Source organism: Superficieibacter sp. 1612_C1 (genome assembly GCF_015234305.1).
GTDB lineage: Bacteria > Pseudomonadota > Gammaproteobacteria > Enterobacterales > Enterobacteriaceae > Superficieibacter.
The window spans coordinates 401,441-506,801 of sequence record NZ_JADGMI010000005.1 but is presented as its reverse complement, the minus strand read 5'-3'; the positions used below and the strand labels follow the sequence as shown (position 1 = coordinate 506,801).

Sequence of the window (105,361 nt, the reverse complement as noted above, 5' to 3'; positions counted from 1 at the left end):
TAAACAGAATTTGCCTGGCGGCAACAGCGCGGTGGTCCCACCTGACCCCATGCCGAACTCAGAAGTGAAACGCCGTAGCGCCGATGGTAGTGTGGGGTCTCCCCATGCGAGAGTAGGGAACTGCCAGGCATCAAATTAAGCGTGCTGATATGGCTCAGTTGGTAGAGCGCACCCTTGGTAAGGGTGAGGTCCCCAGTTCGACTCTGGGTATCAGCACCAGTTTTAAGGTTAAAGTTCGGCGCTAAGAAAAGAATTTGTCTGGCGGCAGTAGCGCGGTGGTCCCACCTGACCCCATGCCGAACTCAGAAGTGAAACGCCGTAGCGCCGATGGTAGTGTGGGGTCTCCCCATGCGAGAGTAGGGAACTGCCAGACATCAATCAAATAAAAAGGCCATCCGAAAGGATGGCCTTTTTGCGTTTAGCCTGGTGAAAAAGCCCGGCGATACAAGCCTGTGCTTAGCCGAAACAGGCCCGATAAGCAGAAACCCATCGGGCCAACAGAACCTTAGTGAATCACCTGAGACAAAAAGGCGCGTGTACGTTCAGATTTCGGCCGGGCAAAGAACTCATCCGGCGGTGCCTGTTCCACGATCTCCCCGCGATCCATAAATATCACGCGATCCGCGACGGTACGGGCAAAACCCATCTCATGCGTGACGCATAGCATCGTCATGCCGGACTGCGCTAGTCCGATCATAGTATCCAGTACCTCTTTCACCATTTCGGGATCGAGCGCGGACGTCGGCTCATCAAACAGCATAATTTTAGGCTTCATACACAGCGATCGCGCAATGGCGACACGCTGCTGCTGCCCGCCGGAAATCTGGCCAGGAAATTTATGCGCGTGCTCGGCAATTCGTACGCGCTCCAGATAATGCATTGCCAGTGCTTCCGCTTCTTTTTTCGGCATCTTACGCACCCAAATCGGGGCCAGAGTGCAGTTTTGCAGGACGGTTAAATGAGGAAAAAGATTGAAGTGCTGAAATACCATCCCCACTTCCTGACGCACCTTTTCGATATTGCGGATATCGTCGTTAAGTTCGATACCATCGACCACAATCCTGCCCTGCTGATGTTCTTCCAGGTGGTTAATACAGCGAATCGTTGTCGATTTACCTGAGCCGGAGGGGCCACAGAGGACGATACGTTCCCCTTGTTTCACCTTCAAATTGATATCTTTTAAAACATGAAACTGACCGTACCACTTATTGACGTTATCCAGCGTAATCATCGCGTCGGCAGGTTGCATTGTAATTTGGCTCATAAAATCCTCAGTGCGGTGTACGCCCGGTGTTAAAACGCTTCTCCAGATGCTGGCTATAGCGCGACATGCTGAAACAAAAGATCCAGTAGATCAGTGCGGCAAACACATACCCTTCTGTCGACATTCCAAGCCAGGCGGGATCGACTGTGGCCTGCTGCACGCTGCTAAAGAGATCGAACAGACCGATGATGATCACCAGGCTGGTATCTTTAAACAGCGCAATAATGGTATTCACAAGGCCGGGGATCACTAACTTCAACGCCTGAGGTAGAATCACCAGCGCCTGCGTTTTCCAGTAGCCGAGCGCCAGCGATTCTGCCGCTTCATACTGTCCTTTCGGCAACGCCTGTAAGCCGCCGCGTACCACTTCCGCCACATAGGCAGACTGGAATAAGATCACCCCGACCAGCGCGCGGATTAACTTATCAATGCTGGTCCCTTCCGCCATAAACAGCGGCAGCATGACCGATGACATAAACAGAACGGTAATTAGTGGTACACCGCGCCAGAATTCGATAAAAATGACGGACAGAATGCGCACCACGGGCATGGTGGAACGTCTGCCCAGCGCGAGCAGAATACCCAGTGGCAGGGCTCCGGCAATACCGACCGAGGCAATAATTAACGTTAACGTCAAACCACCCCAAAGTCGGGTTTCCACCCGTTCCAGCCCGGCAAAACCGCCATACAGCAGAAACCAGACGATGAGTGGATAAATCACTGCCCAGAGCGCGATATAACGTCCGCGCTGCGGCATTCCTTTCCAGAACATAATGGCAATGGAGATCAGGCCAATAATCAGCGCCAGATTAATACGCCAGCGCTGATCGTGTGGATAGAGTCCATACATAAACTGGCCGAAGCGCTGATGGATAAACACCCAGCATGCGCCTGCTTTCGTACAATCCGCCCGGGTTGTGCCGACCCAGTTGGCCTGCAAAAACGCCCAGTTCAGTAACGGCGGGATGAGCTCCCACATCAGCCACAGACAGACTATCGTCAGCAGGCTATTTGACCAGCTCGAAAATAGATTTTTTCGCACCCAGGTAATTGCCCGACCCGTTCTGGCATTGGTCGGGCGTGGAGGGTGAGACAGCAATGCTTTTGTCATTCCCGATCCTTAACGCTCAATCAGCGCAATGCGGCGGTTATAGATATTCATCAGCAGGGAGATGATGAGGCTGATAATCAGATAGACCGACATCGTGATAGCAATAGTTTCTATGGCCTGACCGGTCTGATTCAGCACCGTACCGGCGAAAAGGGAAACCATATCTGGATAACCTATCGCGGCCGCAAGCGATGAATTTTTGACAATATTAAGATACTGACTGGTGAGCGGAGGAATGATCACCCGCAGCGCCTGTGGAATAATCACCTGACGTAATGTGACCGGATTCGGCAGACCTAAAGAGCGCGCTGCCTCATGTTGACCGTGGGGAACGGCCTGGATCCCGGCACGAATAATTTCAGCAATAAATGTTGAGGTATATACCGACAACGCCAGCGTTAGCGCCGCCAGCTCGGGAATTAGCGCCATCCCGCCGCGGAAATTAAAGCCGCGTAATTCAGGGACGTCCCAGTGCAGTGCTGCACCAAATATCCAGTGCGCAGCCAGTGGCAGGACGATAAACAGTGTCAGGATGATCGGCCAGGAACGGCGCAACTGCCCGGTTTTAAGCTGATGCGCTTTGTTATAGCGATACAGGCCAACCGAGAGCGCGACAGCGAGCATGAGCGCAATAAGAAACGCGGCCAGACCTTCTGCCATTTGCGGAGCCGGAATATATAACCCGCGGTTGCTCAGAAAAACCAGTTCGAAGGCGTTAACCGCCTGCCGTGGACCGGGCAGATTGCGTAGTACGGCAAAATACCAGAAGAAAATTTGCAGCAGCGGTGGAATATTACGAAAGGTCTCGATATACACCGTGGAGATTTTACGCAGCAACCAGTTATCCGACAAACGAGCAAGGCCGAGAAAAAAGCCTAAAAAAGACGCGAAAACAATACACAGCGCAGACACCAGCAACGTGTTATATAGCCCGACGAGAAAAACCCGACCGTAGGTATCTCCCTGTTCGTAATCAATGAGATGCTGCACTATACCGAATCCGGCGCTGCGATCGAGAAACGCAAAACCAGACGTAATACCACGATTATTCAGGTTAGTTATCGTGTTATGGATTAAATACACCGCGATGCTGACCACAGCAACGATCGCGATAATCTGAAACAGCCAGGCACGAACCGCAGGGTTGGAAAAGGACCACGATCCTTTTACGGCTGGGCGGCGATGGGACATAAGCAAACCTCTGTTACCATGACTCTGGGCTGAGTGCCGCTGGCGCGGCACCCGTTACATCGCACTGTCTTAACGTACCGGCGGAGCGTACTGGATCCCGCCGTTATTCCAGAGATTGTTCTGACCGCGTTTAATTTTCAGCGGGCTTTCAGAACCCACGTTACGTTCGAAAACTTCGGCATAGTTACCGACTTTTTTGATAATGTTGTAAGCCCACTCATTATCCAGCTTCAGATCCTTACCGTAGTCTCCCTCTTTACCTAACAGGTGCGCCATATCTGGTGTGGCAGGATTTGCTGCTTTCTCATCCACGTTTTTCGAGGTGATGCCCATCTCTTCAGCATTCAGCATGGCAAACAGCGTCCAGCGCACGACGGCAAACCACTCATCGTCACCGCGACGCACCACCGGACCCAGCGGCTCTTTCGAGATCACTTCCGGCAGGACAAGCCATTCGGCAGGATTACTGAGCTTGATACGCAGGGCATAGAGTTGCGACTGGTCAGAAGCCAGCGTATCGCAACGGCCGGATTCCAGCGCTTTAGCCGATTCATCGGAACGATCGAAGGTGACAGGAGTGTATTTCATATTGTTGGATTTAAAATAATCCGCCACGTTCAGTTCAGTATCCGTCCCTGCCTGAATACATACCGTCGCACCATCGAGTTCTTTGGCGCTTTTCAGGCCGGCTTTATTGTGCGTCAGAAAACCGATACCGTCATAATACGTTACGCCAGTGAAAGCCATTCCCATGCCGGCATCGCGTGATGACGTCCAGGTGGTATTACGGGACAGCATATCCACTTCACCGGATTGCAGGGCGGTGAAACGTTCCTTCGCCGTTAGCGGGGTATATTTCACTTTGCTATCGTCACCAAACAGGGCAGCAGCAACGCCCCGGCAGATGTCCACATCAATACCGGTAAACTTACCGTCAGCATCCGCATAAGAAAAACCAGGCAGTCCGTCACTGATCCCGCACTGCACGAAACCTTTCTTTTTCACAGCATCAAACGTGGCACCCGCATGGGCCTGGCTGGTAACCGCGAAAAGCACGCTGGCAGCGGCCAGGCTGGCTAACATCATCTTTTTCATAAAGCATCCTGTGTGGCGAAAATTTATCGTTATATAGAGGCGTCCGGGACAGCGGCTGAACCCGGTCTGTGGCTGTGGCCATACTTTATAAAGCAAAGGTAGTGCCAGTTTTGCGTGCGCTGGAAAGCGAACACATCAGGCTGAGTGTAGAAGCAGGAAATGTGTTTTAGCGCCCCGGTCTGGTGCGAAAATGAAACGTATGCCACAAATCAGAGCAAAAATGTTTCATAAATGAGAGGCTGGTATCAGGTAATAAAGCGCGTGAATATAACGTTGCTACAGAAGCGTCGGTGGAGACGTGAAGAGCAGATTCTGGCGGTGAGAGGTAAAAGCAACAGCGCGGAAACGATCCGCGCTGTAGGGAGTTATTTTGTTAACGCGACAATCCCCAGCGTCAGGCCTGCAAGTGCAGCGGCCCCGCCAGCGACCGCGCCTGCGGTCTCCCAGTTATCCTGAGTTGTCCCTTTCATACAGGTATTCGTGTGCACCAGGCGGCCCTGATCGTCATAAACCGGTACGCACGGAGAATCATGAGCACAGCCCGCGAGAAAAGTAGTCAGCAGTGCAACGGCAATAAAGTTCTTCATGGTGTTACCTCTAAAAAAGCCTCGTTCAGCGCCGAAGGGTCGCGGCATCGGGCATTAAGGATATTTTACCATTCAACGTAATTAATGTTATGGGTGAAATACTCTCAAATTATTTGGTCTGTAAATATTATGGAGGGAGAGACAGCAAAACAGGGGGACTATGGAGAAATGATGAAGGCAAAACAAGAAAGGATAATCAACAAAGGCACCAGCGGTGCCTTTGTTGTGGTACTTACTTCGTGCGGCGGGCTGACCAGCCCCGGATAACCACAAAGAAGACGGGCACAAAGAAAATCGCCAGTAACGTTGCGGAGATCATACCACCCATTACCCCGATACCGACAGCATTTTGCGCGCCGCTACCGGCACCGCTGCTTTTGGCCAGCGGCAATACGCCGAGAATAAATGCCAGCGAGGTCATCAGGATAGGGCGCAGACGCATACGTGAAGATTCAATGGTGGCCTCTATAAGCCCCTTGCCCTCTTTCTCCATCAGCTCTTTGGCAAATTCAACGATCAGAATGGCGTTTTTCGCGGAAAGGCCGATGGTTGTTAGCAGCCCCACCTTAAAGTAAACGTCATTACTCTTATCAAAGAGGGTCGCCGCCAGCAGCACGCCGACAATCCCCAGCGGCACCACCAGCATTACCGAGAACGGAATGGACCAGCTTTCATAAAGCGCTGCCAGACACAGGAACACCACCACCATCGACAGTGCGATCAGCGCCGGGGCCTGGTCTCCGGATAGCCGTTCCTGATAGGACAAGCCCGTCCAGTCGTAGCCGATCCCGGCAGGCAGTTTCGAGGCTAAGCTTTCCATCAATGCCATCGCGTCGCCCGAACTTTTCCCTGCGGCAGGCTCACCGATAATTTCCATTGAAGGCAGGCCATTATAACGTTCCAGACGCGGCGAACCGTAGGCCCAGTGAGAGGTACTGAACGCGGAGAAGGGGACCATCTCATTGTTGGCACCACGGACATACAGATTGTTGATATCCGTTGGCAGCATACGGAATTTTGCATCGGCCTGAACGTACACTTTCTTTACACGGCCACGATCGATAAAGTCGTTCACGTAGGTTCCGCCGAGTGCCGAGGAAACCGTCTCGTTAATATCGGAGAGCGAGACGCCAAGCGCCTGAGCTTTCTCCTGATCAACATCCAGTTTGAACTGCGGCGTATCTTCCAGCCCGTTAGGACGCATATTTACCAGCGTGTCAGGATGCTGCATCGCCATACCCAAAAGCTGGTTGCGCGCCTGGGTGAGCGCAGCGTGACCAAGACCGGCCTGATCGATAAGCTCAAAGTCGAAGCCCGTACCGGTCCCCAGCTCTGAAATCGCCGGCATGTTGAATGGGATCACCCTGGCATCACGTATCTGATTAAGCGCAATCCTCGCACGTGTAATCACGGCCTGCGCGCTATTTTCCTTACCGCTACGCTGCTCCCATGGCTTCAGGCTGACAAACGCCAGACCGGCGTTCTGCCCCTGGCCACTAAAGCTAAAGCCGTTAACCGTAAAGACGCTCTGGACGTTTGCTTTCTCATTGTTCAGGTAGTAATTCGTCACCTGATCCATGACCTGCTGCGTGCGTTCCTGCGTCGCCCCGGCGGGGAGCTGAATCATCGTCATGAAGACGCCCTGATCTTCGTCCGGCAGGAAGGAGGTCGGCAGACGAACAAACAGTACCGACATGCCAACGACGATCAGCAGATAAATCACCAGGTAGCGACCGGTTTTACGCACAATGCCGCTTACACTATCGGTGTAATGGTTGACGCTGCCATCAAATAACCGGTTAAACCAGCCAAAGAAGCCGCCTTTATTGCCGTGCTTCTCAGGAGAAACGGGCTTAAGCAGCGTGGCACATAGCGCGGGCGTCAGGATCATCGCCACCAGCACCGAGAGCGCCATTGCCGAGACGATAGTGATGGAGAACTGGCGATAGATAGCGCCCGTCGAGCCGCCGGAAAACGCCATCGGCACAAAGACGGCGGACAGCACCATCGCAATACCCACCAGCGCGCCCTGAATTTGCGACATGGATTTCTCCGTCGCCTCTTTAGGCGGCAGATGCTCCTCATGCATCACGCGCTCAACGTTCTCAACCACGACGATGGCGTCATCCACCAATAGCCCTATCGCCAGCACCATACCGAACATCGTCAGGGTATTGATGGAGAAGCCGAAGGCGTCAAGGATGGCGAAGGTGCCCAGCAGCACAACCGGCACCGCAATGGTCGGGATCAGCGTGGCGCGGATGTTTTGCAGGAACAGATACATCACCAGGAACACCAGCACAATCGCTTCAAACAGCGTTTTGACCACTTCGCGAATAGAGATTTGCACGAAAGGCGTGGTGTCATAGGGATAAACCGTCTTCACGCCGTTCGGGAAGAAGGGTGCCAGTTCGGCCAGTTTACTTTTTACCGCGGCGGCGGTATCCAGCGCGTTTGCGCCCGTCGCCAGTTTAATCCCCAGACCTGTAGCTGGACGACCATTGATGCGGGTCACCATGTTGTAGTTTTCACCGCCAAGCTCAATGCGCGCCACATCTTTCAGGCGAACAACCGAACCATCGGCATTCACCCGCAGCGTCACGTTCCCGAACTCTTCAGGATCTTTCAGGCGTGTCTGGGCAATAATCGACGCGTTCAACTGCTGCCCTTTGACCGCAGGCGTGCCGCCGAGCTGGCCCGCAGCGATCTGGTCGTTCTGCACTTTAAGCTGATTAATGATATCAACCGGCGTCAGCTGATATTTATTCAGCAGATTGGCGTCCAGCCAGATACGCATCGCGTACTGTGCGCCAAACAACTGGACGTCACCCACGCCATTAAGGCGGCTGAGCGGGTCTTTGACGTTCGATGCCACATAGTCGGCAATATCTTCCTGCGTGATGCTGGGATCGTCAGAGACGAAGCCCGCCACCATCAGAAAGCTGCTGGTGGATTTCTTAACGGAAATCCCCTGCTGCTGAACTTCCTGTGGCAGTAACGGCATTGCCAGCTGGAGTTTATTCTGCACCTGCACCTGCGCGATATCCGGATCGGTACCTGACTCGAAGGTGAGGGTAAGCGTTACGCCGCCAGCAGAGTCGCTGGTTGAGGACATGTACATCAGGTTATCGATGCCGTTCATATTCTGTTCGATAACCTGCGTTACGGTATCCTGCACCGTCTGCGCGTCTGCGCCGGGATAGGTGGCCGAGACGGAAACCGCCGGTGGCGCGATCGTCGGATACTGCGCGACGGGCATTTGTAAAATCGCCATCACGCCTGCCATCATTAAAATGATGGCCAGTACCCACGCAAAAATAGGTCGTCTGATAAAAAAGTTAGCCATATGCGGTCGCCTTATTGTGCTGGTTTAACCGCAGGTTCATCATCGGCCACAGCCTTGACGGTAGCGCCCGGCGCGGCTTTCTGTAACCCGCTGACAATGACTTTGTCACCCACTTTCAAACCGCTACTGATCAACCACTTATCGCCAATCGCCTGCGGAGCCGTAACGTTACGCAGCTCAACTTTATTTTCACTATTGACCACCAGTACCGTGGCATCACCGCGTGGAGTACGGGTTACGCCCTGCTGTGGAACCAGGATGGCATCAGGCTGCACGCCTTCATCAATACGCGCGCGGACAAACATCCCCGGCAGGAGCTGATGTTGAGGGTTCGGGAAAATCGCCCGCAGCGTAATGGAGCCGGTATTTTCATCGACCGTCACATCAGAGAACTGAAGGGTGCCTTTCTCGGGGTAAGGCTGACCATTCTCCATCACCAGCTCAACGCTGCTGGCCTCATTGCCTTTCTGTAGGCTGGCCTGCTTGAGGCGCATAAAATCATTGCTCGACTGCGTCACATCGACGTAGATAGGATCTAACTGCTGTACGGTGGCCAGCGCATTGGCCTGACCGTTCGTCACCAGCGCGCCTTCCGTTACGAAAGATTTACCGATGCGACCGCTAATCGGTGAGGTGACTTTGGTGTATGCCAGGTTAATACGCGCGGTTTCAACCGCCGCTTTTGCTGCCAGAATACCAGCGTCGGCCTGACGAGCATCCGCCACCGCCTGATCGTATTCCTGCTGGCTGATGTATTTGGTTCCCAGCAGCGACGCGTAGCGTTTTACCGTCAGATGGGCGATGTTAGCGGCGGCTTCACTTTTCGCGAGATCGCTTTTTGCGCTGTCATAAGCGGCCTGATACGTCGCCGGATCGATCTGATAGAGCGATTGCCCAGCCTCAATGTCGCTGCCTTCCGTAAAATTACGCGACAGGATGATGCCGTTCACCTGCGGGCGGACTTCGGCGATACGAAACGCGGTGGTGCGGCCTGGCAGTTCAGTTGTGACTGTCAAAGGGGCGCTTTTCACAACATGAACTGTGACCTGCGCAGCCGGTAACTGCGGCTGTTGTTTCCCTTGATCATCACACCCTGCAAGCAGCGCGGCAGAGATGATTAAACCGGAAAGGAGTGTAGTCCTGGCGTGGATCGTCATTGCTGTTCCTTAAAAACCGAAAACCAGATTCGCCGAAAATCGGTGAAAGAAAAGGATTAATAAAAAAGCAGATGGTATCCTACAAATAATCATCGCTGGATGTAAGAAATACTTATTTATTGAGCATGCTCACGGCACATAAAAGCAAAAAACGTGCGCGATGGTGACACTAATTTAATACCGGGAGTGATATGTTGTATTCATGTGGTGAATATAATTACAAAATGTATTCCCTCCAATTATTTTTATTGCCCTTTTTTTTGTGTAAAAATATTCCTCTGTGTCATTAATAATGCTTATTAATACGTAAATATTAATATCGTTGAGTAGTCATTGTATTCGTTGTGTTGAGGGCGACATCCTATGGCGAGGAAAACAAAAGCAGAAGCACTCAAGACCCGACAGATGCTGATCGAGTCTGCTATTGAACAGTTCGCACTGAATGGGGTGGCAAACACCACGCTGACGGACATTGCAGATGCCGCAGGCGTCACGCGCGGTGCAGTCTACTGGCACTTCACCAGCAAAATTGACATCTTTAATGCTATCTGGGAGCAGCAGGCACCGTTGCGGGATATCATTTGTCACCAGACCAAAGAAGATGTTCATGCTAATCCGCTAATCCATTTACGTAACCAGTTTGTTACCGCATTACAATATATTGCAGCGGATACGCGTTTGCGCGCACTCATGCAAATTTTGTATCACAGATGCGAATTTATTGATGACATGATGCCTGAAGAACAAATTCGCCAAAAATTCGGATTTAGTTACGAAAATGTGCGCCAGGTGTTAAAGGAGTCAATAGCGATGGGCGTGCTTCCGGCAGATATTAATATCAACATTGTGTTAATTATGTTGCATGGTTTTTTTAGCGGTGTAATAAAAAACTGGCTAATGGCACCGGAGAAGTTTGACCTTTATCTCCATGCGCCAGAGCTGGTGGATAATATTATGCTGGCCGTGAAGGCCACATCCACCCGCCCGGTGATTAAGGAAGCCATCGCCTGCTAAAAGGAGACAGGGCACGGCTATTTCCGGCCCTGGGTAAATCCCATGACCGCGTCTGCGGTTACCGGTTTGCCGAGTAAATAGCCCTGTAACGTATTGCAGCCCAACGCTGTCAGAAACTGCTGCTGCATCTCCGTTTCCACGCCTTCCGCGACAACTTTCAGATCCAGCGTCTTCGCCAGCGCGACAATCGCGGAGACGATGGTGACATCTTCTCCTTCACCGCTAAGCTCATTAACAAACGCCTTATCAATCTTCAGCTCGCAGGCAGGCAGACGTTTAAGGTAGAGCAGACTGGAGTAGCCGGTACCAAAATCATCAATTGACGCTTTGACGCCCAGCTGGGTAAGGGCGGTAAGTATGCGCACACTTTCATCCGGATTGCTCATGGCCGTCGTTTCTGTCACTTCCAGGATCAGCATTTCCGGGGAAACCTTATGGCGCTCAAGGCTATCCATTACCGTCTTCACCAGCGAGGGTTGCTCAAACTGTAGCGTCGAAAGATTCACTGCGACCGACCAGTCCGTGTTGCCCTGTAAATGCCACTCGCGCAATTGCCGGCAGGCTTCGTCGATAACCCAGTTTCCAACAGGCACAATGAGACCCGTTTTTTCTGCCAGAGGCAGGAAAATGTCCGGCGTTAAAAGCCCCTGCTTAGGATGCTGCCAGCGGAGCAGGGCTTCAAAACCGATAACCGGACCCGCCGGAGCCTGAAATTTGGGCTGATAATAGAGCCGCAGCTCTTCTCGCTCCATCGCCTGCCATAAGTCATTCATCAGTTGCAGTTGCGTCTGCGCCAGGTGATTCATTGACGGCTGAAAAAAATGATAGCCATTACGGCCCATATGTTTGGTGTGATACATCGCCGCATCCGCGTTAAACATCAGTTCGCGTTCATCCTGACCATCGTAAGGATAGAGCGTGATGCCTACGCTAAGCGTCACCATAATTTCATACGGCTCCAGATTGAATGGCCGATCAATCACGCTTACCAGCGCGCTCGCCAGCGAAGCCGCTTCTTCAGGCGTTTTACTTTCCGCAAGCAGGACAAACTCATCGCCGCCAATCCGCGCCAGCGTATATTGCCCTTTCAGGATAGCGTGCAGGCGTGCGGTGACGTCGATGAGCAGCTTGTCGCCGATGTCATGTCCGTAGCCATCGTTTACATTCTTAAAGCCATCCAGATCCATAAACATCAGCGCAAACGTCGATGCTTCACGATCTGCTTTACGGATCGCCTGTTCAAGACGGTCCTGCAACAAAATGCGGTTGGGTAAACGCGTTAATGTATCGTGGAGCGCCATTTCAGCCAGTTCACGATTGGCCTGCGCCAGCGAGGATGCCAGCAAAGAGGTGCGAGCCTGCAAGCGGGCGTCGAGCATTGAAACGATCAGCGTAATGGCCAGAATAGCCAGCGCCATCACGCTGACCAGCACGGCGAGCCAGTTGCCGTTCATGCCCTGATGCAGGGCATGCGTATGGGGAGAAAAATGCGCGGCCATCATGCCGGTATAGTGCATGCCAGCAATCGCAACTCCCATCAGCAACGCGGCACCGGCGCGCAAAACGGCAACCTGTGCGGCCTCGCGGCGAAGCCTGAACGTAAGCCATAGCGCAATCAGCGAGGCCAGCATAGCAATCAGTATCGAAACCCCCACCCAGAAAAGATCCCAGACGACAGGCTCTGAGACCTGAAGGGCGGCCATACCGGTGTAATGCATAGTGACGATGCCCGTACCCATAATCAGGGCACCGGGCAGCAGACGGCGGAGTCGTAGCCGCTCGGTGCTGACCAGCCAGAGGGCGAAAAGGGACGAACTGATGGCAATACCTAACGAGAGCGTCGTCAGAACAGGATCGTAACGCTGGCTCATGGTCAGTTCCATCGCCAGCATGCCAATAAAGTGCATCGCCCAGACGCCGGTTCCCATTGCGAAGCCACCGCCAACCAGCCAGATGTAAGCGATTTTACCGGCAGAATCGGCCACTCTTCCTGCCATGTTCAGGGCAGTGTAAGACGCCAGAATGGCAACGATAAAAGAGACAACAACGAGGATTTGGTCGTAGTGGTTAACCGGCATCATGTCTTAAACTCATTCGCAGTGGAACGTTCAGGCAATACCTGTTTGAGGGGGCAAAGACATTATCACTGTCCTGGGATAGCGCAAAGGAATTTTACTCCGCGCTTTTTATGCGGAAAACGCCGCGTGATCAGGGACGCCAGGCGCTAGATATCACTACAATTCACCAGTTTCAACGGATTAACGGAGTCCATGTTCCGGCATTTGGCGTTTTCCGTCATCAACCACTCGATCCACTGCACGATCAAGGCGTCGAAAACAAAAATAAAAACGGCAAACACAATCAGCCATCCATATTTACGAACCATTGCGTCATCCTGCGATCGGGAGCGAAGTGCAGGCAATATACACGAAAAAAGGGTAAGGGAAAGGAGAAGCGCAGGACTTTACTTATGCCGGGTGAGGAGCGGATTTTTGCGGGCAAAAGGCAATAAAAAAGGCGCTTCCCCATGCCGAAGAGCGCCTTTTAAAACAAACATTTAACTGATTAGTATCAGTTCATGCCGTATTTTTTCAATTTTTTACGCAGCGTACCACGGTTGATACCCATCATCAGGGCAGCGCGGGTCTGGTTGCCACGGGTGTATTGCATCACCATGTCCAACAGGGGCTGTTCTACTTCAGCCAGTACCAGCTCGTAGAGGTCATTAACATCCTGACCGTTCAGTTGAGCAAAATAGTTCTTCAGTGCCTGTTTAACCGAGTCACGCAGGGGCTTTTGAGTCACCTGGTCCTGAGAGTTAACGGTAGAAACGGTCAGTACGTCAGAATTTACGCGTTGTTCGAACATAGTTCTGTTAGCTCTTTATTTCTATTACGCAAGATTTTCGAAGTATGCCTCCAACGCCTCCAGCTGTTCGCTGGCATCATCTATGGCGTTGAATGTGCGCCGAAACTGGTCATCTGGCGCGTGCTCCTGAAGATACCAGGAGACGTGTTTACGCGCAATTCGGTACCCTTTTGCCTGGCCGTAAAAGTCATGCAGTTCCCGAACATGCGTGCAAAGTAAGCGCTTAATCTCTGCCAGAGGCAGAGGGGGCAGCAACTTCCCAGTGTCCAGATAGTACTGGATTTCCCGAAAGATCCAGGGTCTTCCCTGAGCTGCGCGGCCTATCATCAGGGCATCAGCCCCTGTATAGTCGAGAACAGCTCTGGCTTTGAGCGGGTCAGTAATGTCACCATTCGCGATGATCGGAATGGAAACTTTCTGCTTAACCGTCCGAATACTGTCGTACTCAGCGTCTCCGTTAAACAAGCAGGCGCGTGTGCGTCCGTGAATAGTCAGAGCCTGAATGCCACAGTCTTCAGCCAGTTGGGCAATTTCTACGCAGTTACGGTGTTCTGGAGCCCATCCGGTACGAATCTTTAGCGTCACAGGAACGTCCACCGCCTTCACAACACTGAGCAGGATAGACTTCACCAGCTCCGGATATTGTAGCAGGGCTGAACCTGCAAGCTTACGATTCACCTTCTTCGCCGGGCAGCCCATATTGATATCAATAATCTGAGCGCCACTTTCCACGTTAATTCGTGCGGCTCCGGCCATCTCTTCAGGATCGCTCCCGGCAATTTGCACGGTGCGAATTCCTGGCTCATCGACATGCACCATCCGTAAACGGGACTTGTCGCTCTCCCAAACCTGCGGGTTGGAGGACATCATCTCGGAAACGGTTAACCCTGCTCCCATCTCATAGCACAGCGTCCTGAAAGGTCTGTCAGTAATGCCAGCCATCGGTGCTGCGATCAGGCGATTTCTGAGCTGGTGATGTCCGATACGCATGAGTTAAGAAATGACCACTCTGTGACTGCAAGGCGGCGTATATTACGCATTTTTCGCAAGAGATGAAAGGCCAAACTTTGACCAATCCTCTGTCCTGGATCAAGGAAACCCGCTCACTAAGCGACAGCATTTAAAATATAGACTAATAATCAATAAGTTATCAGCATTTGATTAATTAGTGCTCTTTTCTATTTTCCTTAATTTCAGTAACATTTATTCGTCATATAAGGGGAAAATAGCGCATAACATGCTGAATTAATAGTCAGATACGGCGCTTTTCTGCGAGCTGGCTCTCATTTTTAGGTAACGATGCTGAAGGGTTGCACTACCGCCGGGCGGAGGCGAGCGCCTCCGCCCGCTGTTTTATTCGATAACTACCCGGCCATGTAATGGTTGAGTGGGGCGATTATTATGGTGGTGCATAGTATCGGTAAATTGCTTCAACTGCTGTTCGGACAGCGTGACAGGCGTCTTCAGGACCAGCCAGCTCACCCCTTCAGAACAGGGCGGCGTCGTGAGCGAGCCGCTGAAGCGATAGTGTGTTTTATCCTTTGGCAGGAGCCCATTGATATCGATTCCCTTCTCTAAAGGCTGCGGCTGGTCGGCCTGGGCAGGCATCGCCTTCCAGAGCTTCGCCAGCTCGCTATTGGCTTTGCCCGTGGTGAACATCACCGCCACAACGGCAACTTCACCTTCGGCATTTTTATGCACCAGGTGCATTTCCATCGGGTAGTGCTTGCCGTGTATCGTGTTTTCGGCGGGTGCATGAAAGTGGAGTTGCTGAAGCGTATAAACTACCCCGTCAATTTTTATGCTGTCTTTCGCCCCGTCAGCGAAATTAGCCTGCACGGTATGCCCGTTATTGATAATGCTGACCGGGCCGTCGATGTAGCTATTTTTTAGCGGGTTAATATGCGCTTTATAAGTGGTGTTGATATCAATCGGAGACTGGTTCATCCCCTGCTGGCAAAGCTGGTTTTCAGCGCTAACTTCACTCCAGTGCTCAGGTGAGCCTTCGCCTTCATAGCCCCAGTGGGAAGCCATGGCAAGGCCGGGCAGGAGGTTTACCAGTAAAATAGCGGCAGGATATAGTGAACGTTTCATGGTTTATCATTTCCCTGATAAAGATTGAATTGATTTATAAAATCAAACGATTAGCAAGGCATTATAACCTTTAAAACGCAGGGGATAATGATAAAAAATGTGATATCAATGAGGAGTGATGACGGCACAACGTGACCAGGACGGTCACGCTGTGCGTGCAGAGATTACTGTTTACGCCCGGTGATCCGGCACCACTCTTCTTTCTCAACGACGGGATCGAGCGTGAAGAGACTGGCATAGGCTTCGCAGACGCTTTCGGCCTGAGTGGCGAGAATACCCGACAGTCCCAGCAATCCTCCCTGGACCGGCAGCACGCTGATGAGCGGCGCAAGCTCACGTAGCGGGCCTGCGAGGATGTTGGCGACCACCACGTCCGCCTGCATGGTTTCCGGCTGATCCTGCGGCAGATAGAGCTCAAGGTGCTCAGAAACACCGTTACGCTCGGCGTTAGCGCGGCTGGCCTGGATAGCCTGCGGATCGATATCAATACCGATGGCCTTTGCCGCGCCCAGTTTTAGCGCCGCAATGGCCAGAATGCCGGAGCCACAACCAAAATCGATCACTGTTTTACCGCTGAGATCCAGCCCGTCCAGCCACTGTAAACACAGTGAAGTCGTGGGATGCGTGCCGGTACCAAACGCCAGACCTGGATCGAGCATCACGTTGACGGCGTTTTCGTCGGGCACCTCGCGCCAGCTCGGGCAGATCCACAGGCGCTCGCCGAAGCGCATCGGGTGAAAGTTATCCATCCATTCACGCTCCCAGTCTTTATCTTCCAGCTGCTCGATTTTATGGATAAAACCGGCACCCAGCAGCGGATGCAGTTCCAGCGCGGCAACCACCTCTTTCATATCGGTTTCCGCATCAAACAGACCGATAACATCGGTATCGCCCCACAGACGTGTTTCACCCGGCAGCGGTTCAAATACTGGCGTGTCATGCGTGTCCTGGAAGGTAATGGACACCGCACCGGCTTCCATCAGCGCATCGCTCAGTTCTTCGGCATTCGCGCCGGTTGTATTTAGTTTCAGTTGGATCCACGGCATGGCAAAACTCTTTATTTATCAGAAGAAATGACGGCTGCTTGCGGTACAGGATGACCGAAACGGTTACCTACCACAAACGCCAGCAAACTTAACAGTAATGCAGGGACGATCGGATGAAAGCCCAGATACTGAATATTAAAGGAGGCGAGTGCAGCATAAAGCACCCCGCCAACTATCATCGCGCTTAGCGCGCCTGCGGCATTGGCGCGCTCCCAGTACAGCCCCAGCACCAGCGGCCACAGGAAAACCGCTTCCAGCCCGCCGAAGGCCAGCAGGTTCAGCCAGATGATCATCTCAGGCGGACGCCATGCGGCAAGTAGTAGCAACGCGCCCAGAATCAGCGTAATTACCGCCGACATACGTTTAAGCCGACGTTCGTTTTGCAACTGTTCCGGACGCACATTCAGATACAGATCTTTAATGATAGTCGCAGAACTTTGCAGCAACTGGGCGTTAATGGTCGACATAATTGCTGCCATGGGTGCGGCGAGGAAAATCCCGGCGGCAAACGGTGGCAGGACGTTGACCATTAACGTCGGAATCACCAGATCCGGCACCGTCAGGTTGGGGATCACCGCGCGTCCCAGCGCGCCGGCCAGGTGCATGCCGAACATCAAAATCGCCACGACGATAGTGCCAATAATGATCCCGCGATGAACGGCTTTACTGTCTTTATAGGAGATACAGCGCACGGCGGTGTGCGGCAGGCCGATTACGCCAAAACATACCAGCACCCAGAAAGAGGTCATAAAGGTCGGCGAGAGAATATCCTCCGCGCCCTGAGGGGAAACCAGCTTCGGATCGATAGTTTTCAGCGTTTCAACCGCATGGCCCAGGCCGCCAGCCGCATGTACCACGCCTACCAGCAATACAATGGTGCCGATCAGCATGACCATACCCTGTAAGGTATCGTTGAGCACGCTGGCGCGAAATCCGCCGAAAGCGGTATAGAGCGCGATGCTAACCCCGAAGATCAGCAGGCCGGTTTCATAGGGTATGCCCGCCGCCGTCTCCAGCAAACGCGCGCCGCCGATAAACTGTACCGTCATCGCGCCGACAAACGCGACCAGCAGACTCAGGCTTGCCAGCCAGACCAGCAGACGGCTACGGTAACGGGCAAACAGCATATCGTTCAGCGTTACGGCATTATAACGGCGGGCAAGGATAGCGAATTTTTTGCCGAGAATACCGAGCGAGAGCCAGATAGCAGGGAGCTGAATCATCGCCAGCAGTACCCAGCCCAGCCCGTATTTATACGCCGCGCCGGGGCCGCCGATAAATGAGCTGGCGCTGATATACGTCGCCGTCAGCGTCATCGCCAGCACCACGCCGCCCATTGAGCGGCTGCCGAGGAAATACTCGTTTAAAAAATTGCCCGTTGCCCGTTTACGCATGGCATAAACCGACACGCCAAACACGATCAATAGATACGCGATAAGCGGCAGGATCACTTCAGGCTGCATCGTCATCCTCCAGCGAAATATCGCGATAGATAAATTTTACCATCGCCCAGCACAGCACAATAAAGACCAGTGGGATCAGCAGACAGGCCATCTCAAACCAGTGCGGCAGACCGGTTATCCCCTGTGCCGAACTGGGTAAGTAAGCGCCCACCAACCATGCGGCAAGGTAAAGAAGCGTTAACCACAGCGCCCAGCGCGCCTCTTTATGAGCCTGAGCAAAACGTTTATTCATAGCTTTCCAGAGTCAGAAATGTCGTTATTCTGCGGTGATTGTACGGATAGAGAGGGTATTACCCAAAGATTTTCCGCTCTATCCGGCGAGGATACAGCGGAAAGAGGAGGTTAACTATTCAAATGGAGGGCGAGCAGATGCCGCACACCGTGATACTCGCCTGCCAGCAGGTCGGGATTATCAGCAGCACAGTAGCGAGTCACGCGCACAGTAGAGCAGCCAACGACATTCCTGACAAAAGCGATGAAGAGCGTGCTACGGGGGCTCAGGTTTATTTAACCGGGCGAAACAATCGGTTACTGCTCATCCCATCAAATAAAAACGCCAGGCTGTAATAAACCGCCTGGCGTTAATCATATGGCTGTCAGGCGCGGCGAACCGCGCCAACGCTCATCCATTACTTTTCCTGCAAGCCGAGTTTTTTCTCCAGATAGTGAATGTTGGTTCCACCATTCTGGAAGTGCTCGTCGTTCATGATGCGCGTTTGCAGATCAACGTTGGTTTTAATACCGTCGATGATCAGCTCCTGCAACGCATTTTTCATGCGGGAAATAGCGATGTCACGGGTTTCTCCGTAACAAATCAGCTTACCGATCATTGAGTCATAATACGGCGGTACGGTATAACCGGCGTAAATATGAGACTCCCAGCGCACACCAAAACCGCCTGGCGCGTGGAAGCGGGTAATTTTACCCGGGCTCGGCAGGAAGGTGTTCGGGTCTTCGGCGTTGATACGGCATTCAACCGCATGGCCTCTTACCTGAACTTCGTCCTGCTTGATCGACAGCGGCTGACCCGCAGCAATACGTAACTGTTCTTTGATCAGGTCAACGCCGGTGATCATTTCGGTAACCGGGTGCTCAACCTGAATACGGGTGTTCATCTCAATGAAGTAGAACTCACCGTTTTCAAACAGGAACTCAAACGTACCCGCGCCGCGATAGCCGATATCCACGCATGCTTTCGAGCAACGCTCGCCGATGTAGCGACGCAGTTCCGGCGTGATGCCCGGCGCTGGCGCTTCTTCAACGACTTTCTGGTGACGGCGCTGCATAGAGCAGTCGCGTTCTGCCAGATAGATAGCGTTACCCTGACCGTCAGCCAGCACCTGAATTTCGATGTGGCGTGGGTTCTCCAGGTATTTTTCCATGTACACCATGTCGTTGCTGAATGCCGCTTTGGCTTCAGCTTTGGTCATGGAGATGGACTGCGCCAGTTCAGCGTCGCTGCGCACAACGCGCATACCGCGACCGCCGCCGCCACCAGACGCTTTGATAATCACCGGGTAGCCAATGCGTTTGGCATGGGCGCGGTTAAGATCCATATCGTCGCCCAGCGGGCCGTCAGAACCCGGAACGGTCGGTACGCCAGCTTTCTTCATGGCGGTGATCGCGGACACTTTGTCGCCCATCAGGCGAATCGTCTCGGCTTTCGGACCGATGAAGATAAAGCCGGAGCGTTCAACCTGCTCGGCAAAGTTGGCGTTCTCAGAGAGGAAGCCGTAACCCGGATGGATTGCCACCGCGCCGGTGATTTCAGCGGCGCTGATGATAGCCGGGATGTTCAGATAGCTTTTCACAGACGGAGCAGGGCCGATACAAACGGTCTCATCCGCCAGCAATACGTGTTTTAAATCGCGATCCGCAGTGGAGTGTACCGCGACAGTCTTGATGCCCAGCTCTTTGCAGGCACGAAGAATACGCAGTGCGATCTCGCCACGGTTAGCGATGACAATTTTATCCAGCATGTTCGCCTCGTTACTCGATGACGACCAGCGGCTCGTCAAATTCTACCGGTTGCCCTGTTTCGAGCAGAATAGCTTTCACCACGCCCGCTTTGTCGGCTTCGATCTGGTTCATCATTTTCATTGCTTCAACGATGCACAGGGTGTCGCCCACATTCACTTTTTGGCCCACTTCGATGAACGCTTTGGCGTCCGGGCTTGGGGTGCGGTAGAACGTACCGACCATTGGGGAACGTACGATGTGACCACTGATTTCTGCCGCTGCTGGCGCTTCCATGGAAGGAGCCGCCGCTGGAGCTACAGCGTTAGACAAAGCTGGCTGCTGCATAACGGGCGCAGCATACGCCTGTTGCATCACTGGAAAACCAGCGTTCGGCGCAGCACGACTGATGCGTACTGACTCTTCGCCTTCAGAAATTTCCAGTTCGGAGATGCCTGATTCTTCAACCAGCTCGATCAGTTTTTTAATCTTACGAATATCCATGAGTGGGTTCCGTACTCTTTGTTTAGTGTGATTGTGACAGGCTTGTTATCGCCGTCTGTAAAGCATAAAAATAACCGGTTTCTTACGGTCAATGAGGAGTAAAACCCCTCGTTGCCGCCCGGTTACCGGGCAGATCCGCTATCAACCATTCACATGGAAAATAGCTGAGTAGCCAGCTATTGTGTCGCCATCGTCGGCTATTGTCCGGCAAAAAACAAAATATACCTTCAATGCGCAATTGTCACCTTTTCGGGGTGATAAATCCCCGGTCAGGAAAATTGAAGTCGCACATTATAACGAGTTCGTAGCATTTCGCAGCTAAATACTGGTCTTATCAGAGAAGATAATCAACCGTGTTCGCTCTGAGAGGCGTGACAGAGGGAAGATCTGCGGGAAACTGCACATTTTCAACACTAACGCAGCCATTGACGGAACTTTTTGTAACGCCACGCTAAAAGCAGCAGTGCCAGCCCCGCATAAATCAGCGGCTGCGGTGACAAAATCTTCACTGACCACAGATAATGTACCGGGGCGAGGATCGCCACAAGATAGATGCAGTTGTGCACCTTTTGCCAGCGGCGGCCTAATTTTCTCTGCATAATCTGAGGAGAGGTAATCGCCAGCGCCAGCAGGATAAGCCAGCTTATCCCGCCCAGCGTAAGATAAGGGCGGGTCACCAGCTCTTGTCCCAGCAGCGACAGATTATTGATACCCAGTTCCAGTAGCGTATAGCTGGTTAAATGCAGCGTAGCCCAGGCAAAGCACCATAAGCCTAAAAGGCGACGCGTGCGTATCAATAATGGCTGTTTAGCGTATCGTGTCAGCGGCGTGACGAGCAAGGTCGCCAGCAGTAATTTCAGAGCCATCCTACCGGTAAAATGCTGAATATCCTTGGCCGGGTCGGCGCTAAAATAACCCTGCGACGCTGCCCAGAACAGCCATACCAGCGGCAAAAAGGCGGCCAGATGCAGCACCACTTTCAGCCAGACGATCTGTTTTGCCGTTAATCGCACCTAAAAACTCTCCCGCAGGTCTAAACCTTTATAGAGCGATGCCACCTGATCGGCATAGCCGTTAAACAGCAGCGTCGGCTGGCGCTTGACGTCAAGTACGCCGCCGGAACCGATAAAGCGTTCCGTCGCCTGCGACCAGCGGGGATGATCGACGTGAGGATTCACGTTGGCGTAAAAACCATACTCATCCGGTGCTGAGAGATTCCACGTTGTCGGCGGGCGTTCACGCGTGAGCGTAATACTGACGATCGATTTGATCCCTTTGAAACCGTATTTCCATGGCACGGTAAGACGGACTGGCGCACCGTTTTGCGGCGGCAGTGCTTTACCATACACGCCGGTCGTCAACATGGTTAGAGGGTGCATCGCTTCGTCCAGCCTCAATCCTTCGACATAGGGATACTTCAAACCGCCGCCGATAAAACGATCCTTCTGACCCGGCATTTGCTCCGGCGAATAAATCGTTTTAAACGCCACATACTTCGCGTCGCTGGTGGGCTCGACCAGGGCCAGCAGTTTATGCAGCGGAAATCCGATCCACGGCACCACCATTGACCAGGCTTCTACGCAACGCATCCGGTAAATGCGCTCCTCCAGCGGAAAGCGTTTTGTCAGATCGTCATGATCGAGGGTGAGGGGTTTAGCCACCTCGCCATCAATTTTCAGCGTCCACGGATCGGTTTTCAGACTGCCCGCATTGGCGGCGGGATCGGCTTTATCCAGCCCGAATTCGTAGAAGTTGTTATAGCCCGTGACTTTATCTTCTGGCGTGAGAGGAAGTTTACTTTGCCACTCAGCGGGACGCGTAAAATCCAGCGGCTTACCGGACGGTGCCGGGGGACGATCGTGGCCTTTAAACCAGTCCAGCAGATCGGCTCGCGCCATCGAAGGCACGCTAAGGGTGGCCGCGCTGATACCCAACGCTTGCAGAACCTGGCGGCGCTGCATAAAAAAAGCCGATTCGGCGGTGACATCGGCTTCAGTAAAGCGACGTACTTTCTTCATAACGGACTCCCGGCGAGTACGCCATCAGCAGAACGGCAGCGGCGCACTTTCAATCATGGCAGGGAGTCTGTCAGCGCGCGAGAAAATTGGTTAATTAAATGTAAATTTCTGCGCGCATCCGGTTACTTCACTTTAACCAGCGTACGCCCCTGTGCCTGGTTATTAATGATGGCTTCAGCCAGTTTCGGCGCTTCATCAAGAGTGATTTCCGTGGTCGCCTGCGTGTAGAACGTTTCCGGCAAATCCTGCGCCAGGCGACGCCATGCTTCGGCGCGTCGTGCGGCGGGAGCCATAACCGAATCGACGCCCTGCAAGCGTACATTGCGCAGGATAAACGGCATTACGGTCGTGGGCAGCGCAAAGCCGCCCGCCAGACCGCAAGCCGCGACGCAGCCGCCGTAGTTCATTTGCGCCAGCACTTTCGCCAGCACCTTATCGCCCACGGTATCAATCGCGCCAGCCCAGAGCTGTTTTTCCAGCGGACGCGTTTCGGCAAATTCATCGCGCCCCAGAATGCGGCTGGCACCGAGATTACGCAGATAGTCATGCGTGCTTTCGCGACCGGAAACGGCCACCACCTGATAACCCAGCTTATGCAACAGCGCTACCGCGGTGCTACCGACGCCGCCGCTGGCACCGGTCACGAGGATTTCACCACTATGAGGACGGATCCCCGCTTCTTCCAGCGCCATCACGCAGAGCATTGCGGTAAAGCCAGCAGTGCCGATAATCATTGCCTTACGGTCGTTGAGACCTTCCGGGAGTGCCACCAGCCAGTCGCCCTTCACGCGAGCGCGTTCAGCCAGGCCGCCCCAGTGATTTTCTCCCACGCCCCAGCCGGTTAGCACCACTTGCTGACCCGGATGAAAGCGGGGATCTTCGCTGGCGTGAACCATTCCGGCGAAGTCGATCCCTGGCACCATCGGAAACTGGCGGATGATTTTGCCTTTACCCGTGATGGCCAGTGCATCTTTATAATTCAGGCTGGACCACTGAATATCTACGGTGACGTTGCCTTCCGGTAGCTGGTTGTCATCGATGTTTTGCACCGATGCGAGCGTTTTTCCTTCCTGCTGTTCTAAGAGTAAAGCCTGCATAATCCGCCCTCACTTGCCCAATGATTAGAAATACTACTCAGCAGACTATACTCGTTAATCAAAATACGATGCCGACTTTACGCAATAAATTGCCAGATCCCTCAGGTTTGATAGTATTCACAGTTCATCTGCGAGTTAGTGCTTACGTTAAAGTAAATGCTGCTGGCTGAGGGGCCTTACATTAACCGGGCTGTTCATCACAAGACGGAGTTAACCCAGGGATGCGTTTAACGACGAAGTTTTCCGCTTTTATCACCTTGCTGATTGGGTTAACCATTCTGGTCACCTTAATAGGGTGTTCGCTCAGTTTTTATAACGCCATCCATAGCAAAGTTGATGGGCGCGTGCGCGCCGTTGCCACGATCCTCGACACCCGGCTGGTCACGCGCTCCTTTAAGCAACTGGATATCCAGCTGGATGAGATCATGGTGCCTGCCGATATCGTGCGTATCGATTTTTTCCATGGCAAAGAGGTGCTTTACAGCCATGCCCGCACCGGAAGCTATCGGTTGCTGGGCAGCAGTAGCCTTTATCGTGAGCAGACCGTCTCTTCATTGAAGCATCCCGGGATGACTATCCATCTTGTCTATCAGGACCCGATGGCCAACTATTTTCACTCCCTGATGACAACCGCGCCGTTAACCCTGGCGATAGGCTTTATGGTGCTGGTGATCTTCCTTGCCGTCCGCTGGCTGCGTCGTCAACTGGCCGGAGGTGAGCTGCTGGAAATGCGTGCCACAAGGATCCTCAACGGCGAGCGGGGGCATGGCGTCCGCGGTACGGTCTATGAATGGCCCGCCCGTGCCAGCAGTGCGCTGGACATGCTGCTCTCCGAAATTCATTTTGCCAGCGAACAGCGCAGTCGAATGGATACCCTTATCCGCTCCTATGCCGCACAGGACACTAAAACGGGGCTCAATAACCGCCTGTTTTTCGATAGCCAACTGGCGACGCTGCTCGAAGATCAGGAGAAAACCGGCACGCACGGTATTGTTATGCTTATTCGTCTGCCGGATTTCGATCTGCTATCGGATAACTGGGGCCGCGCCGCTGCCCAGGAGCATACTTTTACCTTAATTAACCTCATCTCTACCTTTATTATGCGCTATCCCGGCGCACTGCTGGCCCGCTATCACCGTAGCGATTTTGCCGTTCTGTTGCCGCATCGCACCTTAAAAGAGGCCGATGGTATCGCCTCGCAATTGTTGAAAACCGTGGATGCGCTACCGACAACCAAAATACTCGACCGGGAAGACAGCATGCATATCGGCATCTGCGCCTGGCGCAGCGGGCAAACCACGGAACAGGTGATGGGGCATGCAGAAACGGCAGCGCGTAATGCAGTGTTGCAGGGCGGTAATAGCTGGCTGGTCTATGATGATTCACTCCCTGAGAAAGGGCGTGGTAACGTCCGCTGGCGTACGCTTATTGAACAGGTAATCAGCCGTGGCGGGCCACGTTTTTATCAGAAGCCGGCCGTGCTGGCGGACGGCCACGTTCATCACCGGGAATTACTGTGCCGGATTTTTGACGGCAGTGAAGAGTTGCTGGCGGCGGAATATATGCCTTTTGTCCTGCAATTTGGTCTGGCGGAAGAGTACGAACGGTTACAAATTTCTCGCATGCTTCCTTTTCTGGGCTTCTGGCCGCAGGAAAATCTGGCTATGCAGGTATCAGTTGAAGCCCTGATCCGCCCGCGATTCCAGCGTTGGCTGCGTGATACATTAATGCAATGCGAAAAATCGCATCGAAAACGCATTATTTTTGAACTTGCTGAGGCGGATGTCTGTCAACATATCAGCCGCTTACAACCGGTCGTTCGTTTAATTAACGCGCTGGGGGTAAGCGTCGCGGTCACGCAGGCGGGGTTAACGATGGTTAGCACCAGTTGGATCAAGCAGTTGGACGTTGCATTGATCAAATTGCATCCCGGCCTGGTGCGCAATTTTGAAAAGCGTAGCGAAAATCAATTGTTGGTACAGAGTCTGGTTGAAGCCTGCAAAGGAACTTCAGCGCAGGTTTTTGCCTGTGGAATTAGGACAAAAAGCGAATGGCTAATTCTGGCTAAGTGTGGTGTAGCGGGTGGACAGGGCGATTTTTTTGCCGCCTCCCAGCCACTTGACTCTAATCTAAAAAAATATTCGCAAAGATATTCGGTTTGACCTGCCGTTTACTATGTTTTCACGTAGAATAACGCGCGCTGCATCTTTGGGGGTGTGCTTGTCTGCCCGCCAGGATCACGCAGTTAACGACCTTTCATAGGTTGCAAATGAAAGCAGGGAGCGCTGCTGATGATTTTAAATCTGAAGGAGTCAGGCATCAGTTTGTAACAAAGGTGACGAACTGCACTAATTTTCACCGTAGCAGATGATTTTTGCGCCTTGTCGCTGCTGCGTGTGGTTGGTAAAGTAAGCGGATTTTGTACTCCGCCCCAGCTTTCAGGATTATCCCTTAGTATGTTGAAAAAATTTCGTGGCATGTTTTCCAATGACCTGTCCATTGACCTGGGTACCGCGAATACCCTTATTTATGTAAAAGGACAAGGCATCGTATTGAATGAGCCTTCTGTCGTGGCCATTCGTCAGGATCGTGCCGGTTCACCGAAAAGCGTCGCCGCTGTCGGTCATGACGCGAAGCAAATGCTGGGCCGTACGCCGGGCAACATCGCGGCGATCCGCCCGATGAAAGACGGTGTTATCGCCGACTTCTTCGTGACCGAAAAAATGCTTCAGCACTTTATTAAGCAGGTGCACAGCAACAGCTTTATGCGTCCAAGCCCGCGCGTGCTGGTGTGTGTACCGGTTGGTGCTACCCAGGTTGAGCGTCGTGCAATCCGTGAATCCGCGCAGGGCGCAGGTGCCCGCGAAGTGTTCCTGATCGAAGAACCGATGGCTGCGGCAATCGGTGCTGGCCTGCCGGTCTCTGAAGCCACCGGTTCTATGGTGGTGGATATCGGCGGCGGGACAACCGAAGTCGCGGTTATCTCCCTGAACGGCGTGGTTTACTCCTCTTCCGTGCGTATCGGCGGTGACCGTTTCGATGAAGCCATCATTAATTATGTGCGCCGTAATTACGGCTCGCTGATTGGTGAAGCGACCGCAGAACGTATTAAGCACGAAATTGGCTCTGCCTATCCGGGTGACGAAGTCCGCGAAATCGAAGTTCGCGGTCGTAACCTGGCTGAGGGCGTCCCACGTGGCTTTACCCTGAACTCTAACGAAATCCTCGAAGCATTACAGGAACCGCTGACCGGCATCGTAAGCGCGGTAATGGTGGCGCTTGAGCAGTGTCCGCCGGAACTGGCGTCCGATATCTCCGAGCGCGGTATGGTTCTGACCGGCGGCGGCGCGTTGCTGCGTAACCTCGATCGCCTGTTAATGGAAGAAACCGGTATTCCAGTTGTTGTTGCTGAAGAGCCGCTGACCTGCGTGGCACGTGGTGGCGGCAAGGCGCTGGAGATGATCGACATACACGGCGGCGACTTGTTTAGCGAAGAGTAGTCGGCTTCAGGCGTGGGGTGACGTTATCTGCCGCCCCAGCCTGAACTGACGCGAGAATACGCATAGCCTATGAAGCCCATTTTTAGCCGTGGCCCGTCGCTACAGATTCGCCTTATTCTGGCGGTGCTGGTGGCGCTCGGCGTAATTATCGCCGACAGCCGCCTTGGTACGTTCAGCCAAATCCGAACGTACATGGACACTGCCGTCAGTCCTTTCTACTTTGTCTCAAATGGTCCCCGCGAATTACTCGACAGCGTGTCGCAAACGCTGGCCTCGCGCGATCAACTCGAACTTGAAAACCGGGCGCTGCGTCAGGAGCTGCTGTTGAAAAATAGCGACCTGCTGATGCTGGGGCAGTACAAACAGGAGAACGCGCGGTTGCGCGAGCTGCTGGGTTCCCCGCTGCGTCAGGATGAACAAAAAATGGTCACTCAGGTGATCTCAACGGTCAACGATCCCTATAGCGATCAGGTGGTGATCGACAAAGGAAGCGCCAACGGCGTTTACGAAGGCCAGCCGGTCATTAGTGATAAAGGCGTAGTTGGGCAGGTCATTGCCGTCGCGAAGCTGACCAGCCGCGTACTGCTTATTTGTGATGCCACCCATGCGCTGCCGATCCAGGTGCTGCGTAATGACATCCGTGTCATTGCTGCCGGTAACGGCTGTACCGACGACCTCCAGCTTGAACATCTGCCTGCAAACACCGATATTCGCGTCGGCGACGTGCTGGTGACGTCAGGTCTTGGCGGTCGTTTCCCGGAAGGTTATCCGGTTGGCGTGGTCTCCTCCGTGAAACTTGATACGCAGCGCGCCTACACGGTTATCCAGGCGCGTCCTACCGCCGGTTTGCAGCGTCTGCGCTACCTGCTGTTACTGTGGGGCGCGGATCGTGAAGGCACTAACCCGATGACACCGGAAGATGTCCATCGCGTGGCGAACGAGCGCCTGATGCAGATGATGCCTCAGGTACTTCCAGCCCCCGATGCGATGGGACCGCCTGCACCAGTGCCTGCGCCAGCGACGGGCATTACGCCTGCACCGCAGCCTCCCTCTTCAGGAGGGCAGTAGTGGCGAGTTACCGTAGTCAGGGGCGATGGGTTATCTGGCTCTCTTTCCTGGTCGCACTGCTGTTACAGATCATGCCCTGGCCGGATAACATCATTGTTTTCCGGCCAAACTGGGTATTGCTGATCCTGCTGTACTGGGCGCTGGCGCTGCCGCATCGGGTCAATGTAGGTACCGGTTTATTAATGGGTGCCATACTGGATCTCATTAGCGGTTCCACGCTGGGCGTTCGCGCCCTGGCATTAAGCATTATTGCTTATCTGGTGGCATTGAAATATCAGTTATTCCGCAACCTGGCGCTCTGGCAACAGGCGCTGGTGGTGATGCTGCTTTCGCTTGCCACCGATATCATCGTGTTCTGGGCCGAATTTTTAGTGATCAACGTCTCTTTCCGGCCGGAAGTATTCTGGAGTAGTGTCGTAAACGGCGTACTCTGGCCCTGGCTGTTCCTGCTGATGCGCAAAATCCGCCAGCAATTTGCGGTGCAATAAGGTCTCTCATGACAGTGCTTTATCTTGCTTCCGGTTCCCCGCGTCGTCAGGAGCTGTTGACTCAACTGGGCGTATCATTCGAGCGCATCGTTCCCGGCATTGAAGAGCAGCGTCAGCCGGGCGAAAGCGCGGCGCATTACGTTGCCCGTCTGGCGCGGGAAAAAGCGCAGGCGGGTGTCGCAATGGCGGCCACCGACCGCCCGGTGCTGGGGGCGGATACCATCGTCGTCCTGCACGGCGAGGTGCTGGAAAAACCGCGAGATGACGCACACGCCGCCGCCATGCTGCGCAGCCTTTCCGGGCAGACGCACCAGGTGCTGACCGCGGTGGCACTGGCAGACCGGCAGTCGGTGCTTGAAAGTCTTGTAGCGACAGAGGTCACCTTCAGGGTACTCTCTGAAGAGGATATCGCCGGCTACGTTGCCAGCGGCGAACCTCAGGATAAAGCAGGTGCATACGGTATTCAGGGGCTGGGTGGCTGTTTCGTCAGGAAGATAAATGGCAGCTATCACGCCGTAGTCGGCTTACCGCTGGTGGAAACGTATGAGTTGCTGAGTAACTTTAACTCACTGCGTGAGCAAAGGGATAAACATGACGGCTGAATTGTTGGTAAACGTAACGCCTTCGGAAACCCGTGTGGCGTATATTGACGGCGGTATTCTCCAGGAAATCCACATTGAGCGTGAAGCCCGACGTGGGATTGTAGGCAATATCTACAAAGGTCGCGTGAGTCGTGTCCTTCCCGGTATGCAGGCGGCATTTGTAGATATTGGCCTCGACAAAGCCGCGTTCCTTCATGCCTCCGATATCATGCCGCATACCGAATGCGTGGCCGGTGAAGAACAAAAGCAATTTATCGTCCGCGACATCTCCGAACTGGTGCGCCAGGGGCAGGATCTGATGGTGCAGGTGGTCAAAGATCCGCTCGGCACCAAAGGCGCGCGTCTGACCACGGATATCACCCTTCCTTCCCGCTATCTGGTTTTTATGCCGGGCGCTTCTCACGTCGGCGTTTCCCAGCGTATTGAGAGCGAAGTGGAACGTGACCGCCTGAAAAAAATCGTCGCTGAGTATTGTGACGAGCAGGGCGGATTTATTATCCGCACCGCGGCGGAAGGCGTGTGTGATGAGGATCTGGCGGCCGATGCCGCTTACCTGAAGCGCGTCTGGACCAAAGTGATGGAGCGTAAAAAACGCCATCAGACCCGTTATCAGCTCTACGGTGAGCTGGCGCTGGCGCAGCGCGTGCTGCGTGATTTCGCCGATGCGCATCTCGATCGTATTCGCGTCGATTCCCGTCTGACGTTTGAGGCGCTGCTGGAATTTACCGCGGAATACATTCCGGAAATGACCAGCAAGCTGGAACACTACAGTGGACGTCAGCCGATTTTCGATCTCTTTGACGTTGAGAATGAAATACAGCGGGCGCTGGAGCGTAAAGTTGAACTGAAATCCGGCGGCTATCTGATCATCGATCAAACCGAGGCGATGACCACCGTTGATATCAATACCGGCGCGTTTGTCGGCCACCGTAATCTCGACGACACCATTTTCAACACCAACATCGAAGCCACGCAGGCGATTGCGCGTCAGCTCCGGCTGCGCAATCTCGGCGGTATCATTATCATCGACTTTATTGATATGAGTAACGATGACCACCGTCGCCGGGTGCTCCATTCGCTTGAGCAGGCGTTGAGCAAAGATCGGGTGAAAACCAGCATTAACGGCTTCTCGCAGCTCGGTCTGGTGGAGATGACCCGCAAGCGCACGCGCGAAAGCGTCGAGCACGTGCTGTGCAATGAATGCCCGACCTGCCACGGCCGCGGAACGGTGAAAACCGTGGAAACCGTCTGCTATGAAATCATGCGTGAAATCGTGCGCGTGCATCATGCCTACGACTCCGACCGTTTTCTGGTCTACGCTTCTCCTGCGGTGGCAGAAACCCTCAAGGGTGAAGAGTCTCACGCGCTGGCGGAAGTGGAAATCTTCGTCGGTAAGCAGGTCAAAGTCCAGATTGAACCGCTCTATAATCAGGAGCAGTTTGATGTGGTAATGATGTAATACAACAGTCTGCCGTGATACGGCGGACAAGGAGAAAGGCGTGAGGCGATTGCCGGGGATTTTACTGCTTACAGGTGCCACGCTTGCTGTCATCGTTGCCCTGGCAGTGAGCGGCCTGCGCCTTGCCCTGCCACAGCTGGACAAATGGCGTCCGGCGCTGCTGGCAAAAATTGAAGCCTCCACCGGTGTGCCGGTTGATGCCAGTAAACTTCACGCCAGCTGGGAAAACTTTGGCCCGACGCTGGATGCGCGCGATATCAGCGCCCGGCTCAAAGATGGCGGCCAGATTTCGATAAAGCGGGTTACGCTGGCGCTCGACGTATGGCAAAGCCTGCTGCATATGCGCTGGCAATTTCGCGACCTCACGTTCTGGCAGCTTCAGTTCACTACCAACACGCCTTTACTGCAAAACAGCGGTGAAGGCATCAAAACCGATCGCATCAGCGATCTTTTTCTGCGCCAGTTCGACCACTTTGACCTGCGCGACAGCCATATCAGCTTTCTGACGCTTTCCGGACAGCGTGCGGAACTGGCGATCCCCCAGCTTACCTGGCTTAACGGCCGCAACCGCCACCGCGCGGAAGGCGAAGTCAGCTTATCCAGCCTCACCGGGCAGCACGGCATCATGAAAGTGCGTATGGATTTACGCGACGATAACGGCCTGCTGAACGACGGTAAAATCTGGGTGCAGGCGGACGATATCGACGTTAAGCCGTGGCTGGGTCGCTGGATGCAGGATAACGTCGCGTTTGAAACCGCGCAGTTTAGCCTCGAAGGCTGGGTCGATCTGACTAAAGGTGATATTTCAGGCGGCGACGTCTGGCTGAAAAAAGGCGGCGCAAGCTGGAAGGGCGATGAGGAAACGCATCATCTTTCCGTTGATAACCTGACGGCCCACGTTTCAGGCAACAAAGCCGGATGGGAATTCCGCATTCCCGATACCCGCATTACCATTGACGATAAACCCTGGCCGCGCGGCGCGCTGGCGTTGGCGTGGATCCCCGCGCAGGACGTGGGGGGCAGCAATCGTGTCCAGAGTGATGAGTTCCGCGTTCGCGCCAGCCATCTGGAACTGAGCGGTCTCGACGGTTTACTTCCCATCGCCGAGAAGATTTCACCCAAATTGGGGGAGATCTGGCGGGCGACCCAGCCTGCGGGACAGATTGACGCGCTTGCGCTGGATATTCCGTTAAAGGCAACGGACAAAACTCGCTTCAACGCTTCCTGGGAAAATCTGCACTGGAAGCAGTGGAAAATGCTGCCCGGCGCGGAACACTTCTCCGGTCAACTGGCTGGTAGCGTGGAAAATGCCTCGCTGACGGCTTCAATGAATCAGGCGAAAATGCCTTACGATCTGGTCTTCCGCGAGCCGCTGGAAATCGAAAAAGGGGTTGCCACGCTTAACTGGATCAAGAATGAGCACGGTTTCATGCTTGATGGCCGCAATATTGATGTTCAGGCGAAAGGGGTACGCGGCGCAGGGAACTTCCGCTACCTGCAACCGAAGGGCGATCAGCCCTGGCTGGGCATCCTGGCAGGGGCAAACGCCAGCGATGCATCTCAGGCGTGGCGCTATTTTCCGCAGAACCTGATGGGCAAAAAGCTGGTGGATTATCTCAGCAGCGCCATTCAGGGAGGCCAGGCTGAAAACGCAACGATAGTGTATGGCGGCAACCCGCACCTGTTCCCCTATAAGCATAATGAAGGGCAGTTCGAGATCTTTGTCCCGGTACGTAACGCCACCTTCGCCTTTCAGCCAAACTGGCCCGCGCTGACTAAACAGGATATCGATCTCGACTTCATCAACGATGGCCTGTGGATGAAAGCCGACACCGCGCAGCTTGGCGGCGTCAATGCGCGCAATTTGCGAGCCGCGATCCCGGATTACGTAAAACTCAAACTGCTGATTGACGCCGATCTGAAAGGTCCGGGTAAAGAGGTCGGCCCTTACTTTGAAAAAACGCCGCTGGATGACTCGCTGGGCGCAACCCTGCAACAGCTCCAGCTTGATGGCGATGTGAATGCTCGCTTACATCTCGATATTCCGCTGGACGGTGAGAAGGTGACCGCCGAAGGCAATGTGGTGCTGAAAAACAATAGCCTGTATATCAAACCGCTGGATTCGACGTTAAAAAATCTGAGCGGTGCTTTCCGCTTTGTGAACGGCAATCTGCAAAGTGAACCGATGCAGGCAAACTGGTTTAATCAGCCGCTCAATGTGAATTTCTCCACCACGGAAGGCGAAAAAGCGTATCAGGTCGCGGTCAATATGGATGCTAACTGGCAGCCTGCGCGCACCGGCATCCTGCCGAAGCAGCTTAACGATGCGCTGAGCGGCACTATTCCGTGGCAGGGTAAAGTCGGCGTCGAATTGCCTTATCGCGGCGGGACCCATTATGACGTTGCGCTGACCGGCGATTTGAAAAATGTAAGCAGTCACTTACCTGCGCCAGCGAGTAAATCCGCGGGAACGCCTCTGCCGGTGACCGTAAATGCAAAAGGCGACCTGAATCATTTCGATCTGACCGGTAGCCTCGGGGCAGAAAGCCACTTCAACAGCCGCTGGTTACTCGATAAGAAGCTGACGCTGGATCGCGCCATTCTGACCACTGACAGCCGCACCGTGCCGCCATTACCGCCGCAGCAGGGGGTTGAACTGAATTTACCGCCGATGGATGGTGCCGAATGGCTGGCGCTGTTCCAGAAAGGGGCCGCAGATAATGTCAGTGGCGCGGCGCGTTTCCCGCAAAACATCACGTTACGCACGCCAGCGCTGGCCCTTGGGGGACAGCAATGGAATAACCTGAGCCTCGTCTCGCAGCCGATCGCGGGCGGCACCCAGGTCGATGCTCAGGGCCGTGAAATTAACGCCACGCTGACCATGCGTGATAACGCCCCGTGGCTGGCTGCGATCCGCTATCTCTATTTTAACCCGAATACAAAAGCGACCAGTAATGCAACATCCAGTGCGCCGTTCAGCACCAGTAAAGTCAATTTTAGCGGCTGGCCTGATGTGCAGTTGCGCTGTGCCGAATGCTGGTTCTGGGGACAAAAATACGGACGAATCGACGGCGATTTCACGATTAAAGGTGACACGCTGACGCTGGCGAATGGCCTGATTGATACGGGCTTTGGCCGCCTGACCGCCGACGGCGTATGGGTTAACGGTCAGGGCAACGAGCGTACATCCCTGAAAGGGAAAATTAACGGCCGCAAGCTGGATGCGACGCTGGGATTCTTCGGCGTTGCCACGCCGATTCGCGACTCCTCATTCAATGTCGATTACGATTTGCACTGGCGTGACGCGCCGTGGCAGCCGGATGTTTCTACGTTAAACGGCGTGCTCCATACGCGGCTAAGCAAAGGGGAGTTCACCGATATCAGCACCGGCCATGCCGGGCAGTTGCTGCGTCTGATCAGCGTCGATGCGCTGCTGCGTAAGCTGCGCTTTGATTTTAGCGACACCTTCAGCGAAGGATTCTGGTTTGACTCTATTCACAGTACCGCCTGGATCAAAGACGGCACGTTGCATACCGACGACACGCTGGTCGACGGCCTGGAAGCAGATATCGCGATGAAAGGCTCGGTCAACCTGGTGCGCCGCGAGCTGGATATGGAAGCGGTAGTCGCCCCGGAAATCTCCGCCACCGTCGGCGTTGCCGCCGCATTTGCCGTTAACCCGATTGTCGGTGCAGCCGTCTTCGCGGCCAGTAAAGTGCTGGGGCCGCTATGGAACAAAGTCTCCATTCTGCGCTACCGTATTACCGGCCCGATAGACAAGCCGCAAATCAACGAAGTGCTGCGTCAAACGCGCGACAGTAAAAAGCAATGATTTGACGACAGCTATGAATTGCCTCACTCTCAATAGAGACGTTTTTTTATCGCCAGCCGCGCTGGCAACCAAAGAGTAGCAAAATAATGAGTCTGAACCTGGTAAGTGAACACCTGCTTTCTGCAAACGGCCTGACCCATCAGGATCTGTTTGCCATTCTTGGCCAGTTAACTGAGCGTCGCCTGGATTATGGCGATCTCTATTTCCAGTCGAGCTACCACGAATCCTGGGTTTTAGAAGACCGCATTATTAAAGATGGCTCATACAACATCGACCAGGGCGTTGGCGTTCGCGCGGTGAGCGGCGAAAAAACCGGGTTTGCCTACGCCGATCAGATCAGCAAGCTGGCGCTGGAGCAGAGCGCGCTGGCGGCACGCACTATCGTGCGTGATGCGGGCGACGGTCGTGTGCAGACGCTGGGTGCGGTGGAACATCGCGCGCTGTATACCAGCATCGATCCGCTGCAAAGCATGAGCCGCGAAGAGAAGCTCGACATTCTGCGTCGGGTTGACGGCATAGCCCGTGCGGCAGACAAACGCGTGCAGGAAGTTTCCGCCAGTCTGACCGGCGTTTATGAACTGATCCTCGTGGCGGCCACTGACGGCACGCTGGCGGCGGACGTGCGTCCGCTGGTTCGCTTGTCGGTAAGCGTCCAGGTGGAAGAGGACGGCAAACGCGAGCGCGGGGCCAGCGGTGGCGGTGGTCGCTTCGGCTATGAGTATTTCCTCTCCGATGAAGACGGCGACGTGCGTGCCGATGCGTGGGCGAAAGAGGCGGTGCGGATGGCGCTGGTAAACCTCTCCGCCGTTGCGGCACCAGCGGGAACGCTGCCGGTGGTATTGGGCGCAGGCTGGCCTGGCGTACTGCTGCACGAAGCGGTCGGTCACGGTCTGGAAGGCGATTTCAACCGTCGCGGTACGTCGGTGTTTAGCGGTCATATCGGGGAACTGGTGGCATCTGAACTGTGCACCGTGGTGGATGACGGCACCATTGCCGATCGCCGTGGCTCAGTCTCGATTGATGACGAAGGCGTGCCGGGTCAGTACAATACGCTGATCGAAAACGGCGTGCTGAAAGGCTATATGCAGGACAAACTTAATGCACGTCTGATGGGCGTCGCGCCGACCGGCAACGGCCGCCGTGAGTCTTACGCTCATCTGCCAATGCCGCGCATGACCAATACCTATATGCTGGCAGGCAAATCCACCCCGCAGGAAATCATCGAATCTGTGGAATACGGCATCTATGCGCCGAACTTCGGCGGTGGTCAGGTGGATATCACCTCCGGCAAATTCGTTTTCTCAACTTCTGAAGCCTACCTGATCGAAAACGGTAAAGTGACCACGCCAGTGAAAGGCGCGACGCTTATCGGTTCCGGGATTGAGGCGATGCAGCAAATCTCAATGGTCGGTAACGATCTGAAGCTGGATAAAGGCGTGGGCGTTTGCGGCAAAGAGGGGCAGAGCCTGCCCGTGGGCGTCGGCCAGCCAACCTTGAAAGTCGACAACCTGACGGTAGGTGGCACGGCGTAACGCTTGTACGCCCGCGTGCCGGGTGGCGGCTTCGCCTTACCCGGCCTACAGTTTATTGTATATCAAAGCGTTGCACATCATTCGTTGCACATATCCGTAGGCCCGGTAAGCGCAGCGCCACCGGGCAGGGTCGCACGGAGCGGCATTACCACCGCCTTGCCGGGTGGCGGCTTCGCCTTACCCGGCCTGTAAATTACTAAATATCAATAGCTTAATCGTAGGCCCGGTAAGCGCAGCGCCACCGGGCAGAGCAACACCGTGCGGCAGGGCTAACGCAATTCTTTCCCCCGCCCGCGCATATCCTGATATACCCTCGCTACATCGACAAAATAATCCGTGAGTGCATTAATACACACCTGCACCTTCAGCGGCAGCTTATCTTTTTCGGTATACAGCGCATAAACCGGACGTGGATCGGACTGATATCGCGGCAGCAGGATCTCCAGCTCGCCACGGTTAATCTCGTTGATCACCCACATCAACGGCACATAGGCGATCCCGGCTCCGGCCACCAGCCAGCGGGTGAGGGTCATGGGATCGTTAGTCACAAACCGTCCTTCAGGGATCAGACGGGTAGAAATACCTTCCGGCGCGATCAGCTCGAATTCATTATCCGGACGCACGCTGTACTCCAGCCACGAATGGCTGGCAAGATCTGCGGGTTTCTCCGGCATGCCTGCATGCTGAAGATAGCTTTGCGCCGCGCACACCACCATCGGCATCGCGCCCAGCCGCCGGGAAAACAGGCTTGAATCCTGTAACGCGCCAACGCGGATCGCCACATCCAGCCCATCAGCAATAAGGTCCGGCGCGGGAATGCCGGTGACCAGATTCACTGCCAGCCCCGGATACTCTTTCAGCATCCCGGCGGTAAGACCCGCAAGGACATTTTGTGCCATGGTTGAAGAACAGCCAATCCGCAAGGTGCCAATCGGCGTGTTATTAAATGCATAAAGCTGCTCGTGAACATCCTGCACCTCATGCATCATCCGGCGACAACCCTGGTAGTAAATCTTGCCGGCTTCGGTCAGCGCGAGGCTACGCGTACTGCGGTTTAACAGCTTAACCTGCAATTCATCTTCCAGTTTTGACACCGTCTGGCTGAGCGAAGAAACGCTCATTTGTAGCTGTCTGGCCGCGGCGGTAAACGAGCCGTGTTCCACTACTTTGGCAAAAACTGACATGCGTTTAAGTCGTTCCATTGTTCACTCTGGCTTAAAAGTGATTTAGATCACATAATATAGATCAGTGCATAACTGTTACGCTAATATATTGTTAGCCATATAACTAATACATCGCACTCGCCTGCACTCTCTCTAATCAAGGTCAACATGAGTCTGTTTCCCGTCATTGTGATTTTCGGCTTGTCGTTTCCGCCGATCTTCTTTGAATTGCTATTGTCGCTGGCCCTTTTTTGGCTAGTGCACCGCGTGCTGGTCCCCACCGGGATCTACGATTTTGTCTGGCATCCTGCACTTTTCAATACCGCGTTGTATTGCTGCCTGTTCTATTTACTATCGCGTTTGTTCGTCTGAGGTGGATGTGAAAACACTAACAAGGAAAATTTCCCGTACGGCCATTACGCTGATACTGGTACTGCTGGCTTTTACGGCCATCTTCCACGCGTGGGTCTATTACACGGAATCGCCGTGGACGCGTGATGCCCGCTTTAGCGCCGACGTGGTGGCTATTGCCCCGGACGTCGCCGGGCTGATCACTCAGGTTGAGGTGCACGATAACCAACTGGTCAAAAAGGATCAGGTGTTGTTCACCATCGACCAGCCGCGCTATCAGAAAGCCGTTGAAGAAGCGGATGCTGACGTCGCTTACTACAAGGCGCTGGCCAGTGAAAAACGCCGCGAGGCCGGACGACGCAATCAGTTAGGCATCCAGGCAATGTCGCGCGAAGAGATTGACCAGGCCAACAACGTCCTGCAAACCGTAGAACATCAGCTGGCGAAAGCCGAGGCTACGCGCGATCTGGCGAAACTTGATTTAGAACGCACGGTTATTCGCGCCCCCGCGGATGGCTGGGTGACTAACCTGAATGTATACAGCGGTGAGTTTATTACCCGTGGCTCTACCGCCGTGGCGCTGGTGAAACAAAACAGCTTTTACATTCAGGCCTATATGGAAGAGACCAAACTTGAGGGCGTGCGTCCCGGCTACCGGGCGGAGATTACGCCACTGGGCAGTAACCGGGTGATTAAAGGCACCGTCGACAGCATCTCGGCTGGGGTAACCAATGCCAGCAGCAGTAACGATGCAAAAGGCATGGCGACCGTTGACTCAAACCTGGAATGGGTTCGTCTGGCGCAGCGCGTGCCGGTACGCATCCGGCTGGACAGTCAGGGGGAAAATGTCTGGCCGGCGGGGACGACAGCCACGGTCGTTATTACCGGTGCCCAGGATCGTGATATCCAGCAGATGTCATTCTTTCAGAAACTGGCGCTGCGCCTGCGTGAGTTCGGCTAAGCGCTATGGGTATTTTCTCCATTGCCACTCAGCATGTCCGCTTTGCTATCAAGCTGGCCTGTGCCATCGTGCTGGCGCTGTTTGTCGGTTTCCACTTCCAGCTTGAAACCCCGCGCTGGGCGGTGCTGACGGCGGCGATTGTCGCGGCAGGTCCGGCGTTTGCGGCGGGTGGCGAACCGTGGTCCGGGGCGATCCGCTATCGCGGTATGCTGCGTATCATCGGTACGTTTATCGGCTGTATCGCCGCGCTGACCATCATCATCCTGATGATCCGCGCGCCGTTGCTGATGGTGCTGGTGTGTTGCGTCTGGGCCGGATTTTGTACCTGGGTCTCGTCGCTGGTGCGCGTCGAAAATTCGTATGCCTGGGGCCTGGCGGGCTATACGGCGCTGATCATCGTCATCACCATCCAGACGGAGCCGTTGCTGACGCCGCAGTTTGCCGTCGAGCGCTGTAGCGAAATCGTCATTGGCATCGTCTGCGCTATTGTCGCGGATCTGCTGTTCTCCCCGCGTTCCATTAAGCAAGTTATCGATCTTGAGCTGGATAATCTGCTGGTGGAGCAGTATCGCCTGATGCAGCTGTGTATTCAGCACGGGGATAGCGAGGAGCTGGATAATGCCTGGGGGGCGCTGGTGCGTCGCACGGCGGCTCTGGAGGGGATGCGCGGGAATTTGCTGATGGAATCGTCCCGCTGGTCGCGCGCGGGCCGTCGCCTGAAAGCGCTTAACACGGTCTCTCTGACGCTCATTACCCAGGCGTGCGAAACCTATATTATGCAGAATACGCGCCCGGAACTGGTGACAGATACCTGGCGCGAGATTTTTTCCACGCCGGTAGAGAACGCGCAGGACGTGCATAAGCAGCTGAAGCGTATTCGCCGCCTGCTGGTCTGGACCGGCGAGCGCGAGACTCCCGTTACCGTCTATAGCTGGATCGCTGCCGCTACGCGCTATCAGCTTTTAAAACGGGGCGTGGTGGGCAATGCCAAAATCAGCGCGGTGGAAGAAGATGTCCTTCAGGGAGAAGTTATTGTCAGGCTGGACTCAGCCGAGCGCCATCATGCAATGGTTAACTTCTGGCGCACCACGCTGTCGTGCATTCTCGGTACGCTTTTCTGGCTATGGACCGGCTGGACTTCCGGTAGCGGTGCGATGGTGATGATTGCTGTGGTGACCGCACTGGCGATGCGTCTGCCAAATCCGCGTATGGTGGCGATCGATTTCCTTTTTGGCACGGTGGTGGCGCTGCCGCTGGGGGCACTGTTCTTCCTGGTGATCATTCCTTCTACCCAGCAAAGTATGCTGCTGCTGTGTATCAGTCTGGCGGTGCTGGCCTTCTTTATCGGAATTGAAGTGCAGAAAAGACGCCTCGGATCGCTGGGGGCGCTGGCGAGTACCATTAATATCATCGTGCTGGATAACCCGATGACGTTCCACTTTAGCCAGTTTCTCGACAGCGCGCTGGGGCAGCTGGTAGGCTGTTCACTGGCGCTGATGGTGATCCTGCTGGTGCGTGATAACTCCCGGACGCGTACCGGACGCGTGCTGTTAAACCAGTTTGTTTCTGCGGCGGTATCGGCGATGACGACCAACATGGCCCGGCGTAAAGAGAACCATCTGCCCGCGCTCTATCAGCAACTTTTTCTGCTGCTGAACAAATTTCCCGGTGACGTGGCGAAATTCCGCCTGGCGCTGACGCTGATCATCGCGCATCAGCGCCTGCGTGACGCACCAGTCCCGATTAACGACGATCTCTCGGCCTTCCATCGGCGGCTCAGGCATACCGCTGACCGGGTTATTTCCGCCAGTAATGATGACAAGCGCCGTCTCTATTTTACCGAACTGCTTGAAGAACTTGATGTTTATCAGGAAAAACTGCGCTACTGGCAGGCTTCGCCGCAGGTTACCGAGCCGGTTTACCGGCTGGTCGATATGCTGCATAAATATCAGCATGCTTTGACCACCCGTTAGCTTCCCGGACAAAAATGGAAAACGCATCGGCTGAGGTTGATGCAAACCGCCCGCGGATATCGGGGCGACCACCGGGTTGGGCCTCCCTCCGGGAACCCAATCCCGGCGTTTCCCTTGTTAAGCCAATTCGCCAACGATCTAAACCGACGCCAGAAGCGTCGGTTTTTTTATGGCTATACTTAAACGCTATAAAAGAAACACATCGGGAGGGCACATGGCAGCACAGACACTTCAGGAGCACGAACTCTTTCAAACAGGGTATCTGGTAGATGGAGTCTGGAAAACGCTCGACGCGACCTTTGATGTCGTCAACCCGGCAACCGGCGAGGTCATTACCCGTGTTGCAAAAGCCGGTAAAAAAGAGACCGAAGAGGCTATCGCCGCTGCCAGCCGGGCTTTTCCTGGCTGGCGGGCGAAAACGGCCAAACAGCGCTCGGAAATCCTCTACCGCTGGTATCAACTGATTATCGAAAACAAACGCTGGCTGGGGCAGTTAATGACTACCGAGCAAGGGAAACCGCTGAAAGAAGCTGAAGGTGAAGTGGAATACGCTGCCAGCTTTATTCAGTGGTTTGCGGAGCAGGCGAAACGCGCCAACGGTGAGATCATTCCGCCAGCGAAGCCAGGATCGCGTATTCTGGCGACGCGCGAACCGGTTGGCGTGGTGGCGGCGATCACCCCGTGGAACTTCCCGATGGCGATGCTTACCCGCAAACTCGGCCCGGCGCTGGCGGCGGGCTGCACTGGCGTTATCAAACCGGCAAATAATACGCCGCTTAGCGCCTTTGCCCTGCTGCAACTGGCAAAAAAAGCGGGCGTGCCGGATGGCGTTCTGAATGCGGTGGCGGGGAGTACCTCTGACATCAGCGATGCGATCATGGCAAGCCCGGACGTGCGGAAAATCACCTTTACCGGCTCCACCGCCGTAGGCAAAACGCTGGTGCGCAACTCCGCCGATACCATGAAAAAAATCTCTATGGAACTGGGGGGTAACGCACCCTATATCGTTTTTGACGATGCAGACATTGACGCTGCCGTGCAGGGGGCCATCGCCAACAAATTCCGTAACGCCGGGCAGGTCTGCGTGAGCGTCAACCGTTTCTATCTCCATGAAAGTATCTACGACAGCTTTATCCAGAAGCTGAGTGACGCCGTCGGGGCGCTAAAAGTGGGGAACGGGCTGGAAGAGGGCGTAATTGTCGGCCCGCTGATTGAGCCATCTGCCGTGGATAAAGTGCGTGAACATATTGATGATGCTGTCAGTAAAGGTGCGAAAATCCTCGCCGGCGGCAAAGCGCACGCGCTGGGCGGTAACTTCTGGCAGCCCACGGTGCTGGGCGACTGTAATGACGGCATGAAACTGGCGCAAGAAGAGACGTTTGGTCCGGTCGCGGCCTGTTTCCGTTTCACCTCGGAAGATGAAGTGATCCAGCGTGCAAACCATACGCCGTTTGGCCTTGCCGCCTACTTCTATACCCAGAATATGCAGCGTATTTTCCGCGTTTCTCAGGCGCTGGAAAGCGGCATGATTGGCGTCAACGAATGCGCGGTTTCCACCGAAGTTGCGCCATTTGGTGGCGTAAAAGAGTCGGGGCTGGGACGTGAAGGTTCCGTGCTGGGACTGGATGAGTTTCTGGAAGTGAAAACCCTGCACATTGGGGGATTATAAGCGGCCGGGCGGCAGATGCCGTCCATTGGGGTTGGACCGGGCAATGAAAATTTATACTTTTGACTTTACAACAATAAAAAATCAAAGCGACTTCTATCGTGAATTCACGCGCGTATTTGCCCTGAAAAGCGAGCAGGTAAGCGATCTGGATTCACTGTGGGACGTGGTGATGGGCAATGTGCTGCCGCTACCGCTGGAAATCGACTTCGTCCATCTCAACGACACGAAACGTCGCCGCTACGGTGCGCTGATCCTGCTATTTGATGAGGCAGAGGAAGAACTGGAAGGGCAATTACGTTTTAACGTGCGCCATTAAAAAAAAGCCCCCGGCGAACGGGGGCAAGGTCGTCGGTTCAGACGACGAGGGTTTATTTGTACAATTCTGCGGTCGCGTGCCAGTGGTCACCGGTACGCATTTCAGTGATTCGATAGCTGCTGGCCCCTTCTTTTTCCGCTTTTGCTGCCAGTTCATGACGCATATCCATCGGGCTGCCTGCGACAGCAGATGCTGAGATGGAACCCATCGGCTGAAGGTTCTGTGCCTGTTCAGCATTTACCTGATGGGCAGCAGCACCGGCACCAAAGGAGAGAAGGGAGGCCAGGCCCAGGGATGCGATAATCATTACGTTTTTCATAATCTATATTCCTCACAGGTGTATCCATGCGGCATGGCGTTTTGTGTCGCTTTTTTATGGGATGCCGCAGGAGAGAAGATGGTTTTACTTAATTAACTTATTTGTACAGTTCGGCAGTGGCATGCCACTGGTCGCCGGTACGCGCTTCGATAACGCGGTAGGCGGATGCGCCCTGCTCGGCGGCTTTCTCATCCAGCATGGCTCGCATGTCCATCGGGGCGGTGCCAACCGCGCCTACAGAGACGGTGCCGATAGCTTCGCGGTTCAGTGCCTGCTCGCTGGAGATAGAGTCAGCGGCGAAAGCGCCAAAGGAAAGAGCTGAAAGCAGGCTCAGGGTGGCTACAGTCGTTGTCATTTTCATGTTATTTACCTCGTCGAATTTTTTCGTAAGGGTCTTATTTCGTGACCCTCATCACAAAATCAAGTATACACTAATAACCCGGAAAATTAATAACAGACTAATTATAACCTGCGTTAATAAGTTTTAACGATGACAAACGCTATAACATGAAGGAATAAAAAATGGATGTTTTGTGCGCAGGAATGTTAACAAAATATTAAAAATCAGCAGGATAGGCGCATTTGATTTTTCGTGCGGTTTCTTCAAGAATCATTCACCTTGTGAATGATTGAGCGCCGTAGATCGCACTAAGTGCTAAAGGAAAAGCAGGGAATTATCGGGTTTACGCCGCGCAGAAAGGAGATTCCCTCCAGCGTCATCTGGAGGGAAGGGGGATTACAGCTCCTGTTCGAACAACACCAGGATCGCCTCGTACAGTTCTTTCACCGTAAAGTCGCGGGCAGGGGTGGTAAAGATCGTGTCATCACCGGCGATAGTGCCAAGGATGCCTTCCGCTTTACCCAGCGAGTCCAGCAAACGCGCAATTAACTGCGCCGCACCGGGACTGGTATGAATAACCACAACGGCATCGTTATAGTCGATATCCAGCACCAGATTCTTTAACGGGCTGGAGGTCGTTGGCACGCCCAGTTCTGCGGGCAGGCAGTAGACCATCTCCATTTTAGCGTTGCGCGTGCGTACCGCGCCGAACTTCGTCAGCATGCGGGACACTTTGGACTGATTGATATTTTCGAAGCCCTCTTCCTGCAACGCCTGGACGATCTCTCCCTGAGAGCTGAATTTTTCTTCTTTAAGTAGCGCTTTAAACGCTTTGACTAACTCTTCTTGTTTAGTCGAGCTTCGCATAAGTCACCCAATCATGGCGGTAGAAACAACATTATTATGCATACTGATGAATTTTTATGCAAACTATCTGCCGTGAATAAGGCTGAAATAATGTTATGAAAGAGACTGATTTTATCAAATTTCGTTATTAAGAAACACGTCTGAATCACAAGAAAGGGATCGGTTTAAAAGTAAAATAATTGTTATCAAATTGATGTTGTTTTGGTTGCCCTCCACGGTGTAATGTAACCGCGTGTTGATACGCTATCGAAAGTGACTACGGCCTTCATAAGCAAAGCATATCGTGCTTTTTTCGCCGGCAATAATGCGTGTGATGACGCATTCCAGGCGTAAGGCATTTGTATTTGCGGGTTCCGTTAACTACTGTCACTGCAATGGAGTAACGGTCAATTATATTAACCATAATAAGGAGTTTAGGATGAAAGTTGCAGTCCTCGGCGCTGCGGGCGGTATCGGCCAGGCGCTTGCCCTACTACTGAAAACCCAACTGCCTTCTGGCTCAGAACTCTCCCTGTATGATATCGCGCCAGTCACTCCCGGCGTCGCTGTTGATCTTAGCCACATCCCTACTGACGTTAAGATTAAAGGTTTCTGCGGTGAAGATGCGACTCCGGCGCTTGAAGGCGCTGACGTTGTACTGATTTCGGCAGGCGTGGCGCGTAAACCCGGTATGGATCGTTCCGATCTGTTTAACGTTAACGCTGGCATCGTCAAGAATCTGGTGCTGCAAATCACCAAAGCTTGCCCGAAAGCCTGTATCGGTATTATCACTAACCCGGTTAACACCACGGTCGCCATTGCGGCGGAAGTGCTGAAAAAAGCGGGCGTCTACGACAAGAACAAGCTGTTTGGCGTCACGACGCTGGATATCATCCGCTCGAACACCTTTGTCGCAGAACTGAAAGGCAAAAAACCGACGGAAGTCGAAGTCCCGGTTATCGGCGGACACTCCGGCGTGACCATTCTGCCGCTGCTCTCGCAGATCCCGGGTGTGAGCTTCACCAGCCAGGAAATTGCCGATCTCACCAAACGTATCCAGAACGCGGGTACGGAAGTAGTGGAAGCCAAAGCCGGTGGCGGTTCCGCAACGCTCTCTATGGGTCAGGCAGCGGCACGTTTCGGTCTGTCGCTGGTGCGTGCGCTTCAGGGCGAGCAGGGTGTGGTTGAGTGTGCTTATGTTGAAGGTGACGGCAAGCACGCGCGTTTCTTCTCACAGCCGCTGCTGCTGGGTAAAAACGGTATCGAAGAGCGTCAATCCTACGGCGAGCTGAGCGCGTTCGAGCAACAGGCGCTGGAAGGCATGCTGGAGACGCTGAAGAAAGATATTCAGCTCGGCGAAGAGTTCGTTAATAAGTAAGTTGTATTACGACCCGGTAATGCGATGCCCGGTGGCGCTGCGCTTACCGGGCCTGTTATTTCGTGTAAGCCATTGATAGATAAAACGTAGACCGGGTAAGGCACAGCCGCCACCCGGTAAAACGCGGCATCTCACTTACTCGGTTGCCGGGTATTCCTGAATCGTCACGTTCAGCTTCAGCTTCTTATCCTCGCGCATGACTTCCACTGGGATCACCGAACCCGGCCGGATTTCTGCCACCTGATCCATCGTCTCCAGCGCGGAGACTGCCGGTTTATTATTCACTGACACAATCACATCGTTGACCTGGATGCCCGCTTCCGCTGCCGGGCCGCCCGGCGACACTTCGTTAACCACAATCCCCTGAATCTGATCGATCCCCGCGCCCTGAGCGTGGAGCGGCGCAATTTCACGGCCGCCGATGCCGATATAGCCGCGGATCACCCGGCCATCGCGGATCAGCTTATCCATAATCTTGGTCGCCAGCTGGAAGGGGATCGCAAAGCCGATCCCTTCCGGCGTCTCGCCATCGTTGCTCTTATCAAAGGAGAGGGTATTAATGCCCATCAGTTCGCCGAGCGAGTTAATCAGCGCGCCGCCGGAGTTACCGTGGTTAATGGAGGCATCGGTTTGCAGGAAGTTTTGCCGCCCCGAGGGGTTCAGGCCGATGCGCCCGGTGGCGCTGATGATCCCCTGGGTGATGGTCTGCCCGAGGTTATAGGGGTTGCCAATCGCCAGCACCACGTCACCGATGTGCGGTATGCGCTTGCGGTTAATCGGGATCACCGGCAGACCGCCGGTGGCGTTAATTTTAAGCACCGCCAGATCGGTCAGGCTATCCGAACCGACCAGCAACGCCTCAAAAACGCGCCCGTCCTGAAGCGCAACGATGATCTGGTCCGCATCGTTAATCACGTGCTTGTTGGTCACAATATAGCCACGCTCATCCATAATCACCCCGGAACCCAGCGTGCGGATCTCCAGTTGATTATGGCTGGAACTGTTCATCCCGCGGTTATAAACGTTCACCACCGCAGGCGCGGCGCGGCGAACAGCCTGGTTGTAGCTGACCGGCGACTCGTCGGCACTGTCATAGTGCGGCGTGGAATTGACGTTCCACTGGCGTAAAGAGGGCATGGCAGCCAGTAACAGGCCGCCAACAATCAAACCGATAGCAGTCGAGCGTAAAAGCTTCACAAGCATGATGCGGATATCATTGATAAGTAAACCGTCGCAGCATAGCACGACTTATCCGGACATCACACGTCAGGTGACGTCCGGAACCGCCATTAATCAGCGCAGAAGCAGATAGATGCTCTCATTACCGCGCACGATATTCAGGGCGATAATGGAAGGTTTTGACTCCAGCGCTTTACGCATTTCGGCAATAGAATGAATGCGTTCGCGATTGAGCCCGGTGATCACATCGCCTTTATGCAGACCGGCCTGGGCCGCGGCGCTGTCTTTCTCGACCTCATCGACCGTGATGCCTTTCGAGCCGTCTTTTAGCTGGCCGTCGCTGAGTTTCGCGCCCTGAAGCGCTGGTGCAATCATCTCCGCGCTGGCAGAAGACGAAGTGCTCTTATCGAGCGTCACTTCCACATCGAGCGGTTTGCCGTCGCGCAGCAGGCCGAGCTTCACTTTACTGCCCGGTTCGGTCGTGGCGATACGCGAACGCAGTTCGGCAAAGCTGTTCAACGGTTTGTCGTTCAGGCTGACGATGACGTCGCCGGATTTGACGCCCGCTTTCGCTGAGCCGGAATTACGCAGCACTTCGCTGACAAACGCGCCACGGGTGACGTTCAGATTAAAGGCCCTGGCAATGTCAGAAGACATCTCCATCCCTTTAATACCCAGCAGGCCGCGTTTGATTTCACCAAACTGAATCAGCTGCTGAGCGAGGGTGCGCGCCATATTACTGGGGATAGCAAAGCCGATACCGACGCTGCCGCCGCCCGGCGCAAGGATCGCGGTGTTGATGCCGATCAGCTCGCCGTTAAGGTTCAGCAGCGCGCCGCCAGAGTTGCCGCGGTTGATGGAGGCATCGGTCTGGATAAAGTTTTCCAGCCCTTCCAGGTTCAGACCGCTGCGCCCCAGCGCGGAGACGATCCCGGAGGTCGCCGTTTGCCCAAGGCCAAACGGGTTGCCGACCGCAACCGCAAAGTCACCGACGCGCAGTTTGTCGGAATCGGCAATCGCAATCTGCGTCAGATTGGTGGCGTTCTGGATTTGCAGCAGCGCGATATCGCTCTGATCGTCGCTGCCAATCAGTTTGGCATCAAACTCGCGACCATCGTTGAGCTGAACGCTGATCTTCTGCGCCTGATTAATCACATGATTGTTAGTGAGAATGTAACCTTTCGCCGCGTCGATAATCACACCGGAGCCCAGCCCTTCAAACGGCTGCGGCTGTTGATCCGGGGCAACGTCGCCGAAGAATTTCTTCAACTCTTCCGGTACTTTTGCCCCCTGTACGGCGGTGCCTTCAACCTGAACGCTGACCACCGCAGGCAGAACTTTTTCCAGCATGGGGGCCAGGCTCGGCAGCGCCGCCTGGCCAGGAACCTGCGACGGCAGTGCCGCAGCAGCCGTAAAGGGTGCCGAAAGAGATAACCCGACACTCAACGCTAACGCACTCAACAGCAGGGTTTGTTTCTTCATTGATGCTGGCTCTCATACCTGAAGTGAAAGAAGACCATCCCAAAACAGTTTGATGTTATTGAAAATGTGGCCGGGTCACAATGCGATAATGATTAAATAATAGCTGGGATAAGAATAGTTGAAGCGGGCGCAGCGCGTGCGCCCTAAAAGAAAAGGGGGCGTCAGGGGAAACACCGGAATTGGTTCCCGGAGGGAGGCCCAACCCGGCGGTCCACGGACGGTTTGCCATCAATCTTATTAATCGCGCTTCACGCCATTACGCAGCAGGCCAGATGCGCCTTCTGAGTAGTCGCGCGGCATCTGCACCGGGGCCTGATCGTTATTGGCTTCCGACTCAGCCAGACGATTGCGGAAAGGATTATTTTCCGCCGCCATGCCCGGCAGAAGGTTGCTGGAGCTTTTTGCCATATGCTGATAAATCTTACGATAATCATCAGCCATGTTATCCAGCAGCTCGGCACTGTGGGCAAAGTGGCTCACCAGCTCCTCACGATACTCCTCCAGCTCTGCTTTGTTCTTTTCCAGTTCGTACTGCAAAGCCTGCTGTTGACGTAATTTACGATTACCAAAACGCATGGCAACGGCACCGATGATGATACCGACAACTAAACCAATTAGCGCATATTCCCAGGTCATGTACATCTCCCGTTGTGTGTGATTCCGTAGGGTGTTGGCCGCGAGGCTCCATGCCCGTGCCCGATTATGCCACTATAACCGCTAAATCCTCAGAAGTGGAATCCCGGCCGCACATCGCGTAGTGTAGAACGGCCTTTTTTTCGCCAACCGTGAACAGTGGCACTCTGATTTACAAGGGATAATAATAAGCCATGCAAAGCACTTCCCCGACATCGCGTTATCAACAGGCCCTGCGTGAGGGCACTCACCAACCCGACGACGTCCAGCGGGAGGCCGTGGAGCGCCTGGACGCGATCTATCAGCAACTGGCAATGCAGCCTGAGCCAGTCAGGCAAAACGGCGGGTTATTTGCGAAAATTGGCAAATTGCTTAGTAAGCAGGAAATCGTCACCGCTCCCTCCGCACGCGGCCTTTATATGTGGGGCGGCGTTGGACGTGGCAAAACCTGGCTGATGGATCTCTTTTACCAGAGCCTGCCCGGCGCGCGTAAACAGCGTCTGCATTTTCACCGCTTTATGTTGCGCGTACATGAAGAGCTGACGGCATTGCAGGGCGAGAGCGATCCGCTGGAGATTGTTGCCGACCGCTTTAAAGCCGAAACCGATGTGCTGTGCTTCGATGAATTCTTTGTCTCGGATATTACCGATGCAATGTTGCTGGGTGGGCTGATGAAAGCGCTGTTTGCCCGCGGCATTACGCTGGTCGCCACCTCCAATATTCCGCCGGATGAGCTGTATCGCAACGGCTTACAGCGCGCGCGCTTTTTGCCCGCGATTGAGGCGATCAAAACCCACTGCGACATCATGAATGTCGATGCCGGTATCGATTATCGTCTGCGCACGCTCACCCAGGCGCATCTGTGGCTGTCGCCGCTGAATAGCGACACGCAACACCAGATGGACAGCCTCTGGCTCTCACTGGCGGGCGCTAAACGTGAACATACGCCGGAACTTGAAATTAACCATCGCCCGTTCCCGACGCTGGGCGTAGAAAATCAGACGCTGGCGGCGTCGTTTACCACCCTGTGCGTGGATGCCCGCAGCCAGCATGACTACATCGCGCTCTCACGCCTGTTCCACACCGTGCTGTTATTTGATGTACCGGTGATGACGCCGCTGATGGAGAGCGAAGCCCGACGCTTTATCGCGCTGGTCGATGAGTTCTATGAGCGGCACGTGAAGCTGGTGGTCAGCGCCGAACGTCCGCTGGACGAGATTTATCAGGGAAACGCGCTACAGTTCGAATTCCGCCGCTGCCTGTCGCGCCTACAGGAGATGCAGAGCGAAGAGTATTTACGCCTTGAACATATGCCGTGAGGGGAAGCAGGCCATCTGCTGCGCGTAAAACCCGCTGCAAATCACAAAAAGGGGTCGATCTTTGACCCTGACTTCTCTATAATCCTGCGACCCCACGTTACAACAACGTTTTTTTCCCAGAACGTTGTGTGCCGGTTTAAACATATCCGAGGGGGTAGGTTTACTGGACAATGTCGTGTGAGCCTCATGTGTTTTGAAGCGTTTGGGTGTTCACCAACGTGTAACTAATTTATTTGGGTAAGCTTTTAATGAAAACTTTTACAGCTAAACCAGAAACCGTAAAACGCGACTGGTATGTTGTTGACGCGACCGGTAAAACTCTGGGCCGTCTGGCTTCCGAACTGGCGCTTCGTCTGCGCGGTAAGCACAAAGCGGAATACACTCCGCACGTTGATACCGGTGATTACATCATCGTTCTGAATGCTGACAAAGTTGCTGTTACCGGCAACAAGCGTTCTGACAAAGTGTACTATCACCACACTGGCCACATCGGTGGTATCAAACAAGCGACCTTTGAAGAGATGATTGCTCGCCGTCCTGAGCGTGTGATTGAGATCGCGGTTAAAGGCATGTTGCCAAAAGGCCCACTGGGTCGTGCTATGTTCCGTAAACTGAAAGTTTACGCAGGTAACGAGCACAACCACGCGGCACAGCAACCGCAAGTTCTTGACATCTAATCGGGATTATAGGCAATGGCTGAAAATCAATACTACGGCACTGGTCGCCGCAAAAGCTCCGCAGCTCGCGTGTTCATCAAACCGGGCAACGGCAAAATCGTTATCAACCAACGTTCTCTGGAACAGTACTTCGGTCGTGAAACTGCCCGCATGGTAGTTCGTCAGCCGCTGGAACTGGTCGACATGGTTGAGAAACTGGATCTGTACATCACCGTTAAAGGTGGTGGTATCTCTGGTCAGGCTGGTGCGATCCGTCACGGTATCACCCGCGCTCTGATGGAGTACGACGAGTCCCTGCGTGGCGAACTGCGTAAAGCAGGCTTCGTTACTCGTGACGCTCGTCAGGTTGAACGTAAGAAAGTCGGCCTGCGTAAAGCACGTCGTCGTCCTCAGTTCTCCAAACGTTAATTGGTTTCTGCTCAGGCAGACAACCATTGGCGAAAAAACCCGCTTCGGCGGGTTTTTTTATGGACTAAACGACGTTTATCCACATTCATGACCGTTATCGGGCCTCTTTTTCCACATTTCCAGAATCCCCCCACCACAAAGGCGTCAAAATCTGGTAAACTATCATCCAATTTTCTGCCCAAATAACGGGGATTGTTCATTTTTTGTTTACTAACTGAACAGGAATGTCGTTCAACGGAAATGAGGCGTAAACATCTGGTCAGTCACGGTGTGGCTGGCAGCAGTAAAAATTCTGAATATACCTGGAGGTTTTCATGGCTGTCGCTGCCAACAAACGTTCGGTAATGACGCTGTTTTCTGGTCCTACTGACATCTATAGCCATCAGGTCCGCATTGTGCTGGCTGAAAAGGGTGTTAGCTTCGAAATAGAGCACGTGGAGAAGGACAACCCGCCTCAGGATCTGATTGACCTCAACCCGAATCAGAGTGTTCCGACGCTGGTGGATCGTGAGCTGACCCTGTGGGAATCCCGTATCATCATGGAATATCTTGATGAGCGTTTTCCGCATCCGCCGCTGATGCCGGTTTATCCGGTTGCGCGCGGTGAAAGCCGTCTTTACATGCAACGTATTGAAAAGGACTGGTACACGCTGATGAACGTCATCGTTAACGGTTCTTCTTCCGAAGCAGATGCCGCGCGTAAACAATTGCGCGAAGAGTTGCAGGCTATTGCGCCTGTATTTGGTCAGAAGCCTTACTTCCTGAGCGATGAGTTCAGCCTGGTAGATTGCTACCTGGCACCTCTGCTGTGGCGTTTGCCGCTGCTGGGGATTGAATTTAGCGGCGCGGGTGCGAAAGAGCTGAAAGGCTACATGACTCGCGTCTTCGAACGTGACTCTTTCCTCGCTTCTCTGACTGAAGCCGAGCGTGAAATACGCCTTGGCCGGGGCTAAACAGCATGGATTTGTCACAATTAACCCCACGCCGTCCTTATCTGCTGCGCGCATTCTATGAATGGCTGCTGGATAACCAGCTCACGCCGCACCTGGTAGTGGATGTGACACTGCCCGGCGTGCATGTCCCAATGGAATATGCGCGCGACGGGCAAATTGTGTTGAATATCGCGCCGCGTGCGGTCGGTAATCTGGAGCTGGCGAACGACGAAGTGCGTTTCAACGCGCGCTTTGGCGGCGTGCCTCGTCAGGTCTCCGTGCCGCTGGCTGCGGTGCTGGCGGTCTATGCCCGTGAAAACGGCGCAGGCACGATGTTCGAGCCGGAAGCGGCCTATGATGAAGACATTGTCAGCCAGAACGATGATGGCGAGTCCGACGTTGAAAATGAAACGGTGATGTCCGTTATTGACGGCGACAAGCCCGACCATCAGGATGACAACGATCCCGATGACGATCCGCCGCCGCGCGGTGGCCGTCCGGCACTACGCGTCGTAAAGTAACACCGTTTTAAACCCTCTCTCCTGGCGGGGAGAGGGCTTTTCTCTGTCTCATTCAACTCAGGAACATTCGGGCTTCAGCGTTTCTGTTCCTTCAGCGCTATCTGCGATCGAATGAGTTCGTCTGCCAGTAATTTTTCATCGGGCAACTGCACGTCGTACTCGCTCGCCATATGATCGTTGTCAGGGGGCCTGAGGGGATTATACTTTCATAAAGTTCAACATCCCGTCCGCTGCCTTGCGGCCTTCGGCAATCGCCGTTACCACCAGATCCAAACCACGCATAAAATAGCCTAACAGGTTTGTCATCAACCCCTTGCGGGGCCGCGTTGCCCATGACGAAAAATCCTGTGTTATGATGAAGCATCTGATTGATACTCATGGTAACCCGGCGTTTATGAAGACATCAGGCGAAGAACAGACAACCCTCATCGGCCGTAGCTTTCGCCGCCCGCTGGCGCGCAAAAAACTCTCTGAGATGGTGGAAGAGGAGCTGGAGCAGATGATCCGCCGTCGCGAGTTTGGCGAAGGCGAGCAACTGCCTTCCGAGCGCGAGCTGATGGCTTTCTTTAACGTGGGCCGCCCCTCGGTGCGCGAAGCGCTGGCGGCGCTTAAACGCAAAGGGCTGGTGCAAATAAGCAACGGTGAACGCGCGCGTGTTTCCCGCCCTTCAGCGGACACCATCATTGGCGAGCTTTCCGGCATGGCGAAAGACTTTCTCTCGCATCCCGGCGGTATCGCCCACTTCGAACAGCTGCGCCTGTTCTTTGAATCGAGCTTGGTGCGCTACGCCGCCGAACACGCCACCGATGAACAAATCGCGCTGCTGAGTAAAGCGCTGGAGATCAACAGCCAGTCGCTGGACAACAACGCGCAGTTTATTCGCTCCGACGTCGACTTCCACCGTGTGCTGGCGGAGATCCCCGGAAATCCGATCTTTATGGCGATCCACGTCGCGCTGCTCGACTGGCTGATAGCGGCCCGTCCAAAAGTAGCGGATCAAGAGCTCCACGAGCACAACAGCGTTAGCTATCAACAGCATATCGCCATTGTCGATGCCATCCGCGCCCGCGATCCGGACGACGCGGATCGGGCGCTGCAAACTCACCTCAATAGCGTCTCTGCGACCTGGCACGCCTTCGGCAAGGCCAAAAAATCCCGTTAATGATCGGCTAATTGCGATCGATTTAGTGAAGCTGATCGCACAATAAGCTTTCGGTATTACGCTGCCGCAAAAGTGATCTGGTATAACAGGTATAAAGGTATATAGTTAATCCAATAAAACATCACTACGAGGTATGTATGGCTAACCATTTACGGGGCGTGATGTCCGCCCTTCTCACCCCTTTCGACGCCCAGCAGCAGATAGATAAAGCCAGCCTGCGCCGCCTGGTACGGTTCAACATTGAGCAGGGCATCGACGGCCTTTACGTTGGCGGCTCTACCGGGGAAGCCTTTGTTCAGAGCCTGGCAGAGCGCGAAGAAGTGCTTGAAATCGTGGCGGAAGAGGGGAAAGGCGAAATCACCCTGATTGCCCACGTTGGCTGCGTCAGTACGGCGGAGAGCCAGCAGCTGGCGTCTGCCGCAAAACGCTATGGCTTTGATGCCGTCTCGGCGGTCACGCCGTTCTACTACCCGTTCAGCTTTGATGAGCACTGTGAACACTATCGTGCAATTATCGATTCCGCTGATGGATTACCGATGGTGGTCTACAACATTCCGGCGCTCAGTGGGGTAAAACTGACGCTGGATCAGATCAACACGCTGGTCACCCTGCCGGGCGTCGGCGCGCTGAAGCAAACCTCGGGCGATCTTTTTCAGATGGAGCAGATCCGCCGCGCGCATCCGGATCTGGTGCTTTACAACGGTTACGACGAAATCTTCACGTCTGGCCTGCTGGCCGGTGCGGACGGCGGGATCGGCAGCACCTATAACATTATGGGCTGGCGCTACCAGGGGATCGTGCAGGCGCTGAAAGAGGGCGATATTGCGAAGGCGCAGCAGTTACAGCGCGAGTGTAACAAAGTGATCGACCTGTTGATCAAAGTAGGCGTCTTCCGCGGGCTGAAAACGGTGCTGCATTACATGGATGTGGTCTCTGTCCCGCTGTGCCGCAAACCGTTCGCACCGGTAGAAGAGAAATATCTGCCGGAACTGAAAACGCTGGCGCAGCAGCTGATGCAGGAACGCGGATAAGTATTGGCCGGACGGCGCTAACGCGTCGCTGGCCTGCATCCGTTAAGGCATCCCTATCATATTCATACCAAAGCGTGTGGGCACAGCCCACCGCGGGAGACTCACCATGAGTACTACAGCCCAGAATATCCCGTGGTATCGCCATCTCAACCGGGCGCAATGGCGGGCATTTTCCGCCGCCTGGTTGGGGTATCTGCTTGATGGTTTTGATTTTGTCTTGATTGCCCTGGTGTTGACCGAAGTACAGGGTGAATTCGGTTTGACCACAGTTCAGGCGGCCAGCCTGATTTCCGCCGCCTTTATCTCTCGCTGGTTCGGCGGCCTGATGCTCGGCGCGCTGGGCGACCGCTATGGCCGTCGCCTGGCGATGGTCACCAGCATCATTCTTTTTTCCATGGGCACGCTCGCCTGCGGCTTTGCGCCGGGTTACACCTCGCTGTTTATCGCCCGCCTGGTAATCGGCATGGGGATGGCCGGGGAATACGGCTCCAGCGCCACCTATGTCATTGAAAGCTGGCCAAAACAGCTGCGCAATAAAGCCAGCGGCTTCCTGATTTCCGGCTTCTCCGTTGGCGCGGTGGTCGCCGCACAGGTCTATAGCCTGGTGGTGCCAGTCTGGGGCTGGCGCGCGCTCTTTTTCATCGGCATTGTCCCCATCGTCTTCGCGCTCTGGCTGCGTAAAAACATCCCGGAGGCCGAAGACTGGAAAGCGAAACACGAAGGTAAAGCGCTGGTACGCACGATGGTCGATATTCTCTACCGCGGCCAGCATCGGGTGATAAACATCCTCATGACCTGCGTTGCGGGCGCGTCGCTGTGGTACTGTTTCGCTGGCGAAGCGCGTATCGCCGGGCTGGTGGCACTGCTGGGCCTGGTGAGCGCCATCATCTTCATCAGCTTTATGGTGCAGAGCAGCGGCAAACGCTGGCCGACCGGCGTCATGCTGATGGTAGTGGTGCTGTTTGCCTTCCTCTACTCGTGGCCTATTCAGGCGCTGCTGCCGACTTATCTGAAAACCGAACTGGCCTATAACCCGCATACGGTCGCCAACGTGCTGTTCTTCAGCGGCTTCGGCGCGGCGGTAGGCTGCTGCGTGGGCGGTTTTCTCGGCGACTGGCTGGGCACCCGCAAAGCCTATGTCTGTAGCCTGCTGGCCTCACAGCTGCTGATCATTCCGGTGTTTGCGATTGGCGGCACAAACGTCTGGGTGCTTGGCTTATTACTCTTCTTTCAGCAGATGCTGGGGCAGGGGATCTCGGGGATCTTACCGAAACTGATCGGCGGCTATTTCGAAACGGATCAACGCGCAGCAGGGCTGGGGTTTACCTACAACGTGGGAGCGCTGGGCGGCGCGCTGGCCCCGATCCTCGGGGCACTGATCGCGCAACGACTGGATCTGGGCACCGCGCTCGGTTCGCTCTCCTTTGGCCTCACCTTCGTAGTGATCCTGCTGATCGGCCTCGACATGCCAACGCGCGTCCAGCGCTGGATCCGCCCGGAAGCGCTACGCACGCATGATGCGATCGACGGTAAGCCGTTTAGCGGCGCGGTACCGTTTGGCGGCAATAAAAACGGCTTAATGAAAAGTAAGAGCTAACCAGGAAGCCCGGCGCGTGCCGGGCATTTCGCCGGGGATGTCATGATGACTGTACTTGAAAAATTGAATAACAGGATGGCGGGATCTGGCGGTTTGATTGCCTCCAGCCAGCCGATACTTAATAGGTCGATGGAGAAACCCGACATCGTTGCTGATATCTGCCCGTGTTACAACACGGCGCTACAAAAGGCGGTGTTATGACCACGCTGGCGATTGATATTGGCGGCACGAAACTGGCCGCCGCGCTGTTGGCCCAGGAGGAAAAAATATGGTGACAGGTGATCTACGTTCGCTCTCATCCGCGGGGTTGCATCCGCTACTGCTGAATGCGCTCACGCTGGCCGTCGCCGCAAGGCCACAGGAGAAAGCGCCGGGGCGCTATGAGCTACAGGGCGAGAATATCTTTATGAATGTTATGCAGTTTGTCACGCAGCCGCCGGAGCAAAAGAAAGCGGAGCTGCATCAGCAGTACATTGATATTCAGCTACTGCTGGCGGGGGAAGAGCGCATTCTCTTTGGCACGACCGATTCTGCCCGCGAGTGCGAAGAGATGCATGTTGCAGAGGATTATCAGCTTTGCAGCCAGATTGCCGATGAGCAGGCCGTCACACTAAAGCCGGGAATGTTTGCGATTTTTATGCCGGGCGAGCCGCATAAACCGGGCTGTGTTGTGAACGCGTCGGCAGACATTAAGAAGGTGGTGATTAAGGTGCGCGCCAGCGTATTACTGGCCTGACAACGTAGCGAGATGGTGTCGGATAGCGCTTGAACGTCACGACTTCCGGCTGGGTCGGTACCGTCTCGGTAATGACCCGCCCGTGGCGAATCGAGTCGCAGGAACAATATCTGGCGGCCTCTGGGATCATGGCTGACGTGTCTCCAACAGGTTTTGTGAGCGCACAAGTTCCTCAGCCAGTAATTTTTCATCAGGGAGCTGCACTTTGTATTCACTCGCCATGATGGTATTGGGCAACCCGTTCAGGGCATAGTGCGCTTCACCAGCGCCTTTTTCTGCACACAGAATCAATCCGACAGGTGGGTTCTCGCCCGGCATTGTCCAGTGTTCTTTGGCATAGTTCAGATACATATTCATTTGCCCGGCATCGGCATAGCTAAATTTACCGACTTTCAGGTCAACAATCAGCAGACAGCGCAGGCGGCGATGGAAAAACAGCAGATCTACGCGAAACCAGCTATCGTCTATGCGTAATCGGCGCTGGCGGCCCACAAAGGCAAAATCGTCGCCCAGCTCCAGCATAAAGTCCATCAGGTGATTGAGCAGCGCTTCTTCAAGATCCGATTCAGAGTACTCGTCTTTTAGATCCAGGAATTCCAGAATAAAAGGATCGCGAAGGGAATGCCCGGGTAAGAACTCGGGGACGGTAGGTGCATCCTGTTGCAGCATGGCTGATTTGTCATATGACAGCAGCGTCCGTTCATAAAACTGAGTGGCGATTTGCCGATCAAGCTGTCGCACTGACCAGCCGTTACGTAAGGTCTCTTTTTCATAAAAGCGGCGGGCATCGTTATCTTTCACCGCCAGCAAACGCACATAAGCTGACCAGGGAAGTGGGAATACTTTGGCGAGCTGTATAAGGTTTGAAGATTCTGCAGACACTGTCTGCATAATTTCAATATCATGAAAACAAAGATAAAATGTACGTATTTGCCAAAGGTTTCTGGTTGAAAAACCGCGCTTATAGCGCTGACTTAAATCCACCGATAATCGTTCAATAAGCTGAGTACCATAAGCAGCTCGTACTTCTCCTCCCTGTTCAAATTCGATAATACGTCGGCCGATTTCCCAGTAGGTCGCCGTCATTATTGCATTGATACTGCGTACGGTCTCGGTATGGGCCGTATCCACCAGGCGGATAATGCCGTCATGAATTTGCTGATAATCATCAACGTGTGGCGGTAAAGTTGGTTGCGTCATGTCATCCCTTACGTGATAGTCGCGATATGAAAATATAGCGCTATCAATACGCTTCAGGCGCAATCAGGGTCAATCCATGAGCGGAAATTACATGGCATTACATCACTATTTACGAGCGGCTTTCAAAAAATCGAGAGAGGGGATTGGGAAAGACAATATCGGCTCCCCAGCCAGCAGCGTAATGCGCTAGCCGGGGAGCCGGAAGGTTTACACTTCCATAAAGTTCAAAATCCCGTCCGCCGCCTTGCGGCCTTCGGCGATCGCCGTCACCACCAGGTCCGATCCGCGCACGATGTCACCACCGGCGAAGATTTTCGGGTTGCTGGTCTGGAAGGCGTTGTCGTTGCCTTCCGGCGCGATGATACGGCCCTGGGAATCCAGCTCGACGCTGTGTTTTGCCAGCCACTCCATGCTGTGCGGACGGAAACCAAACGCCATCACTACCGCATCCGCCGGGACAATGTGCTCGGAACCGGCGACGATTTCCGCACGGCGGCGGCCTTTCGCATCCGGTTCGCCCATTTCGGTACGCGCCATTTTCACGCCGCACACTTTACCGTTGGCATTCACTTCCACGCCAAGCGGCTGCACGTTGAACTGAAACTCGACGCCTTCTTCACGCGCGTTTTTCACTTCACGGCGAGAACCCGGCATGTTCTCTTCGTCACGACGATAGGCACAGGTGACGTGCGTTGCGCCCTGACGAACGGAGGTGCGCACGCAGTCCATTGCGGTGTCGCCACCGCCGAGTACCACCACGCGTTTACCTTCCATACTGACAAACGGTTCATCAGCCGTTTCGCCGTAACCCATGAGCTGTTTGGTATTGGCGATGAGGAACGGCAGGGCGTCGAACACGCCGTCGGCGTCTTCATTTTCCAGCCCGCCGCGCATCGACTGATAGGTGCCGACGCCGAGGAATACGGCATCGTACTCCGCCAGCAGATCGTCAAGCTGAACGTCTCGGCCCACTTCGACATTAAGATTGAACTCAATCCCCATGCCGGTGAAGATTTCACGGCGGCGGGTCATCACCTCTTTCTCCAGCTTGAACGCCGGAATGCCAAAGGTGAGCAGACCGCCGATTTCCGGGTGACGGTCAAAGACCACCGCCTTCACGCCGTTACGGGTCAGCACGTCGGCACAGGCGAGGCCCGCCGGACCCGCGCCGATAATCGCTACCCGCTTCCCGGTCTGCTTCACGCCGGTCAGATCCGGACGCCAGCCCATCTCAAACGCTTTATCATTGATATAGCGTTCGATGTTGCCGATGGTGACCGCGCCGAACTCGTCGTTCAGCGTGCATGACCCCTCACACAGACGGTCCTGCGGGCACACGCGACCGCACACTTCCGGCAGGGTATTGGTCTGGTGCGACAGTTCGGCCGCTTCAAAAATACGTCCTTCGTTGGCCAGCTTCAGCCAGTTCGGGATGTAGTTATGCACCGGGCATTTCCACTCACAGTAGGGGTTGCCGCAGGACAGGCAGCGATCTGCCTGCGCCTTAGCCTGGCCTTCTGAAAACGGCTCGTAGATTTCAACAAATTCAATTTTGCGGATCTTCAGCGCTTTCTTGGCCGGATCAACGCGTTGCAGGTCGATAAATTGATAGACATTCTGACTCATAATGACCCCTTACTGCGCCTGCACACGCAGCTCTGCTGCGCTACGACTACGGTGACCCAACAGTGCTTTAACATCGCTGGACTTCGGTTTAACCAGCGCGAATTTCGTCGAGAAGGCTGACCAGTGCGCCAGGATCTCCTCGCCGCGTGAAGAGCCGGTATGCTGTACATGCTCGGTGATCAGACCGCGCAGATGCTCCTCGTGAATGGCGAGGTCATCGACGCTCAGCACTTCCACCAGTTCCGGGTTCACGCGTTTGCGGAATTCGCCGTCTTCATCCAGTACGTAGGCGAAGCCGCCCGTCATGCCTGCACCAAAGTTGACGCCCGTCTTGCCGAGAATACAGACGATGCCACCGGTCATGTATTCACAGCCGTTGTCGCCAATGCCTTCCACCACGGTGATCGCCCCGGAGTTACGCACCCCGAAACGCTCGCCCGCGCGGCCTGCCGCATACAGACGACCACCGGTCGCGCCGTACAGGCAGGTGTTACCGATGATGCTGGCCTCATGGCTGCGGAAGGAGGAGCCGACCGGCGGACGTACCGCCAGCAAACCGCCCGCCATGCCTTTACCCACGTAGTCGTTGGCATCGCCGGTCAGATACAGCTCTACGCCGCCCGCGTTCCACACGCCGAAGCTCTGGCCTGCGGTGCCGCTGAAGTGCGCTTTGATCGGATCAGAGGCCAGCCCCTGATCGCCGTGCGTCTGCGCGATATAGCCGGAGAGCAACGCGCCCACCGAACGGTCGGTGTTGCGGATATCAAACCAGAACGTTTTGCTTTGACGCTCGTCGACAAACGGTTTTGCATTCGCCAGCAGTTGCGCATTCAGCACGCCGTTATCAAACGGCGGGTTGTGCTCAGTGCAGTAGAGCGCTTTGCCCGAATGTGGCTCAGCGGTCTCCAGCAGTTTGCTTAAGTCCAGTTTCTGCTGTTTGGCGGTGAATCCGTCCAGCTCTTTCAGCAGGTCGGTACGGCCAATCAGATCCACCAGACGCTTTACGCCAAGCTGCGCCATCAGCTCGCGGGTCTCGCGGGCGATGAACTCAAAGTAGTTGGTCACTTTGAACGGCAGGCCGTGATAGTGGTTCTTACGCAGCTTCTCATCCTGGGTAGCCACGCCGGTAGCGCAGTTGTTCAGGTGGCAAATACGCAGGTATTTACAGCCCAGCGCCACCATCGGTCCGGTGCCGAAGCCGAAGCTTTCCGCGCCCAGAATCGCCGCTTTAATGATGTCCTGACCGGTTTTCAGGCCGCCGTCGACCTGGAGACGAATTTTATGCCGCAGACCGTTGGCGACCAGCGCCTGCTGGGTCTCCACCAGGCCGAGTTCCCACGGACAACCGGCGTATTTTACCGAGGAGAGCGGACTGGCACCGGTGCCGCCGTCATAACCGGCGATAGTGATCAGATCCGCGTAGGCTTTCGCCACGCCGGTGGCGATAGTACCCACGCCCGGCTCGGAGACCAGCTTCACGGAGATCATCGCTTTCGGGTTGACCTGCTTCAGGTCAAAAATCAGCTGCGCCAGATCCTCGATAGAGTAGATATCGTGATGCGGCGGCGGGGAGATCAGCGTCACGCCCGGCACCGAGTAGCGCAGTTTGGCGATGTACGGGGTGACTTTATCGCCCGGTAACTGACCGCCTTCGCCCGGCTTCGCGCCCTGAGCGACTTTAATCTGAATGACGTCGGCGTTGACCAGATATGCCGGGGTGACGCCAAAGCGGCCGGAGGCGACCTGCTTGATGCGCGACACTTTATTGGTGCCGTAGCGCGCCGGATCTTCGCCGCCTTCGCCGGAGTTGGAGTTGCCGCCGAGGCTGTTCATCGCTTCCGCCAGCGCTTCGTGCGCCTCCGGGCTGAGCGCGCCGATAGACATCGCCGCCGTATCAAAGCGTTTAAACAGGTCCGTCGCCGGTTCAACGTCATCGAGGCTTACCGCGTCGCCATTCGGGTTAATCGCCAGCAGATCGCGCAGCGTGGCCGCCGGACGCTCATTAACCAGCTTCGCGTACAGCTGATAATCGCTGTACTCGCCGCTCTGCACCGCCTGTTGCAGAGTACGCACCACGTCCGGGTTGTAGGCGTGATATTCGCCGCCGTGGACATATTTCAGCAGTCCGCCCTGTTCCAGCGGCTTACGCGCCAGCCAGGCACGCTTCGACAGGTTCAACAAATCCTGCTGGAAGTCGCTGAAACCCGCGCCGCCGATACGGCTAATCGCGCCCTGGAAGCACAGGCTGGAGACATCTTTATGCAAACCTACTGCTTCAAACAGCTTCGAGCAGCGGTAGGAGGCGATAGTTGAGATGCCCATTTTGGACATGATTTTATACAGACCTTTATTGATGCCGTTGCGGTAGTTCAGCATCACGGTACGGTACGCTTTTTCAATCGCTTTGCTGTCGACCAGCTTCGCCAGCGTCTCGTAGGCAAGGTACGGGTAGATCGCCGTCGCGCCAAAGCCCAGCAATACCGCAAAGTGATGCGGATCGCGGGCGCTGGCGGTTTCAACAATAATGTTAGCGTCGCAGCGCAGGCTCTTCTCGACCAGACGCGTCTGGATCGCACCTACCGCCATCGGAGCCGGAACCGGCAGGCGATTTTTGGCAATATTGCGGTCAGAAAGCACCAGCAGTACGGTGCCATCGCGGACCATCTGCTCGGCCTTATCACACAGCGCCTTCACCGTGGTTTCGAGGGAAGTTTCCGTCACGTCGAAGGTAATATCCAGCACGTCCGCGCGGTAGTGATGCTCGGTCATGGTGGTGAGCTGTTTGAAATCGGAGTACAGCAGGATCGGCGATTTAAAGCTCAGACGGTGCGCCTGGCCTTCCGCTTCGCAGAAGACGTTCATCTCGCGGCCGATGCTGGTCGACAGTGACATGACGTGCGCTTCGCGCAGCGGATCGATCGGCGGGTTAGTCACCTGTGCGAACTGCTGGCGGAAATAGTCGTAAATAATGCGCGGCTGGCTGGAGAGCACGGCGAACGGGGTGTCGTCACCCATTGAGCCGACCGCTTCCTGACCGTTTTCACCCAGCACGCGAATCACTGAATCCAGCTCTTCGTTGCTGTAGTTAAACTGTTTCTGGTAGCTGGCAAGCAGGTCGTCATCCATCTCACGCTGACCAACCTGATCGTCTGCCAAATCTTCAAACGGCACCAGACGGCGGACGTTTTTCTCCATCCACTCTTTATACGGATGGCGGCTTTTCAGATCGTCATCGGTCTCCGCCGAGTGCAGAATGCGCCCGCCGCGAGTGTCGATCACCATCAGTTCGCCCGGACCGACGCGGCCTTTTTCGACCACTTCATCCGGCTGATAATCCCAGATGCCCACTTCCGAGGCGCAGGTGATCAGCTTATCTTTGGTGATCACATAGCGTGCCGGACGCAAACCGTTACGGTCGAGGTTACAGGCCGCAAAGCGACCGTCAGACATCACAATGCCCGCCGGGCCGTCCCACGGCTCCATATGCATGGAGTTAAAGTCGAAGAAGGCACGCAGCTCCGGATCCATATCCGGGTTATTCTGCCAGGCAGGCGGAACGAGCAGACGCATGGCGCGGACGATATCCATCCCGCCGGCCAGCAACAGCTCAAGCATGTTATCCATAGAGCTGGAGTCAGAGCCGGTCTCGTTGACGAACGGTGCAGCATCGTGCAGATCCGGAATCAGCGGCGTCTGGAACTTATAGGTACGGGCACGCGCCCACTGGCGGTTACCGGTAATGGTGTTGATTTCGCCGTTGTGCGCCAGATAGCGGAACGGCTGGGCCAGCGGCCAGCGCGGCACGGTGTTGGTGGAGAAGCGCTGGTGGAACAGGCAGATGGCCGATTCCAGACGCAGATCCGCCAGATCCAGGTAAAAGCGCGGCAAATCTGCCGGCATACACAGACCTTTATAGATGTTCACCAGGTTAGACAGGCTACAGACGTAGAAGTCCTTGTCTTCCTGAAGACGCTTTTCAATACGGCGGCGGGCGATGAACAGACGGCGTTCCATATCGCGTGGACGCCAGCCCGCGGGCGCGTTGACAAAAATTTGCTCAATACGCGGCAGAGAGGAGAGGGCGATTTCACCGAGGACGCCTTCATTGGTCGGCACTTCGCGCCAGCCAACAATCGACAGCGTTTCACGCTGAAGCTCTTCTTCAACGATGTCTCGCGCGGCTTTTGCCAGCTCAGGATCTTTATTCAGGAACAGCATCCCGACGGCGTAATTTTTGGCTAAACGCCAGCCGCGTTCTTCGGCAACGATGCGGAAGAAACGGTCGGGTTTTTGCAGCAGCAGGCCGCAACCGTCGCCGGTTTTACCATCGGCGAGGATCGCGCCACGGTGCTGCATGCGGGCCAGCGCGTGTATGGCGGTACGCACTACCTTGTGGCTAGGTTCGCCTTCTATGTGGGCGATCAGGCCGAAACCACAGTTATCCTTCTCAAGGGATTTATCGTACAACATATCAGTGAACCTCCCCAGGCTCTACGGGAGACCCTCCTGACTGCGGCGCACGGGCACAGAAAGAGCATGGCGACGGGGCTGACCTGCCTCGCATTCGCCCTCTTTAAATATCCATTTCGCGTAGGTCACACAAGTGTTGAGGACTTGCTTAAGAGGGAATCTCAATTACTGCATAAATATGATGAGCCAGCGGCTCATCCAGAAAGCTTCCAGCGGATTTCCAAGTTATCGGGAATTGGTACACAGGTCAAATGACATTCTTATTTATGCAAAAATGTGCTAAACGCGTGCTAATTGTTTGAAATTACTTAAAAATAAACTTTATAAAACGGCATTAAACGCGATATTAGAGGGCGGAAGAGTGTGATCTGTCTCACTATCAGAGAAGCACGCTGCAAATCTATTTTGCTTATTATTAGCGTGAGGTCAGCATTTTATGCTGCATAAATCGAAAGGCATTGCGTGATCGCACTGTTTTTAAACGCTGACGTAATAAATGAAATATTTCTGCTCACTATAAGCAAAAGTCATTACCGGAAGCGTGCATGAAATAGCAGTAATTGTGACTGATTATTCAATAGATAAAAGCCGTCCCGGGCGATTGATCCAGGTCATCGCCGACAGCGGCTAAAAGTGGCAGGCTTTGGCCCATTCATCAGGGCGGTCTATCAGATTATGCAGTTACAAAAATTAGTCAATATGTTTGGCGGCGATCTTGCGCGTCGCTATGGCGAAAAAGTTCATAAGCTGGCGCTGCACGGCGGTTTTAGCTGCCCGAATCGCGACGGCACCATCGGGCGTGGCGGCTGCACCTTCTGTAATGTCGCCTCATTTGCCGACGAAGCGCAGCAGTATCGCTCGATTGCCGAACAGCTCGCCCATCAGGGCATGCTGGTGAATCGCGCTAAACGCTATCTGGCTTACTTTCAGGCTTATACCAGCACGTTTGCCGAGGTGCAGGTACTGCGGTCGATGTATCAGCAGGCGGTGAGTCAGGCCAGCATTGTTGGGCTATGCGTTGGCACGCGCCCGGACTGCGTGCCGGAAGCGGTGCTCGATCTGCTGAGCGACTATAAAGAGCAGGGCTATGAAATCTGGCTGGAACTGGGGTTGCAGAGCGCGCAGGATAAAACCCTGCATCGTATTAACCGTGGACATGATTTCGCCTGTTATCAACAAACCACTCGCCTGGCGCGCGAGCGCGGCCTCAATGTCTGCGCGCATCTGATTGTCGGCCTGCCGGGCGAAGGGCAGGGCGAATGTCTGCAAACGCTGGAGCGGGTGGTTGAAACCGGCGTTGACGGCATCAAGCTTCACCCGCTGCACATCGTGAAAGGCAGCATCATGGCGAAAGCGTGGGAAGCGGGCCGGCTGAATGGCATTGCGCTGGAAGACTACACGGTGACGGCAGGCGAGATGATCCGCCACACGCCGCCGGAGGTGATTTTCCATCGCATCTCCGCCAGCGCCCGTCGTCCGACATTGCTGGCCCCGCTATGGTGCGAAAACCGCTGGACGGGGATGGTCGAACTGGATAAGTACCTGAATGAATATGGCGTACAGGGCAGCGCGCTGGGGCGGCCGTGGATGAGCCTTCCGCATGACAGCGCATCAGGGCTTAAATATAAGTAAGCTGCAATCAGGCTATCTATTTTAACGTTCTATTTATACCTCCCGGATGCGATAAAAAATGATTAATGAAATTGAACTTAACGTATTAAAAGTTATGGCTGAAAAAGGCCGAGACTGGAATTGCTATCTTCTTGACCGGGTGCTTTCCGTAAGGGATGTTCCGGGCTTTGGCAATGTGGTTAGAATTGTTAATAACTTAGCCAGTCAGGGCTTGGTTGACATCATTTCTATAGAGGGTTCGACTCAGCCAGATTATAACGTTACCTCTAAAGGCTATGAATATGTAAATAGCCATTAGTTAGCTAAATAGCTCCAAGATAAAGGAAGGCCAATTAATAAATTCGTTTATCTTTCTTACCAGTATATTATCTTTAAAAATAGCGATGTGGAGTGGAAAATTAGAGAGATATAAATAAATGAAAGAAATAACTTATCTTGAATGGTTAAAGCAACTACCCAAATGCGATAACCTATACTCGTCTTCATGCTGTCCAGTTTGTAATTCTAAAGGGCTGTCTTATCAATACATGGGGTTTAACGATAAGGATATTGGGTGGAAAATAGTGTGGTGTGAATCTTGCGGTTCTGGAGTAAAAATTTCAAGAACCAAAATACCTTCAGGAGAAAATGTATTAATCGAGGATAAGGAGCAGGAAGCTTTTTTTGTAGCGCATTCTGATCTGAAATTAATATTATAAGACTACATCTCATATAAAAAGAACCCCAACAATATGGGGTTCTTTAAATTATAAAGCCAGTATTAACGCTAAAAATTACTTCTTCGCGCGCTCAAACGAGGCAATGATTTCTGCTTTTGCCGCTTCGGCATTGTCCCAGCCGTCAACTTTAACCCATTTGCCTTTTTCGAGATCTTTATAGTGCTCGAAGAAGTGGGTGATCTGCGCTTTCAGCAGTTCCGGCAGGTCGTTCACATCTTTAATATGATCGTACTCTTTGCTCAGCTTGGTGTGCGGAACCGCAACCAGTTTGGCATCTTCGCCAGACTCGTCGGTCATTTTCAGCACGCCAACCGGACGGCAGCGAATGACTGAACCTGGTTCCAGCGGGTACGGGGTCGGGACCAGAACGTCAACCGGGTCACCGTCCAGAGAAAGGGTGTGGTTGATGTAACCGTAGTTGCACGGATAGAACATCGCGGTGGACATGAAACGGTCAACGAAAAGTGCGCCGCTCTCTTTGTCGACTTCGTATTTGATCGGATCCGCGTTCGCCGGGATCTCAATAACAACGTAGATATCTTCCGGCAGATCTTTACCGGCCGGGACGTTGAGTAAGCTCATGTCTGTTTCCTTTAAAATGTATGGCAAACAAGTGCCCGGTATTATAGCCAACTGGCACGGAATGTCTTGACCTCTTTTTCTCGCCCCTCTTTTTTCAGAACATGCTTTGACGTCCTTTTCATGACAGGAAAATCCATAAAGTCAGCCACTTACTGAATAAGTTTGTGTAACCGGTTACAAAAGCGTGCTCCATGCATAATAACTGGCTGAAATTTATTCAATTTTATCGCTGCCGCTATACCCCGCCATGCCCCGCCTTTCCGGCCCTGACGCCAAAGGCCCTTGTTAATGAAGTGTTCTTTTTTCTGAAGTGTGATGTAACTCATTTTGTTACATGCCGGTTTGTCTATAGTTCAAGCGCAGGTGACTTTTTACTAACAATAACCCTACGAGGACGCTCTTATGTGGAAGCGCTTACTTTTAGTCACAGCAGTTTCGGCAGCCATGTCGTCTATGGCAATGGCCGCCCCCCTCACCGTCGGTTTTTCTCAGGTCGGTTCTGAATCTGGCTGGCGCGCCGCTGAAACCAGCGTTGCGAAAAGCGAGGCTGAAAAACGCGGTATCACTCTGAAGATTGCTGATGGTCAGCAAAAACAGGAAAACCAAATCAAAGCCGTCCGCTCTTTCATCGCCCAGGGCGTTGACGCCATCTTTATCGCGCCGGTCGTTGCTACGGGCTGGGAGCCGGTGCTGAAAGAGGCGAAAGACGCCGAGATCCCGGTGATCCTGCTCGACCGCTCTATCGACGTAAAAGATAAATCTCTCTACATGACCACCGTGACTGCCGACAACGTACTGGAAGGCCGCCTGATCGGCGACTGGCTGGTGAAAACCGTGGCGGGCAAGCCGTGTAATGTCGTCGAACTGCAAGGCACGGTCGGTGCCAGCGTGGCTATCGACCGTAAAAAAGGGTTCGCGGAAGCCATCTCTAAAGCGTCGAATATTAAAATCATCCGCTCGCAGTCCGGCGACTTTACCCGCAGTAAAGGGAAAGAAGTCATGGAGAGCTTTATCAAAGCGGAAAACAACGGCAAAAACATCTGCATGGTTTATGCCCATAACGACGATATGGCGATCGGTGCTATCCAGGCCATCAAAGAGGCGGGTCTGAAGCCGGGCAAAGATATCCTCACCGGCTCAATCGACGGCGTACCGGATATTTATAAAGCCATGATGGACGGCGAGGCCAACGCCAGCGTGGAACTGACGCCAAATATGGCCGGTCCGGCGTTTGATGCGCTGGAGAAATTCAAAAAAGACGGCACCCAGCCTGAGAAGCTGACCATCACCAAATCGACGCTTTACCTGCCGGATACGGCGAAAGAAGAGTTAGAGAAGAAGAAAAATATGGGGTACTAAACCCCTCACCCCGGCCCTCTCCCTGAGGGAGAGGGAGGGAAACCTGCCACATTTGACGCCTTACCTGTCCTGTGGACAGGGCATAACCCCGCGCGCCATATCGTCCCCTCTCCCTGAGGGAGAGGGTGAGGGGCAAAGGGTAGAGGAGACATTATGCACACAGACCAGGACATCCTGCGCACCGAAGGGCTGAGTAAATTCTTCCCCGGCGTTAAAGCGCTGGACAACGTCGACTTCAGCCTGCGTCGCGGTGAAATCATGGCGCTGCTTGGCGAAAACGGTGCCGGAAAATCGACGCTGATTAAAGCGCTGACCGGCGTCTACCATGCCGATCGCGGCACCATCTGGCTGGATGGCACAACAATTTCCCCGAAAAACACCGCCCATGCGCAACAGCTCGGCATCGGTACCGTCTATCAGGAAGTTAACCTGCTGCCCAATATGTCGGTGGCGGATAACTTGTTTATTGGCCGTGAACCCAGGCGTTTTGGCTTTCTGCGCCGCAAAGAGATGGAGCGTCGGGCGACTGATCTGATGGCGTCCTACGGCTTTTCGCTCGACGTGCGCGAGCCGCTCAACCGTTTTTCGGTCGCGATGCAGCAGATCGTGGCGATCTGCCGCGCTATCGATCTTTCGGCGAAAGTGCTGATCCTCGACGAGCCCACCGCCAGTCTCGACACCCAGGAAGTCGAGATGCTTTTCACCCTGATGCGCCAGCTTCGCGATCGCGGTGTCAGCCTGGTGTTTGTCACCCACTTTCTCGATCAGGTGTATGAGGTCAGCGATCGGATCACCGTTCTGCGTAACGGTGGCTTTGTCGGCTGCCGTGAGACGCGCGAGCTACCGCAGATTGAGCTGGTAAAAATGATGCTGGGACGCGAACTGGATAACAACGCCCTCCAGCGCGCCGGGCGCACGCTGTTGAGCGAAAAACCGGTCGCCGCGTTTAAAGATTTTGGCAAAAAAGGGGTCATTAATCCGTTCGATCTGGAGGTCCGGCCGGGAGAGATTGTGGGTCTTGCCGGGCTGCTGGGATCGGGACGCACCGAAACGGCGGAGGTCATTTTCGGCATTAAGCCTGCCGACAGCGGCAGCGCAATGATTAAAGGCAAGCCGCAAACCCTGCGCTCGCCGCATCAGGCCTCCTGTCTGGGGATTGGCTTCTGCCCGGAAGACCGGAAAACCGACGGCATTATTGCCGCCGCCTCGGTGCGAGAAAATATCATCCTCGCGCTTCAGGCCCAGCGCGGTTGGCTGCGGCCTATTTCTCGCCGCGAGCAAAATGAAATTGCCGAGCGCTTTATCCGTCAACTGGGCATTCGCACGCCGAGCGCTGAGCAGCCGATTGAGTTTCTCTCCGGCGGCAATCAGCAAAAAGTGTTGCTGTCGCGCTGGCTGCTGACCCGCCCGCAGTTCCTGATCCTCGATGAGCCGACGCGCGGCATCGACGTCGGTGCGCACGCCGAAATTATTCGCCTGATCGAAACCCTGTGCGCCGACGGGCTGGCACTGCTGGTTATCTCTTCTGAACTGGAAGAGTTAGTGGGCTATGCCGACCGGGTGATTATTATGCGCGATCGCAAGCAGGTGGCGGAGATCCCGCTGGATCAGCTTTCCGTTCCGGCGATTATGAATGCCATTGCGGCATAAGGAGAACCCCGTGATGTCCCGATCTCTTCCGCAAACAACGCCACCGAAGCGGCGCTTTTCCTGGCCGGTGGGTATGCCGCAGATTATTGCCCTGCTGCTGGTGCTGGTGGTTGATAGCCTGGTGGCTCCGCACTTTTTCCAGATAGTCTTACAGGACGGGCGGCTGTTCGGCAGCCCGATTGATATTCTTAACCGCGCCGCTCCGGTGGCGCTGCTGGCGATTGGCATGACGCTGGTGATTGCCACCGGCGGCATTGACCTTTCGGTCGGCGCGGTGATGGCGATTGCTGGCGCGACGGCGGCCTCCATGACCGTGGCCGGGCATTCACTGCCGATGGTCATTCTGGCCTCGCTGGGCGCGGGCGTACTGGCCGGGCTGTGGAACGGTATTCTGGTGGCGATCCTCAAGATCCAGCCCTTTGTTGCCACGCTCATTCTGATGGTGGCCGGACGCGGGGTGGCGCAGCTGATTACCTCCGGGCAGATTGTTACCTTCAACTCGCCGCACCTGGCGTGGATCGGTAGCGGCTCGCTATTGTTGTTCCCGACGCCGGTGATGATTGCCCTGGCCGCGCTGCTGATTTTCTGGCTGTTTACCCGCAAAACGGCGCTCGGCATGTTTATCGAAGCGGTGGGGATCAACATCCGCGCGGCGAAAAACGCCGGGGTGAATACCCGCCTTGTGGTGATGCTGGCCTATGTGTTAAGCGGCCTCTGTGCAGCGATTGCCGGGATCATCGTGGCGGCAGATATTCGCGGTGCCGATGCTAACAACGCCGGGCTGTGGCTGGAACTGGATGCCATCCTGGCGGTGGTGATCGGCGGCGGTTCACTGATGGGCGGGCGTTTTAACCTGTTTCTGTCAGTGGTCGGCGCGTTGATTATTCAGGGCATGAACACCGGGATCCTGCTCTCCGGTTTTCCGCCGGAGCTTAATCAGGTGGTGAAAGCGGTGGTGGTCATGTGCGTGCTGATTGTCCAGTCGCCACGCTTTATCAGTTTGTTAAAAAGGAGAGGTGGTCATGATAAAACGTAACCTGCCGCTGATGATCACACTCGGCGTCTTTATTCTGGGGTATCTGTATTGCCTGACCCAGTTTCCCGGCTTCGCTTCTACGCGCGTGATCTGCAATATTCTGACCGATAATGCCTTTCTGGGGATCATTGCCGTCGGCATGACCTTTGTGATCCTCTCCGGCGGTATCGATCTCTCCGTCGGCTCGGTGATCGCCTTTACCGGCGTCTTTCTGGCGAAGGCGATTGGCTTCTGGGGGTTGTCGCCGCTGGTGGCGTTCCCGCTGGTGCTGGCGATGGGCTGCGCATTTGGCGCGTTTATGGGGCTTTTGATCGACGCGCTGAAAATTCCGGCGTTTATTATTACCCTGGCAGGAATGTTCTTTCTGCGTGGCGTCAGCTATCTGGTCTCGGAAGAGTCGATTCCGATTAACCACCCGATCTACGATACGCTGTCCAGCCTCGCGTGGAAAATTCCCGGCGGCGGGCGGTTGAGTGCGATGGGCCTGCTGATGCTCGGTGTAGTCGTGATCGGCATTTTCCTCGCCCGGCGCACACGTTTTGGCAATGAGGTTTATGCCATTGGCGGCAACGCCACTTCCGCCAACCTGATGGGGATTTCCACCCGCAGCACCACGATCCGCATCTATATGCTCTCCACCGGGCTGGCAACGCTTGCCGGGATTGTTTTCTCGCTCTACACCCAGGCAGGCTACGCGCTGGCAGGCGTCGGCGTGGAGCTGGACGCTATCGCCTCGGTGGTGATTGGCGGGACGCTGCTGAGCGGCGGCGTGGGAACGGTGCTGGGGACGCTGTTCGGCGTGGCGATCCAGGGGCTGATCCAGACCTATATTAACTTCGACGGCACGTTAAGCAGCTGGTGGACTAAGATCGCTATCGGTATTTTGTTGTTTATTTTTATCGCCTTGCAGCGCGGCCTGACGGTGCTGTGGGAAAACCGGCAAAGTTCGCCAGTGACACGCGTTAGCGTAACATCAACAAATCAGTAACATATTGATTTGGCAAAATATCTAAATATTTTCCGGTTACTGCCGATATCCCCAGTGGATAGATGCATTCCTCCTCTGTAACCGGAAAATAACTATGTTAAGAACACTCTCTCTTCGAACAGGTTTACTGGTTTTACTGGCGACGCTGGCGCTGCTGATCGTTCTGACTGGCGGCACGGCGCTTTACCTTCTGGCACACCACAGCGCAGGCTGGGGCGCGATAACGCTGACGGGCCTGGCGACGCTGGCTTCCCTTGGGCTGCTAGTGGTGCTCTGGCTGGGATTACAAATGCTGCTGCTGCGCCCGCTGAATGAGGCGGTAGCGACGCTGGAGCAAGTCACCACCGGCGATCTCACCCACGTCATCAGCGCCGCCCACAGCGGCGAATTTACCCGGCTGACTCAGGCCATTGAAACGCTGCGTCTTGCCCTGACCGACTCCGTAACCCGCGTACGTGATGCGGGTGCGCATATCGGTTCCGGCAGCCGTGAGCTGACCGCCGGGCATTCGGATCTGGCCCAGCGTACCGAATCCACCGCCACCTCGCTTGAGCAGACGGCGGCCAGTATGGAAGAGCTAACCGCCACCGTGAAACAGAACGCCGCCAACGCGGAGCAAGCGCATCAGCTGGCGAAATCGGTTTCTGATACCGCCGACCGCGGCAGTGAAATGGTCTGCTACGTCATTGAAAAAATGGGCGATATTTCTGGCAGCGCCAACCGTATCGCTGACATCCTCGGCGTGATTGACGGCATCGCTTTTCAGACCAATATTCTGGCGCTGAACGCCTCGGTTGAAGCGGCGCGGGCAGGCGAGCAGGGACGCGGTTTTGCCGTCGTCGCTGGCGAAGTACGCAATCTCGCCAGCCGTAGCGCCGATGCGGCGAAAGAGATCCGCCAGCTGATTAGCGACTCGCAAACCCATGCTGGCGAGGGCAGCAGTCTTGCGATGCAGGCGGGCGAGACGATGGACGAAATCGCCACCGAAGTGCTGCGAATGACAAAACTGATGCGCGAAATTTCCAGTGCGTCGCAGGAGCAAAGCCGGGGCATTGAGCAGGTAAATGTCGCGGTGAATCAGATGGATGAGACCGCACAGCAGAACGCCGCGCTGGTCCAGCAATCCTCCGCCGCGACCCGCTCGCTGGAGGAGCAGTCATACGAAGTGATTAACGCCGTCGCCTCGTTCAGATTGCAGACGGCGGGGTAGTCAGACTCGCCTGTTCACGGACAATCCCCTCTCCCTGTGGGAGAGGGTTAGGGTGAGGGGGCGGTGCTACGCGTCCGGGAACTCGCGCATAAAGCGCTCAACATCTTCCACCATATGCCCGGTGCCAACGAAGAACGGGCGGCGCTGGTGCAGGGTTTCCGGCATGATGTCCAGAATACGTTCCTTACCGTCGCTGGCCTTGCCGCCCGCCTGCTCGGCCAGGAAGGCCATCGGGTTGCATTCGTACAGCAAACGCAGTTTCCCTTCCGGGTGGCTGGCCGTGCTTGGGTAGAGGTAGATCCCGCCTTTCAGCAGGTTGCGGTGAAAATCGGCAACCAGCGAGCCAATGTAGCGTGAGGTATAAGGGCGCTGCGTCAGCTTGTCCTCTTCCTGGCAGAACTTCAGGTATTTCTTCACCCCGGCCGGGAATTTAATGTAGTTCCCTTCGTTGATAGAGTAAGTATTGCCCTTCTCCGGAAAACGCATACGCTCCTGGCTGAGGCAGAATACGCCCAGTGACGGGTCGTAGGTGAAGGCATGTACGCCGCAGCCGGTGGTATAAACCAGCATCGTAGACGAACCGTAAACCACATAGCCCGCCGCAACCTGCTTGTTGCCCGGTTGCAGGAAATCTTCTTCCGTCACCGGCGTGCCGACTGGCGTAACGCGACGGTAAATAGAGAAGATCGTGCCAACAGAAACGTTAACGTCAATGTTGGAAGAGCCATCCAGCGGATCCATCAACACCACGTATTTCGCGTGCTCGCAGCCTTCAAAAACAACAATTTCGTCTTCTTCTTCTGAGGCGATACCGGCCACGATATCGCGGGCACGCAGGGCGGCCTTCAGCTTTTCATTGGCAAACAGGTCAAGTTTTTGCTGAACCTCGCCCTGAATATTTTCAGCACCGCTGGCACCGAGGATATCGACCAGGCCCGCTTTGTTGATATCGCGGTGGATGATCTTAGCGCCCAGCTTTATTGCCGATAACAACGCCGTGAGCTCACCGGTAGCATGTGAAAACTCATGCTGCTTTTCGACAATAAATTCACCTAACGTTTTCATAACACTTTCCCTGCATTGTATGTGGAGTAATGTTGTTGCAACAATCTTAACAAAGATTCAAAAGAACGCGCACAGGTGAATCGCGCCAGCCGGGCAAGGAAAATCCTGAAATGCAGTTCCGTGCCGTCAAACATATGGGTAAAATGCAGGAATTGAAAAAAAGGAACTGACGAATGCGCATTCATATTTTAGGAATTTGTGGCACGTTTATGGGCGGGCTGGCGATGCTGGCACGCTCGCTGGGCCACGAAGTAACAGGTTCGGATGCCAACGTGTACCCGCCGATGAGCACGCTGCTCGAAAAGCAGGGCATCACCCTGATTCAGGGTTATGACGTTAACCAGCTCGACCCTCAGCCGGATCTGGTGATCATCGGTAATGCCATGACGCGCGGCAATCCGTGTGTGGAAGCGGTACTGGAGAAAAACATTCCGTTTATGTCCGGTCCTCAGTGGCTGCATGATTTTGTGCTGCGTGACCGCTGGGTTATTGCTATCGCTGGCACCCACGGAAAAACCACCACCGCAGGCATGGCGACCTGGATCCTCGAAGCGTGTGGCTATCAGCCGGGCTTTGTCATCGGCGGTGTGCCGGGCAATTTTGAGGTCTCGGCGCGTCTCGGCGACAGCCCGTTCTTTGTCATTGAAGCGGACGAATACGACTGCGCCTTCTTCGACAAGCGATCCAAGTTCGTGCATTACTGCCCGCGCACGCTGGTCCTCAATAATCTTGAGTTCGACCACGCGGACATCTTCGACGATCTGAAAGCGATCCAGAAACAGTTCCATCACCTGGTTCGCATCGTACCGGGGCAGGGCAAAATCATCCTGCCGGAGAACGACATTAACCTGAAACAGGTGATGGCGATGGGCTGCTGGAGCGAGCAGGAGCTGGTTGGCGAGCAGGGGCACTGGCAGGCGAAAAAGCTGACTACCGATGCCTCGCACTGGGAGGTGTGGCTTGACGGTGAGAAAGCCGGGGAAGTGAAATGGACCCTGGTCGGCGAGCACAATATGTATAACGGCCTGATGGCGATTGCCGCCGCGCGTCACGTTGGCGTCGCGCCTGCGGATGCCGCCATTGCGCTCGGTACGTTTATTAACGCCCGCCGCCGTCTCGAACTGCGCGGCGAAGCTAACGGCGTCACGGTGTATGACGACTTCGCTCATCACCCGACCGCAATCCTCGCCACGCTTGCCGCGCTGCGCGGGAAAGTGGGCGGCACCGCGCGCATTCTGGCCGTGCTGGAGCCGCGTTCGAACACCATGAAAATGGGCATCTGTAAAGACGACCTCGCGCCGTCGCTGGGACGTGCGGATGAAGTCTTCCTGCTCCAGCCGCAGCATATTCCATGGCAGGTCGCTGAAGTGGCTGACGCCTGCGTTCAGCCCGCGCACTGGCATGCGGATGTCGATACTCTGGCGGACATGGTGGTGAAAACCGCGCAGCCGGGCGATTATATTCTGGTCATGAGCAACGGCGGCTTTGGCGGCATTCATCAGAAGCTGCTGGACCGGCTGGCGAAAAAGGCGGAAGCTGCGCAATATTAATGGGTATTTAATCGTATTCTCAAAAGGGCCTGCTCAGTCAGGCCCTTTTGAATGCGTGTTTACAAGCACAACCCGCTTATCCTATTATTCCCTTCAGATAATAAATAATATAACGGGAACGTCTGTTATGACTGTATTGCCAGAGGTTGCCACGCCAATAGAAAAAAATGTGAAAATGGTCAGCGTCGCGCTGGGCGTAAGCATTGCTTCACTGGTGCTATTTGCCGTGATGGTCCTGTTTGCGGTTTTTTTAAATTACAGTGATGAATGGATGCCCGCTATTGATATTGCAATAATGATAATATGGTGCATCGTCTTTCTGTTAATGACGGTCAGCTTTCCCATGAGTATCGCTGGCATGATCGCCTCAACACGGCGGCTAAAAGCTTTTTTGGCCTTCTTTATTTCGGGCATTACGCTGACATTATTAACAGGAAGCATCTTTCTGGCGGATGCAATGTAGGGAGCGCATGCGCTCCCTTCATGTAATTAATACTGGCGTGACGGGATTTTCTCAAGCTCTGCTGAACTCTTACGGCTCATGCCCTGGAAGGGGTTCCAGCTATCGATGCCTTTAATGGTATGCAGATAATAGGCGCTATTCACCGACATGGCGCAAAACGCCGCATAGGCCAGGTTAACGCCTCTGACGATGCCTTCCAGATTCACATCGCCAGCGACTTCAATGACGCCTAACAGCAGGTTAATAACGGCAATACCAATAAATAACGTCAGCCCTTTTTTCCATAATCCAAGAATGCAGAAGTAGATAAAGCCAAAGAAGAAAGCGTAAAAGTTATACATGTAACGTGGGCGCTGCAAAAATTTTAATTTCTTAATCGCATCACGGTAACCAGGCGATCCTGGCAGGCCATTACGCTCAAAGAAGTCAAAGCGATCTTTCCACTTATCGCTATACGTTTTTTGTGTCATGTGTTGTTCCTTTCCCCAGATAATACCAGATGTACTGGTTGCCCGAGCAAGGATAGACTATTCAAATTCACAGGTCAGCTACCGCCTCCTAAATCAGGGGGGGTAAGTCGGAGAATATTTGACAATGATCATTAATAATGAAAGCAAGCCTGCCCGATATAACCGGGCAGGCCACGCGGTTATTACTCTTTAGCTATTGGTGTTTCATCCGTTTTCAACGTTGTTTGCCCCTGAATAGCCTTAATGGCTTTTTCTGTCTCGCTGACCTGGCTGCTGCTATGGAGCAGGGTATACGTCAGATCGAACTGGGTGCTTTCGCCCGGCTGAAGTTGTTTCACACGTTTCTGTTCGCGCTCAATGGTCACCGGATAGGCATAGCTGGTGCCCGGCTCAATGCCGGTCACGTAGCCCTGCTTCTCGGTATCGGTGTTTTTCCACAGCGTTAACACCGGTAGCTGGCGGGTATCAAACTGAATAGATGCGCCTTTATCGCCCGCTTTATTGACCACGGCGGCGAGGGTGCGGTGGTTAGTGTCCGACAGCGGTTTGATATTAAACACCATCTCATCAAAACCTTTGGTCGGACCCAGATACGTTTGCCACTCCTTCAGGCCGCCTTTCGCGTAGTCGTTAAAGGGGCTGATACTTTCCATCGGGGCCAGGAAGCGCGCGCCTTCCTCAAGGATCGGCTTGCCGAAGTTGCTGTGATAGATGATCTGGTAATCATGCGGATAATCGGCATGGTTGGTTAACACATCGTGCAGACTGAAGCTGTTGCTGCCGGGCACATAGCGCAGTTCGGTCATGGTTTGCAGATCGGCCTTCTTGAAAGTGCTTTCCTTCACCAGGCCGCGCACGCGGATTTCATACGGTGCCGTGTCGCTGACCTCCACTTCGACCTGCGAGGCCGGGGTATTTCCCACCTTGCCATGCAGCGTATAAATCTGACCGTCCGCCGTTACCGGATGGCCGGTCCACTCATAACCGCAGCGAACCACCATCTCGTTGAACCCTTCCAGCCACCCCAGACCGTTACGGCTTTCCAGATTAATAAACGCCGGGTTGACCACCTCTTTTACCGGCGAATCCCAGCCCATCCGCACGCCGAAACCTTCAACGTGCAGCAGGTTCATCCCACGCGTCGGGCTAAGCGTAATCGTCAGGCCATCTTTGCTGTTGATGATCAGCACCTTACTGCCTTCCTGCTTACCACCATGCAACACTTTTTGCTCAATGCTGAAGTGGCTATCTTTGATGTTCAGCTTATCGCTGCTGATCTGCCAGTTTCCTTGCTCAGTGCCGTTTTCAGCACCCGTCAGCACCCAGGTTTGCGCCATTGCAGGCGCGGAAATAAGTAGGGCTAATGTAGACAATGTCAGTATCTTTTTCATTAAAGCATCCTTTTTGCTGAATCGATTATGTTTCGGTGGGTAAAATTTAGTGACTTCAGCGTAATGAAAATGTGACTTGTCTCACCTGGTGAGTAAACAGGCGATTTTGTCTGTGGAAATATGATTTAAATCGTATAAATATGCATATAAGTACATTTGTTACATTGAATAACGAGATACCGATCGATTTTAGCTTTAACGATTCAGCTAAGGCGTAAGCAGTTCAGGAAGGAGCAGGAAAAGGGGAGTGCTAACGCGGCGAGGCCGCGTTAGCCAGAGGAATTACTGGTCGTTTTCCGCCAGTTCACGCAGATACTGGAAAATCTGGCGGGCAGATTTAGGCGGCTTATTGGTTTCTTGTTCTTTCTTCGCGTTACGGATAAGCGAACGCAGCTGCTGACGGTCAGCCTGAGGCCACAGGCGCAGCACTTCCGGTACCGCGTCATCACCTTCAGCAATCAGGCGGTCGCGAAGCTGTTCCAGCTTGTGAAACATCGCAACTTGCTGATTATGACGGTTTTTCAGCTTATCCAGCGCCTGACGAATCGGTTCGACATCGCGTTGACGCAGCATTTTGCCAATCAGCTGAAGCTGACGGCGGCGGCCTTCCATTTTAATACGCTGCGCCAGTTCAATGGCGGCACGCAGATCGGGGTCGAGCGGGATCTTATCCAGCGCGTTCTTACCCAGTCCCACCATTTCCGCGCCGAGTTGCTTTAACTCTTCAGCGTCACGTTTAATTTCACTTTTGCTGACCCAGATAATTTCATCATCTTCGTCTTCGATGTCATCACCGGGAACATCGTCGAGCCAGTCTTCGGGCTGTTTGGTCATATTTGGCTCCTTAAAAAAGAGGCTAATACTAACACCGTGAGCGCATACTGAGAATGGGTTCTCTGTTAGACTTCAATAAACGTCACCTTACATTATGGCAATAGTAATGAAAGTAATCACACAAGTTGCAGAGCAGCGTAAAGTCCTGGAAGAAGCCGTCTCTACCGCACTGGCGCTGGCTTCCGGCAAATCTGACGGCGCGGAAGTGGCGGTCAGCAAGACCACCGGGATTGGCGTCAGCACCCGCTACGGTGAGGTGGAAAATGTTGAATTTAACAGCGACGGCGCGCTGGGCATTACGGTGTATCACCAGAACCGCAAAGGCAGCGCGTCCTCAACCGACCTGAGTCCGGATGCCATTGCCCGTACTGTACAGGCGGCGCTGGACATTGCGCGTTACACCTCGCCAGATCCGTGCGCGGGCGTGGCGGAGAAGGAACTGCTGGCCTTTGACGCGCCGGATCTCGATCTGTTCCACCCGGCGGAAGTCTCTCCGGACGAAGCCATTGAACTGGCGGCGCGCGCCGAGCAGGCTTCGCTTAAGGCGGATAAACGCATCACTAATACCGAGGGCGGCAGCTTTAACAGCCACTATGGCGTAAAAGTTTTTGGCAACAGTCACGGCATGTTGCAGAGCTACTGCTCCACCCGCCACTCGCTCTCCAGCTGTGTGATCGCCGAAGAGAACGGCGATATGGAGCGCGACTACGCTTATACCATTGGCCGGGCGCTTGGCGATTTACAAAGCCCGGAATGGGTGGGCGAAGAGTGTGCTCGTCGTACCCTGTCGCGCCTGTCGCCGCGTAAGCTCTCCACCATGAAAGCGCCGGTGATCTTCGCCAATGAAGTGGCGACCGGGCTGTTTGGTCATCTGGTCGGGGCGATTGCTGGCGGTGCGGTCTACCGTAAATCGACCTTCCTGCTCGACTCGCTCGGCGAGCAGATCCTGCCGGAGTGGTTGACCATTGAAGAACATCCGCATCTGCTGAAGGGGCTGGCCTCGACGCCGTTCGACGGCGAAGGCGTGCGTACCGAGCGTCGCAATATCATCAAAGATGGCGTGCTGACCCAGTGGCTGCTGACCAACTACTCCGCCCGCAAGCTGGGCCTGAAAAGCACCGGTCATGCTGGCGGCATCCACAACTGGCGGATCGCCGGACGCGGACTGGATTTTGCCGGGCTGCTGAAAGAGATGGGCACCGGGCTGGTGGTGACGGAACTGATGGGGCAGGGCGTTAGCGGCATCACCGGCGATTACTCGCGCGGCGCGGCGGGCTTCTGGGTTGAGAACGGGGAAATCCAGTATCCGGTAAGTGAAATCACCATCGCCGGTAATCTTAAGGATATGTGGCGCAATATGGTGACCATCGGTAACGATATTGAAACCCGCAGCAATATACAGTGTGGATCGGTCTTACTGCCGGAGATGAAAATCGCCGGACAGTAATACCAGGGCGGCATTTGCCCTGGTTTTACTATTGTGTAGCGTAATGCCGGGTGGCGGCTGCGCCTTACCCGGCCTACGAAAAAGCAGCGTTATCAATGCAGTATGACTCGTCTGTAGGCCTGTGCAAGCGAAGCGCCGCCAGGCATTATTCTACGGTGTAACCTTTGTCAGCAGTCTGAGAGCGGCATTTGCCGCCTGGCCAATAATAAAAAAAGGAAGTGAGCAATGCGTAAAAAGCTGTTAGCAATGCTGGCGGCGTCAACGCTTGTGCTGAGTTCAGCGCATGCCCTGGCCGCCGATCTTGAAGATGATATGGATACCCTCAACGCGAATTTGAAGGTGGTGCAAACGACGGATAACGCTGCCGAAATGAAAGCAGCCCTGACCGACATGCGTACCGCGGCGCTGGATGCGCAAAAAGCCACGCCGTCTAAGTTTGAAGACAACGCCGCTGACAGCCCGGAAATGAAAGATTATCGTCACGGTTTTGATATTCTGGTCAGCCAGATCGACGGCGCGATCAAGCTGGCGAATGAAGGCAAAGTAAAAGAAGCCCAGGCGGCGGCGGAAGAATTTAAAACCACCCGCAATACGTACCACAAAAAGTATCGTTAATCCTGACACGCCCCGATCTCAGCGGGGCGTGGCGATCTTCAAAAACGCCGCCACCGCGCCGTTATTCTCTTTTTGTCTGCTAATAAGCATCAGGTTCGCCGCCAGCGCTGGCGCATCCAGCGGTCGGTAGACTACGCCTGGAACGCAAATATTCGTTAGTGGTTCAGGCACCAGCGCCAGTCCCTGACCGGCGGCGGCCAGCGCAAGCACGCTGAGCGAACTGGATGAGCAATGGGCGACGTCCGGAGACTGGCCGAGCAGCGCGGTAAGCGCGGTATACAGCGACTCGTCAGCGCCGTGCGTATCGTAGAAAATGAGCGGTTCCGCCGCCAGCATCTCCACCGTCAGGCGCGGCTGGCTGGCGAGCGGATGATCGTCGGCAAGCGCGACGACGCGGTTCCAGATGCCGATCTTTTCACATCTCAGCGCCGGGATATGTAATTTGCCGTGGTCCGGGGTGTAGCCGACGTCCAGTTGTCCGGCCAGAATGGCATCGGCCTGCGCCAGAGGCGAAACTTCGCTGGCGATCAACTCCGCCTGTGGAAAGCGGGCGCGAAAAGCCCGCAGATCGCCGGTTAATTTCCCGCTAAACACCGCATTGCCGGCAAAACCGATTCGCACCTGGCCAGTCTCGCCGCGCAGCGAGCGCTGCACGGTCTGACGCGCGTGGTCAGCCTGATCCAGAGTGCGTTGGGCCTCCACCTGTAGCAGCCGCCCGGCTTCGGTCAGCTCCACGCTACGGCTGGTGCGAATAAATAGCGGGCCGCCGAGTTCGTCTTCCAGACTTTTGATCTGCATACTCAGGGCTGGCGGAACGATATTAAGCCGTTCGGCGGCGCGACCAAAATGTTTCTCCTCCGCCACGGCGAGAAAGTAACGCAAATGACGCAGATCCATAGGGTTGCTCCATTGTTCATTTAATCTGAACGATTGCTCAATTACCTATAATGGATCTTATCGCGGATAGCGACGAAACTAAAATTCACTTTCTGCTGGAGCTAACCTGTTATGCAAAATTATCTCGACGATCGTCAACAAATTACCGATTTACTGACCGGCTGGATGCACCGTGATTTAGGCGAATGGGATCAATTACGCGATCTGTTTCATCCGGACGGCACCATTGAGATCACCTGGTTTGAAGGGCGGGGCAGCGATTTTGTCGATGGTTCAATGCGCATGGGCGCGTCAGACGTGCGCACCAAACACATGGTCGGTACGCCGGTCGTGACCTTTAATCCGACGGCAACAAAGGCCATCGTCGAGACCAACGCGATGATTATTGGCGAGCATGTGAAGCTGAATCTGGGCTGCGTCGGCCATAACCGCTTTTACGATATGGCGGAAAAACGCGACGGCGTGTGGAAACTGTTTAGACGCCAGAGTATTTACGATATGGCCAGTTTTACCTTCCCGCTCGGCGTGGTCGATATCGATCAGCAAACGGTAGCGAAATATCCGCGCGAATATGCTGCGCTGGCGTATCTGCTGGAAAAAAGCGGCTTCCCGGTGCAGCGCGTCTTTGCGACGCGCGGGAGCGAGCTTGAGCAGCAAATGAAAGCCGAGGCAAAACGCTGGCTGGCCGCCTGACCTCAGAAAATACGCGTCATCACCGTAAAGGATAACACGATGATTCACTCGTTTACTGTCCATACCGAAAACGCCGATCTCGCCTGCTACCAGCAAGGTAGCGGCCCTCTGTTGTTGCTGATCGTGGGAGGCAACGGTGACAGCCGCCGTTTTATCCCGTTGTCAGCGCAGCTTGCCGACCGTTATACCGTGGTGCGTTACGACCGCCGCGCCAATGCCCGCAGCAGCGGTGACACGCAGAGCGAGCTGGATATGGCGCAGCAGGGGCGGGATGCCGCTGCCGTCATTCGCGCGATGGGCGTTCAACCCGCGTATGTGTTTGGCAACAGCGCGGGAGCGAATATAGCGTTGAAATTGACCCAGGATCATCCGGAGCTGGTGCGCGGTCTGGTCGATCACGAACCGCCTATTACTGATTTTCTCCCGCCATCCGAAGCCGCGCCGTGGCGGGCTTTTTTTGATCGGGTATATGACACGTATTTGACCGACGGCGGCGCTGCGGCGATGAAACTGTTCTCGACCTCTTTTGTCGGCCTTGAACTGAATGCCGCCGCACCGGGCGATCAGGATGGAGATTTTGAACGCTTTCTGGCGCATGAGTTCAGGACAATCAATCGTTTTGTGCCTGACCTGGAAGCATTGCGTCGCGGTGGGGTGCCGATGGTGACTGCCGCAGGCCGCGCCAGCGGAAACGCGTTCTATGTGCAAACGACACGCGAACTGGCGTGGCAATTGCCTTGTCCATGCGTTGAGGTCAGCGGCCATCACTTAAGTTATGCCAGCGATCCGGTCGTATTTGCCGATGAGCTGCACCAGATCCTGAAGTCACTTTGTTAACCGCCTGTTCCATGCCGGGCAGTGCTCACATCCTCACGTACGGCATGTACGCTGCGGTTGTTCCGCGCTGCCCGGGCTAATACTGCCAGCATCATTGCGCTATCAACGGTTATAAAAATAGTTCATCCGGATATCACGCTTATTCGGCATGTTATCATTTTTTCCTCATATTAACGCGCTTGACGATTTTGATTATTCTTTTCTAAAAATAAATAAGTACTATGGTTTTTCCTGCACCGTAAAATATGTTGGCACCATGTCGTTATTCTGTGAAAAAATACATTTTAATAAAAATATAAAATATTGCGCTTTCGTTCCGCTATTTTTCCTGTTTGCGTGTTCGACAACACATTCGCCGCAGAAAAATAATATATTAACGCATGTCTCCCGGCCGGATAATTGCGCGGTTGGATGCCCCACCGGCGGCGGCACGCAGACGTTGATCCGTGAAGCCTATACGCTGAATAACAACAGCAGCACGAAGTTTGCCAACTGGGTGGCCTATAAAATCACCAAAACCAGTCAGGCCAGCAACCGGGCGCGGAACTGGAAGCAGGATCCTGATTTGCCCGCCTCCGATACGCTGGCTCCTGCTGCCTATCAGAATGCCAATAAAGTGCTGGCGGTGGATCGCGGGCATCAGGCTCCGCTTGCCAGCCTGGGCGGTACGGCGGACTGGCAGGCATTAAATTACCTTTCCAATATCACGCCGCAGAAATCTGCGCTGAATCAGGGGGCGTGGAGCCGATTAGAAGATCAGGAGCGCGCGCTGGCGAATCGGAGCGATGTCTCCACCGTATATTCCGTGACCGGGCCGCTTTTTGAAAAAACGGGCGCGGCACTGCCTGCTCGCCCCGACGTGATTATTCCGGATGCCTACTGGAAAATTATTTTTATTGGTACCCGTCCGGATAAAGGGAAATACGCTGCTTTTTTGCTGAAGCAATCGACGCCAAAAAACGCCAGTTTTTGTGATTATCAGGTGACGGTAAATACGATTGAGCAACAAACGAATCCGAAACTTACTATCTGGTCGGCATTACCGCAAAATATTGCTGAGATGATTAAAAACCAGAAAGGGACGTTAGCACAGGAAATGGGGTGCCCGTGAGCGGAGATATTCATTGGGCCAAAGGGATATGGCGTGAGATCGTCCCCCATAACATGCCCGGCGGCGCTTTGCTTGCGTGGGCCTACTGGTTGCGCATAACATGTTGATATAGTAGATATTTGTAGGCCGGGTAAGGCGAAGCCGACACCCGGCACCACCGCGCAGGCGCATTCGCCTCATAAGCAAACCTTATCGACTTCACATTTCTTCTCCCCGGTTCACCACGTCTTTCGCTTTAAAAAACCGCTGATTTCCGCATTTTTATGTGACCCATATCACGCTAATCCAGTGAAAAATCATTATTCAGCCCATTTATGTGGAACAGATCACTCTCTCCACCCGCCTTTCCACTTCGAAGTGGAAAACAACTCGCTACAAACTATTAACCTCCGACGGTAGATTTATTCCAGAGCCATAAACGGGGTACGACGAGTGAATAACGGAGCAGTCATTAACGACGCTGGAGAACAGACGGAGCAGATTGGTCAACTGGCCGATCGCATGTTGCCGCAGGTGTATGCGCTGCTACGCCGTCATCACATTATTCCCAACGCCGTACAGGAGCAGATGCTGACCTCCCACGTCCGCGCGATGGCCTTGCGGTCAGTGACCGGCGAGCCGCTGCCGGAGGTGGACGCCAGCCTGTTCGAGGAAATTTCGCAAGACTCAATGGCGCTTGCCCGCGAAGTGGTCGCGGCATTCGGCAACCTTCCTGAAGAAGAAGCCTGGCTGCTGTCGGTGCACTTCGAAGTCGCAAAAGAGAACCTTTAAGGAGCAAAAGATGGAACAGATTACCGTAGTGATTGGCGACCGTTTGGGTAAAGGCCAGAAAGTCGCGGCAGGCGTAGAGAAAGCGGGCGGACGCGCGGTGGTCGTGCCGGGCGTGGCGGCGGATATGAAGCTCGGCGACGTGATGAAAGCGGAGAACGCCACCTTCGGCATCTCCTTCTGCGGCAGCGGCGGCGCGGGCGCGATCACCGCACAGAACAAGTACGGCTATAAAGCGAAATACGGGATGCGTTCAGTAGACGAGGGCGTTACCGCCATCAACGAAGGCTGCAACGTGCTGGGCTTCGGCTTTATGGATAAAGAAGAACTGGGCGAACGCCTGGTGCAGGCGTGGCAGAAGAAGCACGGCGCATAAGCATGAAAGAGCAATTCACCACCACGGTGAGAGTGAAGGGCAAAGGTGAGGCCAAATCGCGTGCCTTTGCCGATGCCCTGAACCACGTTCAGGCGGCAGTGATGAAGTCCTCGCCGCATATTTTACTGCGTATTGAGCCACAGGATGTGCAGGTCGTTCATGCGCATGAAACGGTGCGTAAAGAAGCCTTTCTGTTCTTCTTTTTGCGCCGCGAAAGACGCACGTACAGCGTGGAGCTGGACGTCACCGTCAACGTGACCGCCATCGACCTTGATAAGGTCGATTTCGTCACGCAACGCTGATCCTCAATAAAAGGGCGGAACCATGTTCCTGATAATTTTAATAAAATCGCTCATCATCGGCGGCCTGGTTGGCGTCGGTGTGGGAGCCGGGGCTGCACGCATGTTTCATGCACCCACCACGCAGGGGATGGGGGCATTTCGTACGTTGGGCGAGCTGAACTCCTGTGAAGGCGATCCGGCGTCGCACTTCTCATTTGGTCTGGGCTTCTTCTTTAACGCCTGGGCATCGTCGGTTGCGGCAGGGTCGTTCACCCAGGATGTCGATCACCGCATTATCCCGAACTGGGGCGCGGCGGCGCTGATGATCAAAAACCGCAACGTCGGCGAGACGCTGCACGATCCGAAAAAAATGGCTATCGCCTGCGGCATCATCGGCACCATCGTCGTGACCTTCCTCAACCTCACGGCCTCTTCCGTACCGGAATCCTTACAGGTCACCGCCGTTAAGGTACTGGTGCCTGCCGCTAACCTGCTGGTGAACACCGTCATGCCGGTGATTTTCTGGCTGGCGGCCATCGACGCGGGCAAAAAATCGGGCTTCTGGGCGACGATTTTCGGCGGCGCGGCGCAGCTGATCATGGGCAATGCCGTTCCGGGCCTGGTGCTGGGGATCCTGATTGGTAAAGGCGTGGAAGAGAGCGGCTGGAACCGCGTCACCAAAGTGATGATGGGCGCTATTGTCGCGCTGTTCGTGCTGAGCGCCTTCTTCCGTGGCTTCGACATGAAAATGATCGAATCTTTCCATCTGACCGTGCCGAACTGGCTCGATCTGATCCACAACTCGCTCAGCGGTAAATAACGGAGACGGCAATGGAACAGAATAAAGGGTTTTGGTATGCCGACTGGTCGTTCCCGATCTTCGTTGGCCTGCTCTCGTCCGGCGTGTTTGCCGGGACGCACATGTACTACCTCTACGGGATCGGCGCGTTTAACGAAGTGGCGTTTGTCTCGATGCTGCGCGCGGGGATTGATACCGGCGCGTATGGCGCGGTAGCGGCCTTCGGTGCCAGCTTCCTCTTTGCCCGTATTATCGAAGGCTCGCTGGTAGGGATCCTCGATATCGGCGGCGCGATCCAGACCGGCGTGGGCCTTGGCGTTCCGGCGCTGCTGCTGGGGGCGGGCATTATGTTCCCGGTGACCAACTTTATCGCCTCGCTGATCACCGGGCTGGTGATTGGTCTGGCGATTGGCTACCTGATCATTCTGGCGCGTAAGTTCACCATCAACCAGAGCGACTCCACCTACGGTGCGGATGTGATGATGGGCGCGGGCAACGCATCTGGTCGTTTCCTGGGCCCGCTGATTATCCTCAGCGCGATGGCGGCGTCGATTCCTATCGGTATCGGCTCGCTGGTGGGCGCACTGCTGTTCTATATCTGGCAGAAGCCGATTACCGGCGGCGCGATCCTCGGCGCGATGATCTTAGGCTCCATTTTCCCGGTCGCCATCAGTTAACCCGTGCGGGCGCAGCTGCGCCCGCCTTTACAGGAGAAAGCTATGTTTGATTTACTCCTGCGCCGCGCGCGTCTGGTCGACGATACCGTCACCGATATCGCTTTGCAGGACGGCAAAATTGCGGCGCTGGGCGAGATTAATGGTCCGGCATCCGCCGACATCGATCTTCAGGGCGAATATTACGTCAGCGCAGGCTGGATTGATTCCCACGTCCACTGCTACCCCAACTCCCCGATTTATCATGATGAGCCGGACAGCATCGGCATCGCCACCGGCGTCACCACCGTGGTCGACGCGGGCAGCACCGGCGCGGATGATATTGATGATTTTTATGCCATTACCCGTCAGGCAACCACTGAGGTTTATGCGCTGCTAAACATCTCCCGCGTCGGGCTGATCGCGCAGAACGAACTGGCGAATATGGTCAATATAGACCGCGACGCCGTGCGCGACGCCGTTAAACGTTACCCGGATTTTATCGTCGGCCTGAAGGCACGGATGAGCAGCAGCGTGGTCGGCGACAACGGTATCGCGCCGCTGGAGCAGGCCAAAGCCATGCAAAAAGAGAACGGTGATGTTCCGCTGATGGTGCATATCGGCAACAATCCGCCGGATCTCGACGATATCGCCGAACGCCTGACCCACGGCGACATCATCACCCACTGCTATAACGGCAAACCCAACCGCATTCTCACCCCCGCTGGCGAACTGCGCGCGTCCGTTACGCGCGCCCTTCAGCGCGGCGTGCGGCTGGACGTGGGCCACGGCACCGCCAGCCTCAGCTTTGCGGTGGCGCAGAAGGCCATCAGCATGGGCATTCTGCCGCACTCCATCAGCTCGGATATCTACTGCCGCAACCGCATCAACGGACCTGTGCATTCGCTGGCGAACGTGATGTCGAAATTTCTCGCCATCGGCATGTCGCTGCCGCAGGTGATCGAATGCGTGACCGCCAGTGCGGCAGAGGGGCTGCGGCTGAAAAACAAAGGGCGGCTGGCCGTCGGCTTCGATGCCGACCTGACCATTTTTACCCTAAAACGCCAGCCCACGCTGCTGGTGGATGCGGAAAACGACAGCTTACAGGCTGACAAATTACTGGTCCCGCTCGCCGCCGTGCGCGCGGGCACGATTTATCCGACCGAACAAGGGAGTGCGGAAGATGCCTTCAATTTATGAAAAGTACGGTTTAAAACAGGTGATTAACACCTCCGGACGCATGACGGCGCTTGGCGTCTCCACGCCGCGTCCGGAGGTGGTGCAGGCCGCGATGGACGGTATGAATCACTATTTCGAGATGAAAGATCTGGTCAACAAAACCGGCGACTACATTGCGCAACTGCTGGAGGTGGAAGGCGCGACGGTGGTCTCCTGCGCCTCCGCAGGCATCGCGCAATCCGTGGCCGCCGTGCTGGTGAAAGACAGCGACTGGCTGCTGGAAAACCTGCACGTGACCCCCGTTGAAAACAACGAAATCGTGCTGCCGAAAGGCCACAACGTCAATTTCGGCGCGCCGGTCGGCACCATGGTGGCGCTGGGCGGCGGCAAGATCGTCGAAGCGGGCTATGCCAACGAATGCTCCGCCGATCAGCTGGCGGCCGCCATCACTCCGCGCACCGCTGCCATTCTGTATATTAAATCGCATCACTGCGTGCAAAAAAGCATGCTCAGCGTGGAGCAGGCGGCGGTTGTCGCCCGTAAGCACGACCTGCCGCTGATCGTTGACGCGGCGGCGGAAGAGGATCTGCACGCCTATTACCGTTCTGGCGCGGATCTGGTGATCTACAGCGGCGCGAAAGCGATTGAAGGGCCGACCAGCGGGCTGGTGATCGGCAAAACCCAGTACGTTGAATGGGTGAAGCGCCAGACGGCGGGCATTGGCCGCGCGATGAAGGTGGGTAAAGAGGGGATCCTTGGCCTGACCTGCGCGATTGAACATTATCTTACCGCCGAGAAAGAGAGCGGGGCGGAGATGGTCGAAAAAATGACGCCATTTATTGATTCGTTGAATGCTCTGAGCGGCATAACCGCCCGTGTGGTGTGGGACAGCGCCGGGCGCGATATCGCCCGCGCCGAGATCAAATTTGACGAGGCGGTGACCGGTGTGGCGACGGGCGATCTGGTCGCGGCGCTGAAGCAGGGCGAGTACGCCATTTATTTCCGCGGCTATAAAGCCAATGAAGGGATTATTGAAGCCGATGTGCGCAGCGTGAACGCTGCCCAGCTGGAAATTGTGGCGCGCCGTATCGCCGAGGTTGTTAATCAGGAGAAAACCGCATGAAACTCACCCCCCATTTTTACCGCGACCGCGTCTGTCTGAACGTGCTGGCAGGCTCTAAAGCTAACGCCAGCGCCATCTATGAAGCGGCGGAAGGCCATGTGCTGGTGGGCGTGCTCTCCAAAAACTACCCCGACGTGGCGAGCGCGGTGGCCGATATGCGCGAATATGCCGCGCTGATTGATAACGCGCTTTCCGTCGGGCTGGGCGCGGGCGATCCGAACCAGTCCGCGATGGTCAGCGCCATTTCACGCGAAGTGCAGCCGCAGCATGTCAATCAGGTCTTCACCGGCGTCGGGCCGAGCCGTGCCTTACTGGGGCAGAACGAGACCGTGGTCAATGGTCTGGTCTCGCCGACCGGCACGCCGGGCAAGGTGAAAATTTCCACCGGCCCGCTGAGCAGCGGAGCGCCGGAAGGCGTCGTGCCGGTAGAAACGGCGATCGCGTTGTTGAAGGATATGGGCGGTAGCTCGATCAAATATTTCCCGATGGGCGGGCTGCAATGCCGTGATGAGTATCAGGCGGTGGCAGAAGCCTGCGCCCGTCACGATTTCTGGCTGGAGCCGACTGGCGGTATCGATCTGGAAAATTTCGGCGAGATTTTGCAGATTGCGCTGGATGCGGGAGTGAGCAAAATCATTCCTCACATTTATAGTTCGATTATTGATAAGGTGAGTGGCGATACCCGGCCGGACGATGTACGTCAGCTGTTGGCGATAACGAAGCGGTTGGTGGGGTAACCACCCTCACCCCGGCCCTCTCCCTGAGGGAGAGGGAGAAAACCTACCCGCTCTGCGATACAAGAGGAAACTGACGTGCGATTCCCGAACCAACGTTTAGCGCAATTGTTCGACATGCTGCAAAACGAGACGCTGCCCCAGGACGAACTGGCGCAGCGGCTGGCGGTATCCACGCGCACCGTTCGGGCCGACATCACCGCGCTTAACGCTCTGCTGGCGCAGCACGGTGCGCAGTTTATCCTCAGTCGCGGCAACGGTTATCAGCTTAAAATCGACGATCCCACCCGCTATCAGACCCTGAAAAGCGCCCAGCCGCGCGCGTTGCGCATACCGCGCAGCGGGCAGGAGCGGGTGCATTATCTGATGGTGCGCTTCCTCACCGCCGCCTTCTCGCTGAAGCTTGAGGATTTGGCGGATGAGTGGTTCGTCAGCCGCGCCACCTTGCAAAACGATATGGCGGAAGTGCGCGAGTGGCTCCAGCGCTACAATCTGACCCTCGAAACGCGTCCGCGCCACGGTATGAAGCTTTTCGGCAGCGAAATGGCGATCCGCGCCTGCCTGACGGATCTGCTGTGGACGCTGGCGCAGCAGGATAATCTCAACCCGCTGGTGACGGAAGTCGCGTTGAATGCTGGCGTGCCGCAACAGCTGGCAACGTGGCTGGATAGCTGTTTTACCCGCCATCATATTCGCCTGACTGATGAAGGTGAGCTATTTCTGCGTCTCTACTGCGCGGTGGCGGTGCGGCGCATCAGCGAAGGGTATCCGCTACCGGAATTTGCGACAGAAGAGGTTGATGAAAACGTGCGTGAAGCGGCGCGCGACATCGTTGCTGCGCTGGCGCAGCTTGCCGGTAAACCGCTCGCCGCATCGGAAGAAAACTGGCTGCGGGTGCACATCGCCGCCCGTCAGGTCCAGGACATAGCCCCCAGCGCGATCAATGCCGACGACGATGAGGCGCTGGCTAACTACATCCTGCACTACATCAATACCCACTATAACTACAACCTGCTTAACGACGCCCAGTTGCATGCGGACCTGCTGACCCACATTAAAACCATGATCACCCGCGTGCGCTATCAGATCATGATCCCCAATCCGCTGCTGGAGAATATCAAACAGCACTACCCGATGGCGTGGGACATGACCCTGGCAGCGGTTTCCGGCTGGGGAAAATACACGCCTTACACCATCAGTGAAAATGAGATCGGTTTTCTGGTACTGCATATCGGTGTCGGTCTGGAGCGCCATTACAACATCGGCTATCAGCGCCAGCCGCGTGTACTGCTGGTCTGCGATGCCGGCAACGCGATGGTGCGGATGATCGAAGCGGTGCTGGCGCGCAAATATCCACAAATTGAGGTCACGCGTACCCTGACCCTGCGCGATTACGAACAGTGCGAAACGCTCAGCGAAGATTTTGTGATTGCCACTGCGCGCGTCAGTGAGAAAGATAAGCCGGTGGTGATCATCGCGCCGTTTCCCTCCGACTATCAACTGGAGCAGATTGGTAAACTGGTGCTGGTCGACCGTACCCGCCCGTGGATGCTCAATAAATACTTCGACGCCGCGCATTTTACGATTATTAACGAATCCATCGACCAGCAGGCGCTGTTTAAAAGGCTGTGCGACCAGCTCCAGGATGAAGATTTTGTCGATGCGGAATTTCTCGATTCCGTCACCGAGCGCGAGGCGATTGTCAGCACCATGCTCGGCGACGGCATCGCCCTGCCGCACGCCCTGGGGCTGCTGGCGAAGAAAACGGTAGTCTATACCGTGCTCGCTCCCCAAGGGATCGCCTGGGGCGATGAGACCGCGCACGTCATCTTTTTACTCGCCATCAGCAAGAGTGAGTACGAAGAGGCGATGGCAATTTACGATATTTTCGTTACCTTCCTGCGCGAACGTGCCATGACGCGGCTTTGCGCCTGCCGTGATTTTGACGAGTTTAAGTCGGTGGCAATGGAGTGCGTGAGCCGGTTTTGAGTGGAGGGATTAGGCGCTGGGGGAAAATGTTCAAAGCGATCGATTATCAGGCTATTTAACCCTGTTTTTTAGGTGTATCTTCTACCTAAAGATTACTGCATGGAAATGCGTTCAGTGTCAAAGAATGTGCCAATCGTCATCGAGATAGTTCGACGTATGAAGGAGGGAAGCACTGAGCCTTTCCTTTGTCGCTGTGACGATGGAAAACTCTATATAGTCAAGTCAAAACCCAGAATGCCTCCGCAAGAGCTTGTTGTAGAATTTGTAGCCGCAAATCTCGCTAGCGGCATCGGGCTTTCAATTCCAGACTTTTGCATTGTTGATATACCCGCAGAACTTATAGAGTATTCTCCTGAATTGTATGGGGAAATTAGCGATGGTTATGCTTTTGCCTCTCGTTTCATTGAGGGCGCCGCTGAGCTATCATTCAGACAGGCGCATAACCAGAATGTTGTACCGCTACGCGATCAGAAGATGATTTATCTCTTTGATAGATGGATATTAAATGCCGATCGCACCCTTACAGCGAAAGGTGGTAACGTCAATATGCTCTATGACGTTGCAAATGATAAGTACTACCTGATTGACCATAATCTTTCTTTTGATCATAGTGAACCAGCTGATGATTTTCAGCTTCATGTCTATAGCCCACTCAATAGGGCATGGCTATTTGATATGGTCGATAGAGAAAACGGTGAACAGGTGCTGCAGAATGCTATAGCTAATTTTTCAGAGTTTACCCAAGCGATTCCTGATGACTGGATCGGTGATGTAAAGCTGATAGCCTTTATGCAGAGCACCCTGGAGAGAGCCGCGACTGAAGAATTTTGGAGCACTATTTTATGACCACACCATGTCTGTACAGCATAGTGAGATACGCGCCATACGCAGACACAGAAGAGTTTGCCAATATTGGCGTGGTCATTTGTGCGCCGAAAGAAAGATACTTTGACTTCCGCCTGACCAAGAGAAACGACGCAAGGGTGAAAGGCTTCTTCCATGATGACAACTTGTTTCCCTTCGCTAAAGACGCCATTAGCCGCGAGCTTGAACTTGCTAAGCATCATGCAGGTAATATCATTACGGACAAACAGTTAGCACAATTTTTCCGTTATTTCACCGCCAGGAAAGAATCCATCTTTCACTTCAGCACCACGAGAGTAAGATTAACCAACGAGCCAAAAAAAGAGCTCGATCTGCTTTACTCGCATTATGTTAACCACATCAATTATACAAAAGAGCGGCGTGAAGAAATTCTCGCGGCCGAACTTAAGCGAAGCATTGAGCGAATCGATGGTTTGAAAAACATTTTTCGACACGATGTCATTGAAGGAATGTTAACGAAGTTTGGCATGCCGCTGGTGGCAAGAAGGGATGGCGTTATTAAAAAAGCCATTAAGCCCTTATCATTTTCTCAGGCAGAACCGGGTAAAATGACCGAGCATTGCGATCTCTGGGTTAACCGGATAAACCGGGCCGCAGAAGAGGATCTCTTAAGCGCTGATGATGTCCTTTTTACTCTCGAAGGGCCGGTTAATCCAACAAATCACCAGACGAAAGCGATGGACGTTATTAAAAGAACGATGGATAAGAGTGGGATCAATCACTGTCCCGTGAATAACGATAAAGAAACTATCGACTTCGCGAAACAAGCAATCGTTGTTCCTCCGGCCTCTCGCGATAATCTTATTCGTTAATGATTCCTGTAAGGAATCATTAACATCTCTTTATTTGTCATCAGACGGTTTATATTGCAGTCTCTCACCGCAAATGATGCACCACCTGATTGCTGCTACCGCGCCAGATTAGCGCCGGATCTTTCAGATCCTGTACAAATTTACCATCGACCAGCACGTTGATCAGGTCCACCACCTGCATTTGCGCTTCGTTCAGTTCATCCAGTTTATAGCCGGTCCACATCCAGATATCTTTCCCGGGACACTCGGCGCGGATCCGCTGCACCAGCGTCAGGATCTCCGGGACGTTTTGCGGATGGAGCGGATCGCCGCCGGAGAGGGTGATCCCCTGGCGCTTGATCCGCGTGTCGTTCAGATCGTGGATGATTTGATCGGCCATCGCCTGAGTGAACGGTTGACCGGAGTTCAGCCGCCAGGTGCTTTTGTTGTAGCAGCCGGGGCACTCATGTACGCACCCTGAGACAAACAGGGTGCAGCGCGTGCCGGGACCGTTGACTATGTCGACGGGGTAATACTGATGGTAGTTCATAGTGGTTTCCTGCCGGGTGGCGCTGCGCTTACCCGGCCTACCTATGTGGCGTGCCGCCGGGTATTGTGTGCGTCCCGTAGGCCCGGTAAGCGCAGCGCCACCGGGCATTGATGCCACGGACTCAGCCGATCTGACCGTTCCCCAAATGCTTCACGCGGCGTTTCACTTCTTCCTGCTTGCCGGCGTTAAACGGACGTGCGTCCGGGCTGCCTAAATACCCACACACGCGACGGGTAACGGATACCCGCGCTGCATCGTGGTTGCCGCATTTCGGGCAAGTGAAGCCTTTGCTGGTGCATTCGAACTCGCCGGTAAAGCCGCATTCGTAGCACTCGTCAATCGGCGTGTTGGTCCCGTAATACGGCACGTGCTGGTAGCTGTAGTCCCAGACGTCTTCCAGCGCTTTCAGGTTGTGCTGGATGTTCGGATACTCGCCGTAGCAAATGAAACCGCCGTTCGCCAGCGGCGGGTACGGCGCTTCGAAATCGATTTTGTCGTAAGGATTTACCTTTTTCTCGACGTCGAGGTGAAAGCTGTTGGTGTAGTAGCCTTTATCGGTGACGCCCGGCACCACGCCGAATTCGGCAGTATCCAGACGGCAGAAGCGGTCGCACAGGTTCTCACTCGGCGTGCTGTACAGGCTAAAGCCGTAGCCGGTTTCCTCTTTCCACTGATCCACCGCCTGACGCAGACGTTCAACAATCGCCACGCCCTTCGCACGCAGCGTTTCGCTGTCATACATATGCGTGTCGCCCGCCAGCGCATTAATGGTTTCGTGAATGCCGATATAACCCAGCGAAATAGACGCGCGACCGTTTTTGAAGATCTCCGATACATCGTCGTCCGCTTTCAGACGCACGCCGCAGGCACCTTCCATATACAGAATCGGTGCAACCCGCGCTTTGACGCCTTCCAGACGGGCGATACGGGTCATCAACGCTTTACGCGCCAGAACCAGACGCTCGTCCAGCAGTTTCCAGAACGCCGCTTCATTACCGTTGGCCTCCAGCGCGATGCGCGGCAGGTTGAGGCTAATCACGCCGAGGTTATTACGACCATCGTGAACCTGCTCGCCGTTTTCGTCTTCCCAAACTCCGAGGAAGCTGCGGCAGCCCATCGGCGTTTTAAACGAGCCGGTGACTTTCACCACCTGATCGTAGTTCAGGATATCCGGATACATGCGCTTGCTCGCACACTCCAGCGCCAGTTGTTTAATATCGTAGTTGGCGTCGCCTGGCTTGTGGTTCAGGCCATCACGGATCGCAAAGACCAGTTTCGGGAACACCGCCGTTTTACGGTTTTTGCCGAGGCCCGCGATACGGTTACGCAGGATCGACTGTTGAATCAGACGCGATTGCCAGCTGGTGCCGAGACCAAAACCAAAGGTGACAAACGGCGTCTGACCGTTGGCGGTGTGCAGCGTGTTCACCTCGTACTCAAGAGACTGGAACGCGTCGTAGCACTCTTTCTCAGTACGGGAATGCGCGTAGCCGTCAGCGTCCGGGATCTGCCACTCTTCTGCCGTTTTACGGTGTTTATTGAAGCTCTCGGTGACAAACGGAGCCAGCACTTCATCGATGCGGTTAATGGTGGTGCCGCCGTAAATATGGCTGGCAACCTGGGCAATAATCTGCGCGGTCACCGCCGTGGCGGTAGAGATGGATTTCGGCGGTTCGATCTCGGCATTACCCATCTTAAAGCCCTGCGTCAGCATGCCTTTCAGGTCGATCAGCATACAGTTGAACATCGGGAAGAACGGGGAGTAGTCGAGATCGTGATAGTGAATATCACCGCGCTCGTGCGCCTGTACCACGTCACGCGGCAGCAGGTGCTGACGGGCATAGTGTTTGGCGACAATACCGGCCAGCAGATCGCGCTGGGTCGGGATCACTTTGCTGTCTTTGTTGGCGTTTTCGTTGAGCAGCGCGGAGTTGGTTTGCTCGACCAGGCCGCGAATTTCCTGGTTCAGACGACCGCGTTTTTCACGCTGAATGTCGCGATCGTGACGGTACTCAATATAGGCGCGTGCGAGCTGTTTGTACGGCCCGGACATCAGCTGGTTTTCGACCGCCGTCTGGATCTCATTGATATCGACCTGACTGCGACTTTGCATCTGGTTGCTAACGACTTCTGCGACGGTGGCGCAATAGTCTGCGTCATCGACTCCCGCTGCTTTAGCTGCACGCAGAATTGCTTCTTTAATGCGCTCTGATTTGAACGGCGCTTTACAGCCATCTCGTTTCATCACATGCGGTGTCATGATCACTCCATATTTAAAAGAACAGGTTATCCACAAAGGGTGGGATGTCCCGGTAGTTTTTTTCGTTACTGTATCCAGAGACTTCCGGTAAGCATGGCCCTTTTTATCCACAGCCATTGCGAAAGGCTATGGTGCAATAATAGACGATAAATACAATATGTAGGGCCGGGCGGCATTTTAAGTTCTATATGTAGTGATTTGCATCAAAGATGTTTGCAGTTTTATTGATGCAGGACAAAGTAAAAAGGAGACAGTACAGAGGACGGGCGCTGTAGGGAGACAGATTTTTTCGGACTTATTTATGACTGCAAAAAGCCATAAAAAGAGCGTGGAAATAAAGCAGCCCGGTTTGACCAGGCTGCACAAGACTACTGTAGCCACCAGACCGCTTCGAACGGGCGAAGGGTCATTGCCGCTGGCTGTGCGGCCACTTCTTGATAGTTGTTCATCAGCACTTGCCACGCACCGTTCATCTTCTCCGGCTGCCAGTTCTGGCATTCGCGGTTCAGGTTGGCGATGACCAGCAACGTCTGTCCCTGCCACTGGCGGCGGTAACACCACAGATGTGGATGGTCCGGCAGCAGATCCTCGTAGTCCCCCCACGTCAGCACCGGCTGGGTTTTGCGCAGCGCGATCAGCGCCTGGTAGGTATAAAATACCGACTGCTTGTCCGCCAGCGCCGCCTCGACATTGATCTCGCTTGCGTTGGCGTTCACGCCGATCCACGGTTCACCGGTGGTAAAGCCCGCGTTGGGACCGTGGTCCCACTGCATCGGCGTGCGGCTGTTATCCCGCGAGCGGACCGCGAGAATATCCAGCAACTCCTGCGCATCGCGCCCGTTCACCCGCTGTTCAGCGAACATATTATGGCTCTCAACGTCCCGGTAATCCGTGATGCGGGTAAAGTGCGGATTGGTCATGCCAATCTCTTCGCCCTGGTAGATATACGGCGTGCCCTGCATACCGTGCAGCGCCATCGCCAGCATTTTGGCGGCGGGGACACGGTATTCGCCTTCGTCGCCAAAGCGCGACACAATGCGCGGCTGGTCGTGATTACACCAGAACAGCGCGTTCCACGCCCGCTGATGCATCCCCTGCTGCCAGTGGCGAAACAGGGATTTGAGCGCCACAAAATCGGGTGTCGCCTGGGTCCATTTCTCGCCAGCGGGATAATCCACTTTCAGATGGTGAAAGTTAAAGGTCATCGACAGTTCACCGCCATCCAGAGACGCGTACTGTTGGCAGTGCTCCAGGGTGGTGGAGGACATTTCCCCGACCGTCATCAGCCCGCGCGGCATAAACACATCGCGGCTCATCTCCTGCAAAAATTCATGCACGCGCGGGCCATCGGTATAAAAACGACGACCGTCGCCCAGTTCATCATTTGGGAACGTCAGATCTTTGGAGATAAGATTAATCACGTCGAGGCGCAGGCCATCAACGCCGCGATTGGCCCAGCATTCGCACACCTGCTTCAACTGGTCGCGCACGCGCGGGTTTTCCCAGTTCAGGTCCGCCTGCTCCGGCGCAAAAAGATGCAGATAATACTGCTCGCTCTCCGCCTGCCAGCGCCAGGCGCTGCCGCCGAATTTGGAACGCCAGTTATTCGGCGCTTCATCCGGCGTGCCGTCGCGCCAGAAATAGAACTCGCGATAAGGGCTCTCTTTATTGAGCGCTTCACGAAACCACGGATGCTGAGTGGAAGTATGGTTAAACACCATATCCAGAATAATGCGCATGCCGCGCGCTTTCGCCTCTGCCACCAGCGCGTCAAAATCATCCAGCGAACCGTAGGTGGGATCGATGGCGGTATAGTTGGCGACATCGTAGCCGTTATCGACCTGCGGGGAGATATAGAACGGCGTCAGCCAGAGTGCGTCAACGCCCAGCGTTTTCAGATAATCCAGGCGCTGGGTTACGCCGCGTAAATCGCCGGTGCCGCTGCCGGTCGTGTCCTGAAAGCTCTTCGGATAAATTTGGTAGATGACGCCGTTTTGCCACCAGTGAGGAAGGATATTCATGGTTATTTCCTGCAAATACGAAGGGGCGCAACTGCGCCCCGAAAAAGTCAGACAATCTGTAACGTACCCTGACGGTGCTTACGCTGATACATCACCGTGGTGAGGACCACCGGGATCACAATCGCGATCAGCATCGCAATGCCAAAGACCTGCCAGTAGCCCGGCTGGATAGAGAGAATACCCGGCAGGCCGCCAACGCCAATGCCGTTGGCCATCACGCCGTAAAGTCCACACAGCAAGCCCGCGAGGCCGGAGCCAATCATCGCGCAGAGCATCGGGAAGCGATATTTCAGGTTGATGCCGTACATCGCCGGTTCGGTGACGCCGAGGAAGGCGGCAATGGCGGCCGGAACGGAGATTTCCCGCTCGTTATGTTTGCGGCTGACAATAATAATGCCGAGCACCGCCGACGCCTGGGCAATGTTTGATAGCGCGATCAGCGGCCATACCGGCGTGCCGCCGAGGCTCTGGATCATCTGCATGTCGATGGCCAGGGTGGTCTGATGCACGCCGGTGATCACCAGCGGCGCATAAAGGAAACCGAACAACGCCGCGCCAATCGGGGCGAAGCTGCCGGTCATCAGGTGACGTACCGCAAAGGCCACACCGTCGCCAATCATGCGGCCAAACGGGCCGATAAAGGCGTGGGCGAGGAAGACCGCTAGCAGCAGCGAACAGACCGGGACCACCACCAGGTACAGATAGCTGGGCACGATACGCTTGAGGTAATTTTCAATAAAGCCAAGCGCCAGACCCGCCAGCAGCGCCGGGATCACCTGCGCCTGGTAGCCGACTTTGGCGATGCTGAACAGGCCGAAATTCCACACTTCCGGCGTCTGCTGACCCAGTAAGTAAGCGTTCATTAACTGCGGCGACACCAGCGTAATGCCGAGAACGATGCCGAGGATCGGTGTACCGCCCAGCTTACGTACCGCTGACCAGCAAATGCCGACCGGCAGATAGAAGAAGATCGCCTCGCCAATCAGCCATAAAAAGTCGTAGATCGTTTTCAGCGCCGGGAACATCTGCGCCAGCGTCTGACCGTTGCTCATCGGCAAGTCGCCGATCACATTACGGAAGCCCAGAATCAGGCCGCCGCTAATCAGGGCGGGCAGCAGCGGAAAGAAGATTTCGGCAAAGTGGGAGATGAGCTGCTCATACCATTTCATATTCTGCCGCGCGGCTTTTTTCGCCTGTTCTTTATCGGCGCGCGCCTGCCCTGTGGAGGCCAGCAGAACCTGATAATAGTCGCCGACATCGGTGCCAATCACCACCTGAAATTGTCCGGCATTGGTGAAACAGCCTTTAACCATCCGCAGTTGTTCAATCGCTTTCGGATCGGCCTTCGCCGGTTGGTTGAGCACGAAGCGCAAGCGGGTAATGCAGTGGCTGACGGTGGCGATGTTTTCGCGGCCGCCGACCAGTTCGATCAGCCGATCAATATCCTGTTGATTAACTTTACTCATCTTAAAGCCTCGTGGCAGATGTAAAGAGGGGGTCGGGGTGATAACTGGCGGAGAGAGTATATCTTTGGTGAATGAGTGAGAACGGGAACGTTCCCGAAACGTAGCGACGATCACATAAATTGTGTTTTGCGAATTACGAGAGGGTGGCGGGGATCACGATTTGCCGCGGCTCGCTGCGACCGTTGATCTGATCGATCAGCTGTGAGGCAGCCTGACGGCCAGCCTCGGCGTAGCCCGGATCGACGGTGACGATCTCCGGGTGCAGGAACTTGATCAGCGGCGTATTACCGACGCTGGCGAGCTGAACGCTGTCAATGCGCTGTTCCTGTAAATACTTGCTGGCACCCAGCGCCAGCGTATCGGTAGCGCAAACTAACGCGGTAGTGTCGGGCGTCAGCACGTCCACCACATGTTCATAGCCCTGCTTCATGGTCAGGCCCGGCAGGGTGGAGACCGTCGGCAGGCGATGCTTTTTGCAGAAGGATAACCACGCCTGATGGCGGCGCTGACCGGTGGTGATGTCACGATGCGGCACGCCAAGGTAGCTGATATGACGATGACCGCGATCGTAAAGGCGCTGCATCAGGATCTGAATTGCGCCTTCATCGTCATAGCATACTGAGGCAAAGCCTTTCGCATCGCGCGCCAGCAGGACCAGCGAAGATTGCCAGCTTGCCAGCATCTCCACGCCAATACCGGTAAAGCCAAACAGTACCACGCCGTCGATATTGCGACGTTGCAGCATGCCGAGATGCTCCTCGACCATCGCCGTCGAAAACTGGCTCTCAATCATGATCGGATCGTAGCCCTGCTCATAAAACACCGGCAGCATGGTCTGTACGGCCAGGTTTTCCGACAGTGAGTCCAGACGGGTGACAATAATCGCCACCACTTTGTCGCTCTGCCCGCGCATGGCGCGTGCAGAGCGGGAGGGCGAAAAGCCATGCTGCTGCATGACGGCTTCAACACGCTCGCGGGTACGCTCGCTGACGCCGCTTTCATTATTCAGCACGCGAGAGACGGTAGATTTACCCACTCCGCTTAAGCGCGCAATGTCTTTGATCGTCAGCCGGTTTTGCATCCTGTCGTCCCGTGAGGTGAAGCAACGCTTAAAAGAGCTTAACTTTACCTGGCTTAATAACAATGGGCAAAGTCTGGTTTATGTTCGGTTTAGTCACGTGGCGGTATCATACCGCCATAATTGCCACAAATTATATTTGCAGAACTATATAATTCACGGCGTTTTATTACCCCATTAACTTACCGGAGGCCGTATGGATCCCGATCCCACCCCTCTCCCGCGACGGAGACACCCCAACTTCCGGTAAGCCAGTCTTTTCACTGCCTTAGCGGAAGCGTAAGGCAGTGACGTTATCCGCGTCCCTGTAAAAATGTATTTGCCTGTCAGGCAGGGCTTTGCCACGCCTGAAGGAATTTCTGCGCCCCGTGACTAACGGGCGCGGAGGGACTGATTATGCTGAAAAATATTACCCGCCAGCTTTTTGCCCGGCTGAACCGTCATTTACCCCGCCGTCTGGTGCAGCGCGATCCGCTGCCCGAGGCCAAAAATATCACCGGCGCGGCGATCCCTGCATCGCTCGGCGAGCAGTGTCTGAAAATCGCAGCGATGCGCGAGCGCGATCTCTGGCACGCCTTCGACAGCCATCCGGAAGGGCTGAATGCGGCGGAAGTCGAGGCTGCCCGCGCCCGACATGGTGAAAACCAGCTTCCCGCCGAACAGCCGTCGCCGTGGTGGGTGCATTTGTGGATCTGCTATCGCAACCCGTTCAACCTGCTGCTGACCGTCCTCGGCATCGTTTCTTATGCGACGGAAGATCTCTTCGCTGCGGGCGTGATCGGTCTGATGGTAGGCATCTCAACGCTGCTTAACTTTATTCAGGAGGCGCGTTCAACGAAGGCGGCCGACGCCCTGAAAGCGATGGTCAGCAATACCGCCACGGTGCTGCGCGTCAGCAATGAGAAAGGGGAAAACGGTTGGGTGGAGCTGCCCATCGATCGGCTGGTGCCGGGCGATATTGTTAAGCTGGCGGCGGGGGATATGATCCCGGCGGACCTGCGCGTGCTCCAGGCCCGCGATCTTTTTGTGGCGCAGGCGTCGCTGACCGGAGAGTCTCTGCCGGTGGAGAAAGCCGCACACACCCGGCACACACAGCAAACCAATCCGCTGGAGTGCGATACCCTCTGTTTTATGGGCACTAACGTGGTGAGCGGCACCGCGCAGGCTCTGGTGATTGCCACTGGCGGCAATACCTGGTTTGGTCAACTCGCGGGGCGGGTGAGCGAGCAGGCCAGCGAGCCAAACGCCTTCCAGAAGGGAATTGGCCGCGTCAGCATGCTGCTGATCCGCTTTATGCTGGTGATGACGCCGCTGGTGCTGCTGATTAACGGCTACACCAAAGGCGACTGGTGGGAAGCGGCGCTGTTTGCCCTCTCGGTTGCGGTCGGCCTGACGCCAGAAATGCTGCCGATGATCGTCACCTCGACGCTGGCGCGTGGCGCGGTGAAGCTGTCTAAACAGAAGGTCATCGTCAAACACCTGGACGCTATTCAGAACTTTGGCGCGATGGACATCCTCTGCACCGATAAAACCGGCACCCTCACCCAGGATAAAATCGTACTGGAGACCCACACCGATATCGCCGGGAAAGCCAGCGATCGCGTGCTGCATTCCGCGTGGCTGAACAGTCACTATCAGACCGGGCTAAAAAACCTGCTGGATACCGCCGTGCTCGAAGGAGTGGACGAAGAAGCGGCGCGCGGGCTTTCAGAGCGCTGGCAAAAAATTGACGAAATCCCGTTTGATTTCGAGCGTCGCCGGATGTCAGTGGTGGTGGCAGAACAACCGGACGTGCATCAACTGGTCTGCAAAGGCGCGTTGCAGGAGATCCTCAATGTCTGTGCGCACGTCCGCCATAACGGCGACATCGTGCCGCTGGATGACGCCATGCTGCGCCGCGTTAAGCGCGTCACTGATACCCTGAACCGTCAGGGATTGCGCGTGGTGGCGGTTGCTACTAAATACCTTCCGGCGCGTGAAGGCGACTATCAGCGGATAGACGAGTCGGATCTGATCCTGGAAGGTTACATCGCCTTTCTCGATCCGCCGAAAGAGACGACCGCGCCTGCGCTGAAAGCGCTGAAAGCCAGCGGCATCACCGTGAAAATCCTCACCGGCGACAGCGAACTGGTGGCGGCGAAAGTGTGCCATGAAGTAGGACTGGATGCGGGGCAAGTGGTGATCGGCAGCGATATTGAAGGGTTGAGCGATGACGAACTGGCGCGACTGGCGCAATGCACCACGCTGTTTGCCCGCCTGACGCCGCTGCATAAAGAACGCATCGTCACCCTGCTCAAGCGTGAAGGCCATGTGGTCGGCTTTATGGGCGACGGCATTAACGATGCTCCCGCGCTGCGTGCCGCAGACATCGGGATTTCCGTGGACGGCGCGGTGGATATCGCCCGCGAGGCCGCCGACATCATCCTGCTGGAAAAAAGCCTGATGGTGCTGGAAGAGGGCGTCATCGAAGGACGCCGCACCTTTGCCAATATGCTCAAATACATTAAGATGACCGCCAGTTCAAACTTCGGCAACGTTTTCAGCGTGCTGGTGGCCAGCGCCTTTCTGCCATTCCTGCCGATGCTGCCCCTGCATCTGCTGATCCAGAACCTGCTGTACGATGTATCCCAGGTGGCGCTGCCGTTTGATAACGTTGACGATGAGCAGATCCAGAAGCCGCAGCGCTGGAACCCGGCGGATCTGGGGCGCTTTATGATCTTCTTCGGACCGATCAGCTCGATTTTCGACATCCTGACATTCTGCCTGATGTGGTGGGTGTTCCACGCCAACACGCCGGAGTCGCAGACCCTGTTCCAGTCCGGCTGGTTTGTCGTAGGGTTGCTGTCGCAGACGCTGATTGTGCATATGATCCGCACCCGCCGCCTGCCGTTTATCCAGAGCCGCGCCGCCTGGCCGCTGATGCTGATGACGCTGCTGGTGATGGTGGTCGGCATTGCGCTGCCGTTCTCGCCGCTGGCAAGTTATTTACAGCTCCAGGCGCTGCCGCTGAGCTACTTCCCGTGGCTGATCGCGATTCTGGCGGGGTATATGACGCTGACGCAACTGGTGAAAGGAATTTATAGTCGTCGGTATGGCTGGCAGTAAATAAGACCTTCGGCGGTGCGGTATAGCAATTATACTGACCGCCAGGAGGTATTCGTGATAGCGGCATGGCAATAATCAATAACATCATCTCTTAACGTGTTATTGAACTTCTCATTCCATGCCATAACAATATTCCACTCGGTTAAAGGATGGTTTATCGTCAATGATAATAC

93 protein-coding genes, 1 tRNA gene, 2 rRNA genes and 3 pseudogenes (1 of these 99 only partly in view) are annotated in these 105,361 nt (G+C 54.8%); 54 read left to right on the top strand and 45 right to left on the bottom strand.

From position 1 onward, the window contains the following. Window positions 1-13: 13 nt before the first annotated feature. The 3 genes from rrf (INT84_RS19210) to rrf (INT84_RS19200) all read left to right on the top strand — a co-directional run bounded on the left by rrf (INT84_RS19210) (window position 14) and on the right by rrf (INT84_RS19200) (window position 373). A 5S ribosomal RNA gene (gene rrf / locus INT84_RS19210) occupies window positions 14-129 on the top strand. A 14-nt stretch (window positions 130-143) separates the two neighbouring features. Further along, window positions 144-219: transfer RNA gene (locus INT84_RS19205), tRNA-Thr, on the top strand. Window positions 220-257: 38 nt separating this feature from the next. Continuing rightward, window positions 258-373 (top strand): 5S ribosomal RNA (gene rrf, locus INT84_RS19200). 132 nt (window positions 374-505) lie between these two features. On the opposite strand, the gene INT84_RS19195 is transcribed toward rrf (INT84_RS19200), so the two are convergent. The 7 genes from INT84_RS19195 to INT84_RS19165 all read right to left on the bottom strand — a co-directional run bounded on the left by INT84_RS19195 (window position 506) and on the right by INT84_RS19165 (window position 9,751). Continuing rightward, window positions 506-1,264 (bottom strand): amino acid ABC transporter ATP-binding protein, encoded by a 759-nt coding sequence (locus tag INT84_RS19195; RefSeq protein ID WP_176920168.1) that lies wholly within the window; start codon window positions 1,262-1,264, stop codon window positions 506-508. Between the two features lie 7 nt (window positions 1,265-1,271). Next, entirely contained in the window at window positions 1,272-2,375 is a 1,104-nt protein-coding gene (locus tag INT84_RS19190) for an amino acid ABC transporter permease (protein WP_194208072.1), read from the bottom strand. A gap of 9 nt (window positions 2,376-2,384) precedes the next feature. Further along, window positions 2,385-3,566 (bottom strand): amino acid ABC transporter permease, encoded by a 1,182-nt coding sequence (locus INT84_RS19185; protein WP_194208071.1) that lies wholly within the window; start codon window positions 3,564-3,566, stop codon window positions 2,385-2,387. Window positions 3,567-3,635: 69 nt separating this feature from the next. Then, on the bottom strand, window positions 3,636-4,661 hold the full coding sequence (locus INT84_RS19180) for an amino acid ABC transporter substrate-binding protein (RefSeq protein WP_194208070.1): 1,026 nt from the start codon (window positions 4,659-4,661) through the stop codon (window positions 3,636-3,638). Window positions 4,662-5,026: 365 nt separating this feature from the next. Then, window positions 5,027-5,248, bottom strand: a complete 222-nt coding sequence (locus tag INT84_RS19175) for a hypothetical protein (protein WP_176920164.1) — start codon at window positions 5,246-5,248, stop codon at window positions 5,027-5,029. Between the two features lie 232 nt (window positions 5,249-5,480). After that, complete coding sequence (locus INT84_RS19170; protein WP_194208069.1) at window positions 5,481-8,594, bottom strand: efflux RND transporter permease subunit; 3,114 nt, start codon at window positions 8,592-8,594, stop codon at window positions 5,481-5,483. An 11-nt stretch (window positions 8,595-8,605) separates the two neighbouring features. Next, window positions 8,606-9,751 (bottom strand): efflux RND transporter periplasmic adaptor subunit, encoded by a 1,146-nt coding sequence (locus tag INT84_RS19165; protein WP_194208068.1) that lies wholly within the window; start codon window positions 9,749-9,751, stop codon window positions 8,606-8,608. A gap of 363 nt (window positions 9,752-10,114) precedes the next feature. On the opposite strand from INT84_RS19165, the gene envR reads away from it, so the two are divergent. After that, a complete protein-coding gene (envR, locus tag INT84_RS19160; protein WP_194208067.1) occupies window positions 10,115-10,765 on the top strand; it encodes an acrEF/envCD operon transcriptional regulator in 651 nt (216 codons plus the stop codon). A gap of 17 nt (window positions 10,766-10,782) precedes the next feature. On the opposite strand, the gene INT84_RS19155 is transcribed toward envR, so the two are convergent. The 13 genes from INT84_RS19155 to INT84_RS19095 form a co-directional block, all read right to left on the bottom strand. Next, on the bottom strand, window positions 10,783-12,843 hold the full coding sequence (locus tag INT84_RS19155; protein WP_194208098.1) for a bifunctional diguanylate cyclase/phosphodiesterase: 2,061 nt from the start codon (window positions 12,841-12,843) through the stop codon (window positions 10,783-10,785). Between the two features lie 146 nt (window positions 12,844-12,989). Further along, a complete protein-coding gene (locus tag INT84_RS19150) occupies window positions 12,990-13,151 on the bottom strand; it encodes a DUF2556 family protein (protein ID WP_194208066.1) in 162 nt (53 codons plus the stop codon). 185 nt (window positions 13,152-13,336) lie between these two features. Beyond that, a complete protein-coding gene (gene fis / locus INT84_RS19145) occupies window positions 13,337-13,633 on the bottom strand; it encodes a DNA-binding transcriptional regulator Fis (RefSeq protein WP_000462905.1) in 297 nt (98 codons plus the stop codon). Window positions 13,634-13,657: 24 nt separating this feature from the next. Beyond that, entirely contained in the window at window positions 13,658-14,623 is a 966-nt protein-coding gene (dusB, locus tag INT84_RS19140; RefSeq protein WP_194208065.1) for a tRNA dihydrouridine synthase DusB, read from the bottom strand. 363 nt (window positions 14,624-14,986) lie between these two features. Next, entirely contained in the window at window positions 14,987-15,727 is a 741-nt protein-coding gene (locus INT84_RS19135; RefSeq protein ID WP_194208064.1) for a carbonic anhydrase, read from the bottom strand. A gap of 164 nt (window positions 15,728-15,891) precedes the next feature. Further along, window positions 15,892-16,773, bottom strand: coding sequence for a 50S ribosomal protein L11 methyltransferase (gene prmA, locus INT84_RS19130; protein WP_194208063.1), 882 nt, complete (start codon window positions 16,771-16,773; stop codon window positions 15,892-15,894). Between the two features lie 11 nt (window positions 16,774-16,784). Continuing rightward, the gene (gene panF / locus INT84_RS19125) at window positions 16,785-18,236 is read right to left on the bottom strand and encodes a sodium/pantothenate symporter (RefSeq protein WP_194208062.1); all 1,452 of its coding nucleotides are present in this window, start codon (window positions 18,234-18,236) and stop codon (window positions 16,785-16,787) included. Beyond that, window positions 18,226-18,468 carry a YhdT family protein gene (locus INT84_RS19120; RefSeq protein WP_194208061.1) on the bottom strand — a complete coding sequence of 81 codons (243 nt, stop codon included), beginning with the start codon at window positions 18,466-18,468 and terminating at the stop codon, window positions 18,226-18,228. The genes panF and INT84_RS19120 overlap by 11 nt, the downstream gene beginning before the upstream one ends. Window positions 18,469-18,865: 397 nt before the next feature. Then, window positions 18,866-20,215 (bottom strand): acetyl-CoA carboxylase biotin carboxylase subunit, encoded by a 1,350-nt coding sequence (accC, locus tag INT84_RS19115; protein WP_176920154.1) that lies wholly within the window; start codon window positions 20,213-20,215, stop codon window positions 18,866-18,868. Window positions 20,216-20,225: 10 nt separating this feature from the next. Further along, window positions 20,226-20,696, bottom strand: coding sequence for an acetyl-CoA carboxylase biotin carboxyl carrier protein (gene accB, locus INT84_RS19110; RefSeq protein ID WP_176920153.1), 471 nt, complete (start codon window positions 20,694-20,696; stop codon window positions 20,226-20,228). A gap of 413 nt (window positions 20,697-21,109) precedes the next feature. Continuing rightward, window positions 21,110-21,709: a protein-methionine-sulfoxide reductase heme-binding subunit MsrQ gene (gene msrQ / locus INT84_RS19105; protein ID WP_194208060.1), complete on the bottom strand. Its 600-nt coding sequence runs from the start codon at window positions 21,707-21,709 to the stop codon at window positions 21,110-21,112. Beyond that, window positions 21,710-22,714 carry a protein-methionine-sulfoxide reductase catalytic subunit MsrP gene (gene msrP / locus INT84_RS19100; RefSeq protein WP_194208059.1) on the bottom strand — a complete coding sequence of 335 codons (1,005 nt, stop codon included), beginning with the start codon at window positions 22,712-22,714 and terminating at the stop codon, window positions 21,710-21,712. A 122-nt stretch (window positions 22,715-22,836) separates the two neighbouring features. Further along, the gene (locus INT84_RS19095; RefSeq protein WP_194208058.1) at window positions 22,837-23,811 is read right to left on the bottom strand and encodes an MDR family oxidoreductase; all 975 of its coding nucleotides are present in this window, start codon (window positions 23,809-23,811) and stop codon (window positions 22,837-22,839) included. A 221-nt stretch (window positions 23,812-24,032) separates the two neighbouring features. On the opposite strand from INT84_RS19095, the gene csrD reads away from it, so the two are divergent. The 8 genes from csrD (at window position 24,033) to tldD (ending at window position 36,292) form a co-directional block, all read left to right on the top strand. Continuing rightward, window positions 24,033-25,973 (top strand): RNase E specificity factor CsrD, encoded by a 1,941-nt coding sequence (gene csrD / locus INT84_RS19090; RefSeq protein ID WP_194208057.1) that lies wholly within the window; start codon window positions 24,033-24,035, stop codon window positions 25,971-25,973. A gap of 294 nt (window positions 25,974-26,267) precedes the next feature. Next, window positions 26,268-27,311: a rod shape-determining protein MreB gene (gene mreB / locus INT84_RS19085; protein ID WP_176920149.1), complete on the top strand. Its 1,044-nt coding sequence runs from the start codon at window positions 26,268-26,270 to the stop codon at window positions 27,309-27,311. A gap of 69 nt (window positions 27,312-27,380) precedes the next feature. Next, window positions 27,381-28,379 (top strand): rod shape-determining protein MreC, encoded by a 999-nt coding sequence (mreC, locus tag INT84_RS19080; protein WP_194208056.1) that lies wholly within the window; start codon window positions 27,381-27,383, stop codon window positions 28,377-28,379. Next, window positions 28,379-28,867, top strand: coding sequence for a rod shape-determining protein MreD (gene mreD, locus INT84_RS19075; protein WP_103675614.1), 489 nt, complete (start codon window positions 28,379-28,381; stop codon window positions 28,865-28,867). Before mreC ends, mreD begins: the two co-directional genes overlap by 1 nt. 8 nt (window positions 28,868-28,875) lie before the next feature. Continuing rightward, window positions 28,876-29,469: a nucleoside triphosphate pyrophosphatase gene (locus tag INT84_RS19070; protein ID WP_194208055.1), complete on the top strand. Its 594-nt coding sequence runs from the start codon at window positions 28,876-28,878 to the stop codon at window positions 29,467-29,469. Continuing rightward, window positions 29,459-30,928, top strand: coding sequence for a ribonuclease G (gene rng, locus INT84_RS19065; RefSeq protein ID WP_194208054.1), 1,470 nt, complete (start codon window positions 29,459-29,461; stop codon window positions 30,926-30,928). The genes INT84_RS19070 and rng overlap by 11 nt, the downstream gene beginning before the upstream one ends. 40 nt (window positions 30,929-30,968) lie before the next feature. Next, window positions 30,969-34,760, top strand: a complete 3,792-nt coding sequence (gene yhdP, locus INT84_RS19060; RefSeq protein ID WP_194208053.1) for an AsmA2 domain-containing protein YhdP — start codon at window positions 30,969-30,971, stop codon at window positions 34,758-34,760. A gap of 86 nt (window positions 34,761-34,846) precedes the next feature. Next, window positions 34,847-36,292 (top strand): metalloprotease TldD, encoded by a 1,446-nt coding sequence (gene tldD / locus INT84_RS19055; RefSeq protein WP_194208052.1) that lies wholly within the window; start codon window positions 34,847-34,849, stop codon window positions 36,290-36,292. Window positions 36,293-36,561: 269 nt separating this feature from the next. On the opposite strand, the gene aaeR is transcribed toward tldD, so the two are convergent. After that, window positions 36,562-37,494: an HTH-type transcriptional activator AaeR gene (gene aaeR / locus INT84_RS19050; RefSeq protein ID WP_194208051.1), complete on the bottom strand. Its 933-nt coding sequence runs from the start codon at window positions 37,492-37,494 to the stop codon at window positions 36,562-36,564. A 129-nt stretch (window positions 37,495-37,623) separates the two neighbouring features. Between aaeR and aaeX the strand changes: the two genes are divergently transcribed. The 5 genes from aaeX (at window position 37,624) to INT84_RS19025 (ending at window position 42,725) form a co-directional block, all read left to right on the top strand. Beyond that, complete coding sequence (gene aaeX, locus INT84_RS19045) at window positions 37,624-37,827, top strand: p-hydroxybenzoic acid efflux pump operon protein AaeX (RefSeq protein ID WP_194208050.1); 204 nt, start codon at window positions 37,624-37,626, stop codon at window positions 37,825-37,827. A gap of 7 nt (window positions 37,828-37,834) precedes the next feature. Beyond that, on the top strand, window positions 37,835-38,767 hold the full coding sequence (gene aaeA, locus INT84_RS19040; protein WP_194208049.1) for a p-hydroxybenzoic acid efflux pump subunit AaeA: 933 nt from the start codon (window positions 37,835-37,837) through the stop codon (window positions 38,765-38,767). A gap of 5 nt (window positions 38,768-38,772) precedes the next feature. Beyond that, the gene (aaeB, locus tag INT84_RS19035; RefSeq protein ID WP_194208048.1) at window positions 38,773-40,740 is read left to right on the top strand and encodes a p-hydroxybenzoic acid efflux pump subunit AaeB; all 1,968 of its coding nucleotides are present in this window, start codon (window positions 38,773-38,775) and stop codon (window positions 40,738-40,740) included. A gap of 214 nt (window positions 40,741-40,954) precedes the next feature. Beyond that, the gene (locus tag INT84_RS19030) at window positions 40,955-42,409 is read left to right on the top strand and encodes an NAD-dependent succinate-semialdehyde dehydrogenase (protein WP_194208047.1); all 1,455 of its coding nucleotides are present in this window, start codon (window positions 40,955-40,957) and stop codon (window positions 42,407-42,409) included. A 43-nt stretch (window positions 42,410-42,452) separates the two neighbouring features. After that, a complete protein-coding gene (locus tag INT84_RS19025) occupies window positions 42,453-42,725 on the top strand; it encodes a hypothetical protein (RefSeq protein ID WP_194208046.1) in 273 nt (90 codons plus the stop codon). A gap of 52 nt (window positions 42,726-42,777) precedes the next feature. Here INT84_RS19025 and yhcN (INT84_RS19020) read toward each other — a convergent pair whose 3' ends face one another. The 3 genes from yhcN (INT84_RS19020) to argR form a co-directional block, all read right to left on the bottom strand. After that, a complete protein-coding gene (yhcN, locus tag INT84_RS19020) occupies window positions 42,778-43,044 on the bottom strand; it encodes a peroxide/acid stress response protein YhcN (protein ID WP_194208045.1) in 267 nt (88 codons plus the stop codon). Between the two features lie 97 nt (window positions 43,045-43,141). Then, window positions 43,142-43,405: a peroxide/acid stress response protein YhcN gene (yhcN, locus tag INT84_RS19015; protein ID WP_194208044.1), complete on the bottom strand. Its 264-nt coding sequence runs from the start codon at window positions 43,403-43,405 to the stop codon at window positions 43,142-43,144. 375 nt (window positions 43,406-43,780) lie between these two features. Continuing rightward, window positions 43,781-44,251, bottom strand: a complete 471-nt coding sequence (argR, locus tag INT84_RS19010; RefSeq protein WP_103675627.1) for a transcriptional regulator ArgR — start codon at window positions 44,249-44,251, stop codon at window positions 43,781-43,783. Window positions 44,252-44,669: 418 nt separating this feature from the next. Between argR and mdh the strand changes: the two genes are divergently transcribed. Continuing rightward, window positions 44,670-45,608, top strand: a complete 939-nt coding sequence (gene mdh, locus INT84_RS19005) for a malate dehydrogenase (RefSeq protein WP_176920402.1) — start codon at window positions 44,670-44,672, stop codon at window positions 45,606-45,608. Window positions 45,609-45,743: 135 nt separating this feature from the next. Here the strand turns inward: mdh and degS are convergent, their stop codons facing one another. The 3 genes from degS to zapG form a co-directional block, all read right to left on the bottom strand. Beyond that, window positions 45,744-46,811 carry an outer membrane-stress sensor serine endopeptidase DegS gene (gene degS, locus INT84_RS19000; protein WP_194208043.1) on the bottom strand — a complete coding sequence of 356 codons (1,068 nt, stop codon included), beginning with the start codon at window positions 46,809-46,811 and terminating at the stop codon, window positions 45,744-45,746. 90 nt (window positions 46,812-46,901) lie between these two features. Beyond that, the gene (gene degQ / locus INT84_RS18995) at window positions 46,902-48,269 is read right to left on the bottom strand and encodes a serine endoprotease DegQ (RefSeq protein ID WP_194208042.1); all 1,368 of its coding nucleotides are present in this window, start codon (window positions 48,267-48,269) and stop codon (window positions 46,902-46,904) included. A gap of 237 nt (window positions 48,270-48,506) precedes the next feature. After that, window positions 48,507-48,905, bottom strand: coding sequence for a Z-ring associated protein ZapG (gene zapG / locus INT84_RS18990; protein WP_176920405.1), 399 nt, complete (start codon window positions 48,903-48,905; stop codon window positions 48,507-48,509). A 191-nt stretch (window positions 48,906-49,096) separates the two neighbouring features. On the opposite strand from zapG, the gene zapE reads away from it, so the two are divergent. The 5 genes from zapE (at window position 49,097) to sspB (ending at window position 52,759) form a co-directional block, all read left to right on the top strand. Continuing rightward, a complete protein-coding gene (gene zapE / locus INT84_RS18985) occupies window positions 49,097-50,221 on the top strand; it encodes a cell division protein ZapE (protein ID WP_194208041.1) in 1,125 nt (374 codons plus the stop codon). A 248-nt stretch (window positions 50,222-50,469) separates the two neighbouring features. Beyond that, window positions 50,470-50,898 (top strand): 50S ribosomal protein L13, encoded by a 429-nt coding sequence (rplM, locus tag INT84_RS18980; protein ID WP_103675632.1) that lies wholly within the window; start codon window positions 50,470-50,472, stop codon window positions 50,896-50,898. A 15-nt stretch (window positions 50,899-50,913) separates the two neighbouring features. Further along, window positions 50,914-51,306 (top strand): 30S ribosomal protein S9, encoded by a 393-nt coding sequence (rpsI, locus tag INT84_RS18975; RefSeq protein ID WP_000829815.1) that lies wholly within the window; start codon window positions 50,914-50,916, stop codon window positions 51,304-51,306. Window positions 51,307-51,620: 314 nt separating this feature from the next. Next, window positions 51,621-52,259: a stringent starvation protein SspA gene (sspA, locus tag INT84_RS18970; RefSeq protein ID WP_176920407.1), complete on the top strand. Its 639-nt coding sequence runs from the start codon at window positions 51,621-51,623 to the stop codon at window positions 52,257-52,259. 5 nt (window positions 52,260-52,264) lie between these two features. After that, entirely contained in the window at window positions 52,265-52,759 is a 495-nt protein-coding gene (gene sspB / locus INT84_RS18965; RefSeq protein WP_103675634.1) for a ClpXP protease specificity-enhancing factor, read from the top strand. Between the two features lie 74 nt (window positions 52,760-52,833). Here the strand turns inward: sspB and INT84_RS24475 are convergent. Further along, window positions 52,834-52,938, bottom strand: a pseudogene (locus INT84_RS24475) (nuclease); the annotation flags it as partial. Between the two features lie 19 nt (window positions 52,939-52,957). Further along, window positions 52,958-53,050 (bottom strand): annotated as a pseudogene (locus INT84_RS24470) (glutamate synthase); the annotation flags it as partial. Between the two features lie 103 nt (window positions 53,051-53,153). On the opposite strand from INT84_RS24470, the gene nanR reads away from it, so the two are divergent. The 4 genes from nanR to nanQ all read left to right on the top strand — a co-directional run bounded on the left by nanR (window position 53,154) and on the right by nanQ (window position 57,285). Beyond that, window positions 53,154-53,921 carry a transcriptional regulator NanR gene (nanR, locus tag INT84_RS18960; RefSeq protein ID WP_194208097.1) on the top strand — a complete coding sequence of 256 codons (768 nt, stop codon included), beginning with the start codon at window positions 53,154-53,156 and terminating at the stop codon, window positions 53,919-53,921. A gap of 137 nt (window positions 53,922-54,058) precedes the next feature. Then, the gene (gene nanA, locus INT84_RS18955; protein WP_194208040.1) at window positions 54,059-54,952 is read left to right on the top strand and encodes an N-acetylneuraminate lyase; all 894 of its coding nucleotides are present in this window, start codon (window positions 54,059-54,061) and stop codon (window positions 54,950-54,952) included. Between the two features lie 106 nt (window positions 54,953-55,058). Next, entirely contained in the window at window positions 55,059-56,549 is a 1,491-nt protein-coding gene (locus tag INT84_RS18950) for an MFS transporter (RefSeq protein ID WP_194208039.1), read from the top strand. 268 nt (window positions 56,550-56,817) lie between these two features. Further along, complete coding sequence (gene nanQ, locus INT84_RS18945) at window positions 56,818-57,285, top strand: N-acetylneuraminate anomerase (protein WP_194208038.1); 468 nt, start codon at window positions 56,818-56,820, stop codon at window positions 57,283-57,285. Here nanQ and INT84_RS24465 read toward each other — a convergent pair. From INT84_RS24465 to gltB, 4 genes and pseudogenes are all read right to left on the bottom strand, one after another. Further along, window positions 57,254-57,400 (bottom strand): annotated as a pseudogene (locus tag INT84_RS24465) (hypothetical protein); the annotation flags it as partial. The gene nanQ and the pseudogene INT84_RS24465 overlap by 32 nt on opposite strands. A gap of 11 nt (window positions 57,401-57,411) precedes the next feature. Next, window positions 57,412-58,485: a YhcG family protein gene (locus tag INT84_RS18940; protein WP_194208037.1), complete on the bottom strand. Its 1,074-nt coding sequence runs from the start codon at window positions 58,483-58,485 to the stop codon at window positions 57,412-57,414. A gap of 207 nt (window positions 58,486-58,692) precedes the next feature. Beyond that, window positions 58,693-60,111 carry a glutamate synthase subunit GltD gene (gene gltD, locus INT84_RS18935; RefSeq protein WP_194208036.1) on the bottom strand — a complete coding sequence of 473 codons (1,419 nt, stop codon included), beginning with the start codon at window positions 60,109-60,111 and terminating at the stop codon, window positions 58,693-58,695. A gap of 9 nt (window positions 60,112-60,120) precedes the next feature. Continuing rightward, entirely contained in the window at window positions 60,121-64,581 is a 4,461-nt protein-coding gene (gene gltB, locus INT84_RS18930; RefSeq protein WP_194208035.1) for a glutamate synthase large subunit, read from the bottom strand. A 675-nt stretch (window positions 64,582-65,256) separates the two neighbouring features. Here gltB and INT84_RS18925 point away from each other — a divergent pair. Together INT84_RS18925 and INT84_RS18920 are read left to right on the top strand one after the other, a co-directional pair. Continuing rightward, complete coding sequence (locus INT84_RS18925; RefSeq protein WP_194208034.1) at window positions 65,257-66,213, top strand: TIGR01212 family radical SAM protein; 957 nt, start codon at window positions 65,257-65,259, stop codon at window positions 66,211-66,213. A 58-nt stretch (window positions 66,214-66,271) separates the two neighbouring features. Further along, window positions 66,272-66,511: a MarR family transcriptional regulator gene (locus INT84_RS18920; protein ID WP_194208033.1), complete on the top strand. Its 240-nt coding sequence runs from the start codon at window positions 66,272-66,274 to the stop codon at window positions 66,509-66,511. Between the two features lie 475 nt (window positions 66,512-66,986). Here INT84_RS18920 and ppa read toward each other — a convergent pair whose 3' ends face one another. After that, the gene (ppa, locus tag INT84_RS18915) at window positions 66,987-67,514 is read right to left on the bottom strand and encodes an inorganic diphosphatase (RefSeq protein ID WP_004857176.1); all 528 of its coding nucleotides are present in this window, start codon (window positions 67,512-67,514) and stop codon (window positions 66,987-66,989) included. Between the two features lie 402 nt (window positions 67,515-67,916). Here ppa and ytfQ point away from each other — a divergent pair, with 402 nt between their 5' ends. The 5 genes from ytfQ (at window position 67,917) to INT84_RS18890 (ending at window position 73,757) form a co-directional block, all read left to right on the top strand. Continuing rightward, on the top strand, window positions 67,917-68,873 hold the full coding sequence (gene ytfQ / locus INT84_RS18910; protein ID WP_194208032.1) for a galactofuranose ABC transporter substrate-binding protein YtfQ: 957 nt from the start codon (window positions 67,917-67,919) through the stop codon (window positions 68,871-68,873). Between the two features lie 153 nt (window positions 68,874-69,026). Beyond that, the gene (gene ytfR / locus INT84_RS18905; RefSeq protein WP_194208031.1) at window positions 69,027-70,523 is read left to right on the top strand and encodes a galactofuranose ABC transporter, ATP-binding protein YtfR; all 1,497 of its coding nucleotides are present in this window, start codon (window positions 69,027-69,029) and stop codon (window positions 70,521-70,523) included. A gap of 10 nt (window positions 70,524-70,533) precedes the next feature. Further along, window positions 70,534-71,559, top strand: a complete 1,026-nt coding sequence (gene ytfT, locus INT84_RS18900; RefSeq protein ID WP_194208030.1) for a galactofuranose ABC transporter, ATP-binding protein YtfT — start codon at window positions 70,534-70,536, stop codon at window positions 71,557-71,559. Then, on the top strand, window positions 71,546-72,547 hold the full coding sequence (gene yjfF / locus INT84_RS18895; protein ID WP_176920426.1) for a galactofuranose ABC transporter, permease protein YjfF: 1,002 nt from the start codon (window positions 71,546-71,548) through the stop codon (window positions 72,545-72,547). The genes ytfT and yjfF overlap by 14 nt, the downstream gene beginning before the upstream one ends. 94 nt (window positions 72,548-72,641) lie before the next feature. Further along, window positions 72,642-73,757 carry a methyl-accepting chemotaxis protein gene (locus tag INT84_RS18890; RefSeq protein WP_194208029.1) on the top strand — a complete coding sequence of 372 codons (1,116 nt, stop codon included), beginning with the start codon at window positions 72,642-72,644 and terminating at the stop codon, window positions 73,755-73,757. Window positions 73,758-73,823: 66 nt separating this feature from the next. On the opposite strand, the gene fbp is transcribed toward INT84_RS18890, so the two are convergent. After that, entirely contained in the window at window positions 73,824-74,822 is a 999-nt protein-coding gene (gene fbp / locus INT84_RS18885; protein WP_194208028.1) for a class 1 fructose-bisphosphatase, read from the bottom strand. A 173-nt stretch (window positions 74,823-74,995) separates the two neighbouring features. Here fbp and mpl point away from each other — a divergent pair, with 173 nt between their 5' ends. Next, window positions 74,996-76,372, top strand: a complete 1,377-nt coding sequence (gene mpl, locus INT84_RS18880; RefSeq protein ID WP_194208027.1) for a UDP-N-acetylmuramate:L-alanyl-gamma-D-glutamyl-meso-diaminopimelate ligase — start codon at window positions 74,996-74,998, stop codon at window positions 76,370-76,372. Between the two features lie 169 nt (window positions 76,373-76,541). After that, window positions 76,542-76,835 (top strand): hypothetical protein, encoded by a 294-nt coding sequence (locus tag INT84_RS18875; RefSeq protein WP_194208026.1) that lies wholly within the window; start codon window positions 76,542-76,544, stop codon window positions 76,833-76,835. A 26-nt stretch (window positions 76,836-76,861) separates the two neighbouring features. On the opposite strand, the gene INT84_RS18870 is transcribed toward INT84_RS18875, so the two are convergent. The 3 genes from INT84_RS18870 to yjgA form a co-directional block, all read right to left on the bottom strand. Continuing rightward, the gene (locus tag INT84_RS18870; protein WP_194208025.1) at window positions 76,862-77,305 is read right to left on the bottom strand and encodes a DUF2628 domain-containing protein; all 444 of its coding nucleotides are present in this window, start codon (window positions 77,303-77,305) and stop codon (window positions 76,862-76,864) included. Window positions 77,306-77,487: 182 nt separating this feature from the next. Then, window positions 77,488-78,696, bottom strand: a complete 1,209-nt coding sequence (locus tag INT84_RS18865; RefSeq protein WP_194208024.1) for an aldose 1-epimerase family protein — start codon at window positions 78,694-78,696, stop codon at window positions 77,488-77,490. A gap of 282 nt (window positions 78,697-78,978) precedes the next feature. After that, complete coding sequence (gene yjgA / locus INT84_RS18860) at window positions 78,979-79,530, bottom strand: ribosome biogenesis factor YjgA (protein WP_194208023.1); 552 nt, start codon at window positions 79,528-79,530, stop codon at window positions 78,979-78,981. 94 nt (window positions 79,531-79,624) lie between these two features. Between yjgA and pmbA the strand changes: the two genes are divergently transcribed. Further along, window positions 79,625-80,977 carry a metalloprotease PmbA gene (gene pmbA / locus INT84_RS18855; protein WP_176920434.1) on the top strand — a complete coding sequence of 451 codons (1,353 nt, stop codon included), beginning with the start codon at window positions 79,625-79,627 and terminating at the stop codon, window positions 80,975-80,977. 225 nt (window positions 80,978-81,202) lie between these two features. After that, window positions 81,203-81,592, top strand: a complete 390-nt coding sequence (gene cybC / locus INT84_RS18850; protein ID WP_194208022.1) for a cytochrome b562 — start codon at window positions 81,203-81,205, stop codon at window positions 81,590-81,592. An 18-nt stretch (window positions 81,593-81,610) separates the two neighbouring features. Here the strand turns inward: cybC and INT84_RS18845 are convergent, their stop codons facing one another. Beyond that, window positions 81,611-82,489 (bottom strand): LysR substrate-binding domain-containing protein, encoded by an 879-nt coding sequence (locus INT84_RS18845; protein WP_194208021.1) that lies wholly within the window; start codon window positions 82,487-82,489, stop codon window positions 81,611-81,613. A gap of 111 nt (window positions 82,490-82,600) precedes the next feature. Between INT84_RS18845 and INT84_RS18840 the strand changes: the two genes are divergently transcribed. From INT84_RS18840 to INT84_RS18775, 14 genes are all read left to right on the top strand, one after another. Then, window positions 82,601-83,182 (top strand): nuclear transport factor 2 family protein, encoded by a 582-nt coding sequence (locus INT84_RS18840; RefSeq protein ID WP_194208020.1) that lies wholly within the window; start codon window positions 82,601-82,603, stop codon window positions 83,180-83,182. Between the two features lie 39 nt (window positions 83,183-83,221). After that, a complete protein-coding gene (locus INT84_RS18835) occupies window positions 83,222-84,019 on the top strand; it encodes an alpha/beta fold hydrolase (protein ID WP_194208019.1) in 798 nt (265 codons plus the stop codon). A 256-nt stretch (window positions 84,020-84,275) separates the two neighbouring features. Continuing rightward, window positions 84,276-85,130 carry a DNA/RNA non-specific endonuclease gene (locus INT84_RS18830; RefSeq protein ID WP_194208018.1) on the top strand — a complete coding sequence of 285 codons (855 nt, stop codon included), beginning with the start codon at window positions 84,276-84,278 and terminating at the stop codon, window positions 85,128-85,130. A 432-nt stretch (window positions 85,131-85,562) separates the two neighbouring features. Beyond that, window positions 85,563-85,901, top strand: a complete 339-nt coding sequence (locus INT84_RS18825; RefSeq protein WP_176920440.1) for a glycine dehydrogenase — start codon at window positions 85,563-85,565, stop codon at window positions 85,899-85,901. A 10-nt stretch (window positions 85,902-85,911) separates the two neighbouring features. Beyond that, a complete protein-coding gene (locus INT84_RS18820) occupies window positions 85,912-86,274 on the top strand; it encodes an SFCGS family glycine-rich protein (protein WP_103675660.1) in 363 nt (120 codons plus the stop codon). A gap of 2 nt (window positions 86,275-86,276) precedes the next feature. Further along, window positions 86,277-86,576: a DUF4312 family protein gene (locus tag INT84_RS18815; protein ID WP_176920441.1), complete on the top strand. Its 300-nt coding sequence runs from the start codon at window positions 86,277-86,279 to the stop codon at window positions 86,574-86,576. Between the two features lie 22 nt (window positions 86,577-86,598). Beyond that, window positions 86,599-87,375 (top strand): DUF4311 domain-containing protein, encoded by a 777-nt coding sequence (locus tag INT84_RS18810; RefSeq protein WP_194208017.1) that lies wholly within the window; start codon window positions 86,599-86,601, stop codon window positions 87,373-87,375. An 11-nt stretch (window positions 87,376-87,386) separates the two neighbouring features. Further along, window positions 87,387-88,031, top strand: coding sequence for a DUF4310 family protein (locus INT84_RS18805; RefSeq protein ID WP_103675663.1), 645 nt, complete (start codon window positions 87,387-87,389; stop codon window positions 88,029-88,031). 42 nt (window positions 88,032-88,073) lie between these two features. Continuing rightward, complete coding sequence (locus INT84_RS18800) at window positions 88,074-89,207, top strand: amidohydrolase/deacetylase family metallohydrolase (RefSeq protein WP_194208016.1); 1,134 nt, start codon at window positions 88,074-88,076, stop codon at window positions 89,205-89,207. After that, a complete protein-coding gene (locus INT84_RS18795) occupies window positions 89,191-90,309 on the top strand; it encodes a DgaE family pyridoxal phosphate-dependent ammonia lyase (RefSeq protein WP_194208015.1) in 1,119 nt (372 codons plus the stop codon). Before INT84_RS18800 ends, INT84_RS18795 begins: the two co-directional genes overlap by 17 nt. Further along, on the top strand, window positions 90,306-91,046 hold the full coding sequence (locus INT84_RS18790) for a KDGP aldolase family protein (RefSeq protein ID WP_194208014.1): 741 nt from the start codon (window positions 90,306-90,308) through the stop codon (window positions 91,044-91,046). The genes INT84_RS18795 and INT84_RS18790 overlap by 4 nt, the downstream gene beginning before the upstream one ends. A 75-nt stretch (window positions 91,047-91,121) precedes the next feature. Beyond that, a complete protein-coding gene (locus INT84_RS18785; protein ID WP_194208013.1) occupies window positions 91,122-93,032 on the top strand; it encodes a PRD domain-containing protein in 1,911 nt (636 codons plus the stop codon). A gap of 99 nt (window positions 93,033-93,131) precedes the next feature. Further along, on the top strand, window positions 93,132-93,878 hold the full coding sequence (locus INT84_RS18780; RefSeq protein WP_194208012.1) for a HipA family kinase: 747 nt from the start codon (window positions 93,132-93,134) through the stop codon (window positions 93,876-93,878). Continuing rightward, window positions 93,875-94,729 (top strand): DUF3037 domain-containing protein, encoded by an 855-nt coding sequence (locus tag INT84_RS18775; RefSeq protein ID WP_194208011.1) that lies wholly within the window; start codon window positions 93,875-93,877, stop codon window positions 94,727-94,729. The genes INT84_RS18780 and INT84_RS18775 overlap by 4 nt, the downstream gene beginning before the upstream one ends. A gap of 64 nt (window positions 94,730-94,793) precedes the next feature. Here INT84_RS18775 and nrdG read toward each other — a convergent pair whose 3' ends face one another. The 5 genes from nrdG to treR form a co-directional block, all read right to left on the bottom strand. Beyond that, window positions 94,794-95,258 carry an anaerobic ribonucleoside-triphosphate reductase-activating protein gene (gene nrdG / locus INT84_RS18770; RefSeq protein ID WP_176920447.1) on the bottom strand — a complete coding sequence of 155 codons (465 nt, stop codon included), beginning with the start codon at window positions 95,256-95,258 and terminating at the stop codon, window positions 94,794-94,796. 121 nt (window positions 95,259-95,379) lie between these two features. Then, on the bottom strand, window positions 95,380-97,518 hold the full coding sequence (nrdD, locus tag INT84_RS18765; protein WP_194208010.1) for an anaerobic ribonucleoside-triphosphate reductase: 2,139 nt from the start codon (window positions 97,516-97,518) through the stop codon (window positions 95,380-95,382). 368 nt (window positions 97,519-97,886) lie between these two features. Next, entirely contained in the window at window positions 97,887-99,539 is a 1,653-nt protein-coding gene (treC, locus tag INT84_RS18760) for an alpha,alpha-phosphotrehalase (protein ID WP_194208009.1), read from the bottom strand. Window positions 99,540-99,586: 47 nt separating this feature from the next. Further along, entirely contained in the window at window positions 99,587-101,005 is a 1,419-nt protein-coding gene (gene treB / locus INT84_RS18755; protein WP_194208008.1) for a PTS trehalose transporter subunit IIBC, read from the bottom strand. Between the two features lie 133 nt (window positions 101,006-101,138). Then, a complete protein-coding gene (gene treR / locus INT84_RS18750; protein ID WP_194208007.1) occupies window positions 101,139-102,086 on the bottom strand; it encodes a trehalose operon repressor TreR in 948 nt (315 codons plus the stop codon). Between the two features lie 193 nt (window positions 102,087-102,279). Between treR and mgtL the strand changes: the two genes are divergently transcribed. Together mgtL and mgtA are read left to right on the top strand one after the other, a co-directional pair. After that, window positions 102,280-102,333, top strand: a complete 54-nt coding sequence (mgtL, locus tag INT84_RS24460; RefSeq protein ID WP_194208096.1) for a mgtA regulatory leader peptide MgtL — start codon at window positions 102,280-102,282, stop codon at window positions 102,331-102,333. Between the two features lie 146 nt (window positions 102,334-102,479). After that, window positions 102,480-105,188: a magnesium-translocating P-type ATPase gene (gene mgtA, locus INT84_RS18740; protein ID WP_194208006.1), complete on the top strand. Its 2,709-nt coding sequence runs from the start codon at window positions 102,480-102,482 to the stop codon at window positions 105,186-105,188. A gap of 29 nt (window positions 105,189-105,217) precedes the next feature. Here mgtA and INT84_RS18735 read toward each other — a convergent pair whose 3' ends face one another. After that, window positions 105,218-105,361: the end of a LysR family transcriptional regulator gene (locus INT84_RS18735; protein ID WP_194208005.1), read on the bottom strand. Its footprint extends 744 nt past the window's final position; 144 of the gene's 888 nt are visible here — the last part of the coding sequence; its start codon lies off the right edge, out of view; the stop codon is at window positions 105,218-105,220.

Bases quoted from the DNA above. Each gene is read 5' to 3' on its own strand.
- treB (WP_194208008.1), bottom strand. From the start codon at position 101,005: ATGAGTAAAGTTAATCAACAGGATATTGATCGGCTGATCGAACTGGTC.
- INT84_RS18890 (WP_194208029.1), top strand. From the start codon at position 72,642: ATGTTAAGAACACTCTCTCTTCGAACAGGTTTACTGGTTTTACTGGCG.
- aaeB (WP_194208048.1), top strand. From the start codon at position 38,773: ATGGGTATTTTCTCCATTGCCACTCAGCATGTCCGCTTTGCTATCAAG.
- INT84_RS18775 (WP_194208011.1), top strand. From the start codon at position 93,875: ATGACCACACCATGTCTGTACAGCATAGTGAGATACGCGCCATACGCA.
- treC (WP_194208009.1), bottom strand. From the start codon at position 99,539: ATGAATATCCTTCCTCACTGGTGGCAAAACGGCGTCATCTACCAAATT.
- envR (WP_194208067.1), top strand. From the start codon at position 10,115: ATGGCGAGGAAAACAAAAGCAGAAGCACTCAAGACCCGACAGATGCTG.
- INT84_RS18795 (WP_194208015.1), top strand. From the start codon at position 89,191: ATGCCTTCAATTTATGAAAAGTACGGTTTAAAACAGGTGATTAACACC.
- rplM (WP_103675632.1), top strand. From the start codon at position 50,470: ATGAAAACTTTTACAGCTAAACCAGAAACCGTAAAACGCGACTGGTAT.
- ytfQ (WP_194208032.1), top strand. From the start codon at position 67,917: ATGTGGAAGCGCTTACTTTTAGTCACAGCAGTTTCGGCAGCCATGTCG.
- csrD (WP_194208057.1), top strand. From the start codon at position 24,033: ATGCGTTTAACGACGAAGTTTTCCGCTTTTATCACCTTGCTGATTGGG.
- yhcN (WP_194208045.1), bottom strand. From the start codon at position 43,044: ATGAAAAACGTAATGATTATCGCATCCCTGGGCCTGGCCTCCCTTCTC.
- gltD (WP_194208036.1), bottom strand. From the start codon at position 60,111: ATGAGTCAGAATGTCTATCAATTTATCGACCTGCAACGCGTTGATCCG.
- treR (WP_194208007.1), bottom strand. From the start codon at position 102,086: ATGCAAAACCGGCTGACGATCAAAGACATTGCGCGCTTAAGCGGAGTG.
- nanA (WP_194208040.1), top strand. From the start codon at position 54,059: ATGGCTAACCATTTACGGGGCGTGATGTCCGCCCTTCTCACCCCTTTC.
- INT84_RS19025 (WP_194208046.1), top strand. From the start codon at position 42,453: ATGAAAATTTATACTTTTGACTTTACAACAATAAAAAATCAAAGCGAC.
- INT84_RS19175 (WP_176920164.1), bottom strand. From the start codon at position 5,248: ATGAAGAACTTTATTGCCGTTGCACTGCTGACTACTTTTCTCGCGGGC.
- INT84_RS18920 (WP_194208033.1), top strand. From the start codon at position 66,272: ATGATTAATGAAATTGAACTTAACGTATTAAAAGTTATGGCTGAAAAA.
- INT84_RS19030 (WP_194208047.1), top strand. From the start codon at position 40,955: ATGGCAGCACAGACACTTCAGGAGCACGAACTCTTTCAAACAGGGTAT.
- INT84_RS19135 (WP_194208064.1), bottom strand. From the start codon at position 15,727: ATGAAACGTTCACTATATCCTGCCGCTATTTTACTGGTAAACCTCCTG.
- argR (WP_103675627.1), bottom strand. From the start codon at position 44,251: ATGCGAAGCTCGACTAAACAAGAAGAGTTAGTCAAAGCGTTTAAAGCG.
- yjfF (WP_176920426.1), top strand. From the start codon at position 71,546: ATGATAAAACGTAACCTGCCGCTGATGATCACACTCGGCGTCTTTATT.
- mpl (WP_194208027.1), top strand. From the start codon at position 74,996: ATGCGCATTCATATTTTAGGAATTTGTGGCACGTTTATGGGCGGGCTG.
- INT84_RS18810 (WP_194208017.1), top strand. From the start codon at position 86,599: ATGTTCCTGATAATTTTAATAAAATCGCTCATCATCGGCGGCCTGGTT.
- INT84_RS19095 (WP_194208058.1), bottom strand. From the start codon at position 23,811: ATGCAGGCTTTACTCTTAGAACAGCAGGAAGGAAAAACGCTCGCATCG.
- INT84_RS19195 (WP_176920168.1), bottom strand. From the start codon at position 1,264: ATGAGCCAAATTACAATGCAACCTGCCGACGCGATGATTACGCTGGAT.
- ppa (WP_004857176.1), bottom strand. From the start codon at position 67,514: ATGAGCTTACTCAACGTCCCGGCCGGTAAAGATCTGCCGGAAGATATC.
- zapG (WP_176920405.1), bottom strand. From the start codon at position 48,905: ATGACCTGGGAATATGCGCTAATTGGTTTAGTTGTCGGTATCATCATC.
- INT84_RS19150 (WP_194208066.1), bottom strand. From the start codon at position 13,151: ATGGTTCGTAAATATGGATGGCTGATTGTGTTTGCCGTTTTTATTTTT.
- rpsI (WP_000829815.1), top strand. From the start codon at position 50,914: ATGGCTGAAAATCAATACTACGGCACTGGTCGCCGCAAAAGCTCCGCA.
- mreB (WP_176920149.1), top strand. From the start codon at position 26,268: ATGTTGAAAAAATTTCGTGGCATGTTTTCCAATGACCTGTCCATTGAC.
- gltB (WP_194208035.1), bottom strand. From the start codon at position 64,581: ATGTTGTACGATAAATCCCTTGAGAAGGATAACTGTGGTTTCGGCCTG.
- INT84_RS19180 (WP_194208070.1), bottom strand. From the start codon at position 4,661: ATGAAAAAGATGATGTTAGCCAGCCTGGCCGCTGCCAGCGTGCTTTTC.
- INT84_RS19185 (WP_194208071.1), bottom strand. From the start codon at position 3,566: ATGTCCCATCGCCGCCCAGCCGTAAAAGGATCGTGGTCCTTTTCCAAC.
- nrdD (WP_194208010.1), bottom strand. From the start codon at position 97,518: ATGACACCGCATGTGATGAAACGAGATGGCTGTAAAGCGCCGTTCAAA.
- yhcN (WP_194208044.1), bottom strand. From the start codon at position 43,405: ATGAAAATGACAACGACTGTAGCCACCCTGAGCCTGCTTTCAGCTCTT.
- zapE (WP_194208041.1), top strand. From the start codon at position 49,097: ATGCAAAGCACTTCCCCGACATCGCGTTATCAACAGGCCCTGCGTGAG.
- INT84_RS18790 (WP_194208014.1), top strand. From the start codon at position 90,306: ATGAAACTCACCCCCCATTTTTACCGCGACCGCGTCTGTCTGAACGTG.
- INT84_RS18870 (WP_194208025.1), bottom strand. From the start codon at position 77,305: ATGACACAAAAAACGTATAGCGATAAGTGGAAAGATCGCTTTGACTTC.
- aaeR (WP_194208051.1), bottom strand. From the start codon at position 37,494: ATGGAACGACTTAAACGCATGTCAGTTTTTGCCAAAGTAGTGGAACAC.
- INT84_RS19165 (WP_194208068.1), bottom strand. From the start codon at position 9,751: ATGACGATCCACGCCAGGACTACACTCCTTTCCGGTTTAATCATCTCT.
- cybC (WP_194208022.1), top strand. From the start codon at position 81,203: ATGCGTAAAAAGCTGTTAGCAATGCTGGCGGCGTCAACGCTTGTGCTG.
- INT84_RS19070 (WP_194208055.1), top strand. From the start codon at position 28,876: ATGACAGTGCTTTATCTTGCTTCCGGTTCCCCGCGTCGTCAGGAGCTG.
- prmA (WP_194208063.1), bottom strand. From the start codon at position 16,773: ATGCCGTGGATCCAACTGAAACTAAATACAACCGGCGCGAATGCCGAA.
- mdh (WP_176920402.1), top strand. From the start codon at position 44,670: ATGAAAGTTGCAGTCCTCGGCGCTGCGGGCGGTATCGGCCAGGCGCTT.
- INT84_RS18830 (WP_194208018.1), top strand. From the start codon at position 84,276: ATGTCGTTATTCTGTGAAAAAATACATTTTAATAAAAATATAAAATAT.
- accC (WP_176920154.1), bottom strand. From the start codon at position 20,215: ATGCTGGATAAAATTGTCATCGCTAACCGTGGCGAGATCGCACTGCGT.
- nrdG (WP_176920447.1), bottom strand. From the start codon at position 95,258: ATGAACTACCATCAGTATTACCCCGTCGACATAGTCAACGGTCCCGGC.
- INT84_RS18780 (WP_194208012.1), top strand. From the start codon at position 93,132: ATGGAAATGCGTTCAGTGTCAAAGAATGTGCCAATCGTCATCGAGATA.
- dusB (WP_194208065.1), bottom strand. From the start codon at position 14,623: ATGCGTATCGGACATCACCAGCTCAGAAATCGCCTGATCGCAGCACCG.
- INT84_RS18925 (WP_194208034.1), top strand. From the start codon at position 65,257: ATGCAGTTACAAAAATTAGTCAATATGTTTGGCGGCGATCTTGCGCGT.
- ytfR (WP_194208031.1), top strand. From the start codon at position 69,027: ATGCACACAGACCAGGACATCCTGCGCACCGAAGGGCTGAGTAAATTC.
- sspB (WP_103675634.1), top strand. From the start codon at position 52,265: ATGGATTTGTCACAATTAACCCCACGCCGTCCTTATCTGCTGCGCGCA.
- rng (WP_194208054.1), top strand. From the start codon at position 29,459: ATGACGGCTGAATTGTTGGTAAACGTAACGCCTTCGGAAACCCGTGTG.
- msrP (WP_194208059.1), bottom strand. From the start codon at position 22,714: ATGAAGAAAGTACGTCGCTTTACTGAAGCCGATGTCACCGCCGAATCG.
- INT84_RS18865 (WP_194208024.1), bottom strand. From the start codon at position 78,696: ATGAAAAAGATACTGACATTGTCTACATTAGCCCTACTTATTTCCGCG.
- yjgA (WP_194208023.1), bottom strand. From the start codon at position 79,530: ATGACCAAACAGCCCGAAGACTGGCTCGACGATGTTCCCGGTGATGAC.
- INT84_RS18940 (WP_194208037.1), bottom strand. From the start codon at position 58,485: ATGACGCAACCAACTTTACCGCCACACGTTGATGATTATCAGCAAATT.
- INT84_RS18820 (WP_103675660.1), top strand. From the start codon at position 85,912: ATGGAACAGATTACCGTAGTGATTGGCGACCGTTTGGGTAAAGGCCAG.
- INT84_RS18805 (WP_103675663.1), top strand. From the start codon at position 87,387: ATGGAACAGAATAAAGGGTTTTGGTATGCCGACTGGTCGTTCCCGATC.
- INT84_RS18845 (WP_194208021.1), bottom strand. From the start codon at position 82,489: ATGGATCTGCGTCATTTGCGTTACTTTCTCGCCGTGGCGGAGGAGAAA.
- INT84_RS19120 (WP_194208061.1), bottom strand. From the start codon at position 18,468: ATGAATAAACGTTTTGCTCAGGCTCATAAAGAGGCGCGCTGGGCGCTG.
- nanQ (WP_194208038.1), top strand. From the start codon at position 56,818: ATGGTGACAGGTGATCTACGTTCGCTCTCATCCGCGGGGTTGCATCCG.
- aaeX (WP_194208050.1), top strand. From the start codon at position 37,624: ATGAGTCTGTTTCCCGTCATTGTGATTTTCGGCTTGTCGTTTCCGCCG.
- panF (WP_194208062.1), bottom strand. From the start codon at position 18,236: ATGCAGCCTGAAGTGATCCTGCCGCTTATCGCGTATCTATTGATCGTG.
- INT84_RS19155 (WP_194208098.1), bottom strand. From the start codon at position 12,843: ATGCCGGTTAACCACTACGACCAAATCCTCGTTGTTGTCTCTTTTATC.
- INT84_RS18800 (WP_194208016.1), top strand. From the start codon at position 88,074: ATGTTTGATTTACTCCTGCGCCGCGCGCGTCTGGTCGACGATACCGTC.
- INT84_RS18840 (WP_194208020.1), top strand. From the start codon at position 82,601: ATGCAAAATTATCTCGACGATCGTCAACAAATTACCGATTTACTGACC.
- degQ (WP_194208042.1), bottom strand. From the start codon at position 48,269: ATGAAGAAACAAACCCTGCTGTTGAGTGCGTTAGCGTTGAGTGTCGGG.
- mreC (WP_194208056.1), top strand. From the start codon at position 27,381: ATGAAGCCCATTTTTAGCCGTGGCCCGTCGCTACAGATTCGCCTTATT.
- nanR (WP_194208097.1), top strand. From the start codon at position 53,154: ATGAAGACATCAGGCGAAGAACAGACAACCCTCATCGGCCGTAGCTTT.
- INT84_RS18950 (WP_194208039.1), top strand. From the start codon at position 55,059: ATGAGTACTACAGCCCAGAATATCCCGTGGTATCGCCATCTCAACCGG.
- fis (WP_000462905.1), bottom strand. From the start codon at position 13,633: ATGTTCGAACAACGCGTAAATTCTGACGTACTGACCGTTTCTACCGTT.
- INT84_RS19170 (WP_194208069.1), bottom strand. From the start codon at position 8,594: ATGGCTAACTTTTTTATCAGACGACCTATTTTTGCGTGGGTACTGGCC.
- INT84_RS18815 (WP_176920441.1), top strand. From the start codon at position 86,277: ATGAAAGAGCAATTCACCACCACGGTGAGAGTGAAGGGCAAAGGTGAG.
- mgtA (WP_194208006.1), top strand. From the start codon at position 102,480: ATGCTGAAAAATATTACCCGCCAGCTTTTTGCCCGGCTGAACCGTCAT.
- sspA (WP_176920407.1), top strand. From the start codon at position 51,621: ATGGCTGTCGCTGCCAACAAACGTTCGGTAATGACGCTGTTTTCTGGT.
- INT84_RS18835 (WP_194208019.1), top strand. From the start codon at position 83,222: ATGATTCACTCGTTTACTGTCCATACCGAAAACGCCGATCTCGCCTGC.
- pmbA (WP_176920434.1), top strand. From the start codon at position 79,625: ATGGCAATAGTAATGAAAGTAATCACACAAGTTGCAGAGCAGCGTAAA.
- fbp (WP_194208028.1), bottom strand. From the start codon at position 74,822: ATGAAAACGTTAGGTGAATTTATTGTCGAAAAGCAGCATGAGTTTTCA.
- tldD (WP_194208052.1), top strand. From the start codon at position 34,847: ATGAGTCTGAACCTGGTAAGTGAACACCTGCTTTCTGCAAACGGCCTG.
- INT84_RS19190 (WP_194208072.1), bottom strand. From the start codon at position 2,375: ATGACAAAAGCATTGCTGTCTCACCCTCCACGCCCGACCAATGCCAGA.
- accB (WP_176920153.1), bottom strand. From the start codon at position 20,696: ATGGATATTCGTAAGATTAAAAAACTGATCGAGCTGGTTGAAGAATCA.
- degS (WP_194208043.1), bottom strand. From the start codon at position 46,811: ATGCTTGTGAAGCTTTTACGCTCGACTGCTATCGGTTTGATTGTTGGC.